The organism is Dorea chungnamensis, assembly GCF_039832125.1.
Classification (GTDB): domain Bacteria; phylum Bacillota; class Clostridia; order Lachnospirales; family Lachnospiraceae; genus JAFBIX01.
The window spans coordinates 57,672-173,014 of record NZ_JBDOHT010000002.1; the positions used below are offsets into that span (position 1 = coordinate 57,672).

The 115,343-nt window shown below is 40.8% G+C and carries 111 protein-coding genes, 3 pseudogenes, 1 riboswitch and 1 other annotated feature (2 of these 116 cut by a window edge); of the genes and pseudogenes, 104 read left to right on the plus strand and 10 right to left on the minus strand.

The window, feature by feature from the left end; all coding sequences use genetic code 11:
- From ABE613_RS02180 to ABE613_RS02305, 26 genes and pseudogenes are all read left to right on the plus strand, one after another.
- Nucleotides 1–36 (plus strand): annotated as a pseudogene (locus ABE613_RS02180) ((deoxy)nucleoside triphosphate pyrophosphohydrolase) (its annotated part extends 360 nt beyond the left edge of the window); the annotation flags it as partial.
- A 248-nt stretch (nt 37–284) separates the two neighbouring features.
- Nucleotides 285–872 (plus strand): class I SAM-dependent methyltransferase, encoded by a 588-nt coding sequence (locus tag ABE613_RS02185; RefSeq protein ID WP_347375521.1) that lies wholly within the window; start codon nt 285–287, stop codon nt 870–872.
- Nucleotides 842–3,355 (plus strand): DEAD/DEAH box helicase family protein, encoded by a 2,514-nt coding sequence (locus ABE613_RS02190; protein WP_347375522.1) that lies wholly within the window; start codon nt 842–844, stop codon nt 3,353–3,355. Before ABE613_RS02185 ends, ABE613_RS02190 begins: the two co-directional genes overlap by 31 nt.
- Nucleotides 3,356–3,410: 55 nt before the next feature.
- On the plus strand, nt 3,411–4,118 hold the full coding sequence (locus tag ABE613_RS02195) for an SDR family NAD(P)-dependent oxidoreductase (protein ID WP_347375523.1): 708 nt from the start codon (nt 3,411–3,413) through the stop codon (nt 4,116–4,118).
- A gap of 83 nt (nt 4,119–4,201) precedes the next feature.
- Nucleotides 4,202–5,185, plus strand: coding sequence for a helix-turn-helix transcriptional regulator (locus ABE613_RS02200; protein ID WP_347375524.1), 984 nt, complete (start codon nt 4,202–4,204; stop codon nt 5,183–5,185).
- Between the two features lie 21 nt (nt 5,186–5,206).
- On the plus strand, nt 5,207–5,689 hold the full coding sequence (locus ABE613_RS02205; protein WP_347375525.1) for a type I restriction enzyme HsdR N-terminal domain-containing protein: 483 nt from the start codon (nt 5,207–5,209) through the stop codon (nt 5,687–5,689).
- Nucleotides 5,690–5,698: 9 nt separating this feature from the next.
- The gene (locus tag ABE613_RS02210) at nt 5,699–6,019 is read left to right on the plus strand and encodes a hypothetical protein (RefSeq protein ID WP_347375526.1); all 321 of its coding nucleotides are present in this window, start codon (nt 5,699–5,701) and stop codon (nt 6,017–6,019) included.
- A 161-nt stretch (nt 6,020–6,180) separates the two neighbouring features.
- Complete coding sequence (locus ABE613_RS02215; RefSeq protein ID WP_347375527.1) at nt 6,181–7,893, plus strand: IS1096 element passenger TnpR family protein; 1,713 nt, start codon at nt 6,181–6,183, stop codon at nt 7,891–7,893.
- 85 nt (nt 7,894–7,978) lie between these two features.
- Nucleotides 7,979–8,437, plus strand: a complete 459-nt coding sequence (locus ABE613_RS02220; RefSeq protein WP_347375528.1) for a DUF5655 domain-containing protein — start codon at nt 7,979–7,981, stop codon at nt 8,435–8,437.
- A 342-nt stretch (nt 8,438–8,779) separates the two neighbouring features.
- Complete coding sequence (locus ABE613_RS02225) at nt 8,780–8,965, plus strand: helix-turn-helix domain-containing protein (protein ID WP_347375529.1); 186 nt, start codon at nt 8,780–8,782, stop codon at nt 8,963–8,965.
- 152 nt (nt 8,966–9,117) lie between these two features.
- Nucleotides 9,118–9,462, plus strand: a complete 345-nt coding sequence (locus tag ABE613_RS02230) for a hypothetical protein (RefSeq protein ID WP_347375530.1) — start codon at nt 9,118–9,120, stop codon at nt 9,460–9,462.
- Nucleotides 9,463–9,864: 402 nt separating this feature from the next.
- Nucleotides 9,865–11,523, plus strand: a complete 1,659-nt coding sequence (locus ABE613_RS02235) for an RNA-binding domain-containing protein (RefSeq protein ID WP_347375531.1) — start codon at nt 9,865–9,867, stop codon at nt 11,521–11,523.
- A 65-nt stretch (nt 11,524–11,588) separates the two neighbouring features.
- Nucleotides 11,589–11,720: a helix-turn-helix domain-containing protein gene (locus ABE613_RS02240; protein ID WP_235251181.1), complete on the plus strand. Its 132-nt coding sequence runs from the start codon at nt 11,589–11,591 to the stop codon at nt 11,718–11,720.
- 487 nt (nt 11,721–12,207) lie between these two features.
- Nucleotides 12,208–12,624 (plus strand): YjdF family protein, encoded by a 417-nt coding sequence (locus ABE613_RS02245; RefSeq protein WP_347375532.1) that lies wholly within the window; start codon nt 12,208–12,210, stop codon nt 12,622–12,624.
- A 48-nt stretch (nt 12,625–12,672) separates the two neighbouring features.
- The gene (locus ABE613_RS02250; RefSeq protein WP_347375533.1) at nt 12,673–13,455 is read left to right on the plus strand and encodes a PhzF family protein; all 783 of its coding nucleotides are present in this window, start codon (nt 12,673–12,675) and stop codon (nt 13,453–13,455) included.
- A 61-nt stretch (nt 13,456–13,516) separates the two neighbouring features.
- Nucleotides 13,517–14,041 (plus strand): GNAT family N-acetyltransferase, encoded by a 525-nt coding sequence (locus ABE613_RS02255; protein ID WP_314328722.1) that lies wholly within the window; start codon nt 13,517–13,519, stop codon nt 14,039–14,041.
- Nucleotides 14,042–14,295: 254 nt separating this feature from the next.
- Nucleotides 14,296–15,627, plus strand: coding sequence for an MATE family efflux transporter (locus ABE613_RS02260; RefSeq protein WP_347375534.1), 1,332 nt, complete (start codon nt 14,296–14,298; stop codon nt 15,625–15,627).
- A 3-nt stretch (nt 15,628–15,630) separates the two neighbouring features.
- Nucleotides 15,631–16,227, plus strand: a complete 597-nt coding sequence (locus ABE613_RS02265; protein ID WP_347375535.1) for a YczE/YyaS/YitT family protein — start codon at nt 15,631–15,633, stop codon at nt 16,225–16,227.
- Nucleotides 16,228–16,826: 599 nt separating this feature from the next.
- Nucleotides 16,827–17,012, plus strand: coding sequence for a helix-turn-helix domain-containing protein (locus tag ABE613_RS02270; protein ID WP_347375536.1), 186 nt, complete (start codon nt 16,827–16,829; stop codon nt 17,010–17,012).
- A gap of 130 nt (nt 17,013–17,142) precedes the next feature.
- A complete protein-coding gene (locus ABE613_RS02275; protein ID WP_347375537.1) occupies nt 17,143–18,114 on the plus strand; it encodes a helix-turn-helix domain-containing protein in 972 nt (323 codons plus the stop codon).
- Between the two features lie 3 nt (nt 18,115–18,117).
- Complete coding sequence (locus tag ABE613_RS02280) at nt 18,118–19,509, plus strand: site-specific integrase (protein WP_347375538.1); 1,392 nt, start codon at nt 18,118–18,120, stop codon at nt 19,507–19,509.
- A 691-nt stretch (nt 19,510–20,200) separates the two neighbouring features.
- Nucleotides 20,201–20,302: pseudogene (locus tag ABE613_RS02285) on the plus strand (DNA-binding response regulator); the annotation flags it as partial.
- 121 nt (nt 20,303–20,423) lie between these two features.
- Nucleotides 20,424–20,777, plus strand: coding sequence for a sensor histidine kinase (locus ABE613_RS02290; protein WP_235234242.1), 354 nt, complete (start codon nt 20,424–20,426; stop codon nt 20,775–20,777).
- Nucleotides 20,778–20,907: 130 nt separating this feature from the next.
- Nucleotides 20,908–21,612, plus strand: coding sequence for a polyphosphate polymerase domain-containing protein (locus ABE613_RS02295; protein ID WP_347375539.1), 705 nt, complete (start codon nt 20,908–20,910; stop codon nt 21,610–21,612).
- Nucleotides 21,605–22,003, plus strand: a pseudogene (locus ABE613_RS02300) (DUF4956 domain-containing protein); the annotation flags it as partial. The gene ABE613_RS02295 and the pseudogene ABE613_RS02300, both read left to right, overlap by 8 nt.
- On the plus strand, nt 21,995–23,470 hold the full coding sequence (locus ABE613_RS02305; protein WP_347375667.1) for a carbohydrate-binding domain-containing protein: 1,476 nt from the start codon (nt 21,995–21,997) through the stop codon (nt 23,468–23,470). The pseudogene ABE613_RS02300 and the gene ABE613_RS02305, both read left to right, overlap by 9 nt.
- A 3-nt stretch (nt 23,471–23,473) precedes the next feature.
- Here ABE613_RS02305 and ABE613_RS02310 read toward each other — a convergent pair whose 3' ends face one another.
- The gene (locus ABE613_RS02310) at nt 23,474–23,854 is read right to left on the minus strand and encodes a metal-dependent transcriptional regulator (protein WP_347375540.1); all 381 of its coding nucleotides are present in this window, start codon (nt 23,852–23,854) and stop codon (nt 23,474–23,476) included.
- Nucleotides 23,855–24,018: 164 nt separating this feature from the next.
- On the opposite strand from ABE613_RS02310, the gene feoB reads away from it, so the two are divergent.
- The gene (gene feoB / locus ABE613_RS02315; protein ID WP_235233957.1) at nt 24,019–26,361 is read left to right on the plus strand and encodes a ferrous iron transport protein B; all 2,343 of its coding nucleotides are present in this window, start codon (nt 24,019–24,021) and stop codon (nt 26,359–26,361) included.
- Between the two features lie 15 nt (nt 26,362–26,376).
- The gene (locus ABE613_RS02320) at nt 26,377–26,523 is read left to right on the plus strand and encodes a FeoB-associated Cys-rich membrane protein (protein ID WP_235233959.1); all 147 of its coding nucleotides are present in this window, start codon (nt 26,377–26,379) and stop codon (nt 26,521–26,523) included.
- A gap of 56 nt (nt 26,524–26,579) precedes the next feature.
- Here ABE613_RS02320 and ABE613_RS02325 read toward each other — a convergent pair whose 3' ends face one another.
- The gene (locus ABE613_RS02325; protein ID WP_347375541.1) at nt 26,580–27,149 is read right to left on the minus strand and encodes a helix-turn-helix domain-containing protein; all 570 of its coding nucleotides are present in this window, start codon (nt 27,147–27,149) and stop codon (nt 26,580–26,582) included.
- Nucleotides 27,150–27,400: 251 nt separating this feature from the next.
- On the opposite strand from ABE613_RS02325, the gene ABE613_RS02330 reads away from it, so the two are divergent.
- The 6 genes from ABE613_RS02330 to ABE613_RS02350 all read left to right on the plus strand — a co-directional run bounded on the left by ABE613_RS02330 (nt 27,401) and on the right by ABE613_RS02350 (nt 32,968).
- Nucleotides 27,401–28,309, plus strand: a complete 909-nt coding sequence (locus tag ABE613_RS02330; protein ID WP_347375542.1) for a trans-4-hydroxy-L-proline dehydratase activase — start codon at nt 27,401–27,403, stop codon at nt 28,307–28,309.
- Between the two features lie 4 nt (nt 28,310–28,313).
- Nucleotides 28,314–30,692: a trans-4-hydroxy-L-proline dehydratase gene (gene hypD / locus ABE613_RS02335; RefSeq protein ID WP_347375543.1), complete on the plus strand. Its 2,379-nt coding sequence runs from the start codon at nt 28,314–28,316 to the stop codon at nt 30,690–30,692.
- 112 nt (nt 30,693–30,804) lie between these two features.
- The gene (locus ABE613_RS02340) at nt 30,805–31,806 is read left to right on the plus strand and encodes an alanine/glycine:cation symporter family protein (RefSeq protein ID WP_427787298.1); all 1,002 of its coding nucleotides are present in this window, start codon (nt 30,805–30,807) and stop codon (nt 31,804–31,806) included.
- A complete protein-coding gene (locus ABE613_RS15135; protein WP_427787296.1) occupies nt 31,793–32,056 on the plus strand; it encodes an alanine:cation symporter family protein in 264 nt (87 codons plus the stop codon). Before ABE613_RS02340 ends, ABE613_RS15135 begins: the two co-directional genes overlap by 14 nt.
- A gap of 95 nt (nt 32,057–32,151) precedes the next feature.
- Entirely contained in the window at nt 32,152–32,709 is a 558-nt protein-coding gene (locus ABE613_RS02345; protein WP_347375544.1) for a biotin transporter BioY, read from the plus strand.
- Entirely contained in the window at nt 32,693–32,968 is a 276-nt protein-coding gene (locus ABE613_RS02350; RefSeq protein WP_347375545.1) for a DUF1284 domain-containing protein, read from the plus strand. The genes ABE613_RS02345 and ABE613_RS02350 overlap by 17 nt, the downstream gene beginning before the upstream one ends.
- A 55-nt stretch (nt 32,969–33,023) precedes the next feature.
- Here ABE613_RS02350 and ABE613_RS02355 read toward each other — a convergent pair whose 3' ends face one another.
- Nucleotides 33,024–33,878: a helix-turn-helix domain-containing protein gene (locus ABE613_RS02355; protein ID WP_347375546.1), complete on the minus strand. Its 855-nt coding sequence runs from the start codon at nt 33,876–33,878 to the stop codon at nt 33,024–33,026.
- 186 nt (nt 33,879–34,064) lie between these two features.
- On the opposite strand from ABE613_RS02355, the gene ABE613_RS02360 reads away from it, so the two are divergent.
- From ABE613_RS02360 to ABE613_RS02430, 15 genes are all read left to right on the plus strand, one after another.
- Nucleotides 34,065–37,127, plus strand: coding sequence for a glycoside hydrolase family 2 TIM barrel-domain containing protein (locus ABE613_RS02360; RefSeq protein WP_347375547.1), 3,063 nt, complete (start codon nt 34,065–34,067; stop codon nt 37,125–37,127).
- 15 nt (nt 37,128–37,142) lie between these two features.
- Complete coding sequence (locus ABE613_RS02365) at nt 37,143–38,510, plus strand: MFS transporter (RefSeq protein WP_347375548.1); 1,368 nt, start codon at nt 37,143–37,145, stop codon at nt 38,508–38,510.
- Nucleotides 38,511–38,670: 160 nt separating this feature from the next.
- Complete coding sequence (locus ABE613_RS02370) at nt 38,671–39,237, plus strand: TlpA family protein disulfide reductase (RefSeq protein ID WP_347375549.1); 567 nt, start codon at nt 38,671–38,673, stop codon at nt 39,235–39,237.
- A gap of 16 nt (nt 39,238–39,253) precedes the next feature.
- Nucleotides 39,254–39,370: a CD1871A family CXXC motif-containing protein gene (locus ABE613_RS02375; protein WP_420370579.1), complete on the plus strand. Its 117-nt coding sequence runs from the start codon at nt 39,254–39,256 to the stop codon at nt 39,368–39,370.
- A 4-nt stretch (nt 39,371–39,374) separates the two neighbouring features.
- The gene (locus ABE613_RS02380) at nt 39,375–40,247 is read left to right on the plus strand and encodes a 4Fe-4S binding protein (RefSeq protein ID WP_347375550.1); all 873 of its coding nucleotides are present in this window, start codon (nt 39,375–39,377) and stop codon (nt 40,245–40,247) included.
- Nucleotides 40,244–41,023, plus strand: a complete 780-nt coding sequence (gene udp, locus ABE613_RS02385) for a uridine phosphorylase (protein WP_347375551.1) — start codon at nt 40,244–40,246, stop codon at nt 41,021–41,023. Before ABE613_RS02380 ends, udp begins: the two co-directional genes overlap by 4 nt.
- A gap of 19 nt (nt 41,024–41,042) precedes the next feature.
- A complete protein-coding gene (gene deoC, locus ABE613_RS02390) occupies nt 41,043–41,708 on the plus strand; it encodes a deoxyribose-phosphate aldolase (RefSeq protein ID WP_347375552.1) in 666 nt (221 codons plus the stop codon).
- A gap of 31 nt (nt 41,709–41,739) precedes the next feature.
- Nucleotides 41,740–42,159 (plus strand): cytidine deaminase, encoded by a 420-nt coding sequence (locus tag ABE613_RS02395; RefSeq protein ID WP_347375553.1) that lies wholly within the window; start codon nt 41,740–41,742, stop codon nt 42,157–42,159.
- A 45-nt stretch (nt 42,160–42,204) separates the two neighbouring features.
- Nucleotides 42,205–43,176, plus strand: coding sequence for an adenosine deaminase (gene add / locus ABE613_RS02400; protein ID WP_347375554.1), 972 nt, complete (start codon nt 42,205–42,207; stop codon nt 43,174–43,176).
- Between the two features lie 6 nt (nt 43,177–43,182).
- Complete coding sequence (locus ABE613_RS02405) at nt 43,183–44,373, plus strand: phosphopentomutase (protein ID WP_347375555.1); 1,191 nt, start codon at nt 43,183–43,185, stop codon at nt 44,371–44,373.
- Between the two features lie 10 nt (nt 44,374–44,383).
- Nucleotides 44,384–45,205: a purine-nucleoside phosphorylase gene (locus tag ABE613_RS02410; RefSeq protein ID WP_347375556.1), complete on the plus strand. Its 822-nt coding sequence runs from the start codon at nt 44,384–44,386 to the stop codon at nt 45,203–45,205.
- Between the two features lie 494 nt (nt 45,206–45,699).
- A complete protein-coding gene (locus tag ABE613_RS02415; RefSeq protein ID WP_331473153.1) occupies nt 45,700–46,446 on the plus strand; it encodes an SDR family NAD(P)-dependent oxidoreductase in 747 nt (248 codons plus the stop codon).
- Nucleotides 46,447–46,556: 110 nt separating this feature from the next.
- The gene (locus ABE613_RS02420; protein WP_347375557.1) at nt 46,557–47,261 is read left to right on the plus strand and encodes an HAD family hydrolase; all 705 of its coding nucleotides are present in this window, start codon (nt 46,557–46,559) and stop codon (nt 47,259–47,261) included.
- 21 nt (nt 47,262–47,282) lie between these two features.
- Nucleotides 47,283–48,092: a DNA-3-methyladenine glycosylase family protein gene (locus tag ABE613_RS02425; protein WP_235234092.1), complete on the plus strand. Its 810-nt coding sequence runs from the start codon at nt 47,283–47,285 to the stop codon at nt 48,090–48,092.
- 194 nt (nt 48,093–48,286) lie between these two features.
- Nucleotides 48,287–48,369, plus strand: a riboswitch (ZMP/ZTP riboswitch).
- Nucleotides 48,370–48,494: 125 nt separating this feature from the next.
- Nucleotides 48,495–50,174, plus strand: a complete 1,680-nt coding sequence (locus ABE613_RS02430) for a formate--tetrahydrofolate ligase (RefSeq protein ID WP_235234093.1) — start codon at nt 48,495–48,497, stop codon at nt 50,172–50,174.
- A 92-nt stretch (nt 50,175–50,266) separates the two neighbouring features.
- Here the strand turns inward: ABE613_RS02430 and ABE613_RS02435 are convergent, their stop codons facing one another.
- The 3 genes from ABE613_RS02435 to ABE613_RS02445 are packed head-to-tail and all read right to left on the minus strand — an operon-like array spanning nt 50,267 to nt 51,933.
- Nucleotides 50,267–50,830, minus strand: coding sequence for a hypothetical protein (locus ABE613_RS02435; RefSeq protein WP_347375558.1), 564 nt, complete (start codon nt 50,828–50,830; stop codon nt 50,267–50,269).
- A 43-nt stretch (nt 50,831–50,873) separates the two neighbouring features.
- Complete coding sequence (locus ABE613_RS02440) at nt 50,874–51,392, minus strand: hypothetical protein (RefSeq protein ID WP_347375559.1); 519 nt, start codon at nt 51,390–51,392, stop codon at nt 50,874–50,876.
- Nucleotides 51,393–51,426: 34 nt separating this feature from the next.
- Nucleotides 51,427–51,933: a hypothetical protein gene (locus ABE613_RS02445; RefSeq protein WP_347375560.1), complete on the minus strand. Its 507-nt coding sequence runs from the start codon at nt 51,931–51,933 to the stop codon at nt 51,427–51,429.
- 284 nt (nt 51,934–52,217) lie between these two features.
- On the opposite strand from ABE613_RS02445, the gene ABE613_RS02450 reads away from it, so the two are divergent.
- The 23 genes from ABE613_RS02450 to ABE613_RS02560 all read left to right on the plus strand — a co-directional run bounded on the left by ABE613_RS02450 (nt 52,218) and on the right by ABE613_RS02560 (nt 76,932).
- The gene (locus ABE613_RS02450; protein WP_347375668.1) at nt 52,218–54,092 is read left to right on the plus strand and encodes a polysaccharide biosynthesis protein; all 1,875 of its coding nucleotides are present in this window, start codon (nt 52,218–52,220) and stop codon (nt 54,090–54,092) included.
- 75 nt (nt 54,093–54,167) lie between these two features.
- Nucleotides 54,168–55,853, plus strand: coding sequence for a sugar transferase (locus ABE613_RS02455; RefSeq protein ID WP_347375561.1), 1,686 nt, complete (start codon nt 54,168–54,170; stop codon nt 55,851–55,853).
- Nucleotides 55,835–56,923, plus strand: coding sequence for an EpsG family protein (locus ABE613_RS02460; RefSeq protein WP_347375562.1), 1,089 nt, complete (start codon nt 55,835–55,837; stop codon nt 56,921–56,923). The genes ABE613_RS02455 and ABE613_RS02460 overlap by 19 nt, the downstream gene beginning before the upstream one ends.
- A 133-nt stretch (nt 56,924–57,056) precedes the next feature.
- Nucleotides 57,057–57,881 carry a glycosyltransferase family 2 protein gene (locus ABE613_RS02465; protein ID WP_347375563.1) on the plus strand — a complete coding sequence of 275 codons (825 nt, stop codon included), beginning with the start codon at nt 57,057–57,059 and terminating at the stop codon, nt 57,879–57,881.
- A 1-nt stretch (nt 57,882) separates the two neighbouring features.
- On the plus strand, nt 57,883–58,992 hold the full coding sequence (locus ABE613_RS02470; protein ID WP_347375564.1) for a glycosyltransferase: 1,110 nt from the start codon (nt 57,883–57,885) through the stop codon (nt 58,990–58,992).
- A 9-nt stretch (nt 58,993–59,001) separates the two neighbouring features.
- Nucleotides 59,002–60,198 (plus strand): glycosyltransferase, encoded by a 1,197-nt coding sequence (locus tag ABE613_RS02475; RefSeq protein ID WP_347375565.1) that lies wholly within the window; start codon nt 59,002–59,004, stop codon nt 60,196–60,198.
- On the plus strand, nt 60,168–61,190 hold the full coding sequence (locus ABE613_RS02480; protein ID WP_347375566.1) for a glycosyltransferase: 1,023 nt from the start codon (nt 60,168–60,170) through the stop codon (nt 61,188–61,190). The genes ABE613_RS02475 and ABE613_RS02480 overlap by 31 nt, the downstream gene beginning before the upstream one ends.
- 88 nt (nt 61,191–61,278) lie before the next feature.
- Nucleotides 61,279–62,241: a glycosyltransferase gene (locus ABE613_RS02485; protein WP_347375567.1), complete on the plus strand. Its 963-nt coding sequence runs from the start codon at nt 61,279–61,281 to the stop codon at nt 62,239–62,241.
- Nucleotides 62,242–62,268: 27 nt separating this feature from the next.
- On the plus strand, nt 62,269–63,096 hold the full coding sequence (locus ABE613_RS02490) for a hypothetical protein (RefSeq protein WP_347375568.1): 828 nt from the start codon (nt 62,269–62,271) through the stop codon (nt 63,094–63,096).
- Between the two features lie 4 nt (nt 63,097–63,100).
- The gene (locus ABE613_RS02495) at nt 63,101–63,979 is read left to right on the plus strand and encodes a glycosyltransferase family 2 protein (protein ID WP_347375569.1); all 879 of its coding nucleotides are present in this window, start codon (nt 63,101–63,103) and stop codon (nt 63,977–63,979) included.
- A 6-nt stretch (nt 63,980–63,985) separates the two neighbouring features.
- Nucleotides 63,986–64,999: an acyltransferase family protein gene (locus tag ABE613_RS02500; RefSeq protein WP_347375570.1), complete on the plus strand. Its 1,014-nt coding sequence runs from the start codon at nt 63,986–63,988 to the stop codon at nt 64,997–64,999.
- Nucleotides 65,000–65,785, plus strand: coding sequence for a 6-hydroxymethylpterin diphosphokinase MptE-like protein (locus ABE613_RS02505; RefSeq protein ID WP_347375571.1), 786 nt, complete (start codon nt 65,000–65,002; stop codon nt 65,783–65,785).
- Between the two features lie 15 nt (nt 65,786–65,800).
- Nucleotides 65,801–66,658, plus strand: a complete 858-nt coding sequence (locus ABE613_RS02510; protein ID WP_347375572.1) for an ABC transporter permease — start codon at nt 65,801–65,803, stop codon at nt 66,656–66,658.
- Nucleotides 66,659–66,667: 9 nt separating this feature from the next.
- Nucleotides 66,668–67,945, plus strand: a complete 1,278-nt coding sequence (locus ABE613_RS02515; protein WP_347375573.1) for an ABC transporter ATP-binding protein — start codon at nt 66,668–66,670, stop codon at nt 67,943–67,945.
- Nucleotides 67,946–67,956: 11 nt separating this feature from the next.
- Entirely contained in the window at nt 67,957–69,084 is a 1,128-nt protein-coding gene (locus tag ABE613_RS02520) for a stealth family protein (protein ID WP_347375574.1), read from the plus strand.
- An 11-nt stretch (nt 69,085–69,095) separates the two neighbouring features.
- Nucleotides 69,096–70,229 (plus strand): glycosyltransferase, encoded by a 1,134-nt coding sequence (locus tag ABE613_RS02525; RefSeq protein ID WP_347375575.1) that lies wholly within the window; start codon nt 69,096–69,098, stop codon nt 70,227–70,229.
- Nucleotides 70,230–70,240: 11 nt separating this feature from the next.
- Nucleotides 70,241–71,305: a glycosyltransferase family 2 protein gene (locus ABE613_RS02530; RefSeq protein ID WP_347375576.1), complete on the plus strand. Its 1,065-nt coding sequence runs from the start codon at nt 70,241–70,243 to the stop codon at nt 71,303–71,305.
- Nucleotides 71,306–71,320: 15 nt separating this feature from the next.
- Nucleotides 71,321–71,965 (plus strand): acylneuraminate cytidylyltransferase family protein, encoded by a 645-nt coding sequence (locus ABE613_RS02535; RefSeq protein WP_347375577.1) that lies wholly within the window; start codon nt 71,321–71,323, stop codon nt 71,963–71,965.
- Between the two features lie 11 nt (nt 71,966–71,976).
- Entirely contained in the window at nt 71,977–73,566 is a 1,590-nt protein-coding gene (locus ABE613_RS02540; RefSeq protein WP_347375578.1) for an aldolase catalytic domain-containing protein, read from the plus strand.
- Between the two features lie 38 nt (nt 73,567–73,604).
- Nucleotides 73,605–74,573, plus strand: coding sequence for a glycosyltransferase (locus ABE613_RS02545; protein WP_347375579.1), 969 nt, complete (start codon nt 73,605–73,607; stop codon nt 74,571–74,573).
- A gap of 68 nt (nt 74,574–74,641) precedes the next feature.
- A complete protein-coding gene (locus tag ABE613_RS02550; RefSeq protein ID WP_347375580.1) occupies nt 74,642–75,109 on the plus strand; it encodes a KdsC family phosphatase in 468 nt (155 codons plus the stop codon).
- A 210-nt stretch (nt 75,110–75,319) separates the two neighbouring features.
- The gene (locus tag ABE613_RS02555) at nt 75,320–75,652 is read left to right on the plus strand and encodes a glycosyltransferase family 2 protein (RefSeq protein WP_347375581.1); all 333 of its coding nucleotides are present in this window, start codon (nt 75,320–75,322) and stop codon (nt 75,650–75,652) included.
- Nucleotides 75,653–76,266: 614 nt separating this feature from the next.
- A complete protein-coding gene (locus ABE613_RS02560; RefSeq protein ID WP_347375582.1) occupies nt 76,267–76,932 on the plus strand; it encodes a hypothetical protein in 666 nt (221 codons plus the stop codon).
- A 10-nt stretch (nt 76,933–76,942) separates the two neighbouring features.
- On the opposite strand, the gene ABE613_RS02565 is transcribed toward ABE613_RS02560, so the two are convergent.
- Genes ABE613_RS02565 through ABE613_RS02575 form a run of 3 tightly spaced genes read right to left on the minus strand, consistent with a single transcriptional unit; the run spans nt 76,943 to nt 79,148 of the window.
- The gene (locus ABE613_RS02565) at nt 76,943–78,136 is read right to left on the minus strand and encodes a hypothetical protein (RefSeq protein WP_347375583.1); all 1,194 of its coding nucleotides are present in this window, start codon (nt 78,134–78,136) and stop codon (nt 76,943–76,945) included.
- A gap of 2 nt (nt 78,137–78,138) precedes the next feature.
- On the minus strand, nt 78,139–78,822 hold the full coding sequence (locus ABE613_RS02570; RefSeq protein WP_347375584.1) for a serine/threonine protein kinase: 684 nt from the start codon (nt 78,820–78,822) through the stop codon (nt 78,139–78,141).
- Nucleotides 78,780–79,148 (minus strand): hypothetical protein, encoded by a 369-nt coding sequence (locus tag ABE613_RS02575; protein ID WP_347375585.1) that lies wholly within the window; start codon nt 79,146–79,148, stop codon nt 78,780–78,782. Before ABE613_RS02575 ends, ABE613_RS02570 begins: the two co-directional genes overlap by 43 nt.
- Before the next feature lie 213 nt (nt 79,149–79,361).
- On the opposite strand from ABE613_RS02575, the gene ABE613_RS02580 reads away from it, so the two are divergent.
- The 19 genes from ABE613_RS02580 to ABE613_RS02670 all read left to right on the plus strand — a co-directional run bounded on the left by ABE613_RS02580 (nt 79,362) and on the right by ABE613_RS02670 (nt 100,506).
- Nucleotides 79,362–80,246: an Rpn family recombination-promoting nuclease/putative transposase gene (locus ABE613_RS02580; RefSeq protein WP_235234200.1), complete on the plus strand. Its 885-nt coding sequence runs from the start codon at nt 79,362–79,364 to the stop codon at nt 80,244–80,246.
- Between the two features lie 290 nt (nt 80,247–80,536).
- Nucleotides 80,537–81,409 carry an Rpn family recombination-promoting nuclease/putative transposase gene (locus ABE613_RS02585; RefSeq protein WP_347375586.1) on the plus strand — a complete coding sequence of 291 codons (873 nt, stop codon included), beginning with the start codon at nt 80,537–80,539 and terminating at the stop codon, nt 81,407–81,409.
- A gap of 279 nt (nt 81,410–81,688) precedes the next feature.
- A complete protein-coding gene (locus ABE613_RS02590; RefSeq protein WP_235234202.1) occupies nt 81,689–81,961 on the plus strand; it encodes a hypothetical protein in 273 nt (90 codons plus the stop codon).
- Nucleotides 81,958–82,431, plus strand: coding sequence for a hypothetical protein (locus tag ABE613_RS02595; protein WP_235234204.1), 474 nt, complete (start codon nt 81,958–81,960; stop codon nt 82,429–82,431). The genes ABE613_RS02590 and ABE613_RS02595 overlap by 4 nt, the downstream gene beginning before the upstream one ends.
- Before the next feature lie 64 nt (nt 82,432–82,495).
- Nucleotides 82,496–83,050 carry a hypothetical protein gene (locus tag ABE613_RS02600; protein ID WP_235234206.1) on the plus strand — a complete coding sequence of 185 codons (555 nt, stop codon included), beginning with the start codon at nt 82,496–82,498 and terminating at the stop codon, nt 83,048–83,050.
- 682 nt (nt 83,051–83,732) lie between these two features.
- Nucleotides 83,733–84,629 (plus strand): Rpn family recombination-promoting nuclease/putative transposase, encoded by an 897-nt coding sequence (locus ABE613_RS02605; RefSeq protein ID WP_235234214.1) that lies wholly within the window; start codon nt 83,733–83,735, stop codon nt 84,627–84,629.
- A 461-nt stretch (nt 84,630–85,090) separates the two neighbouring features.
- Nucleotides 85,091–86,227 carry an IS110 family RNA-guided transposase gene (locus ABE613_RS02610; protein WP_235234216.1) on the plus strand — a complete coding sequence of 379 codons (1,137 nt, stop codon included), beginning with the start codon at nt 85,091–85,093 and terminating at the stop codon, nt 86,225–86,227.
- Nucleotides 86,228–86,618: 391 nt separating this feature from the next.
- Nucleotides 86,619–86,728, plus strand: a sequence feature (ribosomal protein L10 leader region).
- Between the two features lie 12 nt (nt 86,729–86,740).
- Complete coding sequence (locus ABE613_RS02615) at nt 86,741–87,220, plus strand: hypothetical protein (protein ID WP_347375587.1); 480 nt, start codon at nt 86,741–86,743, stop codon at nt 87,218–87,220.
- A complete protein-coding gene (locus ABE613_RS02620; protein ID WP_235234044.1) occupies nt 87,217–87,486 on the plus strand; it encodes a hypothetical protein in 270 nt (89 codons plus the stop codon). Before ABE613_RS02615 ends, ABE613_RS02620 begins: the two co-directional genes overlap by 4 nt.
- 20 nt (nt 87,487–87,506) lie before the next feature.
- Nucleotides 87,507–88,058 carry a hypothetical protein gene (locus tag ABE613_RS02625; RefSeq protein ID WP_235234043.1) on the plus strand — a complete coding sequence of 184 codons (552 nt, stop codon included), beginning with the start codon at nt 87,507–87,509 and terminating at the stop codon, nt 88,056–88,058.
- Between the two features lie 700 nt (nt 88,059–88,758).
- Nucleotides 88,759–89,430 carry a hypothetical protein gene (locus ABE613_RS02630; RefSeq protein ID WP_347375588.1) on the plus strand — a complete coding sequence of 224 codons (672 nt, stop codon included), beginning with the start codon at nt 88,759–88,761 and terminating at the stop codon, nt 89,428–89,430.
- Nucleotides 89,431–89,447: 17 nt separating this feature from the next.
- Entirely contained in the window at nt 89,448–90,029 is a 582-nt protein-coding gene (gene lepB / locus ABE613_RS02635; protein ID WP_235234039.1) for a signal peptidase I, read from the plus strand.
- A gap of 25 nt (nt 90,030–90,054) precedes the next feature.
- Entirely contained in the window at nt 90,055–95,331 is a 5,277-nt protein-coding gene (locus tag ABE613_RS02640) for a SpaA isopeptide-forming pilin-related protein (RefSeq protein ID WP_347375589.1), read from the plus strand.
- Between the two features lie 95 nt (nt 95,332–95,426).
- Complete coding sequence (locus ABE613_RS02645) at nt 95,427–96,914, plus strand: isopeptide-forming domain-containing fimbrial protein (RefSeq protein ID WP_347375590.1); 1,488 nt, start codon at nt 95,427–95,429, stop codon at nt 96,912–96,914.
- A gap of 110 nt (nt 96,915–97,024) precedes the next feature.
- Nucleotides 97,025–97,843 carry a class C sortase gene (locus ABE613_RS02650; protein WP_347375591.1) on the plus strand — a complete coding sequence of 273 codons (819 nt, stop codon included), beginning with the start codon at nt 97,025–97,027 and terminating at the stop codon, nt 97,841–97,843.
- Nucleotides 97,844–97,868: 25 nt separating this feature from the next.
- Nucleotides 97,869–98,822, plus strand: coding sequence for a Cna B-type domain-containing protein (locus ABE613_RS02655; RefSeq protein ID WP_347375592.1), 954 nt, complete (start codon nt 97,869–97,871; stop codon nt 98,820–98,822).
- 1 nt (nt 98,823) lies between these two features.
- Nucleotides 98,824–99,459, plus strand: coding sequence for a sortase (locus ABE613_RS02660; RefSeq protein ID WP_347375593.1), 636 nt, complete (start codon nt 98,824–98,826; stop codon nt 99,457–99,459).
- A gap of 68 nt (nt 99,460–99,527) precedes the next feature.
- Nucleotides 99,528–99,965, plus strand: a complete 438-nt coding sequence (locus ABE613_RS02665; protein WP_347375594.1) for a hypothetical protein — start codon at nt 99,528–99,530, stop codon at nt 99,963–99,965.
- A gap of 61 nt (nt 99,966–100,026) precedes the next feature.
- Complete coding sequence (locus tag ABE613_RS02670; RefSeq protein WP_347375595.1) at nt 100,027–100,506, plus strand: hypothetical protein; 480 nt, start codon at nt 100,027–100,029, stop codon at nt 100,504–100,506.
- A 90-nt stretch (nt 100,507–100,596) separates the two neighbouring features.
- Here ABE613_RS02670 and ABE613_RS02675 read toward each other — a convergent pair whose 3' ends face one another.
- Nucleotides 100,597–102,219 (minus strand): peptidoglycan DD-metalloendopeptidase family protein, encoded by a 1,623-nt coding sequence (locus ABE613_RS02675; RefSeq protein WP_347375596.1) that lies wholly within the window; start codon nt 102,217–102,219, stop codon nt 100,597–100,599.
- Between the two features lie 227 nt (nt 102,220–102,446).
- Here ABE613_RS02675 and ABE613_RS02680 point away from each other — a divergent pair, with 227 nt between their 5' ends.
- From ABE613_RS02680 to ABE613_RS02740, 13 genes are all read left to right on the plus strand, one after another.
- Nucleotides 102,447–103,571: a hypothetical protein gene (locus ABE613_RS02680; RefSeq protein WP_235234045.1), complete on the plus strand. Its 1,125-nt coding sequence runs from the start codon at nt 102,447–102,449 to the stop codon at nt 103,569–103,571.
- Between the two features lie 261 nt (nt 103,572–103,832).
- Nucleotides 103,833–104,804, plus strand: coding sequence for an Rpn family recombination-promoting nuclease/putative transposase (locus ABE613_RS02685; RefSeq protein WP_347375597.1), 972 nt, complete (start codon nt 103,833–103,835; stop codon nt 104,802–104,804).
- A gap of 1 nt (nt 104,805) precedes the next feature.
- On the plus strand, nt 104,806–105,693 hold the full coding sequence (locus tag ABE613_RS02690) for a metallophosphoesterase (RefSeq protein ID WP_235232509.1): 888 nt from the start codon (nt 104,806–104,808) through the stop codon (nt 105,691–105,693).
- A 242-nt stretch (nt 105,694–105,935) separates the two neighbouring features.
- Nucleotides 105,936–106,934 carry an Rpn family recombination-promoting nuclease/putative transposase gene (locus ABE613_RS02695; protein ID WP_347375598.1) on the plus strand — a complete coding sequence of 333 codons (999 nt, stop codon included), beginning with the start codon at nt 105,936–105,938 and terminating at the stop codon, nt 106,932–106,934.
- Nucleotides 106,935–107,187: 253 nt separating this feature from the next.
- Nucleotides 107,188–108,201 (plus strand): Rpn family recombination-promoting nuclease/putative transposase, encoded by a 1,014-nt coding sequence (locus ABE613_RS02700; RefSeq protein ID WP_347375599.1) that lies wholly within the window; start codon nt 107,188–107,190, stop codon nt 108,199–108,201.
- 195 nt (nt 108,202–108,396) lie between these two features.
- Nucleotides 108,397–108,732, plus strand: a complete 336-nt coding sequence (locus ABE613_RS02705) for a hypothetical protein (protein WP_347375600.1) — start codon at nt 108,397–108,399, stop codon at nt 108,730–108,732.
- Nucleotides 108,733–108,813: 81 nt separating this feature from the next.
- The gene (locus tag ABE613_RS02710) at nt 108,814–109,947 is read left to right on the plus strand and encodes a radical SAM protein (protein ID WP_347375601.1); all 1,134 of its coding nucleotides are present in this window, start codon (nt 108,814–108,816) and stop codon (nt 109,945–109,947) included.
- A 26-nt stretch (nt 109,948–109,973) separates the two neighbouring features.
- The gene (locus ABE613_RS02715) at nt 109,974–110,261 is read left to right on the plus strand and encodes a PqqD family protein (protein ID WP_347375602.1); all 288 of its coding nucleotides are present in this window, start codon (nt 109,974–109,976) and stop codon (nt 110,259–110,261) included.
- On the plus strand, nt 110,261–111,109 hold the full coding sequence (locus tag ABE613_RS02720; protein ID WP_347375603.1) for a hypothetical protein: 849 nt from the start codon (nt 110,261–110,263) through the stop codon (nt 111,107–111,109). The genes ABE613_RS02715 and ABE613_RS02720 overlap by 1 nt, the downstream gene beginning before the upstream one ends.
- Nucleotides 111,110–111,121: 12 nt before the next feature.
- A complete protein-coding gene (locus tag ABE613_RS02725; protein WP_347375604.1) occupies nt 111,122–112,534 on the plus strand; it encodes a polysaccharide biosynthesis tyrosine autokinase in 1,413 nt (470 codons plus the stop codon).
- A gap of 6 nt (nt 112,535–112,540) precedes the next feature.
- Nucleotides 112,541–114,013 (plus strand): polysaccharide biosynthesis tyrosine autokinase, encoded by a 1,473-nt coding sequence (locus ABE613_RS02730; protein WP_347375605.1) that lies wholly within the window; start codon nt 112,541–112,543, stop codon nt 114,011–114,013.
- Nucleotides 114,010–114,876: a hypothetical protein gene (locus ABE613_RS02735; RefSeq protein ID WP_347375606.1), complete on the plus strand. Its 867-nt coding sequence runs from the start codon at nt 114,010–114,012 to the stop codon at nt 114,874–114,876. Before ABE613_RS02730 ends, ABE613_RS02735 begins: the two co-directional genes overlap by 4 nt.
- Nucleotides 114,855–115,343, plus strand: the beginning of a protein-coding gene (locus ABE613_RS02740; RefSeq protein WP_347375607.1) for a nucleotidyltransferase domain-containing protein. The gene runs 774 nt beyond the window's last position; only the first 489 of its 1,263 coding nucleotides appear in the window; its start codon is at nt 114,855–114,857; its stop codon lies off the right edge, out of view. Before ABE613_RS02735 ends, ABE613_RS02740 begins: the two co-directional genes overlap by 22 nt.

The following is a 115,343-nucleotide window of genomic DNA, read 5'->3' on the forward strand; positions in this document are numbered from 1 at the left end:
GATGTTACGCTGATTGGGAAGATTAAAGAGTGTATGATCTATACAGTGAAAAGAATCGATGAAGACCTGGACTTCGGATGCGAAGAACGAGCTGAGGGAGTACCTGTCATGGCGGTGGTCACACTTGTGAATTCTTCAGGTGAAGAGTTAATAGTAAAGGCAGAAGATGCCATGCTGTATGAGCGTAATATCAACGAAGGTGACAAGGTCTACTTTGACGAAGAGAATAACTTAGATAAAATACAAGAGAGGGTATCTATCACTGAGTGAAAGGAAGTATGGAAATGGATCCTACAATTGATTACTACAATCTCAATGCAAAAAATTTTATAGAGAATACGCAGAATGTTGATATGCATCTGGCCCAAGATCGATTCCTGCAATTATTGAATGAAACTGCATCGATTCTGGATTTCGGCTGTGGTTCCGGTCGTGACACCAAGCTTTTTCTAGAGAAGGGATACCAGGTTACAGCAACGGACGGATCAGCAGAAATTTGTCGTTTAGCGAGTGAATTTACGGGAATCGAAGTGAAACATCTGCTTTTCCAGGAACTGGATGAGGTCAATTCCTATGATGGTATATGGGCCTGTTCATCCATCCTGCATTTACCCAAAAACGAATTATTATCGGTTATACGAAAGATGTGTGTGGCATTAAAGGAATCTGGAATTATTTATACATCCTTTAAATATGGTGATTTTGAAGGGGAACGCAACGGTCGACACTTTACAGATTTTACAGAAGATAGTTTTCAGGATTTTATTAAGGAAGTACCGGAAATAATGATTGTTGAAAAATGGATTACCGGTGACGTCAGACCGGGAAGGGGAGAGGAAAAATGGCTCAATCTGATACTGCAGAAAATCTGAGGAATACATCAGAGACGGAGAGGATAATGCAGGAAATCTGGTCCACGGATGTAATGACGGGTGGAAGTGATCGTAGGATGCAGCTGTACTATCAGCTGATTCAAAGCTTAAAAAAGGCAGACAGCGTTGATATCATTGTATCTTTTTTGATGGAATCCGGTGTGAAGATGCTTCTTGAGGAGTTGGATAATGCCTTAAAAAGAGGTGCCAAAATCAGAATCCTTACCGGTAATTATTTAGGAATTACACAACCGTCTGCCCTATATCTTCTCAAGAAAAAACTCGGTTCCAGAGTCGATATGCGTTTCTATAATGAGAAGGATAGATCTTTTCATCCGAAGTCATATATTTTTCATTATAGAGGATATAACGATATCTACATTGGTTCATCAAATATTTCCAGAAGTGCACTGACTTCCGGTATTGAGTGGAATTATCGTTTTAGCAGCGTTTCTGATCCGAAGAATTACGAGAAATTTTATCATGCCTTTGAGGACTTGTTCGAACATCATTCAATTATCATTGATAATGAGGAATTAAAACGATATTCACAAAACTGGCATCGCCCAGCGGTGGCAAAAGATTTGGAACGGTATGAGTATTCTCATCAGAACGAGGAAAATGAGTCTGAGGATACAAAGGTTCAATTGCTATACGAGCCGAGAGGTGCACAGATTGAGGCTCTTTGTGCTTTAGAGGATACCAGAGCAGAAGGTGCAAAACGGGCATTGGTGCAGGCTGCAACCGGTGTGGGCAAGACATATTTGGCGGCATTTGATTCGAAAAGTTATGAACGGGTTTTATTTGTTGCTCATAGGGAAGAAATTCTGAAACAAGCTGCCGCTTCATTTCGAAATGTCAGGAATTCAGAGGATTATGGTTTTTTTACAGGAGAAGAAAAGAGTACAGATAAGTCTGTTATTTTTGCTTCTGTAGCAACATTAGGAAGAAGTGAGTATCTTTCAGAAAAGTATTTTGCTCCGGACTATTTTCAATATTTGGTGATTGATGAGTTTCACCACGCAGTAAATGAGCAGTATCAAAGAATCGTTAAGTATTTCAAGCCGCAGTTTTTACTTGGTCTGACTGCCACACCGGAGCGTATGGATGGCAGAAATATCTATGAACTCTGTGATTATAATGTTCCTTATGAAATCTCATTGAAAGATGCCATTAATAAAGGAATGCTGGTGCCGTTTCATTATTATGGTATTTATGATGATACGGACTATTCGGGTCTGCATTTGATCAGGGGCCGATATGATGAAAAGGAACTGAACGAAACATATATAGGAAATGTACATCGTCATGACTTGATATACAAGTATTATTGCAAATATGGATCGAAAAAAGCTTTGGGATTTTGCTGCTCCAGAGCACATGCGGAGGAAATGGCAAAAGAATTCTGTGAAAGAGGGATTCCTTCCGTAGCTGTTTACAGTAATGCAAATGGGACATATTCCGAAGAAAGAGGAAAAGCGATTGAAAAACTGAAAAGTGGAGAAATCAGAGTGATTTTCTCTGTGGATATGTTTAACGAAGGAGTAGATATTACATCGGTAGACATGGTTATGTTTCTACGTCCGACGGAATCTCCAATTGTGTTTTTACAACAGCTTGGTCGTGGACTTCGACGCAGCAAAGGAAAGGAATACCTTAACGTACTGGATTTTATCGGCAACTACGAAAAGGCAGGGCGTGTGAGATTCTTATTGACAGGAAGAACACTGGGAAAAAATGAATACTATAATCCGGCGGATCGATCTGCGTTCCCAGATGATTGTTTGATTGATTTTGATATGAAACTGATCGATCTTTTTTCGGAGATGGATAAAAAACATCTAAAGGTAAGAGATCAGATTAGAAATGAGTACTATCGCGTAAAGGAATTCCTTGGGAGAATTCCATCCAGAATGGATTTGTTTACATATATGGATGATGATATTTATCGTGTGGCGATTACTCATTCGAAGGATAATCCTTTTAAGCGGTATCTGGATTTTCGGAAAGAATTGGGAGAACTTTCGGAAGGGGAGAATATTCTTTATAGTGGAATTGGAAGAGAGTTTATCAATCTAATTGAAAATACAAATATGTCAAAGGTATATAAGATGCCTGTTTTGATGGCATTTTATAATCACGGAAATATTCGTAGCCAGGTTTCTGAGGAGGAATTGTTGGATAGCTGGAAAGAATTCTTTTCTACAGGTACCAATTGGAAGGATTTGGATATGGGTATTACTTACGAAAAGTACTGTAGTATTTCAGATAAGGAGCATATCAAAAAGATACTTCAGATGCCCGTACATTTTCTACAAGAGTCAGGAAAAGGTTTCTTTGTAAAGAAAGAAGGAACGGCATTGGCACTTAAGGAGGATTTGACAGATGTTATTCTTCAGCCTGCTTTCGGGGAGCAGATGAAGGATGTGATAGAATACCGGGCAATGGATTATTATCGCAGGAGGTATGAAGAAAAACGATAATATTGTGAGGACCCGATGAGAAATTCAAAAAAATAAAGAATAAAGCAGGTGAAATATGTTGTATAAAGATAAGATAGTCGTTATTACAGGAGGAGCACATGGTATCGGAAAAGCTACAAAAGAAGCCTTTGAAGCAGAAGGGGCGATCGTAGAAGTAATCGATATTGTTGATGGAGAGCACTATGTTGGCGATATCAGTAAGAAGAAAACGCTTGAATCATTTGCCGGGTATGTTATAGATAAGCATGGCCAAGTAGATTATCTGATTAATAATGCATTACCTATTATGCGCGGAATAGAGCAGTGTTCCTATGAAGAGTTTGAATACGCTATGGCAGTGGGAGTGACAGCACCGTTCTATCTGTCAAAGCTTTTTTATGAGCATTTTGCAGATGGAGCTTGTATTATTAATATGTCATCTTCCAGGGATAGAATGAGCCAGCCACAGACAGAAAGTTACACCGCGGCGAAAGGTGGAATAGCAGCATTAACGCATGCACTTGCGGTGAGTCTTGCCGGGAAAGTCAGAGTAAATTCCATTTCTCCCGGATGGATCGAAACCGGTGACATAGTTTATGAAGGTCCGGATGCTGTCCAACAGCTTGTAGGAAGAGTAGGTAATCCAACGGACATTACAAATATGATTTTGTTCCTGTGCTCCGATAAGGCAGGATTCATTACTGGAGAGAATATTTGCATAGATGGTGGTATGACAAAACAAATGATATACCATGATGAGCATGGTTGGAAATATGAAGGATGAATTATTGTTTTATCAGAGAATCTTAAAGTTTGATAAAACATTTGCCCTTATTCATGATAAAAATGGTTTTGAGGTGATATACCATGGCTTCCTTTGACCAGAAGCTCCGTACACTGCGCTTGATGGAAATCCTTCTGGAACGTACCGATGATGCGCATATGCTGAACGCATCGGAATTATGCACGATTCTAGAGCAGGAATATGGCATCAGTACGAATCGAAGAACGATATATACAGAGATGGAGATCCTTGAGAAATTCGGACTGGATATCCAGCAGAAGAAGGGGAGAAATCCTGGCTATTATATTGGTGCCAGAGATTTTGAACTGCCGGAGTTAAAACTTCTGGTGGATGCTGTACAGTCTTCTAAATTTATCACGGAGAAGAAATCCAAAGAACTGATAACGAAATTAGAGAAGCTCTGCTGCAGGACGGATGCAGCAATGCTTTCCAAATATGTTTTTATCGTAAACCGTCCGAAGACAGAGAATGAAACTGTTTATTACAATGTGGACTACATTCATACTGCAATCTACGAGAATAAGGAAATTAAGTTCCATTATGCAGAGTGGACTATTAAGAAAGAACTGAAACTGAAGAAAGACGGTGCATTCTACGTTGTCAGCCCTTGGGCACTGACCTGGGATGATGAGAATTATTATCTGGTAGCTTATGATGCAGCGGCTGGAATTATCAAGCATTATCGTGTAGATAAGATGCAGAATACAGAGATCCTGGAAACAGATCGTAAGGGTGAGGAATCCTTCAAGAACTTTGATTTGGCTGCATTCGCTAAGAAGACCTTTGGAATGTACGGCGGTGTAGATGCGGAAGTCACGCTGGAATGCAAGAATGAACTGGCCGGTGTTATAATCGATCGCTTTGGACATGATGTATGGTTGATTCCGCAGGGAGAAGCTCATTTCAAAACCAGAGTACTGGTATCAGTAAGTCCGCAGTTTTTCGGATGGGTTACAGGCATTGGATCCGGGATGAAGATTACCGGTCCGGAGAATGTGAAGGCTGAATATAAGGCATATCTGCAGGATGTGCTTGAAAATTATTAACTATTTGGTAGGTGAAGTAGAATGAATATTGGGCGTATTACTGCTCGATACAAAAACAAAGTGCTTGAGAACAAGATTTTTGATCCGATTCGCAACAAATATGTGAAGCTCACACCTGAGGAAGCAGTTCGTCAGAAAATAATAAAATTTCTGATGAAAAGGCTGCAGGTTCCGCAGGACAAGATTCTTGTTGAAAGGGCCTTGGGAACATTAGGGCTGCTTGTAGCTGAAGACAAGAAGAAACAGCGTATTGACATCGGAATTCTTGATGAAGAAGGATTACTGATGGCTGTTGTTGAATGTAAAGCAAGTCTTCTTTCTAATACGGAAGCAGCATTTACGCAGGCGCAGAATTACCTGCTGAGTCTGAATACACGCTATTATTTCGTGACTGATGGAAGCACTTTTGATGGATATTATTTTGATACGAATCAGTTTGTGAAATTGGAAGAGATTCCGACATATAACAATTGGTATTATTATCCGATTGCAAAAGATGAGTAGGTGACTGTGATGGTTGAAATATCAAAACGTGATTGGAAATTGTTCCGTGAGAAACTTCCTGGTCGGAAGGAAAGTTATAAGGAACGTTTATGCAAGGAATATGTAGAGCTGCTGACCTGTGATAAGAAAGGTTCTGAACGATTCTGGGCACTGGAAGAGCGTATCAAAAAAGATCGCAAAGCTCCTGGCGTTATTTTATCTGTCAGCAAATCAGATATGCTGATCGATCTCGTTCGGTTGGTTCAGGATGAGGTAATTGGTCTTGAGGATCTGTCTGATTTTAGTGAGGACGTGCAGGAGAGAGTGAAATTCATGGTGCAGCGCTGGTAATGTGAATGTGGTAAAATATGCATATGCGGATCCTCATATAACATGGAAATGCATTTCTTTGATGACCAAAAGGTAAGGTTGACACGTTGACTGTTCTGACGTATACTGATATCATAAATAAAAGGTAGGCCACCTAAGATACATGAAGGAGGTCCTGATATATGGATGAGTTATATCAGCAGATTATTGATAGTTATAAAGAAACCGGTTCGGTAAAGAAGACAGCAGAGGAGCTTGGTACATATCCAATCAAAGTACGAAGAGTACTGATTACGGAGGGATTGTGGCACAGTAAAACCAGTGAACAGGTAGCAGATTTGCTTGCAAAGGGTAAAAGTGTAGCTGAAATAGCAGAGGAGCTTGTTATATCGGAGAAGACTGTTCAGTCTTATATGCCCTATTCTCGTGGGCAGTATGGCGGGGAAGACAGAAGCAACGAAGCAATTCGAAGTGAGGAATATAGAGGACGGATGCAGCAGGCAGCTAAAAATCAGGTTACCAATACAGAAGCACGTTCAAAAAAGAAAGAGGATGATATTCAGGAGCAGCGTCGTCTTCTTGAAGAATTAAGATCCGAAAAAGAACGGCTGCTGAAAGAGAAAAAAGAATTCTGGGACATGATCGAAGCAGAGATGAAGCGGATTCCTATGGCAATGCAGCTTCATCTGGAACTGGACCTGGGATATTTCGCAGAGGAGCATAAGAAAGTTCTTAGAAGATACGGAAGAATGAAGGATGGAATTACCAGAGATTTTATTGTTCCGGGCAATATGACACTGCATGGTCTTCATTATGCAATCATGAAAGCTTTTGGATGGCAAAACAGCCACCTTCATAGCTATGTTCCATATGAGGATGAATTCAAAAAAATGACAGATGAGGGATTGGTAAAAGAGTGGACCCGTCAGGTTGGTATGTATTTTCGTTTTCCAAGTGAGAATTATGAAGATATATATTGGGACGATGATTATGAGGAAGGTGAAAGCTTTAAGACCTGGCTGAAATCCAAGTATTGTGGACCATACTCCTATGAAGGCGTGGGAGAGCATTACATTCCTGCACAGATTGAAGTAGACAGATTCCGAAAGGACTGGCCTGCTATTCAGAAGAAAACAACAGATCAGAGAACGTGGAATGTCTACATGGAAGGTCAGTGTGAGGAAATGCTGGAACGCCCGATGCTTTGGACTGTACTGAAAACACCGGCTGAACAGGCAGATTGGGATTCATGGAAACAGGAGAAAGAGGCCGTTCTGAAACAAGTTGAGAAAAAACGTAAGGACATTATCAAAAAATACAGACAGCTGACAGCCCGTATGGACCAGATCGTTGAAGAGGCAGGAACGCATTTTGACGAAGAAGGAAATCCGACGATCGACATGGTTCCCTATTTCCGGGAGATGGAGGAACTGGACCGTGAATTGGAAATGCTGTGTATTGATCATAATCCTGAACCAATCCCGGCATTATCTGCATTGTGTTATCGATATGACTATGGCGATGGGTGGGAGATTAAAATCACCTGCACCAATGCCTGGTACGACAAAACTGTTTATGCCAGGGATGAAGAAGGCGATATGCTTCATGATAAAAATGGATTCGTTCCTGAGAAAGCTTTGTTTGTAGATGCCTTTGGTCAGCAAATAGACGGAGAGTTTCTGGACAAGTTGAGAGATATTCAGCGTAAGGAAAAACCAATCTGCATTGCCTGGGATGGAATGAGTCTTGTGGATGATGTTGGTGGTGTTGGAGGTTTTTGCGAATTCCTTGAGACGATTAACGGTGATGATCCGGAAGAGAAGAAAAGCTATAAAACATGGGCAAGGAGTCTGGGATGGACCGGACGCATGCCAAAACCGGAAAACATGCTGTAGCTGTCGGGATTTTTGTATATTGCTTTATGCTACATTTTAGGAGCAGACGAGGAGTCTCTAAAAATTAGCGGGATGGTGATGTGGTGTGACGGAGTTCCAGACGAATTTAAAAAAGCTACGCACCGAGGAGGGACTAACACAGGATCAGCTGGCCTTGCTGGTGGAAACCAGTACGGATATCCTGTTATTTTTTGATCAACACCAGACAATATTACCGTTGTATGAAGCATTTGCTGGTGAAATGCAAGTACAGTTTCCAGATAGTAAAATAAAGGTACAGAAAACGCAGATTACATTTTCTAATCGTCATGTTTTTGCCTGCGTTTCATTTCTGCGAGTAAAAAAGAAGGCGGAACTTCCAGATGACTATTTTGTCTTGACACTTGGTCTCCCCTATCCTCTGGAATCTGAGCGTGTCGCAGTAAAAACAGAACCTTATCCCGGACGATGGACAACGCATATTGTAATTAGTAAAATGTCTGATTTGGACGAAGAACTGTTTGCATGGGTGGCACAGGCATATGAGTTTTCAGAGAAAAAATAGCTTGAAAGAGATTTCTGCAACTTTCGGTTTATCTGTTTCTTAAAATGAGAATAGTATGGAATAAATACAACATAATGAGAACATATCACCTTCGTATGATTCAATTCATACGGAGGTTTCTTTTGCCCGTTTTTCTCATCTTGACTTTTTTTACTGAAACATGTTGTATAAGCCCCTCTGAAACTTTGGATATATAGAGGGACATTTATATCCGCGAGCAACGGGTCAAGCGGACATGCTTGCATGTCCATTTGGCGACTGCCGCGAGAGCCAAATGCCCCGTCACTTGCGGGAGTATTTGGCATGCTGCCTCCAAAATAATGAAATGTGAGGTAATGACATATGTCAGAGAAAAGATGTTATACAGTAAAAGAGTTACAAGAGATCCTTGGTGTCAGCAGACCGACAATATATAACCTTCTGAAGAAAAATGAGTTCCGGTGGATCCGGCTGGATGGCGGAAAGTACCGTATTTCCAAAAAGAGCTTTGATGACTGGCTGGATAAGCTGCCGGAATCTTTCAACTAATCTCCTATCCGGATGAAAAATCGACTCTCCGCTCCGCTTCGGTCGGTGCTAAACGAATGCCACTGGCATTCAGCACCCTAAATTTTTTTGAAAAAGTGCGGTATGGTATGGGAAGAAGGAGGAAAGCTTTCAGAAGTTTCTGGACGAACAGGATGAATATCATCTGGATCCGGCAAACGATTATGAAGAACTGGCAATGGAAGAAAATGTGGCACTGGCGAATTATCGGAGAAAGAAACTGGCACAGACCGGGGAACGAGGAAGGAATGGCAATCTGCAGTATCTCTCCTCAGATTGATATGATTGTAATTCAAATGGATGGGGACGTGGCTCGGAAAGAAAAAGAGGTTCATTGTCGGTGTGCAACTGTGGAATGTGAGCATAAGAGGAAAGTTCATCCATTAGGATGTGAAACGTTAATAGATGGCTCATGTCCAGTAGACATTCCGTGTAAAGATCATGAGAACACACTTATTTGGAAGATACTACGAAGATAAAGAAGTAAGCAGATTCCAGGCTTCCGTTCTCCTGAATAATTAAATATCGATACCTTACATAGCTTTGTGGTGGCTCAGCTGACGGAAATCGCAAAAAGCCTGTAAATCTGTACAGTATGATATATTGCAATTCTATAAGTTATAACTGATAAAATATATAATTTATCCAATATTATCAGTTATAACTGATAAAATGCAATGGAGGTTGCGTGTGGATTCTCCTCGTCTTATCGGTAATGCATACTGTGTATTGTGAATAAATTTGATAGGAGGTGGGATATATTTATATAAATGGGTAACTCGTTTTTTAACTCGTAACAACGAATTAAAAACAAGATTAACTCGACAAACGAGTTAAAACGAGTTATACTATATTTGAATTAGAGGATAGGAGGGATTGAAATGCGTACAATTCCTAAAGCGGAGAGTTTAGATATTGAATTTAAAAGTGATTTGAAATGTTATCCAGATCATGATCTTATTGAAGAGATTGTTGGAATGACAAATACATCTGGAGGATTTCTGTTTCTGGGGGTCGAAGATGACGGATCAATTACCGGCGTTCATAAAAAACATAAGGATCCCATAGGGGTAACTGCACTGATTGCAAATAGCACTGTTCCGCCCATAGCTGTAAGGGCAGAGATAATTACTGAAGAGGGTAAAGATGTTCTGAAAATTGAAGTGCCAAGAAGCCGAGGTGTGGTATCTACTGCGTCAGGAAAAATGTTGAGGAGACGTATTAAACTTGATGGAAGCCCGGAAGTAATACCAATGTATTCTTATGAGATTCCATCTCGCCTTGCAGAACTGGGAATGCTTGATTATTCTGCTCAGCCTTTGGCAGGAGCTACTTTAGATGACTTGGATCCAAATCAGCGAGTTAGACTTCGCCGAATCATTCAAAATAGACCGGGTGGTGAAAAAACTCTGCTTTCTTTACCGGATAACGAACTGGATGTTGCATTACGTCTTATTACAGATGTTGCGGGTAAATATGTTCCAACAGTAACAGGTATGCTTTTAATTGGAAAAGAGGAGCGTATCGCAGAACTGATACCAACAGCAAAATCGGCATTTCAAGTCCTGGAAGGAACGGCTGTCCGTATGAATGAGGATAGCAATAAACCGCTTCTTGAATTATTTGAGAACTATGAGACATACGTCAAAGCCTGGAATCCAGAAAGGGAGACTGAGTACGGATTATTTAGAATTCCAATTCCGGAATTTGACTGGGCTGCTTTTCGAGAAGGTTTAGTAAACGCATTCTGTCATAGGGATTATACTATGCTTGGCGCTGTAAGAGTTTTGATTGATGATGAAGGAATGATCATTAGTAATCCTGGTGGATTTATTGATGGAGTTAATCTGAAAAATCTTCTGACTGTAGAACCACATGGACGTAATCCTGCACTTGCTGATGCAATGAAACGAATCGGTTTAGCTGAGAAAACGGGAAGAGGAATTGATAGAATTTTTGAGGGTTCTATCATCTTTGGGAGGCCTTGGCCAGATTATTCTGAATCTACCAGCAGAACCGTTAAGCTATTTATTCAAAGGGCGAAAGCAGACTTGCCCTTTGCAAAGTTTGTTGCAGAAGAACAAAACAGGCAGGGAAAACCATTATCAATCTACACATTGATGATTCTATCTGTCCTTAATACAGAAAGAAGATGTACGGTTGAACGAATTGTTGAGCTGACAAATCTGAGTGAAAATAAGGTTAGATCTGCAATTGAGGTCATGATTGAGTCTGGTTTGATTGAAGCATCCGGAAAAGGAAAAGATCGAACCTATATTCTGGGTAAAAAGATCTATCGTGAAAACAAAGAAACAATACAGTATGTTCGACAGACAGATATAGACAGCATCAGGCATCCTGAGTTAGTAATGAAGTTGGCAAACACTCAGAATGGAATTATTACAAAGCAGGATGTAGTTGAATTGCTGAAAGTGACTCCTTCGCAGGCATATGCAGTTATTAAAAAGCTTCAAGCTGAAGGACGTTTAGAATTGTTATGTGGAGGAAAGTACTCCAAGTACAAAGTAACCAATTCCTAACTCGTTTTAACTCGATAAGGAACGAATTAAAAATGAGTTAGAATCGAATTAAATGCAAGTAAAAGATAGACAAGGGCATCAGCCGCGGCACGGTATATAAGCTGTTGGAGCAGCAGGAGTTTCGCTGGTTTAAAATTGGATCCGCCTGTCGAATTTCAAAGAAGAGCTTCGATGAGTGGCTGGACAACAAGCTGTAAGTTGTCAAGGATGTCGAGCCGTTCCGCGACATCCTAATAATTCGAACGGATAACCGCTACGATGGAAGTGCAAATTATCAGTCTATTGAAAACATTTTGAAGGAAAAAACTCCAAAGTAATCGGACAAATTGGATGTAAGAGATATGACACCTTCGGATCTTTAAAGTTGGTTGGCGGTATTGCGAAAGGTCATCTGAATGAAAAAGACCTGGAGGCTGCAGTCAATTTTATGACTGAATTACAGTCGTAAGAAAATGATAGAGAAACAGAGAGAGCGGAGTATAAGAAGGAGAAGATTTGAATTTGTCTAATTAAGTTAATCGTGCCATATGGCTTGATTATAAATACAAAGATAAAAACGCAATGTACACCTAAAAATGTACTAGAGCTGGTAGGTAGCCCAGCCGTCCTATTTCTAATAGGGTAAGTAACCTGCCCCTCCGGGTTGTCCATTCTTTGTTCAACTATTATTTAGGAGGGATTCTTATGGACAAAGTAAGTGGAAAGCTGACAGTGTATTTTGAAGAACCATTTTGGATAGGAATATTTGAACGTATCGAAGATGGTAAATTATCTGTGGCAAAAGTGACTTTTGGTGCAGAGCCAAAAGATTACGAAGTGCAGGAATATGTTCAAAAATACTATTTCAGTTTGAAATTCAGTCCGGCTGTTGATACTGTTGCAAAGGATATAAAAAGAAATCCGAAAAGGATGCAGCGTGAAGCGAAAAAGCAGATGCAGGAAATAGGCATTGGCACAAAATCGCAACAGGCATTGAAATTACAACAGGAACAGAACAAGCAAGAGCGCAAGGTAAGAAGCCAAGAAAAAAAAGAAGCGGAAAAACTGCGAATGTTTGAACTGAAACAGCAAAAGAAGAGAGAAAAGCATAAGGGGCATTAATGTCCCTTGGGCTTTTTGTTCAAATCGGAATTTAAGGAGAAAAACAAAATGAGACAATATATCGTAGACTCATTTACAAATATACCTTTTACAGGAAATCCGGCGGCGGTCTGTGTCATGGAAAGCTGGCCATCTGAAGAATCTATGATGAAACTGGCGATGGAAAATAATCTTTCGGAAACCGCTTTTATCGTAAAGGAAGAAAAAAGGTATCATCTGCGCTGGTTCACACCGGGTACAGAGGTGGAGTTATGCGGTCATGCCACACTGGCATCGTCCTTTGTTATCTTGAATTATTATGAGCCTGACAGCAAGGAAGTGAAATTTGATACCCTTAGCGGTGAGTTGACGATTCATCGGAATGGGAATCTGTATGAGATGAATTTTCCCACCTACGAATTGAAGGAGATTCCAGTCACGGATGCAATGGAAAGGGCTTTCGGCGCACGCCCGGTTAAAGCGGTATTGGGTCTTGATCTGATATGTATATTTGATTCGGAAGATACCGTCAGAACTATGAATCCGAATCAGACACTTCTGGCCGGTATTGAGGGAAGAATCCAAAATGCAACTTCGATGGGAAAAGAAACCGATTGCGTATCGCGCAGCTTCTGTCCGAAGTTGAGTATCCCAGAGGATCCGGTTTGCGGTTCAGCCCATTGCCAGATTGCCGACTATTGGTCAAAAGAACTGAATAAAAAGGAAATTTATGCGTACCAGGCATCGAAGCGCGGTGGATACTTGCATTGCAGAATGGAAGAAAACCATCGTATAATGATTAGTGGAGAGGCAACTCTGGTGGCCATCTCTGAAATTGCAGTTGCGCTGTAAAATTCAGGCTTCTGTTGAGCTGAAAGCACGTATGAATTTGAAGTTGGAGGGATAGATTTCTATGATTATCAGATATGCAGAAGAGAAAAATTTTATAGAATTGCGACAGTTTTATGACGGTATGTGTAAAGTTTTGAGCGGAAAAGATTTTCTGCCGGAGGGAGATAAAGGTGGTTTCCCTCCAGATGAAATGATCAAAGATGCAATCAAAGAGAGAAATCAGTTTATCGGTATTGAAGATGGTCGAATTGTTGCGGCGTATATTATGAATCATGATCGTGATGAGGCGTATCACGCAGTTAAATGGCTTATTGATGCAAATGATAACGAGACAGTAGTTCTTCATGCCTTGCGTGTCCTTCCGGAATATGGAGGTCGTGGATACTCGAAGCAGTTAGTTCAACACGCAATAGACACAGCAAGGGAAAGAAAACTTAAATCAATTCGTCTTGATTGCATAGAGGGAAATGATATTCCACAGAAAATGTATATGTCGTTTGGATTTAAGTATGTGGATAAGGTTGAAATCACATATGTTGATATTGGAGTACCGAGGAAGTTCCTCTTATATGAGTTTGTACTCTAATCAAGACATAATAACAGTTATATCTTGAACATTGTACAAACAAATTCCAGTTTGTAAAGCTGGCGTAAGAAATTGGAAGTTATCGTTGAAGCAGCTTTGTAGAGGATAAACAGATTGACAAGATAGAGATTTCCTACTAGAATATTGTTTGAAAAATAAATAAAAGTCCGTCAGACTATAATAAGACTATATGGTTTACACTGTTTCTGATATAAACAGCTAGGCCGTATAGTCTTTTTTTATGGAGGAATCGAATGAATCAGCAATTTATGAAAGAGAAAAAAATTGTTCCGCTTGTATTACAAATGTCCGTACCTATGATTTTATCTATGGCAGTGAACGCACTTTATAATATTGTAGATAGTTACTTTGTGGCAAAAATCAGTCAAAATGCAATGACAGCTTTGTCTATTGTATTTCCGGTACAAAATATGATCAATGCTATTGCAGTCGGCTTTGGAATTGGCTTGAACGCTATGATTGCATATTCGATAGGTGCAAATGAGGAGAAAAAAGCAAACCATATCGCATCAACAGGTGTATTTTTGAGTATGATACATGGAATCATACTTACTATATGCTTTTTCATTGGAATGCCGGCATTTATGCAACATTTTACTAAAGAACAGGAAATTATAAATTTAGGGTTAGAATATGCAAATTGGGTTTTGTTATTTACAGTTATTATTCAGGTTTCTGTAGCTTATGAAAAAATTTTTCAATCGGTAGGCAGGATGAAAGTATCGATGTGCAGCATGATGGTGGGATTTATTGTAAATATTGTATTAGATCCAATCATGATCTTTGGTTTTGGGAAGTTTCCTGCAATGGGCATGAAGGGTGCTGCAATTGCAACGGGAATTGGACAGGTATGCACACTAATTGCATATTTATCCTTTTATTTTATGACTCCGATTCCTGCAAAAACCAGCTGGAAATACATACGATTTGAAAACAATGAACTCAAGAGTGTTTATGGTGTCGGCATCCCGGCAACTTTAAATATGGCATTGCCTTCCGTGCTGATTTCTGCATTAAATACAATTTTAACTGCTTTTGGAGATACCTATATCTTGATTTTAGGAATCTATTATAAGCTACAGACATTTATTTATCTGTCAGCCAATGGAATCATTCAGGGAATCCGACCTTTAATCAGTTATAACTACGGTGCAGGGCAGTGGGAGAGAGTGAAAAAAATCGCGGGAACAGCAGAAGTTTTTATTATAGGAATTATGTTGTTTGGAACTGTAGCTTGTCAGCTTTTTCCGGAACAGCTGATATCTATCTACTCTGAAGATGTTGCCATTGTGAAGTATGGTGTAACTGCATTAACGATCATCAGTCTTGGATTTGCCATATCTTCATTGTCAGTTGTAACATCGGGAGTGTGTGAAGCTCTTGGAAAGGGACTTCTTTCCTTGAGCATTTCCTTAATACGATATATCGTAGTGATTATTCCGGCTTCCGTCATTTTCAGTAAGATGTGGGATGCGAATGGCGTGTATGTAGCATTTGTATTTACAGAATTTACAGCAGCTTTGATTTCAGCATTGCTAATGAAAAAAGTATTAAAGAAGGGATAGAATATGAATATCATCAAGAAAATAATCTATGTTGTAATCGGTTCTGTGATTGCTGCATTTGGAATAGATCTGGCAATCTATGCCGGATTTGGAGGAGCTACTCTGGCTGTTTTATGGCAAGGAGTTTCTTATGTGTTACATATCACATTGGGACAGGCATCCTTTGTGGTTGCAGTAGGAATGATTGTCTTTTGTCTGTTCTATGATCGCAGCCAGATTTATCTGGGTACTATTTTATATCAAATCATCTATAGTGGATGTACAGATTTGTTTCAGCCGTTGATGCACTACACAGAAACTAAAATCTTGAATTTCTTTATGATGCTGATGGGAATTGTTCTGTTTGCAGTAGGAACAGCCATCTATTCTTATGCTGATTGGGGAAGAGGCTCCTATGAAGCGGTAACATTTGCATTGGCAAAAAAGCATTCCTGGCAGATCAAATATGTGCGTATAGCACTTGATGCCATGGTGGTGCTATTCGGTATGTTCTTAGGCGGAAAGTTTGGAATGTGTACTATTTGTACAATACTTCTATCCGGTGTGATGATTCAAAAAACATTGCAATTATTGCATGCTATGATAGAGAATAAAGCATAATAACCATTATATGGAATGATTTGAGAGATTAGAAGGAGTAATTTACAATATGGAACTGAAAAAATACCATATGAATTGGCTGTATGTAAGCTAAAAAATGTAAAGGACATTGATCTGAATGAAGGCTTTTATTTTGTAGGTTGCCGAGTTGAGAAAAATGACTTGGGAAAGTTCTAAGTCCAAGGCTCAAAAATCCAGAGCCTGAGCATACTTTCAAGCCCTGGATTTAGTACTTTCCTAAGTCATTATATAACAATCATACATACATTATATAAATTTCAGTTTATCTGTTTCTTAAAATGAGAATAGTATGGAATAAATACAACATAATGAGAACATGTTACCTTCGTATGATTCGATTCATACGGAGGTTTCTTTTTGCCCATTTTTCTCATCTTGACATTTTTTTACTGAAACATGTTGTATAAGCCCCTCTGAAACTTTGGATATATAGAGGGACATTTATATCCGCGAGCAACGAGCCAAGCGGACATGCTTGCATGTCTATTTGGCGACTGCCGCGAGAGCCAAATGCCCCGTCACTTGCGGGAGTATTTGGCATGCCGCCTCCAAAATAATGAAATGTGAGGTAATGACATATGTCAGAGAAAAGATGTTATACAGGAAAAGAGTTACAGGAAATTCTTGGAGTCAGCAGACCGACAATATATAACCTTCTGAAGAAAAATGAGTTCCGGTGGATCCAGCTGGATGGTGGAAAGTACCGTATTTCCAAAAAGAGCTTTGATGACTGGCTGGATAAGCTGCCGGAATCTTCCAACTAATCTCCTATCCGGATGAAAAATCGACTCTCCGCTCCGCTTCGGTCGGTGCTAAACGAATGCCACTGGCATTCAGCACCCTAAATTTTTTTGAAAAAGTGCGGTATGGTATGGGAAGAAGGAGGAAAGCTTCATGGATGAGAAGGGAAAAATGAATACCAAGGAATACGAAGAACTGATAAAGGAAGTGAAAGCAAACAGCCCATACAAGAGGCTGTCTTCTGCGAAAAAGAAATGGATGAGTGTTTCTGAGATGGGCGAGCTCCTGGGACTTAAAAAGACGGATCGGTATTGGCTGGTACATAAAAACTTTTTTGAGACCAAAGAGATTGCCGGAAAGATGCGGGTCAATATTGAGAGTTTTGAAAAGTGGTATGCGAATCAGATTAAATATCATAAAGTCAACGGAGAAGAACCGGGAAAGGAATTGAAAGAATGGTCTTATTCTGTTCCGGAACTTGCAGAAATGCTGGAGCTTACGGATGGTGTCATTTATGACCTGATCAAGCAGAATAAGATTGAGGTTGTGATTGTGGACTACTGGAAACGTGTACCAAAAGCTGCATTTCAGAAATGGTATGACGGACAGTCCAGATACCGCACGAAGGAGGATAAAAAGAGGGACGCGGAAATGGAGGCCGCTACTCTCACTATGCCGGAAATGGCCAGACAGCTGGGAATCACCAGAAATCAGGTATATGGCATCCTGAATAGTCAAAAGTATCAGCATTTCTTTGAGTTCGTCACAATCGCTGATCGAAAAAGAATCACGAAAGAAAGCTTTCAGAAGTTTCTGGAAGGGCAGGATGAATATCATCTGGATCCGGCGAACGATTATGAAGAACTGGCAATGGAAGAAAATGTGGCACTGGCGAATTATCGGAGAAAGAAACTGGCACAGACCGGGGAACGAGGAAGGAATGGCAATCTGCAGTATCTTACTATAGATGAAGCAGCCTTTATGGCAAAGGTCAGCCGGTCCATGATAAATGTCTGGTACACAAAAGGATATTTTCCGGTTGTAAAACTAAGGAACCATGTTCGGATCAAACGAAAAGAATTTGAAGCGTGGCTGGAAAAGAGAAATACAGAAAGGGGCTGTTAGATTATGGCATCGATCAGAGAACGAAATGGAAAATTTAATGTGATCTATTCCTATACTGATGCAGACGGGAAACGGAAGCAGAAATGGGAAACTTATGCTACAAAGGCAGAGGCAAAGAAACGCAAGAAAGAAATTGAATATAAAGAAGAAATGGGTTCCATGATAATCCCGCAGTGTAAAACCATGAAGGATCTTCTGGCAGAGTACGTTGCCCTGTATGGGAAGGACAACTGGGCATTATCTACGTATGATGGAAATGTTTCTCTCATAAATAATTATATCCTTCCGATCATCGGGGATGAAAAACTGTCGGAGATCAATACCCGTTTTATTGAAAAATATTATCAGAGGTTGTTGAAAGCTCCGGCTGTGGTCAATCCTATGATTGGGAAAAGAAAGAATGAATATGTATCTACCAGTACCATCAGAGATATCCATAAACTCCTCCGAAGCTGTTTTAAACAGGCTGTCAAATGGGAACTGATGGAGAAGAATCCTTGTATCTATGCGACCGTACCAAAACATAAAACAAAGAAACGTGAGATTTGGACTGCAGAAACTCTGATGTACGCACTGGAAGTATGTGAGGATGATCGGCTAAAGCTGGCAATGAATCTTTCCTTCTCCTGCTCTCTCCGGATCAGTGAGCTTCTGGGGCTTACCTGGGATTGTGTGGACATCTCGGAGGAAGCAATTGAGGAAAACCGGGCATATCTGTTTATTAATAAGGAATCCCAGCGAGTGAGCAAATCCGCTTTAAAAGAGTTGGATGCAAAAGATGTGCTGCTGATATTTCCGGAAAAAAGCAAGACCAATAAAACAGTCCGTGTTTTGAAAACACCGAAGACAGACAGCAGTGTCCGAAAGGTTTTCCTTCCAAAGTCTGTCGCAAAGATGCTGATCGAATGGAAAGAAAAACAGGATGAGACAAAGGAGGTTCTTGGAGATGAATACATGGATTATAATCTGGTCATGGCAAGTACGTTTGGTCTTCCTTTGGGGGATGGCGCGATCCGGAAGCCATTGAATCAGTTGATTAGGGATTATGATCTCCCACCGGTTGTTTTCCACAGTCTCAGACACAGCAGTGTTACCTATAAGTTGAAACTGAATGGTGGAGATATTAAGGCTGTCCAGGGAGATTCCGGACATGCCCAGGTCAGCATGGTTACGGATGTATATTCCCACATCCTGGATGATGACCGGAAGAAAAATGCAAAGCTGTTTGAAGAAGCATTTTATGAGAAAAAAGATCTGGATCCGCAGATGCATCCGAATACAGCAGAAAATACGGTGGCGGTTCCGGAAGGTATTGATGCGGAATTGCTTGCAAAGGTTCTCTCCAATCCGGAGATGGCGGCACTGCTATCTTCACTTGCGAAGACGATGAAATAAGGGGATAGATAAAGTAAAACAATTTCAATCATATTCAACAAATCTCCTTCATATGAACAAAAAATGATGGAGATAATTATGAAATGAAGGAGATTTTGGGAAAATGATGCCGGACCGGCAACTGGATATGTTCGTATTTAAATCGGCTGTCGTGGTCGAAACACCATAGACAAATCAACAATAACGGTGTATAGTAATAATAGAAATCTGGTCAATTGAATATTGTTTATCATTCCCGCTTGTAAGGGGATGGTAGCCGGAATATGATATCTGTCAGTAACAACAGAGCTTTCCCCAGATGTTAGCAAGTGCAAAGAATCTGCTAATTTTCAGGGCTTATCTGAACTTAACAGAAAGGATATTCAGATTACCAGAATTTGATTCGAATAGAATAAAAGGATTATACATATGCGTTCAATATGTAGCTGAACCTGACAGGGATTAACAGAACCACTGAGCTCTCCTAAGCACTAGTTGTGAGTTCGATTCTCGCAGGGAACGTTCAAAAAAGCGGTAATGATTAGCAGGAATTGCTAGATCATGAACCGCTTTTTTATTTTATATAGCAAAATTTTAAGTGTAGTTAAGGATATTTTGATAGTATCATTAATAATGGGTGTTGATAAATTTTTATCTGGTAGATTGGAAAATAAGAAATAGATTATGATTATATAGAAATAGAGGTAAATGTATGCGTATATTATTTGCAGAAGATGAAAAAGCATTATCAAAGGCGCTTACGACAATTTTGGAGCGTAACAATTATTCCGTGGATGCAGTTTTTGATGGAAGAAAGCAGAACAGCAATGACCATGGTGGATTTTCCATTTTCGGATATGGTAGAAGAAACCGTGAATACATATCAATCCCTGGCAAAGACACAGAATAAAATATTGACAAGTGAGATCACACCGATGATTTCCATATGTGGTGATGAGAAGGCGCTGAGTCGTCTTGTAACAATTCTTTTAGATAATGCGGTGAAGTATTCAGGAGATGGAGGACGGATTAAGGTATGCCTGGAAAAAGAGAGGAAGAGGATTCGCCTGTCTGTTTACAATACGACAGAATCTATTTCGCGGGAACAACTGGATCATTTGTTTGATAGATTTTATCGTGCAGACAGTTCCAGAAATTCTCAGACAGGAGGATACGGATTGGGGCTTTCCATCGCTGCAGCGACAGTAGAGGCACATAAAGGGAAGATTGTTGCATCGACAGAGGATGAGAGATCGTTGATGATTACGGTGATATTTCCCATAAGTTAAAATTCCAGATTATTGAAAAACAATGCTTCGGGTGGATTTCCCATCTGGGCATTTTTTATAGAGACTTTTAAGTTAATTTAAGGAAGTTTCGTTATAGTAATATCTGTAAATAATCAAAGGAGCAAATGACATGACATATCAGATGACTTTTAAACGCTATGAATTGAAGTATATGATAAACCGGCAGCAGAAAGAAAATATGTTGCAAAGTATGGAAACTTATATGAAGCTAGATCAGTACAAAAGGACAACAATACGGAACATTTATTTTGACACAGAGACATACCGGCTGGCTCGTCATTCACTGGAAAAACCGACTTACAAAGAAAAGCTTCGGGTGAGAAGTTACTGTCCGGCAAGTGAAGATACTCCGGTATTTGTAGAACTGAAGAAAAAATACAAGCATGTGGTGTATAAGCGAAGGCTGGTTTGTCCGGAAGCAGAAGTAATGAAGTGCTTATGTAACGGAAATCCACTTCCCGACCATTCACAGATTGGCAATGAGATCCGATATTTTTGGGAATATTATAAAACTCTTCACCCGACGGTTTTTTTATCCTATGAAAGAGAGGCCTATTATGCACTTGATGGAAGTGATTTTCGGGTAACGTTTGATGAAAATATTTTATACCGGGAAGATGATCTGTCTCTTGGAAGTGATATTTATGGAACTTCGATTTTGGAACAGGGGCAGACTTTGATGGAGATTAAGACATCTGGGGGAATCCCGCTGTGGATGAGTGAGGCGTTGACCAGAAACCATTTGTATAAAATATCATTTTCAAAATATGGAACAGCCTATCAGCAGATGAAGGGAGGAATTCAATATGCTTGATACAATATTTCGGGGAGTTTTTGATACAGATATGACAAGCGTGATTGGACTGTCTGATTTCTTACTATGTGTAGGCAGTGCACTGATTATTGGCCTTATTCTGACAGGAAGCTATATGTGGAAAACACGTTATACGAAGAGCTTTGTTGCAACACTGGCAATGCTTCCGGCTATTGTATGTGTAGTGATTATGATGGTCAATGGAAATGTAGGTGCCGGTGTGGCTGTAGCAGGAGCATTCAGTCTGGTTCGTTTCCGTTCGGTTCCGGGTTCTGCAAAGGAAATCGGTGCAATTTTTCTTGCCATGGGAACCGGACTTGTAGTTGGAATGGGTTATATCGGATATGCTTTTTTGATAGCAGTGCTTTTATTAACAGGAGCAATGTTTTTAACAGGCTGTAGCGAGGGAAATTCTGACTCTGCTGGAGAAAATGCAGTGACCGCAGAAGAGGAGAAGACAGAAATAACGTCCAACGAAAGTGGGATTGATACATCGGATATGTTTACAGATCGGGATAAAGAGATTGGTTATGATGAAGATGACAGCACACGCATAACTCTTTCGGATAACAAAAGCTCCTGCGAATCAGATGCTGTTCAGATCAACGAAGATACCATTACGATTACGGATGAAGGAACTTATATCCTGTCTGGTGAGCTGGCAAACGGAATGGTTATTGTGGATGCAGAAGATACGGATAAAGTACAGCTTGTGCTGGAAGGCGTGGAGATCACAAGCAAAGAGTCGGCAGCAATCTATGTGCGTTCTGCGGATAAGGTGTTTATTACGACTGTATCCGGTTCTTCCAATGTCCTGACGAACGGGGGAATCTACACAGCGATTGACGACAATAATATTGACGCGGTGATATTTTCAAAAGACGATCTGACTTTAAATGGAGAAGGTATATTGACGATCAATGCAGCGGCGGGACACGCGGTGGTGTCAAAAGATGACTTGGTATTAACAAGCGGAACTTATAACATATCGGCTGAGAAGCATGGACTTTCTGGAAAGGACAGTGTACGGATCGCAGACGGAACTTACCATATCACAACTGGAAAGGATGGAATCCACGCGTCAAATACAGATGATACCAGCCTGGGATTCATATACATTGCAGGAGGCAACATTGACATTACAGCAAAGGATGACGGAATGCATGCAGATTCTGCACTATTGATTGCAGATGGAACGATTCAAGTATCAGAAAGCTATGAGGGGCTAGAAGGTCTGACTATTGACATTACAGGTGGAGATATCGACGTGACGTCAAGCGATGATGGATTGAATGCAGCCGGTGGCAATGACAGTAGTGGATTTAAAGGTGGCGGCGAGGATATCTTTGCTGTAGAGGAAGGCTCATATATCCACATATCAGGCGGGACAATTCATGTCAGTGCTTCTGGTGACGGAATTGATTCGAATGGTGATCTGACCATATCAGGTGGAGAGACTTATGTGTCTGGACCTACAAATAATGGAAATGGTTCGCTGGATTATAATGGGAAAGGTGTGATAACAGGCGGAATCTTCTTAGCAGCGGGTTCTTCAGGAATGACGCAGAATTTCAGTGATTCTTCCACGCAGGGAATTATGATGGTGACGGTAGATACACAAGCGGCGGGAAGCATCATTTCTCTTACGGACAGCAGTGAAAACGAACTGGTTTCTTGGACGACAGATAAGGAATATACTTCTGTGATTGTAAGCTGTCCGGAGATCACAGAAGGAGAAGCCTATACACTGACGGCAGGAAACAGCACACAGAAAATTATCATGGATAGCCTTATATATGGAAACGGAGACATGGGTGGACAGATGAAAGGTGGAGCTGCACCCAGACAGAATAGATAAACTTTATTTTAACACTGCTGAGTGTTCCTTTATAAACTTTTTCATAGCCTGGAAACTTTCATCGCTGATCTGATGTTCCATCTCACAGGCATCTTCAGAAGCTGTCTGGGGATCTACGCCAAGAGAGATCAGCCAGTCAGAGAGTACCTGATGACGTTCATATACACTGGAGGCAATCTGCATACCCTTATCTGTCAGGGTAATAAAACCAGCCTGGTTTACTTCTATACAGCCATTTTCACGCAGATGTTTCATCGCAACACTGACGCTAGGTTTTGAAAAATTCAACTCAACCGCTATGTCAATGGAACGAACAACTGGTAACTTTTTGCTTAATAACAATATAGTTTCCAGATAATCTTCAGAAGATCTATTGTGACGCATAATAATACCTTTCTATTTTCTGTTAATATATACCATTTAAGTTTGTTCTATTATATCAGTAGAAACAGAAAAATTCAAGACTGTATAGTCTTGACGAATTTTGGTTAGCGTGGTATAACTTTAATTGAAAATAATTATCATGTACATATATGGAGGTGTTACAAATGACACTTAAGAATCTGAAAATCGGAGAAAGTGCTGTTATTACGAAAGTAGGCGGAGAAGGAGCTCTAAGACAGCATTTTCTGGATATGGGTGTGATTCCGGGGGCGGAAGTTACAGTCGTAAAGTTCGCACCTATGGGAGATCCGATGGAATTACAGATTCATGGATATGAGTTGACACTTCGTCTTGCAGATGCAGATCAGATCAATGTTCAGCTAATTGAAGAACGAACGAATAAGCATAGCCGTATTGACAAAATATATCCTACGGATCATCCGGGATTGGGAGAAGATGGTAAATATCACGCCAAGGATGACGGAGATCCATTGCCGGATGGAACGGTACTTACCTATGCCCTTGTAGGAAATCAGAATTGTGGAAAGACGACATTATTCAATCAATTGACAGGATCTAACCAACATGTGGGGAATTTCCCTGGGGTTACAGTAGATCGCAAAGATGGTCCAATCAAAGGTCATTCGAATACAAGAGTTACAGATCTTCCGGGAATATATTCTATGTCTCCTTACACAAGTGAAGAGATTGTCTCCAGGAATTTTGTTCTTGGGGATAAACCAAAGGCAATCATTAATATTGTTGATGCAACGAATATTGAACGGAATCTTTATCTGACAATGCAGCTTCTGGAGATGAATATTCCTATGGTTGTTGCCCTTAATATGATGGATGAAGTCATGAATAATAATGGTGCCATAGATATCAATGGAATGGAGGCTTTACTGGGAGTTCCGGTTATTCCAATCTCTGCGGCCAAGAATGAAGGTGTCCGGGAATTAATCGAGCACGCAGTACATATCGCACAATATCAGGAACGTCCGCAGAAACAGGACTTTTGCAGTAAAGACGATCATGGCGGTGCAATTCACCGTGCAATTCATGCCGTGGAATCGATCATTGAAGACCATACAGAAAGAGCAGGACTTCCGCTTCGTTTTTCCGCAACAAAAGTGATTGAAGGGGACTCCTTGATTCTGAAGCAGCTAGAACTGGACAAGAATGAACTGGCTATGATTGAGCATATTGTAGTACAGATGGAAAAAGAAGGCGGTATGGATAGAAGTGCTGCCATTGCGGATATGCGTTTTGACTTTATTGAGTATGTCTGTGAACGTACAGTGAAGAAGCCAAAAGAAAGTAAAGAGCGGGTCCGTTCAGAGAAGCTTGACCGTATTCTTACGGGAAAATGGACTGCGATCCCTTGCTTTATTGCCATTATGGGAGCGGTCTTCTTCCTGACTTTTAACGTAATCGGTGCATTTTTACAAGGACTTTTGGAGACCGGTATTGATGTATTGACGGAGGTTGTGGATCAGTGGATGACTGCGGCTCATGTGAATCAGGCTCTCCATGGCTTGGTGATTGACGGTATCTTTGGTGGTGTCGGAAGTGTACTTAGTTTTCTCCCGATCGTAGTGACTTTGTTCTTCTTCTTATCTATTATGGAAGATAGTGGTTATGTGGCACGAGTTGCTTTCTTCATGGATAAATTATTGAGAAAGATTGGACTGTCAGGAAGAAGTATTGTTCCGATGCTGATTGGATTTGGATGTACCGTTCCTGCCGTGATGGCAACGAGAACACTGCCAAGTAAACGAGACCGTAAGATGACGATCCTTCTGACTCCATTTATGAGTTGTACAGCGAAGCTTCCAATCTATGCTTTCTTTGTCAGTGCATTTTTCCCGGGTAAGGGCGGATTCATTATGACAGGAATCTATATTCTGGGGATCATTGTTGGGATTCTGGTAGCCCTTCTGTTTAAAAATACACTATTTAAAGGCGAAGCTGTTCCGTTTGTTATGGAGTTGCCAAATTATCGTATGCCGGGTGCAAAAAATGTTGCACAGTTATTGTGGGAAAAGGCCAAGGATTTCTTAAGCAAAGCATTCAGCGTCATTTTGATCGCAACGATCGTGGTATGGTTCCTGCAGAGTTTTGACCTTCAGCTAAATATGGTAGAAGATTCTTCTAACAGTCTGATGGCTATCATATCTGGGTGGATTGCACCGATCATGGGACCTCTCGGATTAGGAGACTGGCGTATCGTAACCTCACTGATCAGTGGGTTTATGGCAAAAGAGAGTGTGGTATCTACGATGGAAATTCTGTTTGGAAACAGCATTCAGACTGCAATATCAACGCTGTCTGCTGCTACGATGCTAGTATTCTCTCTGCTGTATACACCATGTGTTGCAGCCGTTGCTTCTATTAAACGAGAACTGGGAGCAAGATGGGCAGTAGGGGTCATCTTCTGGCAGTGTGTAGTAGCGTGGATCATTGCTTTTATTGTAAGGCTCATCTGCATGGCAGTTGGATTGTAAAGTAGGAGGTAGGGTATGAATATTGCAGATATACTTGTCTTTCTGGCGGTCACTGTGGTTGTGATCATTGCGGTTGTGATCATGAGAAGAAATAAGAAAAATGGGAAAAGCAGCTGTGGATGTGACTGTGGGCACTGTAGTCAGAGTTGCCAGAGAAAATAAATAATTATAATCCGTAGTATTTCTGCAGATATTGCAGGGAATGCTACGGATCATTTTTATTTGAAAGGATTTGGCATATTCACAGTCAGAATCTTGGTAATCTGAGTCCCGCAGTTGGTCCAGTTATGCTTCTTGGTAGAATCAAGCTGGACACTGTCTCCCGGATACATAATATATTCATCTTCCTCCACATATAATTTCAGAACACCTTCAAGCACATAGATGAATTCTTCTCCTTCGTGAGCATATAATTCTATGTTCTCATCTGCTCCGATATGGGGCATGAGATGATAGATTCGTGGGAGATAGGAATAGTTCTTGGCATTCTGACTTAAAGTATATTGAATGATCTGATCGCTGACCTTATCACAGCTGGCATCATAGATTCTTGTGACTGGTGAGGCAGAAGGAGAGGATTCTTCTTCACGGAAAAAGTCGATAAATTCCATGCCAAGAACATCTGTGATCTTATGCAGTGAGTCGATGGCAATCTGAGAAAGCCCTCGCTCGAACTGAGACAGATATCCGATTGAAAAACCCGTTGCAGTACTTAATTGCTGTAATGTCATTCCCTGTTTCAGACGCTCTTGCTTAATAGTATTTCCGATTTCCTGAATACTTTTCATAGTAACACCTCGTTTTCATATTTATATAAAATGAGTAGATTTTATAGCGACATTTTCATTATATTGTAATTTGTGAAAATAATCAACTTAAACCAATGGATATTTAGAGATAATGCACAAAAAAGACACATCAGATTTATGAAAAAAAACCTGATGAAATGTGTTGAAAATTTAACAATAATACTGTATTATGAAAACAGGGAAGAAAAAATCGAACAATATTTCACGATTATGAAAATGGAGGAGACGAGATGTCGCTGATAACGAATGTTCAGAAGTTTTCTATCCATGATGGCGACGGAATTCGTACATCTGTATTTTTTAAAGGCTGCCCTTTGAAATGTGAATGGTGTCACAATCCGGAGACTCAGCGGTTTGAAAAAGAGATGCAGTGTGACAAGGAGAAGTGTGTTGGCTGCGGAACTTGTGCAAAGGTATGTCCGAATGGGGCAATATCCATGGAGAATGGAAAGCCAGAGATGAAGAAAGATGCATGTACATTCTGCGGAAAATGTGTAAACTTCTGTCCAATAGGAATCCGTGAGATTATAGGACGGGAATATTCTGTAAAAGAGCTGATAAAAGAGCTTATGAAGGATCAGATGTTTTATGAAGAATCTGGCGGTGGCGTGACGCTTTCCGGCGGAGAAGTCATGGCAATGGATATAGACTATATACTGGCAATTGCAAAAGAGCTAAAACGCCAGGATGTTACACTTACGATTGACACATGTGGATATGTTCCATATGAGAAGTTTCAGGCAATCCTTCCTTATGTGAATACATTTCTTTATGATGTAAAGGTTATGGATCCAAAACTTCACAAAAAGTATATCGGAGTGGATAATCAATTGATTCTTGATAATCTGATTCGTCTTGCAGCGGATGGAGCAAGAATATATATCAGAATCCCAACAATAAAAGAAGTAAATGGTAATGAAAAAAATATGAAAGAAACGATAGTGTTTCTGAAAGAACATGATATTCATCCGGCTCAGATTAATCTGCTTCCGTATCATGATACAGGAAGTGGAAAGTATTCCAAGCTGGATATGGAATATAAGGGAACAGATTTACATGCACCGGAGAAGGAAGAGATGGAGAGCTTCGTCAGACTCTTCGTAGAATCCGGATTCCAGAACACAAAAATAGGAGGGTAAACATATGGCAAAATTACGTGGTATGAATGAAAGAATTCAGAAACTTCGGGAAATCAGTGTGACGACACCTGTTCACATTGATCTTGAGAGAGCAAAGATCGAGACTGATTTCTACAAAGAAAATGACGGCAGATATTCAATCCCGGTTATGAGAGCAATGGTTCTGAAAGAATATTTTTCCAAGAAGACCTTGTATCTGGGAGACGGAGAGCTGATCATCGGCGAAAAAGGTAAGGATCCGCAGGCATCACCTACATTCCCGGAACTTTGCTGTCACAGTGTAGAGGATATGGTGGTCATGAGTGAACGTGAGCTGGTATCCTTCCATACAACAGAAGAAGACAGAAAGCTTCAGGCAGAGGAGATCATTCCATACTGGACAGGAAGAAGTATGAGAGAGAAGATCCTTTCAAGAATGACTCCGGAATGGCAGGAATGCTACAGTGCAGGTATGTTTACAGAATTTATGGAGCAGAGAGGTCCGGGACATACTTGTGGTGGTGAGCAGGTATTTACTACCGGATATATGGATTATAAAGAGAAGATTCATAAGACAATGGATGAACTGGATTATATCAATGATCCGGAAGCAGTGAATAAATGTGAAGAGCTGAAGGCTATGGACATCTCCTGTGATGCAGTAATCATTCTGGGAGAGCGTTATCATAAGCTTGCGCTTGAGATGGCAGAGAAAGAGGAAAATGAGACCAGAAAGGCAGAACTTCTTCAGATTGCAGCGAACCTGGAGGTTGTTCCGGCACACAAGCCTCAGACTTTCTGGCAGGCAATTCAGTTATACTGGTTCACACACCTTGCAGTTACAACTGAGCTGAATCCATGGGATGCATTTAGCCCGGGAAGACTTGATCAGCATCTGAACCCATATTATGAGAGAGATGTGGAGGCAGGTATTCTGGATGACGAGAAGGCTCTGGAACTTCTGGAATGTCTGTGGGTGAAGTTCTACAACCAGCCTGCACCGGTAAAAGTAGGTATCACATTAAAGGAAAGTGCTACTTATACAGACTTTGCGAACATCAATACCGGCGGTGTTACACCGGACGGACGCAATGGTGTTAATAATGTAAGTTACCTGATTCTGGATTGTATGGATGAGATGAAGCTGGTTCAGCCAAACTCTAACGTAACGATCAGTAAGAAGACACCGGCCAAGTTCTTAAAGAGAGCATGTGAGATCTCAAGAAAAGGATGGGGTCAGCCTGCATTCTATAACACAGAAGCTCAGATCATGGAGCTGATCAATGCAGGAAAGAGTCTGGAAGATGCAAGACGCGGTGGTTCTTCAGGTTGTGTAGAGACCGGAGCATGGGGAAGCGAAGCTTATATCCTTACCGGTTATCTGAATATCCCGAAGGTATTCCAGTTGACATTGTTCAATGGATATGATGAATATTCTGGAAAGCAGATTGGATTGCCACTTGGATATGCTAAGGACTTTAAGACCTATGATGAACTCTGGGCTGCATTTAAGAAGCAGTTAGAGCACATTGTAAATATCAAGATCCGTGGTAATAACGTTATCGAGCAGTTATATGCACAGGAGATGCCGGCACCATGCCTGTCTGTTGTAACCAACGACTGTATCTCTAATGCAAAAGACTACAATGCAGGCGGCGCAAGATACAATACAAACTATATTCAGGGCGTAGGTATCGGTACGGTTACAGACTGTCTTGCTGCTGTAAAATATAATGTATATGACAATCACAACTTCACGATGGAAGAGTTGATTGAAGCTATGGAGCATGACTTTGAAGGATATGATGCAATCTATCGTATGGTTCATGACAGAACTCCAAAATATGGAAATGATGATGACTATGCAGATGACATTATGCAGGAAGTATTTGAATTATACAGAAGCACCATCACAGGACGTCCGAACATGAAGGGTGGAAAATATGGTGTAGATATGCTTCCTACTACCTGTCATGTATACTTTGGTGATGTAATTCTGGCAACTCCAAATGGAAGAAAAGCACATAAACCAGTATCTGAAGGTATTTCTCCAGAGAAATCCGCAGACACCAATGGACCGACAGCAGTTATCAAGTCCTGTGCAAAGATGGATCATCTGGCAACAGCAGGTACTCTTCTGAATCAGAAGTTTACACCAAATGTTGTGGCTGGAGAAGAAGGCCTGAATAATATGGCCAGTCTGATCCGCTCATACTTCTCCATGGATGGACATCATATTCAGTTCAACGTTATTGATAAACAGACACTGATCGATGCTCAGAATCATCCAGAAGATTATAAAGATCTGATCGTTCGTGTCGCAGGATACAGTGATTTCTTCCGTAACCTGGATAAACCACTGCAGGACGAGATCATCAATCGTACAGAACAGTCATTTGATTAATTAGAACTTGACAATTTCACTAATTTGTGTAGAATTATGAAACATAAGGACAAGGTGGTCAACGCCTTGTCCTTTTTTTATTCCATAGTTTGAGAAAGGAAGGTGTAGAGTTATGGAGAGAGTAAATGAAATTGTTGGGGCGATAGATTCCTTTGTATGGGGACCTGTGATGTTGGTGCTGCTTGTCGGTACGGGTATTTTTCTTACAGTGCGGTTGAGATTTCTTCCATGGAGGAATCTTGGATATGCGTTGCACAGCGTGTTAAGTAAAGAGGCAAGAACTAAAAAAAGAGGAACAGGTGATGTATCCCCTTTTTCTGCGTTAATGACGGCGCTTGCTGCTACGATTGGAACTGGTAATATTATTGGTGTGGCAACTGCCATGTTCTCAGGTGGTCCTGGAGCTTTGGTGTGGATGTGGATCTCCGCATGCTTCGGACTGACTTCTAAGTTCAGCGAATGTATGTTGGCAATCAAATATCGTGAAGTCAATGAGAAAGGCGAGATGTCTGGCGGACCAATGTACACAATGAAAAATGCATTCAAGAATAAAACCTTTGGCAAAACAATGGGATTTTTATTTGCATTGTTCTCCGTGCTGGCATCTTTTGGAATTGGAAATATGACTCAGGCCAATTCTATCGCTGGTTCTGTGACAGAGGCGTTCAGTATACCTGCATGGATCACTGGAATTATACTTACGGTACTTGCACTTGCAATCATTCTGGGTGGTATTACTTCTATTTCTAAAGTATCTTCCGTGGTTGTACCTGGAATGGCTATCTTCTATGTGATTGCCGGACTGATTGTTATTGTCGGGAACTGGCAGAATATTCCTAATGGTCTGTATATGATCTTTGGAATGGCATTTAATCCACAGGCAATTGGCGGTGGTGTACTTGGAACAATTACAGTATCTGTAATGAATTCTATCCGTTACGGCGTTGCACGTGGTGTGTTCTCCAATGAAGCAGGCCTTGGTTCTGCAGCCATTACTGCTGCCGCAGCTACAACAGACGATCCGGTAAGACAGGGTTATATTAATATGACAGGTACATTTTTTGATACCATTGTAGTATGTTCTATTACAGGAATTGCAATTGCAGCATTTTGAATACTTATTCCAGAGTCACAAATACAATATTATATACCGTGTGGTATTCTCTTTGGTTGTATATGTCGGTGCAACACAGACTTTAGATCTTGTATGGAACATTTCTGATATTATGAATGCATTAATGGCAATTCCAAACTTGATCTGTATGCTCCTCTTACATAATATAATTGCTAAAGAAGTAGATAGATTCCAGCCAATCCTGGAAAAAGAGAGAAAAGCATATAAGGCCGCTAAAAAAAGCAATTAATTGTAAACTAAAAATAAAATAAAGTTGACAATAAAAAGATAGTATGTTAAATTGTTGCCGTACAAATAGTATTTACATCATTAGGAGGAGCTATTATGAGTTCTATGGAAGCAACAAGAAGTAAAACATACGATATGGCATATATTGCTATCTTTGCAGTCCTTATGGCAATCTGTTCCTGGATATCTATTCCTATGGCAGTGCCATTTACCTTACAGACGTTCGGTGTGTTCATGGCGGTCGGTGTGTTGGGCGGAAAGAGAGGATCACTTGCTGTACTGATCTATATTCTTCTGGGAGCAATCGGTGTCCCTGTATTTGCCGGATTTAGCGGCGGAATTGGCGTTATCCTGAATACAACCGGTGGTTATATTGTCGGATTCTTATTTTCTGCGTTGGTTATGTGGGGCATGGAAACTCTGCTGGGAAGAAAACCGGTCATTCAGATTATCTCCATGGTTGTGGGGCTGATCGTGTGCTACGCACTTGGAACAGCATGGTTTATGGTAGTGTATGCAAGAAATACCGGTGCAGTAGGTCTTGGAACAGTCTTAGGCTGGTGCGTGATTCCATTTATCATCCCGGATCTTGTGAAGATTGCACTTGCATTCGTCTTATCCAGAAAGATTCGTAAGTATGTGTCTTTCCAGTAATCAGGAAGTTCAGGCCATTCCGATACGGCCGCATCACGGAATGTGCCTGGCATATTTTATAGGAAGAGGTTACAGCGAGGGCTTTTCGGCACATATGGAGAAGATGCTGGGAATCTTTCAACAGAATGTTCCAGTGAAACTGGTAGTTCATACGGACGAGATCTGTTCCAGATGCCCGAACAATGAGGAGCATCTGTGGAGATTGCCAGTGGAACAATATCTGCAGTCGCACGCAAAGCCGGTGGGAGTAATAGTTTAAAATCCATCAAAGACGGAATACAATCCGTGTTTGATGGATTTTTTTCGTAACGATACTATTCTGTTAACTGCCTCCGGAATTCAGATGGAGATATGCCGCACTGTTTTTTGAATAGCCGGCTGAAGTATAGGGGATTATCATAACCAACAATATTCGCGATCTCAGTAATATTATAAGAGGTAGATTCGAGCAGGCTTTGTGCATTGGAGATCCGCAGAGAGAGGATATACTGTGTTGGTGTAGAACCTGTATATTCTTTAAAATTGCGAATGAACCAGCTGACACTCATTCCATGTAGATGCGCATATTCTTCTATGTTAATAGAATTATGATAGTTATGGTGAAAATAAGTGACCGTGTGATCCATCTCGTCAATCAGATAAGAACTCTTGATTCTGGGACGATCCCCCTGGAGGCGACTGATCATGATAAATAATGCTTCCATATAATGGGCAAGAACTTCCTCATAATGGGGTTTGCATAACTTTAATTCCTGAATCATGCGCAGATAGATCTTCTTGTAATCCAGAGAGGTTCCGGTATGGATCACGTGTGCATGGTCAGGAATGCCATATTTTTTTAACAGGTTCTTCACATTATTTCCCGTGAAATGTACCCAGTATACTTCTGTGTGATCAACTCCATAGTAATAATATCGCTGCTCTTCCTTGGGACGATAGAGTACCATATTACCGGCAGGTACGATCTCTTCTTTCCCATGAAAATAAAAATGTGCTTTTCCTGATGCGATATAGAGCAATTGATAATCCAGACGTCCCCTGGGCCGGTAAGTAGGGAGCTTCTGCTTGGAATATAAATGATATGTTCCGGCACTTCCGACAAACAGAGGATGTTTTTTATCTTTAAAATCAAGACGGCTATTCTGCCAGTAAGCACTGTCTGTGTACATTCAGATACCACCTTTCAGAGTGAAGATTCATTATATAAAGTGTATCATTTTGTGCATGTTTTGTCTATTTCGGTTTATGTAAAAATATAAGAAACAGGCTTATTATATAAGCAAACACAAGGGTACTCAAAGTGTTATATGTACAATGATAAAAGTTAAAAAAAGTGTATAAAGGAGGAAAAGATTATGATTGTACCTCATTATTATGAGGACCTTCACATGCTGCATGAAAATGTAATGCCCGATCGTTCTTATTATGTGCCGTCATCAACACGAATGGATGATCTGATTGAACATCGAGAATCTTCAGATCGTATACAGATGTTGAATGGAAGTTGGAAATTTCGGTATTATGACAGTATTTACGATCTGAAAGAGTCATTTTATGAACGGGATTTTCAGACAAAAGACTTTGATACTGTTCCGGTTCCCGGGATGTGGCAGAATTATGGATATGACAGTCATCAGTATACTAATTTCAGGTATCCGTTTCCGGTGGATCCACCCTATGTGCCACAGGATAATCCATGTGGAGCATATGTCTGTAAGTTTTCTTACCAGAGAGATGCCGGGGCACCGAAAGCATTTCTGGAATTCGAAGGTGTAGATTCTTGCTTCTATGTGTGGCTGAATGGTACATATGTAGGTTATAGCCAGGTATCTCATGCGCTTAGTGAATTTGATGTAACGCCTTATATTGAAGAAGGAGAGAATACGCTGGCAGTTCTGGTGTTAAAGTGGTGTGACGGAAGTTATCTCGAAGATCAGGATAAGTTTCGAATGAGCGGGATTTTCAGAGATGTGTATGTGATGAAACGGCCCGTACAGTGCATCTATGACTACTTCATCAATACCCGGATCGAAGAAGAGAAAGCATTTGTAAGTATTCGCACAAAGTATCTTGATCAGACCGTTCCAGTGAAGGCATCTCTATATGATGCTGAAGATAAGAAGATGGCAGAGTTCGTATATCAGGGAGATACAGAATTTGTAATTGATCAGCCGCATCTGTGGAACAGTGAACAGCCATATCTGTATACGCTGTTTCTTGAGACAGAGCATGAAGTGATCACAGAATATGTGGGGATTCGAGAAATAGCTGTAAAAGACAGTGTAGTCTATATTAATGGCGCTCCAGTCAAATTCCGCGGAGTCAACAGACATGATTCGGATCCGAAAACAGGCTTCGTAATCAGTGTCGATCAGATGAAACAGGATATGGAGCTGATGAAAAAACATAATTTTAATGCCATTCGTACCAGCCATTACCCGAATCAGCCGATGTTCTATCAGATGTGCGATAAATATGGATTCTTTGTAATTGATGAGGCTGACAATGAAAGCCATGGACCATGGATGCTCTGCTATTCCAATGACACAGACGAAGAGAGGGCAAGCAGATGGAATGAATTGATCTCTGACAATCCGGAATTTGATGAGGCAACACTGGATCGGACGAAGAAGCTGGTAGAAAGAGATAAGAATCGGCCTTGTGTCGTCATCTGGTCTATGGGAAATGAATGTGGCTATGGATGTACTTTTGAGAAAGCGCTTGCATGGACCAAACAGTATGATCCGGGAAGACTGACGCACTATGAAAGTGCTTACTATAAAGGACGCAGAAGAAAGTATGATTACTCTAATATTGACCTCTATAGCCGTATGTACCCTGGATTTGAAGAAGTCCTTGATTATGTAGAATCAAAACCGGATAAACCATATATTATGTGTGAATATTGCCATTCCATGGGAAATGGTGCCGGGGACTACGAAGATTATTTTGAACTCATTGAAACATATGATTGCATCTGTGGAGGATTTGTCTGGGAATGGTGTGATCACGCTGTCTATAAGGGAGAATCAGAAGACGGAAAAGAAATCTATTATTATGGCGGTGATCACGGGGAAGAATTACACGATGGGAATTTCTGTATGGATGGTCTTGTCTATCCGGACAGGACGCCACATATGGGACTTCTGGAATATAAGAATGTCCACAGGCCGGCACGGGTCGTCTCTTATGATTTGAATACAGGGATATTGGTATTGAAAAATGAGATGAACTATGTTGATCTGAGAGATTATCTATACATTACTTATGAATTAAATGTAGATGGAGATGTAATTTTTTCTGGAAGAATTCTTGCAGAAGACCTTCCTTCTATTCCCGCTCGCAAGGAAGAAGAGATCTGTATGCCTGTGAAAGCTCCTGAAAAGGGCAGAGTCTATCTAAAGGTTTACTATCATCTGAAAGAAGCGGATGCTTTTCGGGAACAGGGATATCTGTTGGGGCAAGATGAGATAAAGCTGGACAATGAAGATACACGAAATCAAAAAAGTCTGTCATGGCAGGAAGAAACGGAAAAGAAGAGCAGGGAACTTCCCGGAATTCAGGTTTCAGAAACGTCGAAGCAACTTATCGTGGAAGGAAGTACATTTGTATATGTATACAATAAGCTATACGGAACATTTGACCAGTTAAGCGTGAATGGGAAGGATTACCTGGACAGACCGATGGAATTGAATGTATGGAGAGCACCGACAGATAATGATATGTACATCAAGACCGAATGGTATAAGGCGATGTATGACAAGGCGGTGTCGAGAGCCTATGTGACGAATTACACGCTGACAGAAAAGGCCCTGGAGATCCACAGTACGATGTCACTGTCGGCAGTCTCTGTTCAGAAGATGATGAATATGGAGACCGTCTGGACAATTACGAATTCTGGACAGATCTCCGTCAATATGGATGTGATAAGAGATATGGATTTCCCAGAATTACCGAGATTCGGGCTTCGAATATTTCTGCCGGAACAGATGAATCAGGTGTCCTATTATGGAATGGGGCCGGAAGAAAGTTATATTGATAAATGTAGAGCATCAAGCCATGGCAGATATTCAGCAACGGTTGAAGCTCTTCATGAAGATTATCTGAAGCCACAGGAAAATGGAAGCCATTATGACTGTGATTATGTTGTGGTCAGTGGAGAAGAGAGAGAACTTCGTGCATATAGTGACGGTACATTTTCGTTCAATGCATCCATGTATACGCAGGAAGAACTGACAATGAAGAGTCACAATTATGAATTGGAGCCTTGCGGAAGTACGGTGCTGAATCTGGATTACAGGCAGAATGGGATTGGTTCTAACAGCTGTGGACCAAGGCCGCAGAAGAAGTACAGGCTGGATGAAGAAACATTTACGTTTACATTAAAATTAATGTTGTTAGATAAACAAGAAAATTAAATGGGGAAATGAGAGATGGAAGAGAAAACATATTTAAAATGGTATAATAAGATAGGTTATGGTTCCGGAGATATTGCCGGTAACGTAGTATATGCTTTGTTATCAGCATTTGTAATGATCTTTTTGACGGATACGGTCGGCATGAACGCCGGTATTGTAGGTACTTTAATTGCAGTTTCCAAATTATTTGATGGCGTCAGTGATATATTCTTTGGTTCCATGATTGATAAGACGCATAGTAAGATGGGAAAAGCCAGACCCTGGATGTTCTATGGTTATTTTGGATGTGCAATCTGTCTGGTGGCGATCTTTGTAATCCCGGCAGATATCAGTGCATTTGCACAGTATGCATGGTTCTTTATCGCATATACATTATTGAATGCAGGCTTCTACACTGCCAATAATATTGCATATTCTGCCCTGACAGCATTGATTACGAAGAATAATCATGAACGTGTCCAGATGGGATCGATTCGCTTTATGTTCGCGTTTGGAACGAGCATGCTGATTCAGACCATTACCGTTGGCTGTGTTGCATTCTTTGGAGGCGGTGCAAGCGCATGGAGAACAGTTGCCATCATCTATGCAATCGTAGGTGTTGTTTCGAATACGATATCTGTAATGTCTGTAAAAGAGCTGACTCCGGAAGAACTTGCAGAAGGAGAAACTAAGAATGAGGATGTACAGGAGGAAAAATATAGCCTCATTGATGCTTTTAAATTACTGGTGCATAACAAGTATTACTTGATGATCTGTGGCTCTTACATATTAATGCAGGTGTATTCTGCAACATTGAATATGGGCATTTATTATATGACTTATGTCCTGAAAAATGCCAATCTTCTGGGTGTATTTTCCTGGGCGATCAATATACCGATGATTCTTGGACTGTTATTTACCCCTGCATTAGTCGCGAAGTTTCAGGGGATGTATCGACTGAACTTTTATGGATATACACTGGGAACGGTAGGACGACTCGGGGTGTTGATCGCAGGTTATATGGGAAGTGTTCCGCTGATGCTTGCATGTACTGCAATAGCGGCAATCGGTATGAGTCCGCTTCAGGGTGATATGAATGCGTTGATTGCAACATGTTCGGAGTATACATATCTGACAACCGGAAAAAGAGTGGATGGAACCATGTATTCCTGCACTTCTCTTGGAACAAAGATTGGTGGAGGTATTGGAACAGCACTGGCAGGATGGCTGCTTGCGACCAGCGGTTATGTAGGAGGTGCTGCAGAACAATCCGCTTCCTGCATGAATATGCTGCATATTATGTATCTGTGGATTCCAATGATAATCAATCTTTTGATTACATTGATTCTGACAAGATTAAATGTCGAGAAAGCGAATGAAGAACTTCGCCAGAGAATAGAATAAAGATTGAGAAATACAAAGGCAGCTGTCAGTAGTGATGAACTGACGGCTGCCATATTATCATTCTCATAAAATGTTGGAAAAACGGACAAAAATTGAAAAAATCAATTGTATAAACGGACAAGGAGTGGCATGCTATAGGTAAGAAGTGGAGGAATGTATAATGAAAAGATATATGTCAGTACTTATGATCCTGGCACTGTGCTTTAGCATGTGTGCCTGCAGCTCGAGTTCAGAAGAGAAGGAGACAGACTCAGAAGAGAAAGTAGCTTCATCTTCCAAAGAGGAATCACTGAATGTGATGCCCGAGTTTTCTACGGTGGATCTTGAGGGAAATGAGGTCACCAGTGATATCTTCGCTCAGGCGGATCTGACGGTGGTAAACTTCTGGGCAACATACTGTAGCCCATGTATCAATGAATTGCCGGATCTGGAGGAATGGTCAGAATCGATGCCGGAGAACGTACAGATCATAGGAATTGTTGTGGACGTGGAATCCGAGGATTCAGAGGAATATTCTTCTGCGCAGCAGATTGTAGACGCGACAGGAGTGACCTATCAGAATCTGGTGGCAGCAGGAGAGTTTGATGAGATGATCAGCGAGATGATCGGAGTTCCTACAACGTATTTTGTAGACCGGGAAGGGAATCTTGTGGGTAATTCCATCATAGGGGCGAATGTAAGTGGATATAAGAAGTATGTAGAGGAATATATGAATGAGTCAGAATAAGAGATGGAAGCTCCAGATGATTCTTATGGTTATCGCAATTGGAATCATGGTGTATGGCATCTGCCGAGGCGAGGTTTCTGTTGTATGGAATAAGGCAGTCAATATCTGTCTGGAATGTATTGGATTGGGGTAGTTATATGAAGATTCAGCAGGAAATAAAGAGGAAGATCATCCAGATTGCAGCGTTTGGATATTCCAATCCGTATCTTGGTAATATCGTCGGCGGGCAGATATATAAGGGGAAATGGAAGCAATTCTGCAATCCGGGAATGAATTGTTATTCTTGTCCGGCGGCAGCGTTGTCCTGTCCGATCGGAGCTATGCAGGCAGTGAGTGGTTCTGTGAATTTTAATGTCAGCTTTTATGTAGTTGGATTCATCCTGGCGCTGGGAATTATATGTGGAAGAGCGATCTGTGGATTCTTATGTCCCTTTGGATTGATTCAGGAATTGCTCTATAAGATTCCCTCACCAAAGAAGAAGCTGTGGAAGGGTTTTACATATGTAAAATATATTCTTTTGGCAGTATTTGTGCTGCTTCTTCCGGTTGTCAGCACCAATATGCTGGGGATGGGGGCACCTGCTTTTTGTGAATACATATGTCCGGTTGGGACATTAGAAGGAGGAATTCCCCTTCTTAGTATGCATCCAGAACTTCGGGAGACGATTGGCGCGTTATTCTCAGTTAAGGCAGGAATCCTGGTCATAACACTGGTGGGATGCGTGATTGTATGTAGGTTTTTTTGTAAGGTAATGTGCCCTTTGGGCGCTGTCTATGGTATATTGAATAAGATCAGTATTTATCATATGGAGATCGATCAGACACGTTGTGTTTCCTGTGGACAATGTCATGCAGTGTGCCCCATGGATGTTCATCCTGTAGAGAATCCTGATTCTGCAGAATGTATCCGATGTGGGAGATGCGTCGCATGTTGTCCGGAACAGGCGTTGATTCTGCGCTGTCGAAGTAAAATGAAGTGTGATCATAAGAAAGAGGGCGAGACAATATGAAGAATTATTCAGAAGATGTAAGCAGGCAATACCATATTCAGGTGGCAGTAGGAGAAGTAGGCCGCTACGTGATTATGCCAGGAGATCCTAAGAGATGTGAAAAAATTGCGCAATATCTGGATCATCCGGTGTTTGTTGCAGATAATAGAGAATATGTAACTTACACCGGAACTCTGGATGGAGTGAAGGTCAGTGTGACGTCGACAGGCATTGGAGGACCATCGGCATCTATTGCAATGGAAGAACTGTATCGATGCGGAGCAGATACATTTGTCCGGATCGGAACCTGCGGCGGCATGCAGCCGGAAGTCAAAAGTGGAGATATTGTGATTGCGACAGGAGCAATTCGCATGGAGGGGACGAGCAAGGAATATGCTCCGATTGAGTTCCCGGCAGTGCCGGATCTTGCAGTGACCAATGCACTGGCATTGGCAGCGCGGGAAAAAGGATATCCGTTCCATACAGGGGTTGTTCAGTGTAAAGATGCATTTTATGGACAGCATGAGCCGGAGATCAAACCGGTAAGCTACGAGCTGATGAATAAGTGGGAGGCCTGGAAGAGACTGGGATGTCTGGCGTCTGAGATGGAGTCAGCAGCCTTATTCGTTGTGGCAAGCTATCTGCATGTGAGGGTAGGTTCCTGCTTCCTCGTTATGGCCAATCAGGAACGAGAGAAACTGGGACTGGAGAATCCGGTCGTACATGATACAGATATGGCGATTCAGGTGGCGGTTGAAGCAATCCGCAGGCTGATTCGCGAAGATGAGAAAAAGTAACAAGAGGTAGATAAGAAAGATGAGTGAAGAAGAGATATTGGAACACGTAGACCACACGCTTCTATTACAGACAGCAACTTGGGAGGAAATCAGACAGATCTGTGACGATGCCATGCAATATCAGACGGCATCCGTATGTATTCCGCCAAGTTATGTAAAGCAGGCAAGTGAATATGTTCAGGGAAGCGTGTCGGTCTGCACGGTAATCGGTTTTCCGAATGGATATATGACTACAAAGGTAAAGGAATTCGAGACGAGAGATGCCATTGCAAATGGCGCTTCTGAGATTGACATGGTCATCAACGTGGGATGGCTGAAGGACAAAAAGTATGATCTGATTACGGAAGAGATTCGGATTCTGAAAGCGGTATGCGGCGATAAGATATTGAAAGTAATTATAGAGACCTGCCTTTTAGAGGAAGAAGAAAAGATAAAAATGTGTGAGATCGTGACAGAAGCAGGGGCTGACTATATCAAGACGTCCACCGGATTCTCCAGCGGCGGTGCGACCTTTGAGGATGTCGAACTATTTGCAAGACATGTAGGACCTCAGGTGAAGATAAAGGCAGCCGGTGGAATCACTTCTATGGAGGATGCCAGAAGATTCCTGGAACTTGGGGCGGATCGACTTGGAACCAGCCGGATCATTAAGCTTCTGAAGAAGGAAGAGGCGTCTGGTTACTAAGGTATCGATAAGAATACGGAGGTGTTCGCAGATGGATAAGAAACTGATAGAAGAGATGATCGAACGGGCAATGGCACAGCTGGATTATTCTTATGCTCCCTATTCTGAATTTCGGGTTGGGGCAGCGCTTTTAGCAGAAGACGGAACATTCTATGGTGGATGCAATATTGAAAATGCAGCATATACTCCGACCAACTGTGCAGAGAGAACCGCATTTTTCAAGGCGGTCAGTGAAGGGAAGAGAAGATTTACCGCTATCTGTATTGTGGGCGGAAAGGATGGTGTGCTGACTGAATATACAGCACCCTGCGGGGTATGCCGTCAGGTCATGATGGAATTCTGTGACCCGGAGACTTTCCAGATTATTCTGGCAGTCAGCAAGGAGGATTATAAGATATTCACCTTAAAAGAGATGATACCGATGGGATTTGGACCAGATAATCTGGCATGATCCATGGGATATGTCGACAGTCAAGGAATATAGGAGGGCTGTGATATGACAAGGGAAGAATTAAAAAAGTTGCCAAAGATAGAATTACATTGCCACCTGGATGGGTCGCTTAGCAGAAGATTTCTGGAGGCCCGGCTTGGACGGACGGTGTTGGATGAGGAGTTCAGTGTAACACAGGAGTGCAGAAGTCTCGCAGAATATCTGGAAAAGTTCGATCTTCCGGTAGTCTGCTTAAAGGATGAAGTGGGACTGGAAGGAGCAGGATATGACGTGCTTCATACCATGAGTCAGGAACATGTCTGCTATGCGGAGATTCGCTTTGCCCCACTTCTGTCCGTGACAGAGTCCATGAATACAGAGCGTGTCATAGCGGCACTTCTTCGGGGACTGGAAAGAGGAAAGAAAGAATTCAATATAGAATATAATGTAATAACCTGTGCTATGCGTCATCACAGTGCCGAGCAGAATTATCAGATGCTTAAGACCGCTCGTCAGTTTTTAGGAACGGGCGTGTGTGCGGCAGACCTGGCAGGGGCGGAGGCCCAGTATCCTATGGCAGAATTCATGGAATTATTCCAGAAGACAAAGGAACTTGGAATGCCCTTTACCATACATGCCGGGGAATGTGGAGATCCACAGAATATTGTGGACGCAGTAAGCGTCGGTGCCGGAAGAATCGGACACGGAATTGCGATGCGGGGTAAGCCGGATGTACAGAAGCTGGTAAGAGAAGCCGGCGTTGGGGTTGAGATGTGCCCGATCAGTAACCTTCAGACGAAAGCCGTGAATGGACCGTCGGAGTATCCGCTCCGGGAATTCCTGGATTCTGGTATCTGCGTTACGATCAATACGGACAATCGGACCGTAAGCAATACATCTATGACAAAAGAACTGGAATTTATTCAGAAAACATATGGGATCTGTGATGATGAGATCCTTCTGCTTATGAGAAATGCGGCAGAATGCGCTTTTGTTAAGGAAGATGTGAAGAATCGATTGAAAATGTTAATGAGGTGAGAGAAGATGAAGGAATATCAGAGAATCTTTGTGGTTGTTCTGGATTCGCTTGGAATCGGGGCAATGCCGGATTCACCAGAATTCGGCGATGAAGGCGTGGATACCTTTGGCCATATATTGGAAAAAATGGGTACGCTTCATATCCCCAGTCTAGAGCGTCTGGGTATGTTGAATCTTCACCCGGCAGGGCAGATGAAAGGGATAGACAGACCTGTCGGAAGGTATATGCGTCTGACGGAAGCAAGTAAGGGAAAAGATACCATGACCGGCCACTGGGAGATGATGGGAATCCGGACCGAGAAGCCATTTCAGACATTTACAGAGACCGGATTTCCACCGGAACTGATTGCGGAGTTGGAAAAGCAGTGCAAAAAGCGAGTCATAGGAAATAAAAGTGCCAGTGGTACGCAGATCATCGAAGAGCTGGGAGAAGAGGAGATCAATACGGGTGCAATGATCGTCTATACTTCTGCGGATTCGGTGATGCAGATCTGTGGAAATGAAGAGACCTTCGATCTGGCCAACTTATATCGTTGCTGTGAGATTGCAAGAAAGCTTACCATGAAGGATGAGTGGAAGGTTGGACGGGTCATTGCAAGGCCTTATGTCGGCAAGAAAAAAGGTGAATTCCGACGGACCAGTAACCGCCATGATTATGCTCTGAAACCGACCGGACCAACGGCATTGAATGCACTGAAGGATGCAGGATATGATGTCATCGGAGTCGGAAAGATCAACGACATCTTCTGTGGAGAGGGAATTACGAAGACATATCATTCCAATAGTTCGGTCCATGGGATGGAACAGACTATCGAGATCTGTAAGAAAGATTTTCATGGATTATGTTTTGTCAATCTCGTGGATTTTGACGCGTTATGGGGTCATCGAAGAGATGTGGAAGGATATGGAAGAGAGATCGAGAAGTTCGATCAGAATCTTGGTGTACTTTTAGAAGGCTTACGGGAAGACGATCTTCTGATTCTGACGGCAGATCATGGAAATGATCCGACCTATACGGGCACAGATCATACAAGAGAATATGTACCGTTTCTGGCTTATTCGAAGAAGATGAAAAGTGGAGGAAGATTGGAGAATCAGGATACATTTGCAGTGATCGGTGCATCTGTTGCGGAGAATTTTGGAGTCGAGATGCCGCAGGGAACCATCGGAAGTTCTATCCTGGAGCAATTGAGATAAGGGGGAGAATATGAACAAAGTATATGAAAAATTACAGTCTTGTGTGGCAAGTGTAAGAGAAAAGACGGATTTTCAACCGGAAGTAGCATTGATACTGGGCTCAGGACTGGGAGACTATGCCGATGAGATTCAGGCAGTACAGACCATTAATTATGCGGATATCAGTCATTTCCCGACTTCTACCGTGGCGGGGCATAAGGGAAGGTTTGTATTCGGCTATGTGAAGGATGTCCCGGTAGTGATCATGCAGGGAAGGGTTCATTATTATGAAGGATATCCAATGTCGGATGTGGTACTTCCGACACGTCTGATGGGAATGCTGGGGGCAAAGAAGCTGATTCTTACGAACGCAGCAGGCGGAATTAATTATGACTATGAGCCGGGAGACTTTATGCTGATTACGGATCATATCACAACGGCTGTACCAAGCCCATTGATAGGAGCGAATCTGGAAGAACTGGGAACAAGATTCCCGGATATGAGTGAAGTGTACAGCAGGCGTATGCGGGATGTAATTAAAAAGACAGCTCAGGAGATGGGGATTTTGCTTAGGGAAGGAGTCTATGTACAGCTTACTGGCCCGAATTATGAGACGCCGGCAGAGATTCGCATGTGCAGAAGCTGGGGCGGAGATGCCGTGGGAATGAGTACGGCATGTGAAGCCATGGCAGCACGCCACATGGGAGTAGAAGTGTGCGGAATCTCCTGCATCACCAATCTGGCAGCAGGAATGTCAGAAAAGAAGCTGAACCACACCGAAGTTCAGGAGACCGCAGACCGGGTAGCGAAGCAGTTCAAAAAACTAATCACAGAGGTCGTGAGTTCAATATAGGGGACGGGGGTTTTTTCAATTTCCTCCGTCCCAAATTAAAATATCCCTGTCCCCAATTAGAATATCCCTGTCCCCAATTAAAATATGGGGGATCCGTAAGATTATCTGATATTGCTCCAAAATTAAATGTCAGTATGGTAACGGTTTCGAAAGCGATTTCTGGGCAAAAGGGTGTCAGCGAGGAAATATTTAAATATGTTAAGAATTAGACAGAAAGTATTTGACATTTCTATAATATTTTTTGAAGGAAAACTTGCAAAAGTAATCAAAATAAAACATAAGAAATACAAAAACGAAATATAAAATTTACAAAAGAAACAATAATATTTCTGAGAATATTAAGAAGAATAAAAAACAGATTTTGAAATGTTGACAAAAACAGGAGTTATCAAAAAAAGATTGAAAATTATTTAACAAACTTATGGAAATATTATCAATGGGATAGTATAGTGTACATAGGCGAAACTATTAACAATAACCAGAAAGGAGAGCTTATGATGTTAAAAGGTAAAGTGGCAGTCATCACCGGAGGAACGCGTGGTATCGGGTACGCAACTGTAAAGAAATTCCTGGAAAATGGAGCGAAAGTTGTATTGTTTGGTTCACGCCAGGAGACTGTAGACAAGGCACTTGCTTCTTTAAAGGAAGAGAATTCTGAATGGGAAGTGTCCGGAGCATGGCCGAATCTGAGTGATGCCGATGAAGTTGCAAAAGAGATTGAATTGGTAAAAGAAAAGTACGGAAGAATCGACATTCTGGTCAATAACGCAGGTATCTCTGACAGCACAAAGATTGACGATTACACATCTGAGAAATTTGCGAAGATCATGCAGCTGAATGTCAATGCAATCATGAACGGAGTAATGCCGACTGTAAAGATCATGAAAGAGCAAGGCGGCGGAGTTATCTTAAATACCAGTTCCATGGTCAGCATCTCCGGTCAGCCAAGCGGAATTGCATATCCGACCAGCAAATCAGCAGTAAATGGACTTACCTGGTCGCTGGCAAGAGAACTAGGACCAAGCCATATCCGAGTAAATGCGGTAGCACCTGGAATTACAAAGACCGATATGGTCGCAGCACTTCCCGAACAGATGATCCAACCACTGATCAATGCAATTCCACTTCGCCGCGTAGGAGAAGCAGAAGATATTGCAAATGCATTCTTGTTCCTGGCAAGCGATATGGCAAGTTATGTGACTGGCGAGATCTTGTCTGTTGATGGTGCTATGAGAACCTAAGTCTAATTGGGGACAGGGCAAATCGAATCTGGGACACGGATATTTTAATTTGGGACGGAGGAAAATGAAAAAACCCCCGTCCCAAATTAACTAGGGAAGGAAAGATAATCATGTTTGTTGTATTTGATGTAGATGATACGATGTATGACTTGATGTGGCCATTTCAGATGGCTTTTGAAAAAATATTAGTGGGAAAGACGGATGTTTCTTGTGAAGAATTGTTCTGTCAGTCGAGGATTTGTTCGGATATTGTATTGGAGAAGGAGAAGCGAGGTTTGATCTTGCCGGAGGATGCTTTCTTCCGGAGGATGCAGATGACTTGTGAGGAAAAGGGGTTCGGGATTACCAGGGAAGAGAGTGAAGCGTTTGAAAGGGAGTATCGTTATCACCAGACGAAAATCGTGCTTTTTGATTTTATGCAAGAGATTCTGGATTACTGTAGAGAGCAGGGGATTCCGAGGGCTGTGCTGACCAACGGAAGCCGCAAGTCGCAGGGAAGGAAGCTGGAAGTGTTGCAGGTGACGCAGTGGTTTGATGAGGACAAATTGTTTATTTCTGGGGAGATTGGATATCACAAACCGGATGTCCGCGCATTTCAATATATACAGGACAGATTAGGCGCCAGGGGTGAGGATGTCTGGTATATAGGCGATACCTATGAGAATGATATCGTGGGTGCCAATCGTGCCGGATGGAACAGTATCTGGCTGAATCACAGGAAACGTCCGTGTCCGGATGCGGTGAGTCTGGCAGATGTAGAACTGGAAAATGGATGGGAGTTGCTGTCAGTGATCCAACGTTTATCTATTCGATAGTTGATGAGAGAGGAAAAAACTATGGTAAAGCAAAGAATTGAGAATTTTTCTATCGCACAGATCTGTGATTCGGGTGAATGCTTCCGTATGACTCCGATTGGTGAAACCACTTACAGCGTGATTGCTTCCGGGCGTTATCTGGAGGTGGAGCAACATGGGATGGATTGTGTATTTTCTTGTGATGAGGAGGAGCTTGAAGAATTCTGGAAAGGATACTTTGATCTGGATATAGATTACATGTCCTATATAGAGAAGATTAATCCGAATGATACATATCTGGTCAACGCGGCGGAATATGGTTCGGGCATACGGATCCTCAGGCAGGATCTGTGGGAGATGATCGTGTCTTTTTTGATCTCCCAGCAAAATAATATCGTGCGGATACGCAGATGTATTCAGAATATCTGTGAACAATATGGTGAACAGCGGGTAAACTTTCGTGGGGAGGCATATTATACATTTCCCACACCAGAGGTGTTGGCAGGGCTTACGGAAGATGCACTAAAGGAGTGCAATCTGGGTTATCGAAGCAAATATGTCGTAAGAACGGCAAGAAGTGTCGTGGCAGGAGAAGTAGACTTGGCGGCTATTGAGAAAATGCCTTACAAGGAAGCAAAAGAAGAATTGCTGAAATTATTTGGAATAGGAGAAAAGGTGGCAGATTGTATCTGCCTGTTCGGACTGCACCATCTTCAGGCATTTCCGATAGATACACATATCAGACAGGCGTTGGATGCGCATTACAAAAGAGGATTTCCAAGAAGGAGATATAAAGGGTATGAGGGAGTATTGCAGCAGTATATTTTCTATTGGGAATTGTGTGGAAGATAAGAGATAGCATATACTTTTATTGCATTTGACATCTTGGGCAAAGTCCTTCAGAATCAATTATAAGTAACAAGTTAGAAGCATGAGAAGTATATGCCATGTGTCAGAATGTTGAGAAGCCTGATACAGCGCAGTAAGGAAAAATCGCGATTTTGGATTGACATTTTCTGTATCATATTCTATGATATGAAATAACTGAGGATTCTGATAACTGACGGATAGATGTGGAGTACCACAGGGGAATCAGAATTTATTATGGCCGACCGTCTGGGCAACATTTATCCAAGTGATAAGTGTTGTCCTTTTTTATTCCCCGGAAAACCTGGATTTCCTGGAATAAGAAAGGACGTATCGCAAGAAGGGTATTTCAAGACAATAATATTCTGTAAGGAGGAAACAAAAAAGATGAAAACAGACATTGAGATCGCACAGGAATGTAAGATGGAGCCAATCACAGCCATCGCCGAAAAAGCGGGAATTGACGATGAATATTTGGAGCAGTACGGGAAGTACAAGGCAAAGATTGATTATAATTTATTGAAGAAATCAGATAAGAAGGACGGAAAACTGGTCCTTGTAACAGCGATTAATCCGACTCCGGCAGGAGAAGGAAAGACGACCACAACGGTTGGTCTTGCTGACGCAATGCAGAAGCTGGATAAGAAGGTTATGGTAGCACTCCGTGAGCCATCTCTGGGACCGGTATTCGGAATCAAGGGTGGTGCTGCCGGCGGTGGATACGCACAGGTAGTACCAATGGAAGACATTAACCTGCACTTTACCGGTGATTTCCATGCAATCGGTGCTGCGAACAACTTGCTTGCAGCCATGTTGGACAACCACATTTACCAGGGAAATGAATTGAACATTGATCCAAGAAAGATCGTATGGAAACGATGTGTGGATATGAACGACCGTCAGCTTCGTTTTGTAACGGATGGATTAGGCGGAAGAGTGAATGGTGTGCCAAGAGAAGATGGATATGACATCACCGTTGCTTCTGAGATCATGGCAGTGCTGTGTCTGTCTAAGGATATCACAGACCTGAAGGAAAGACTGGGACGTATTATCGTTGGCTATACCTATGGAAAAGTCTCTGAACAGAAGCCTGTTACAGCACATGATCTTCACGCAGAAGGTGCGATGTGTGCACTTCTGAAGGATGCACTGAAACCGAACCTGGTACAGACACTGGAACACGTGCCTGCAATCGTTCACGGCGGACCATTTGCCAATATTGCACATGGATGTAACTCTGTAACTGCTACAAGAATGGCGATGAAGCTGTCTGATTACGCGATCACAGAGGCAGGATTCGGTGCTGACCTTGGTGCTGAGAAGTTCCTGGATATCAAGTGCCGTATGGCAGGCATCCACCCAGACGCAGTTGTTATCGTAGCAACCGTTCGTGCATTGAAGTATAACGGCGGAGTTCCGAAGGCAGACCTGAATCAGGAGAACCTGGAAGCACTGGAAAAGGGACTTCCAAATCTGATGAAGCATGTAAGTAATATCAAGAACGTATACGGACTTCCATGTGTGGTAGCCATCAACGCATTCCCGACCGACACCAAGGCAGAGCTTGACCTGGTAGAGGCAAAATGTAAAGAAGTCGGTGTAAATGTCGCACTTTCAGAAGTATGGGCAAAAGGTGGAGAAGGCGGAATCAAACTTGCAGAAGAAGTGATCCGTCTGTGCGAAGAGCCAAATAACTTCCACTACAGCTACGAATTAGAAGGAACCATCGAAGAAAAATTAGACCAGATCGTGCAGAAGGTATACGGCGGAAGAAAAGCCGTCCTGACACCGGCAGCACAGAAGCAGGCAAAACAGCTGACAGACCTGGGATTCGCAGATGCACCAATCTGTGTGGCCAAGACACAATACAGCCTGACAGATGATCCGACCAAGCTTGGAGCACCAAAAGACTTCGATATTACAGTACGTAATCTTAAGATGTCCGCAGGAGCCGGATTCATCGTGGCATTGACCGGAGATATCATGACAATGCCAGGACTTCCAAAAGTTCCGGCAGCAGAAAGAATAGACGTAGATCCAGATGGAAAGATCACAGGACTGTTTTAAAGAGATAAAAAGGGACAGGGTAAAACGAATCTGGGACGGGGGTTTTTTCAAAAACCCCCGTCCCAGATTCGTTTTACCCTGTCCCTTTTGAATTATTCAGCATCTACCAGGGCGATACCGTAATCAGCCCATGCGGTGTAGTGAACACCTTTCTGGATTGCCAGATTGGAATCTTTGCCTTCGTATTGTGGATAATCCTGAGAACATGGATACATCTCGTAATTCACAGTTCCGTCTTCTGTAAAGGAAGCCAGTTCCATGCCCTTGATCTGTTTCTCGAGTGCACCGCTCTTGAATTCTCCGTCAGTACCTTTGATTTCAAGAGTCATGAGATATTTCTTGCCGGTCTCTTCGTTGGTACCCTGCATATACAGTCTTCCGAAGTTTCCACTTCCTTTTGCCAAGGTTACGGAGACTTTCTTGCCTTCAGGGATGTATTTTACATCGCTTGCGGTGATTGGAACCTGTGTGTGTTCCTTGGCATCCAGAGAGATTGTCTCAGGAACGGTGATGGTGTAGACTGGATCATTTGGAACAAACAAAGTGATGTCAGAATGTGCTGACGTTGTGTTTGCCGCATTTACCGGCATTGCACCTACCATTGCTACCATAGCTGCCAGTGCAGCTGCTTTTGCTACTTTTGTTGCTTTCTTCATGTTCGTTACCTCCTCATATATCAATCATGATATCGACCGTGCCTTAGATCACATGCAGAAGAGCCTTCACACTAGCCCCATTCAGGCGTGTGTTCTCGCCATCCATAGAATAAGTGGCAATGTTAAAGTAGATGTCATAGTCGCCGGCATCCAGGGGCTTGGAGACTTCGAATTCTGTGATTGCTTTCCCAGGCTCGATCAGATCAGATTCATAGATCGGAGTAGTCTCATCGCCAATGGTAATCTCGTATTTGAAATAGCAATCGTTATCCTTGGGATTGGCCAAAGTAATCTGCCAGACCTTCTCGCCGCTGGCTACGGTGATATCGCTGTAGCCTGGTATCTGGATTCCGTCCTGTTCGCCGGATAGATTGTTCAGATCCTTGTCCCAGGTAGTAGCATCCTCGGAGACAACAATACCCTTGGCGTTCTCATTATTCTGTGCCTTTCCGGCATGATAAGCAAACAACACGATTCCGGCGATTCCGAGAATGACTGCCAGGGTGATGATTGCCCGTAAGATTTTCCTTTTTCTTGTATGCTCTTGCATATGATCTTGCACACTTCTTTCTTCGTTAGTTTCTTAGGATATGCTCCTATAAAAGTTGAATACCGAATGTAATGCTTCCTGTATAAGGAACATTGTATTCATAGCGGCCTGCGATAACAGGTCTGATTTCGTACTGCTTGGTTCCAGCCTCGGTAAATGATACGACTTCTTTTCCAACTCCTACAGCACCCGTGGATGCATTGGTCTCGATCAATTCCCCTGTCTCAGATATGATCTGATAGCGAATGGATGTCCTGGGTGAAGTCTGAGCCTCCAGTACCATCTGATTCTTGTAGCCACTGGTTCCCGCGATTGACACAGAGATCTTCTTGCCTTCCGGCAGATTCTTCACATTCTCGGCTGTCACATTCACCATAGTTCCGGCATTTCCCATGGTCACAGATGACGGAATCGTAACCGTGTACTCCGGTTCGGCTGTGAGCGTTACACTGATCTCCTGCTGGGAAGTCGTATCTTCTGCAGCCATTGCCGTTACAGGCATTGCCAGACAGCATACAGCAGCTAAAACTGCGAGAAAACGTCTTCTTTTCATGGATTCTCCTCCTCTCATATGTAGACATTATAGGTTTCATTCTGGTCTCTCAGATACCTTAGAGACACCAAAATGTGTCTCTATTATTTGATAAGAATGTTAGGGAAAAATGCACAATAGAGTTAAAACTTCGTTAATTCGTGCTATAAGTTGTAGACTTTGAATGAGAAAAATGCAATAATATATGTAAGAATCGTCACTTTCTAAGAGTAGAAAAATGTGGTATAATATGAAATTACAATGTAAGAGTGAAATAGATTGGATAGAGTGAAACACAGGTGAATATGAAAGAAATGAATTATAAGTTATTGATACGGCGAGCGTGTCTGATATTATTGGATGCTGTATGTATATTACTGTCATCTTTTTTCGCGTTGGCTACAAGATTTGAGTTTATTATCTATCAGATTCCCCCAGAACATCTGGAAGCACTGTGGAAGTATGAACCATGGTTCGTACTGACAACACTAATTATATTTGCATTATTTAAGATCTACAGTAGCCTGTGGGAATATGCTGGACCTCAGGAGATCTTCAGTATTATCTGGGCATGTATTGTATCTGGTATATTAGAGATAGGGATTGTTCTGTTAAGCGGAGGTTTTCTCCCGCGGAGTTATTATCTGCTAAGGACCATGTATCTGATTGCATTCGTGGTTGGAACCCGGTTCTCTTATCGAATGATCCGGCTTAAGAAGCAGAATCGCCATCTTCCGTGGAGACAGCAGAGAAGAGTTATGATTGTCGGGGCTGGAGAGGCCGGAAGATCGGTCATCGGTGAGATCCAGAACAGTAAGTATCTGAATCAGAAGATATGCTGTATCATCGATGACGACCCTGGAAAAGTAGGCAAATACATACGCGGCATTAAGATTGCGGGAGACCGCCATAGCATAAAAAAATGTGTACGAAAATATAATATACAGCAGATTATCATCACGATACCATCGGCATCGGTTGTTCAACTGCGCCCAATTCTGGATATCTGTAAGGAGACAGACTGTGAACTGAAGATCATGCCGGGAGTATACCAGCTCGTGAATGGTGAGGTCAGTGTCAGCAAGCTGCGTCCGGTTAGTATCGAAGATCTGTTGGGAAGAGAAGAGATTCGGGTCGATCTGGATGAGATCATGGGATATGTGTCACAAAAAGTGGTCATGGTCACCGGTGGAGGAGGATCCATCGGAAGTGAATTGTGCCGCCAGATTGCTGCTCATAATCCGAAGCAATTAATTATCTTCGATATCTATGAAAATAATGCCTATAGCATTCAACAGGAATTAAAGAAAAATTATCCGGAACTGAATCTGGTGGTCTTAATTGGATCGATTCGAGACGAAAAGCGCCTGAACGCTGTCATCGGGACCTACAGACCACAGATTATCTACCATGCAGCGGCACATAAGCATGTCCCGCTTATGGAAGACAGCCCGAATGAATCCATCAAGAATAATGTGATGGGAACCTATAAGCTGGCAAACGTGGCGAATCAATATGAGGTAGAGCGCTTTATCCAGATCTCTACGGATAAAGCGGTGAACCCGACCAATATAATGGGAGCATCAAAGAGAATCTGTGAGATGATCATCCAGATGTTCGACAGATATTCCAAGACCGAATTCGTGGCAGTACGATTTGGAAATGTTCTTGGCAGCAATGGAAGTGTGATTCCGTTGTTCAAGAAGCAGATTGCTGAAGGTGGTCCTGTGACAGTAACGCATCCAGACATTATCCGCTACTTTATGACAATCCCGGAAGCAGTGTCCCTGGTGCTTCAGGCAGGAGCCTATGCAAAAGGCGGGGAGATCTTTGTACTGGATATGGGAGAGCCGGTGAGAATCCTGGATCTTGCCAAGAATATGATCCGTCTGTCCGGGCTTACATTAGGCCGGGATATTGAGATTGTGTATACGGGACTTCGTCCGGGAGAAAAGCTGTATGAAGAACTCTTGATGGACGAAGAAGGCATGCAAGAGACCAGGAATAAGATGATATATATAGGAAGACCTATTGAATTCGACGAAGAGAAGTTGTGCAGTACTTTGAGAGAGATGGCAGAAGAGACAGATGAACAGAAGATGCGAGAACTTGTCAAAGAGATTGTTCCGACATACATGCTTCCGGAAGAATGGGAAAAAGACGTGGAGGCCTTAGCTTAGAGCGAAAGGTCTTTTGTCGTATGTAGATATGGTTGTGCAGATAGAATCAAAAAGACAGAAAGGTTATCGAAGAGAATGAATTATATATCTTTCAAATCCAAGATAGATACTGTGATTGCAGGAGCCAGTATGTTCGTGCTGTCACCGCTGTTTCTCGGAATTATTGCAGCGATTAAGATAGAGGATGGTATCACAGCCCCGGTATTCTTCAGTCAGAAACGTATCGGGATACATAAGAAGCATTTTCAATTGTATAAGTTCCGCAGTATGAAGCTGGATACGCCTCATGATATGCCGACACATCTTCTGCGCAATCCAGATCAGTATATCACGAAGGTGGGAAGATTCCTTCGCAAGACTTCTCTGGATGAATTGCCGCAGCTGTGGAATATCTTTCGCGGCGATATGGCTCTGATCGGTCCCAGACCTGCGCTGTGGAATCAGGATGATCTCATTGCGGAGAGAGACAGATACGGAGCAAATGATGTGAAGCCAGGCCTTACCGGATGGGCGCAGATTCACGGTCGAGATGAACTGGAGATTCCAGAAAAGGCAAAACTGGATGGTCATTATGTGTCACATATGGGACCAATGATCGATATCAAGTGCTTCCTGGGAACATTTCTGGCAGTTTCACGCAGCGAAGGGGTGGTAGAAGGTGGAACGGGCTCCCTTAAAAAAAAGAAGAAGATCCTGATCGTGACCAACCATTCATATATGCTATGGCAGTTCCGAAGAGAATTGATCCAGCGACTTATGGAAGATGCAGAGGTTGTCATCAGTACTCCATTCGTAGGACATGAGCAAGACTTCGCGGCGATGGGATGCCGAATGTTGGAAACAGACGTAGACCGTCGAGGGATTAATCCGGTAACTGACTTCCGTTTATACCATACATATGTTAAAATATTAAAAACAGAGCGGCCGGATATGGTCATCACTTATTCCATTAAGCCGAATATCTATGCAGGATTTGCCTGCAGGATGCAGAAGATTCCTTACTGTGTGAATGTCCAGGGATTAGGAACCGCATTTCAGAAAAAGGGGCTGGCGAAGATTGTGACAGTCATGTACCGGACGGCTTTAAAAAAAGCGAAGACGGTGTACTTTGAAAATGCAGAGAACGCGAAGCTCTTCCGAGAGAAGAAGATCACACCGGCATGGCAGCAGACCATCCTTCCCGGAGCCGGGGTCAATCTGGAATCCAATAGTTATCAGGAATATCCGAATAACGACAAGGTTCACTTCTTATACCTGGGCCGCATTATGAAAGAAAAAGGCATGGATGAACTCTTCTGGGCAGTACAAGAACTTCAGAAAAAATATGTCGGTCAGTTTGTACTGGATCTGGTTGGATTTTTCGAAGACGAATATAAGGAACAAGTAGAAAAACTGACCCGGGATGGAGTCGCAGTATTCCATGGATTCCAGGAGAATCCAAGACCATATTATGGAAAGGCAGACTGCGTGGTGCTCCCAAGCTATCACGAAGGAATGTCCAATGTCCTTCTGGAAGCAGCAGCTACCGGAAGACCTCTGATTACCAGCGATATCCCGGGGTGCAGAGAAGCGGTAAAACAAGGCGTCAGCGGTCTCTTATGTCCGGTCAAAGACAGGAACGCACTTCTGCATGCGATGGAAGACTTCCTGAAACTTTCCAAAGAAGAAAGAAAAGCCATGGGAAGGGCCGGAAGAAAATATATGGAAGAGCAATATGATAAAGAAAAGGTAGTAAAAAAGACATGTCGAACTATTATCTGATATTAGTATGGGTAGCGGTAGCCTGGATGATCGGGCTGTGCACCAAAGTACAGAGAACAGAATATGTGTGTGGAGAAAAGGTACAGAGGTATTACCCATTGTGGGCATTCCTGATCTATCTGCCGTTGGTGATCTGGAGTGGATTCCGCGGTTACGTGGGAGATACAGGAGCTTATATGGAGATGTTTCGTGAAATTCCAAGTGGCTTAAGAAATATCCCTTCTTATATGGATACCATAGAAAAGGATAAAGGATTTTATCTCTTCTCTGCAGTCATTAAGGATCTGATCGGTGATAATGTAAATGTATATTTTATAATTCTGGCCCTGATTCAGGTGGCATTACTGATAAAAGTATATCGGAAATACTCATCTAATTATATCGTCACCTTTTTTCTGTTCGTTGCATCGACAGACTACATCTCATGGATGTTCAACGGAATCCGGCAGTTTACGGCGGTGACCATAACATTCTTTGCATTTGAGTATATTTTGAAAAAGAAATATGTACCAGCGGTGCTGACCGTACTATTTGCAGCATTGTTTCATGGAAGTGCGCTCCTGGTGCTGCCATTTATATTCATTGCTCAGGGACAAGCGTGGAATAAGAAGACAATATTATTTATCATAGCGGTTATTGTAGCAGTAATGTTCATTGGAAAGTTTACGGATATTCTGGATACCCTTCTGGCGGAGACACAGTATAAGAATGTCGTGTCTGACTGGCAGGACTTCCAGGACGATGGAACGAATATTATAAGGGTTCTGGTATATGCGATACCATCTATCCTGTCTCTGGTTGGATTACGCTTTATTAAATATGCAGATGATCCGGTTATTAATCTGTGCACAAATATGTCAATTGCTTCGGTAGGATTCTATGTCGTGTCTATGTTTACCAGTGGAATCTTTATTGGAAGACTGCCGATTTATTTTTCTTTGTATAGTTATATCTTACTTCCGTGGGAGATTGAGCATATGTTTAGTGAGAAATCGATAAAATTAGTGTATCTGGCTATGATTGCAGGATATCTGGGATTCTACATGTACAGTATTATGGGACTTGTTTAGGAATCATGCGTAAATGAGATAATATTTTTGTAATGATTGGATTGAAAAAGATACCTGCGAGATTTGTGTAAGAGAATACGATTAGAAAAGTATTGAGGTTTATTATTATCTGTGTTACAGAGTTATGGTATAAATGAAGGGAAAAGAAACCATGGTAAAAGTATCTATTATAATGGGGATATATAATTGCGCTAAGACATTGCCGGAAGCAATTGACTCTATTTTAAATCAGACATTTTCAGATTGGGAACTGATTCTTTGTGATGATGGATCAGAGGATGATACTTTTCTGGTTGCAGAGCAATATAAAAAACAATATGCAGTAAAAATCAAGTTATTAAGAAATCAAAAAAATTGTGGATTGAATTATACATTAAATAAATGTTTAAAGGCTGCACAAGGTGAATATATAGCCAGAATGGATGGAGATGATATATCATTGCCGACTCGGTTGGAAAAAGAGGTTAAATTTTTGGATTCACATTCAGAATATGCAATTGTCAGTACGGATATGCAGTATTTCGATGAAAAAGAAATTTGGGGAAGAATTAGTCATCCTGAATATCCCGTCAAAGCAGATCTTGTACACGAATCTCCCTTTTGCCATGCACCTTGTCTTGTGAGAAGAGAGGCTTATGAGGCAGTTAATGGTTATACTGTTAATGAACATTTTCTGAGAGTAGAAGATTATCATCTATGGGTAAAAATGTATGCAGCTGGATTTAAAGGAAAGAATATTCATGAACCTTTGTATCAGATGCGTGATGATAAAAATGCATATAACAGAAGAAAATTTAAATTCAGATTAAATGAAGCCTATGTAAAATTGTTGGCAGTAAAAGAACTTAAATTGCCTGTTTGGATGGCAGTATATAGTTTAAGACCGATTATCACTGGGTTAATGCCTCGATTTTTATATAATTTGCTCCATAAAAAAAGACTTGCGGGAATGAATTGATATGAAAAAAGTATTATTTCTTATTCATGATTTGGGCCAAGGGGGAGCTGAAAAAGTTCTTATCAATTTGGTCAATCACTTGGATTTGGCTCGATTTGATGTTACGGTTATGTCGTTGTTTGGTGGAGGCATAAATGAGCAGTTTTTGAAACCAGAAATAAAATATTTAACAGTTTTTAAGAAAATGGTTCCAGGAAATACCAAACTGATGAAAATGCTTTCTCCCAACCAGCTACACAAATGCTTTATTAGGGAAAAATATGATATAGAAATCTCATATCTTGAAGGTCCAGCGGCAAGGATCATTAGCGGATGTAAAGATGATACTACAAAATTGGTGTCGTGGATTCATGTGGAACAACATACGATGAAACAATTAAGTGCATCTTTCCGAAGTGCAAAAGAAGCTTCAGAATGTTATGGACGTTTTGACATGACAGTGTGTGTTTCTAAGTGTGTTCGGGATGATTTTTGTGAAATCTTGGATTATAAAAAACCGTGCAGAGTTCTTTATAATACTGTAGAATCAGAAATGATTGTAAGAAAATCTATAGAGAAAGTAAATATTTTTTCTGATTATAAAGTGTTTCGAATAGTTGCTGTTGGGACATTGAAAGCAATTAAAGGCTATGAACGATTATTCGAAGTTGTTAAAAAACTTACTTTAGAGTCATATTCAATTCATTTGTATGTATTGGGTATTGGCCCGGAAAAGAAAAAACTAGAAAACTATATTAAAGAAAATGAGCTTGAAAAGGTAATTTCGTTATTGGGATATGACACAAATCCATATAAATTTGTTAAGAACTGTGATTTGTTTGTTTGTTCTAGTTATGCTGAAGGTTTCTCAACTTCTGCAACAGAAGCACTTATCGTTGGCACACCAGTTTGCACAGTGGAGGTTTCTGGCATGAAGGAAATGCTAGGAGAAAATAATGAATATGGTATTGTAACAGAGAACAACGAGGAAGCACTGTATCAGGGTATCAAAAGGTTGCTGGATAATCCTGATTTACTTGCACATTACAAAAAACAGGCTGAAATTCGCGGTAGGATGTTTAACACGGAGAATACCGTGAAAGCAGTGGAAGAGATGTTGTTGTCACTTTAAGGGGTTATTATGATATATGGTTTTTATTTCCGATTCTATCGGATGACTCATTGCAAATGGCTTAGCGCATTGTTGGCACATTTGGTTTATGCGCTTTTTTTCTGTAAATATCTGTTAGAGCGACTAAGGTGTCGCAAAAGAATTGTCACGGGTGAACATGACAAAGCGTTGCAGATTATTTCGGGAGTACATCCTGATCCTCATGGCAGACCTGTTGCAGAAAATATACGGGTGAATGAAACGCTAGATTTGTCTATCATTGTACCTGTCTATAATCATGTGGAGCTAATTGAGAACAACATTAAATCAATTCTTGCTCAGAAGACAGACTATACTTTTCAATTAATTTTAGTGGATGATGGTTCGACGGATGGCGCACAGGATGTTTTACACCGTTATGAAAACTATCCAAATATACAAGTGATTTTTCAGAAAAATCAAGGCATTGCCGGAGCGCGAAACACTGGACTGAATAATGCCAGAGGAAAATACATCATGTTCATTGATTGTGATGACACAGTGGAAGATAATCTAGTGGAAACATTGATGAAAAAAGCTTATCAGGATGATGGTGACATTGTAATGTGCGCTCATAATCTGGTAAAGGAGCGTAACGGTGAGGTTTATGAGATCGTGCCGAATGTATATCCCGATTACAATATGTTAGGCTATGCTGATAATGCTAAAATTCTGAATTATGCTGGGTTGCCTTGGTGTAAGGTTTATAAACGTGAGTTGTGGAATAGAGTTCGTTATTTAACGGGGTACTGGTATGAGGATAACATCATTCACAGCTTGTTATTTACTCAATGCAAAAAGTTTGTTTATGTACCGACGATATGCTATCAATATCGGTGGTATGAGAAAAACTTTTCTCATACGCAAGATAATAGCGCAAATCCCAAGAGTATAGATATGTATTGGATGCTACTCCCGATTCTGGAACAGCATAAGGCAATGGGATTGCCGAGAGATGAACGTTTCGAGACAATGTTGCTGAAGCATTTGAGTGCCTACTACTATTCAAAAATTGCGGATTTGGATGAAAAAGTTGTGGATGCCTTGTTTATTTTGGCGTGTGATCTATATTGGCAATATGGAGTAAAAGAAGAATGTAAGCTGCCTTATATGCTTCGTGTGACAAAACGAGCATTGCAGCAGAGGGATATTAATCTATGGAAATTAGCAACAAAGTATCAAAAGTAAATACAGAACCATTGATTTCGGTTGTTGTACCGGTCTATAATATTGAGGTGTATTTGCCACACTGTTTGGATAGTATTATGAATCAGACATATCAGAATATTGAAATTGTTCTGGTGGACGATGGTTCCAAGGATATGTCTGGACAAATTGCAGATAACTACAACGTACAGTATCCAGGAAAATTTCAGGTAATTCATCTGGAAAACGGAGGAGTTACACGGGCGAGACTAACCGGTGTTGCAGCTGCAAATGGGGAATGGATTGGATTTGTTGATGGTGATGATGTCATAGAACCTGACATGTATAGGAGGCTGCTGAGAAATGCTCTGCAGTATGGTGCGGACATTTCTCATTGCGGTTATCAAACGATAGTCAATGAAGGAGAACGTGTTCATTACTTTTACAATACGGGCCGTCTTGTGCAGCAAGACAGGATATCAGGTCTGAAGGATCTATTATCAGGATCGTTTGTAGAGCCTGGTCTCTGGAACAAGCTCTTCCGCAAGACCTTGTTCCAGAGTTTGTTACAGACTGGGACGTTCGATACCAGCGTGAAAATAAATGAAGATTTGCTGATGAACTATTACCTATTCAAAGCAGCGAATTCAGCAGTGTATGAGGATTTTTGTCCATATCATTATCTTGTTCGTTCAACCTCTGTCACGAGGTCAGAATTCAAGGCATATAAGGTTCTTGATCCTGTTAAGGTTTGCAAATGGATTCTAGAGGATGCAGAACAGGAAATAAAAGATGTTGCATGGAGAAAATTTATTTTGGCTTGTGCCGGAGCGTATTTAGCATTGTTCTCTCAGAAAGAGTATAAAGAAAAGTGCGAAGAGATAAGACATTCTCTGATTGAAAGTCGTAATAAATGGCAGTTATTGAGCAGAAAAGAGCGATTGAAGCTCAAAGGGATTCTGTATATGCCTGTGATTTATAAGTGTATATATAGTTTTTATGAGAAAACGCTTCAAAGGAAAATATATGAATGATAATTGTTATATTGAATGGTGAAGAATTTTCAGTATGGTAGCTAGAAATACGTTTGAAAGGTGATAAAGTATGAGGAGTAAAATGACAATGGACTTAATCAGTGTAATAGTTCCAGTTTATAAAGTTGAAGATTATCTTGACAGATGTGTTGAGTCCATTGTCAATCAGACTTATTGGAATTTGGAAATCATTCTTGTGGATGATGGATCGCCGGACAAGTGTCCCGCTATGTGTGATGATTGGGCTGCAAAAGATAGTCGTATCAGAGTTATTCACAAGGAGAACGGTGGGGTGTCGGATGCCAGGAATGCCGGAATGACAGTAGCAACTGGCGAATTGATGGGCTTTGTGGACAGCGATGACTGGATTAGTTCAGATATGTATCAGCAGCTTTATGATGATATGATAAAAAACGACAGTGACATTTCAGCCTGTGGTGTTGAAATGGTCTGGGAAGATGGTATAAAACAGCCCAAAAGATTAACTAAGCGAGGCTCTTTTGCACTGAATGGTCATGAAGCCATGCAGGCTTTTATTGAAGGAAGCTGGATTCAAGCAGGAGTATGGAACAGATTGTATAAGGCGAATCTAGTCAAAGGTATACATTTTCCAGTAGGTAAATACCATGAAGATAACGATTGGACTACATATGCGATTGGAAATGCTCAAAAGGTATCTGGTTTTGATACACCGTTATATTTCTACGTTCAGCATCCTGATAGTATTATGGGCAAAGATTTGATTATAAACCGTTTAGATACGCTGGACGCTAAGGTAAATTGCCTTCTGTTTGTTCAGGATCGTTATCCGGATTTGGCAGTTGATTTAAAAACAGATGTTTGCTTTTATTGCCTTTGGTCAGAGCAAAGAGTATTGAGGTGTTTGAAGGGTACCGAACAGAAACGAGGGCGGGAGAAAATTAGCAGAGTTTGGCGCTATCTTTATGATGCTGAACCTAGAAATTTGAAAGAGCGTGTTTGGCTGATGCTTGTTCGAATTTCGCTGCCCGGTACAGCCCGGCTACGAAATTTTCTTTATATTGGTTTATAAATTCGCAGGTAGAATAAGGGGGAGAAAATGATTATTTTTGCGATTCCGTTACGTGCAAAAGAAACAGCGAAAGATTGGAATGGATGTGTAAAACGGTTCAATCAAACTTTAAACTCAATTTTTAATCAAACAAGCAGTTCGTTTCGATGCATTGTGGCATGTAACGAGATTCCACCATTATCCAGGGAATATGATGATCGTTTAGAATTCATCACACTAGATATGCCAATACCAAAAGAATGGGTTGAAATGGCTCGAGATAAGTTCTGGAAATTGACGGTGATTGCTGCTCGTATCCGAGAGATTCTGGAAAAATCGCCAAATCCTGAAAAAGGGATTTATGTAATGCCAGTAGATGGGGATGATCTTTTGAATTGTCATATAGCAGAGTACTGTGAGAAGCATCCAAGTGAAAATGGTCTGGTATCCAAATCTGGTTATGTCTGGCACAATAGCGATAAATTTTTTAGAAAATATGCTCAAATGCATACTTACTGCGGTAGCTGTAACATTATTAAAATGTACAGGGAGGATTTACCGGAAGAATATCCGGCTTCGAATGCACTATGTCATGATAGAGACACAGCGGGAATTCTAAACGCCCGTTATCCTATTCGATTTGATCATAATACTGTTGTTGAACGTTATAAAAAAGCAGGACGTCCATTTTCATGGCTACCATTTCGTTCAACTGTGTATGTGCTTGGGGGTGACAACATTTCTGCAATTTATCATGCAATGCACAATACATATGGAAAAGATCGGTTTCACCCCATTGCGTTTTTGCGTAGCCTAAATGTTTTTAAAATGCAGCCGATTACTAAGAAGATCAGAAAGGAATTTGGGATGGATTGATAAGATGAAAATTACTGTATTTACTCCGACTTATAATCGCGCATATATTCTTAATCAATTATATACTTCACTTCAAAGACAGACTTATTCAGATTTTGAATGGTTAGTTGTAGATGATGGTTCTGTAGATAATACAGAAGAACTTATCCAAAGGTGGATAGCCGAGAATAATGTATTTCAGATCCGATATTATAGAAAAGAAAATGCTGGTAAATGTAGCGCTATCAATATGGGGCTGGGATTAGCACAGGGAGAGTTGTTTTTTACGGTTGATTCAGATGATTATCTGACAGATGATGCTTTGGAAAAAATTGTTTCCTGGGAGGCTGCGCTGCCAAAAGATCAAAAATTTTGCGGTGTCGCAGGAAATCTTGGAACATCAAAGTGTGTAACACCAAATAAAATTTTTGACGAACCATTTTTTGATGGCTCCGCGTTGGATCGTTACAAAAAGGTAGATGGTGAACGTGCAATGGTGTTCTATACAGAGATACATAAGCAGTATCCGTATCCCATATTTGAAGGTGAAAATTTCTTAACTGAAGCTGTAGCATGGAATCGAATGGCGGCAGATGGGTATAGAATACGGTTCTACAATGACATTATTTGGATATATGAATACAGAGAAGATGGGTTAACCGAAGCGGGAAATACAGTTTTTCTGGATAATCCTAAAGGCTATGGACTATGGTTAAGAGAACGTGCGGAATATCTTGGGTTTTCGGTGGTACAGAAAGTAAGGATGTATTATACATTTATGTGCGACTTATCCGCTCTATATAGTGCAAAAGAAATTGCAAAGGACATTGGAACATCAGAACTGTTGATTATGATGTTGTCTGTGGGAAGAAATCTTCGGAATTTTTTTCGAAAGAAGAGGTGATGATTTGTGCTTTTTATTGTTTTGTATGTTGTAATTCCGGTGTTATGTTTGGTTGGAATTCAAAAAAGGCATGAGCTAAAGAATATATTTGATAAGAATACGACACTTGCTATGCGTGGAGTAGGAATGCTATTTATCGTTTTTACTCATATGTCAAAAAGTAATCTTTGTACAGAAACATATTTCTTCTATGTCTCTGGAGTTATTGGTGTAGCAATTTGTTTTTTGGTATCAGGTTATGGATTACATATTAGTTACAAAAGAAACTTTTGTTATTTGGAAAGGTTTTGGATACCGAAGATATTGCGATTGCTCTTGCCATTTTGGACTGCCTATATATATTATTGGTTATCATTACTTATTCGGGGTGAATCATTTGAGATGGTGGAAGTAGTGAAGAACTTGATTGCATTCACTTTTCCGGGAGTAACGCTCTGGTATTTGAAAATACAGCTTCTCATGTACGCAATATTTTATTTTTCATACCGTTTCTTCAAAAAATCATGGATGAAAATAGCAGGTGTAGTAATTGCTACTGTTGTGTATATAATAGTAGCGGTTGCTATGGGACTAGCATCTTTTTGGTACAATACGTGTTTATTTTTTGGACTTGGAGTGTTGCTTGCAGAATATCAGGACAAAATACTCCCATTTATACGTAAAAATTGGGTATGTGTGGTTAATTCCTGTGTATTTGTATTGATATATGCAATCTTGTATTTTTTTGGTCGGATGAATATGGATTGGATTATTGATACTGTGTATATGCTTTGTTTTTGTTCAGTACTGATATGGTTCTTTCAAAGATTTATGCGATTTCGAATATTAGAAACTTTAGGAAAATATTCAATTGAGATTTACTTGTTTCATATCGTAATTAGTGGAGAGATGTTTTCTGCTTTGCGGCCAGCTGCTTACATTTTGACCCCATTGGTATGTGTATTGATCGGGATTCCTGTTCATTGGGGGACTGATCAAGTCATAAAATTTTTTAAGAATAAAAAAATACAGGAGAAGTAAATGCGTTTTATTCAATCTATCATAGCTCGCGTTGTGCGCCCGTGGCAACAAGAGCATTTTGAAAGCACGAAATACGGGAATAGGATTTTAGATTATAAAGACAGATATAGCGGTCAGAGGTGTTTTGTTGTGGCTAACGGACCAAGTTTGCAAGTGGAAGATTTGAACCTTCTTCAACAGAAAGGTGAAATTACATTTGGTATGAACCGAATATATAAACTCTTTAACCGAACAAACTGGAGACCCACATTTTATGTATGTGAGGATGAATTGATTGCTCAGAGTCAACAGCGAGAGATTAATGCGATTGAAGCGAAAGCCAAGTTTATCCCTATCGAACTGAAATGGTGGCATCGCGTGAATATTGATAATGCTTGCTATTTTCACTTGAATTACGATGAACAAAAGCGTTACCCGTTTTCTTTTTCTACGGATATTGCTCATCAATTAGATTGCCGTGGGACTGTAACTTTTAGTTGTATGCAATTGGCGGCTTATATGGGGTTTTCGGAAATATATTTGCTAGGAGTTGATCATAACTATCGTGTGACTATTGATATAAACGGGAACACTGTCACGGATCCGGATCAAAAGGACTACTTTTGTGAAGGGTATGATGATGATATCAAAGAGAAGGTCGTCCATGATATGGGAAACAATACTCGTGCGTATATGGATGCAAAAATGTATTGTGATTCGACTTATGGGGAAACGACAATTATTAATGCAACCAGAGGTGGTAAATTGGAAGTATTCCAACGCGTTAATTTTGATTCTTTATTTTGAGGAGAGGTATTATTAATGGCTGACATGACAAAACCAACTTATCATATTCATATTTCATCAAAACATCGCATGTTGGATTTGAATCTTTGGGAGGTTTGGCAATATCGTGATTTAATTGCATTGTTTACGAAAAGAACATTCACATTGACATATAAACAGACAATTCTTGGTCCGGCGTGGCTGTTTTTGAATCCGCTTATAAGTTCTATTATCTACGCATTTGTTTTTGGCGGTATTGCAGGGATTGGTACGGATGGTATTCCGAGCTTGTTGTTTTATATGAGTGGTAATGCGATTTGGATTTATTTTTCCGGTTGTGTAACGAAAAATGCCAGTACATTTACAACTAATGCGAATGTATTTGGAAAGGTTTATTTTCCTCGTTTGACGATTCCTATCTCTAATGTGTTATCGTCCATTATTCAGTTGGGCATCCAGATGTTGCTGGTTTTAGTATTGTTGATTTATTATGTTGTGGTTGGTGCGGTTCATCCTAATTGGATTGCATGGTTGATGATTCCATTGGCACTCATTCACCTGGGGTTGTTAGGGCTGGGATGTGGTATTATTATTTCGAGCCTGACTACCAAGTACCGTGATCTAGCAATTTTAGTGACTTTTGGTGTTCAGCTTTGGATGTACATCACACCTGTCGTTTATCCATTGTCGCAAGTGGGCGGTGGTTGGATGAAAATACTTTTGATGATTAATCCGGTTACAGCTCCAGTGGAGGTGTTCCGCTATGCTTTGTTAGGACAGGGAATTATAATGCCGGAGTTTTTGGCGCTTAGTTGGGTGTTTACAATAGTGGCTGTTGTTATAGGTGTAATGATCTTTAATAAGGTTGAAAAAACTTTTATGGATACAGTATAGGGAGGTTGGATGATGGATAATAGAGAAGTTGCAATTCAACTATCCGGTGTGAAAAAACGATATAAGTTGGGACAAATTGGAGGTGGAACGCTGCAGGGCGATTTGCAGAGCTGGTGGGCCAGAGTCCGGGGAAAAGAGGATCCCAATACAAAAATTGGCACTGACCAACGTCTAATGGGGCAGACTTTTATGGCTTTGAACGGTATAGATTTGACAGTGTACAAGGGGGAAGCTTTGGGAATTATTGGTGGAAACGGTGCAGGGAAAAGTACCATGTTGAAACTTTTAAGTCGAGTTACAGCTCCGACGGAAGGAGAAATTGATATTTATGGCAGGATTGCGTCTATGTTAGAAGTCGGTACAGGTTTTAACGGAGAAATGACTGGTCGGGAAAATGTGTACATGAACGGTGCGATTTTAGGTATGACTAAGGCGGAGATTGATGCTAAGATGGAGGATATTATTGAATTCTCCGAGGTTAGGGAGTTTATTGATACCCCAGTGAAGCGGTATTCTTCCGGTATGTATGTCAAGTTGGCATTCTCCGTGGCAGCACATCTGGACAGTGAAATTATGATTATGGACGAGGTCCTGGCAGTGGGAGATATGGCTTTCCAGAAGAAATGTCTCAATAAGATGCGGGATGCTGCTCAAAAAGAGGGGAGGACAGTCCTCTATGTTTCACATAACATGAATACGATTCGTCAGCTTTGCGATCGGTGCATTGTCCTAGATAAAGGGAAGATAGTTTTTAGTGGAGATGTCGAGTCTGCCATTGATATATATATGCAAAATAAAATGATAGACGCGCAAGTGGAGTACGATTTGCGAGAAACTACGGTAAGACCATCTTATGTAAAAGATGTAGCAAGGATTGAGTACTTGAAATTATTGGATAAAAGAATGCCTGTTTACGAGGTTAATGAACCAATTCGTATTTATCTGAGGATTAGCACGAAGAAAGCTTTTGCTGATTTAAAATTAAGGCTACAGTTAGGATATGGCGATGATTCTCCTGTGGGTACCGTACCGATGTTATCGCTTGGACGAATGGCTCCAGAGGATGAAACGGACTTTACAATAACATTTAAACCTTCGGGTTTAACAGTAGGAAAGTACCGTATGAGCATTGTACTGTTTGAAGCTGATGAATTCAATAACAGTCATGATCTTGATTTATTGTTGCCAGCATTTAGGTTTGAGATTCAAGGTACAGATGAATTAATTTGGAATCATCGGGCATGGGGACATATTAAACTTTTGGATGCTAGTGTATATCGAGGATAAAAGGAAAAGACATGATGAAATGGTGTTCTAATATTAAATATAATGTCTATAAAAAAAAGTTGGTTTGGGATGGTAGAAAAAAATCTCGTATAACACGAATAGAGCCGATGAAAGAACCGATTGATTTTGTTGTAACATGGGTAGATGGAAAGGATCCAGAGTGGTTATCAATTAAAGGGCAATACGAAAAAAAATATGGTATGAAGATAGAAAATGCCGGTAATGGAGAAGAGAGATACCGTGATTGGGATATATTTCAGTATTGGTTTAGAGCCGTGGAAAAATATGCTCCGTGGGTACGGTATGTTTATCTTGTAACCTGTGGACAAACACCAACTTGGATAAATACGAATGCCCCAAAACTGAAAATTATTAATCATACGGATTTTATACCACATCAATATTTGCCAACTTTTAGTTCGAATCCAATCGAATTAAATTTGCATCGGATCAAAGGGTTGAGTGAGTACTTTGTCTATTTTAATGATGATGTGTTTTTAAATCGACCTGTTTGTCCAGAAGATTTTTTTCGTGGAGGAAAACCAAATTACACGGCTGTAGTGCGTCCCTTAAAAAATATAACAAATGGAGCATTTGAACATATGCAATTCTCTACAATGTCAGTAATTAATAGTTATTTTGGAGAAGAAATAAGTCAGAGAATACAGGATTTCCCTGAAAAATGGTTTTCCGAAAAGTATGGACGTTACTATATAGATTGGAATCTTCATGCATTTGATAAAAATTATCTTCCAGGGATTGTGTTTCCACATTTGGCTGTGGCTTATAAAAAAAGCATAATGGAAAAAGCATGGAACATAGCACCAGAAATGCTTCATGAAACATCATTGCATCGGCTTCGTACACCAAAGGACATTATTCATCAGGTGTTTTCTATATGGGCAATGCTGGAAGGGGATTTTAATGCAGTTAGTAAGGAACACCATGGAAAAGTCTTTTCTGCACAGGTTAAGGACAAAGAAGAAATTGTTGATGCAATTATCAATGAAAAATATCGTATGATTTGTATCAATGATTCGGAACAGCTATCTCAGTCAGAATACTTGGTTTTGAAAGACATAGTAAAGGGGGCTTTTGAAAAAAAGTTTCTGGAAAAATCGCAATATGAAAAAGCTTGAAGGAGAAGTGTATGATAAAAATATTATTTATTCATAGTCAACTTGTTTGCGGTGGTGCAGAGCAGGCATTGTTTGATTTAGTCACTCAGATGGACAAGACAAAATATAAAATCACGGTTTTAGTACAGTTTGAGGGTGGTGTTTGGGAACAAAGATTTCGGGATGCTGGAATAGATATTCATTCGCCTTGGTCTTTTCAGAAGCAATCTCAAAATCCTTTTGTAAAGTTGCATAACCTGTATAAAAGAATAAGAGTTAAAAAAGCAATGGATCATAATGGTGAAGACTTGTTAACAATATGTTTGAATGAAAACTTTGATATCATTGTATCTTATGGTCTGTGGTTTATGCAACAGATGTGTTTTGCAGGAGAAGCAAAGACTGTTAAATTCATTCATGGGGATATGGAAACGGATCCAAAGTTTTGTAAAAATATCATGGAAACATTGCCATTGATCCAAAGATTTGATCGCATTATCTGTGTATCGGAGAGGGCTCGGAAATCATTTTGTGAAATTACTGGTATTACCAACAATGTTAGTGTACATTTTAATCCGTTGAATAGTAATAACATTCGTATTCGTTCATACGATAAAGTATTATTACCGAATGATTTACCATTGATTTGCGCTGTAGGGAGGCTTGTTGAGGAAAAAGGTTTTGCACGATTGATTTGCATTCATAAAAGACTTGTTGAGGATGGGGTGTCTCATCGACTTATAATTGTAGGAGACGGTCGAGAAAAGGAACGGTTGACAAGTCTGATTCAAGAAATTCATGCGGAAGATAGTGTTATTATGGTGGGATACCAGAGAAATCCATATCCTTATATTGCGCATAGCAAATTTTTGATCTGTTCTTCTTATACAGAAGGAATGGGAATTGTCGCAATGGAGGCGTTGCTTTTGGGGATTCCTGTGGTATCTTCGGCACCGTCTGTAGGAGAACTATTTGGTGAGGAGTTTTGTGGTATTATAACGGGCAGGGATGATCAAAGTTTGGAAGAAGGTATTCGTTGCATGTTGGAAAATCCTGCTATCTATGAAAAAGCCAAATTAGGTGCAGAGAGACGAGGTTCATTTTTTGATGGACAGAGAATGACAAGGGAAATAGAAGAAGAGTTTTTTAAACTTATGGCTGAATGAAGAGAAGTAAGATGAAAAAAAATATGAAGTATGGCCGTGTCGTAATTAGTATAATAGTCCCAGTATATAATGTAGAGCTATATTTATGTCGTTGTGTGGACAGTATTTTGGGACAAACTTATTCGGATTTTGAACTGATCCTAGTGGACGATGGTAGTCCGGATCACTGCCCTGAGATATGCGACGATTATGCGAGGACAGACAGTCGTGTCCGGGTGATACATCAAGACAATGCAGGACTTTCTGTCGCGCGAAATGCTGGCATTGGTCAGGCAAATGGTGAATACCTTTGTTTTATTGACAGTGATGATATTTTATTACCAAATTATTGTGAGATACTGTTGAAGGCTGTTCAGTCTACTAATTGCAAAATAGCTGCTTGTAAGGTTGTTAGATTTGTGGATGGAGACAACCCTCAGGTTAAAAATAATATTATCTTTGATAATGCTGATGTATCAGTGATGACTAAAGATGATTTTTTGAGACATCAGATGGCAGGACCCATTGAAATGGGTGTCTGTAACAGGCTGTTTCACCGATCTGTTTTTGACAAGATCCGATTTATGCCGGGACGGCTACATGAAGATATTATTTTTGCAGGTGATTTACTAAGGGAGGGGGGCGGTACGGTGGCATATTTAGATACGCCGCTGTATTACTATCGCCAGAGAAAGAATAGTATTGTTAATCAACAGGTGAATTCTATAAAGTGCAGTCCGGATCGTGTTTTTGCGGGGGATTATCTTTTGAAATGTGCTGCACGGTCGGAGTATAAGTATTTGGATGAGTGTTTGACCTATGCGATTCAGTATCCGTGGAGTTTTGTAGATCCAATTTATGTTCATTTTTCTTTTAGAAAAAATAGGGATTTTCTAAATTCTCTTCAGAAAATGATCAGGGATAACCGAGAAGCATATTCAAATTTATCTTCTTTAGATGTAATCCAGCGTAACCGCATGTTACTGTTTTCGCATAGTAAAATATTATATGGACTGAATGCTTATGCAAGACTTTTTAGAGTATATGTTTATCACATTTTGAAACTTGATGCCTACTCGGATGGGCATGGAATTTAATACGAGGTACTAATTATGAAAACAGTTGCAATTATGCCAATTAAATTAAACAATGAACGGCTTCCGGGTAAAAATACCATGAACCTTGGCGGGAAACCGCTGCTGCAGCATCAACTTCTTGCGATACAGCAGACTGGCCTTGCAGATGAAATTTATGTGTATTGTAGTGATGAAGCTGTATGTCCATATCTACCTGCGGACATTCATTTTTTGAAACGGCCTGTAGAGTTGGATCTGCCTACGTCTAATTTTACACAGATTTTCTCTGCTTTTTCTAACACGGTGCCTGCGGATATTTATGTTTATGTCCATGCTACTGCTCCGTTTGTTACACAGAAGACGATGAAAGAGTGTATTCAGGCTGTGAAAAGCGGTAAATATGACTCTGCATTTTGTGCGGTAAAGATCCAGGACTTTTTGTGGAAGAATGGAGAACCCCTGAATTTTGATGCGGCAAATGTACCGCGCAGCCAGGATCTGGATCCTATTTATCGGGAAACTTCCGGAGTATATGTTTTTACCAGAGAGGTTTTTGAAAACTGTCATCGAAGAATTGGGAAAAGACCGTTTATTAAGGAAGTTTCTTTTAAAGAGGCTGTAGATATTAATAATCCGGAGGACTTTCGTTTGGCGGAGGCTATGGTAAATGCTGATTTGTAAGGGAGAAAATGATGAATTCAATTAAAGTATTGGATGTAACGCTTCGAGATGGCGGATGTGTTATTGATTTTAATTTTGGACAGGCTTATATGGAACAGATTTTGAACGGTCTGGAAAAGTCTGGTGTAGATGTCATTGAGCTGGGATATCTTGATGCTAAAAAAGGTTCTGATCAGGGGAGAACTCAGTATTGTAATGAGAAGGTTATTACGGAGCATTTTTTGAAACATAAAAAGCCTGGAATTACCTATGTTGCCATGTTTGATTTTGGAAAATTCGATCCTGAAACATTAGCACCGTATGACGGTACCGGTATTGATGGTCTGCGGATTGCGTTTCATAAAAAAGACAGGCTGAACATGGTTCCGCTTGCAAAAAAAGTATTGCAGAAGGGGTACAAGCTTTTTATTCAACCCATGACGATTATGCGTTATTCCGATAAGGAATTGTTGGAATTGCTGGATGTTGTGAACACGGAACTGGCAGATGCAACTGCATTTTATGTAGTTGATAGTTTTGGAGAAATGCGCATGAATGATTTGAATCGGATCGTTCATTTAGTGGATCACAATCTTCGCCCTGAAATGACGATGGGATTTCACTCTCACAACAATCTGCAGCTTTCCTATTCCAACGCTGTTACACTGCTTCGGTTCTTCAGTGATAGAGATGTGATAATTGACGGCGCTGTTCTGGGAATGGGGAAGGGCGCTGGCAATTTGAATACAGAGTTGTTTTTGGAACATTTGAATCTCTATTACAATAAACAATACCAAATTGCGCCTCTGCTGGAAGTCATTGATAAAGTTTTAAATACCATCCGCGCAGAGCATTATTGGGGATATTCCATTGAGTATTATCTGTCTTCTGTGAACCATTGTACTCCGAGTTATGCTGGGCATTTTTATAGGAAACATATGCTGCCTGTGGAACAAGTTGCAGAGTTACTGAGTTTGATTGCAGAAGAAAAGAAGATTTCCTTCGACAAGGAATATGCTGAGCAGTTATATCTTTCTTATAATGCTCGTCGTCATCAAGATGATGATCCGGCGATTCAAAAATTGACGCAGAGGCTTCGTGGAAAGAGGGTTCTTTTGATTGCACCGGGCAAACGACTGTTGGAGGGGAAGACGGTTATACAGGAACTTCTGTCAGATCCCGATGTGGTGAGCGTTAGTCTGAATAGTTTTGAATGTTTCGATACTGACTTCGTGCTGACAACAAGACTGGATGCATTCCATAAAGCGCAGGCGGATGGGAAAAATATTATTGTTACTAATGGTATTTGTGATGCGGAGACGAAGGACAATACTCTGGTCATTGACTATCAGAAGTGGATTACCGTGGAAAATGGCGTTCAAGATTCATCGGGAATTGTCGCATTAAAGTTAATGACTGCCTGTGGTGCGTCTGAACTGTTGCTTGCAGGTTTTGACGGATTTTCAGTGGATATCAATCAGAATTACTATGATATGACCATGAGACATCCGGTCACAGAAGAACAGGCTAAACAGCGTAATGAGTATTTTGGTTCTTACGTAAAACGGCTGCGTACTACAATTCCGGTTACGTTTTTAACAAAGTCATTATATGAGGAATAATTTGAATCAGTCAATGGATGTAACAAAGGGGGAGTATAATGGAACCTTTAATCAGCATCATAGTACCTGTTTATAAAGTTGAGCCGTTTTTATCTCGCTGTGTTGACTCTATTATTGGTCAAACCTTTTCAAATTTTGAACTGATTCTTGTTGATGACGGTTCGCCGGATCTCTGTGGTGAAATTTGTGATCGGTATGGAGCAATGGATTCGCGTATCCAGGTAATTCACAAAGAAAATGGCGGGCTGTCTGTTGCACGGAATGCTGGTCTTGGGGCGGCCCGGGGCGATTATATTTGTTTTGTAGATAGTGATGATTGGGTGTCACCTCAATATCTGGAAAAACTTTTGGAAAGTCTTCAGGAGGCAGATGCGGATATATGTGAATGTGAAGTTTATTACACGTTTGGAGAACCATGTACTCAGACAGGTCATTCTCAATTGACAGTTTTTAATACAGAGCAAGCTTTAAGGCAGCTAATTCAAGATGGTCAGCTTCATCAATATGTTTGGAACAAAATCTATCGGCGGGAAATGATTGGAAATATTACTTTTCCTAAAGGTAAGATAAATGAGGATGAGTTTTGGACGTATCAGATATTTGGACGAGCCAAAAAAGTAGTGAAAATATCAGATATTCTTTATAATTATTTCCAGCGGAGCGGTAGCATAATGGGAGCGGGATTCAATCTAAAACGATTAGATGCGTTGGAGGCGAAAATCAGAAGGCAGGAATATTTGGAATGCTATTTTCCAAAACTAAAAGAGGAAGCAAAGATTAATTTATATTTTTCCTGTGTCTATGCCGGACAGATGACATTGAGGTTTCTTGTGAATCAAGAGAAGAAAATAGCAAAAGAGCAAATAGACCGGTATGTCAATCTTTGTAAGCTACAGCATGATGAAGTGACAGCGTTGACTGGAGGTTCGAAGTTTTGGTATCAAATTCTACGGAAAAATTTTTGGTTGGGCTGTAAGCTGCGAAATCTCACTGGACGAGGATTTTAGCTGGTTTTATAAATTCTGGATGTATGAAATTCTATATATAAAAGATAAATAAAGAGCGAAGAAAGACTATGAAAATAAAAATGTTAGTAATGGATGTAGATGGGACACTTACAGATGGAAAAATTTATATCGGTGACAGGGGGGAAGTAATGAAAGCCTTCGACGTAAAGGACGGTTATGCGATTGCGCATCTTCTTCCAGAAAATAATATTATTCCTGTTATTATTACGGGAAGAAATTCTGACATTGTAAAGGAACGCGCAAAGGAGCTGAAAATCACAGAGTTGTATCAAGGTGTTAGTGATAAACTGGTACAGTTGAAAATTATTGCAGAAAAAATGCAATGTAAGCCAGAGGAAATTGCCTATATTGGTGATGACGTAAATGATTTGACATGTATTAATTATTGTTATATTACAGGTTGTCCGAATGACGCAGTAGATAATGTAAAACATACTGTGAAATATGTTTGTCAAAAAAAGGGGGGCAGAGGCGCAGTTCGGGAATTTGTTGAGTGGATTTTAACGATAGAATAATCTCTATGTAAAAGAATGAGGGATATAAGTTCTTCCTTCTGGTTTTGACGGCAGTTGACTGGTGAATGTCAGGGAATTGCCGATGGAGCAGAATATCATTTGTATGATGGAACAAAACTAAATCTCAGTGAAAAAGATGAAAACTGGCTGGGGTTAAAGGAAACATTTTCGTTTAATCATGTTTGTAACTATAGGAGTTGAATGGTTGATATGGATGTTAATGGAAATAATTCTCCAACAATTTCTATCATAATGGGGATTTATAATTGCGCTGAGACACTTCCTGAATCAATAGAAAGTATTTTGAATCAAACATTTACCGACTGGGAATTGATTATGTGTGATGATGGTTCAAATGATAATACATATCATGTTGCGGAGTGGTATGCTTCCGTATATCAGAACAAAATAGTATTACTTAAAAATGAGAAAAACAGGGGACTAAACTATACACTTAATAAATGTTTAGAAGCAGTAAAAGGAAAGTATATTGCAAGGATGTTCGTTATAAAGAGTAATATTGACAACATCAGGATGTTTTGATATTTCTCTAAAACTACAGTATTTACTGTGGCCTTAGAGAAATACCAAACACATCTGCAATAATAGGGAAAATCCTCATGCAACTTTTGGGATTGCCCTCTGCAATAGTTGGTATTTTAAGTAGACAATAAACACTATTGCCATATATTATAGGAATGTTGTGTTACCGACTCAAGGTTATTACTATTTTGCGCAGTTTAGCGGAAAAATTTACAGTCACACAAAGGAGAGTAGGGGTTGTTATAATTCTCGTAGGCTGTATCGCTGTCCATGCAATAGAAGAATCGTTAATTCTAGCACCAATATTTGCGATGGTTACGGTAGGTTGTGCAGCGGTTGGATTAGATACATTGAATGGAAAGATATCCCGGTTTTTTGTGTTTATGGGAGAGCATTCTTTGAATATCTGGCTAATACATATGTTCTTTTATGCGTATATTTTTAACAATTTAGTATATCGTATGGTATATCCACCGCTTATTTACATTTTCATGTTTGCTATATGTGTAGGGATGTCATATATTATAAAGAGTATTACTGGACTATTAGGATTAATAGAGAGAAGAATGATTTATAGTAGAGGTAACTAAGGACACATAGAAGGAGGTGTTCCCATGAATAAGATATTCCGCTATGAAAAGGACCTTGTGGATACATTTCGGAAAATACACGCATCTAGAAGGAGCACCTTACTGATTGATGAGATGAAGATCCGCTGGGGTAATATTGATTTAGTTGAGATAAGTAACACCGCATTGCCATTTTCGAAGGAACAGTGTCAAGTTCTTAGTAAACCGTCTTGTGCTAAGATATTTATGCGTCTTAAGAATAAGAGATTGCTGTCAAAGGAGAAGTTATTTGTCGGTCTGGGTGTGAGTGAATCTACTTTTCATAAAGCAATGTCGGAGATGATAAGGGAGAAGCTGGTCATTCGGGAGGGTAATAATTATCGTAGGAATGTTGATTTTGTATTTCCGAAGGTTATTATTACAGGATACGAAGCAAAACTGACAGACTATAGCAAAGCGCTGTACCAGGCGAGAATGAATAAAGAGTATGTAGATTATAGTTATATGGTTTTTCCGATGGATGTTGCTGAGAACATTGCAAAGAAGCATGGTGAGACGTTAGTTTCCTTTAATCTGGGATTGATTGGAGTCTCACAGGAGAAGGTAAAGGTGTATATCAGACCACGAAAGAATGAGTCTATGAAGCCATATATTCGTCTGATGAATCTTGTGATATCAAGTGAAGCTTATAATGAAGAAGCCGCATTGTAGCGGCTTCTTCTTAGATTAAGGAGATTCGTTTTTTGAAGGTCTCAATGGCCATGATCCAGGAGTCTAGATGTTTGGATCCTGCTTTGATCCGATTATAAGTCTCTCGGTCATCAGATAGTGAATCGAGAATCTCATTGTACAATTCTTTGGCATAAGCGATCTCGGATAATACAAATGATATTTTTTGTGGTAAGCTATGGCAGAGATTTACCTTGTCGATGAAGATGGAAAGAGCTTGCCAGTATTGCTGTTCGAGATCTACGAAAGATATAGTATCTTGGTCTTCAACCATGTATTCGTCAATGTCACAATCTGAAAGTAATTCTTTGATATCAATCGTTTCGCTAATTATATTAAGGTTATCGAAAGTAATATAAGTGAGAAGTGGAAGACTGGTGTATCGTTTCTTCCTTCGTCCTGTGCTTTCGATTTCCTCAAAACGGTCTCTGCTGAATTTTCGGATATTATTGAACCAGCCGCTTGCCACATACTCACAGTCAAGCATGGCGAATAATATGGAATTTAAAAAGGTATATCCAACCATAATATCAAAACCGGCATTTCTAAGCGAATAGATAAAATATAGAATATTTGCCAGGTTCTGGGCATCCATATATTCATAGTCTTTTTCTTCTGTCTTTTCATGACAAATTGAGAAATATATTCCCTCTTTATGGTCGATATTATCGATAAGATCTTCAATCATCTCATCAACATCTGATTTACTATGAAAGAAATTATTGGAAATTAGTAAGTTTAAATAATATTTTTCAAAGGCGTAAGTTTCATAGCAATATTCATATATGTCAATAGAATAATCAAAGTGCCAATCCAGATTTTGAATAAAGAATCCCGGAGTGATTAGAGAATCTGAAAGAAGTGCAGAGTTTTCTGCATGCATATCCAGGTAATTCATTAGCTCAGGGGTCTGCTTTCTCCAGTCACGCCGTGTGATATTCTTTGGGTAGCAGATGCCTTCTTCTAGATGCTTAAATATCTTACCCTCAAAAGTGGAATAATATAGTTGAGGATCAAGAAATGTAGTTTCAGGTGATAGGAAAGAGCTGTTGTTATAATATTTTTTAATGGATTCAAGATTTTCTTCTCTTGGAGAGAATATTACACCGGATAAGTATTGATTGGTGATGGCGTTATCCATCTTCTTCCCTTTTGCGGTGCCGTGTTGAGCCAATAATTTTGTCATGGTTATATTCCCTCCTTTAATACGTTCATTGCCTCTTGAAAACTGGAGACATCACTAAAACGATAAGCTTTATCTGGCTGTAATAATTTCCGAATGATAATAAATAATTGTTGATTGGTCTCTGATTCATCAATGTGCTTGAAAAAGATGTCCTCTAATTCTCGGTCGAATTTGTGTATGATATCTTCATGCGGGTGAGCTGGATTCTTGGCAATATAATATGCCAGTGGATTTATTCCAGACACGATCTCAAAAGCGATTAATCCAAGTGAGTACAGATCACTGGTAAAGTCTGCATATACAGCATGTCCCCAATACTGTTCAGGAGAGGCGTATGCACGCTTTCCCATGACATATCCAAGTTCTGTGGTGTTTCTGCTGATAATTTTCACCACTCCTGGATCGATCACAACAAATTGATGATTGCTTATCATAATGTTGTCGGGAGAAAGGTCGCGGTGTACAATCCCATTTTTTACAAACTTCTCTATGATGTTGGACATTTTGAATAAGAAATCTATCGCAAAAGTGGTTCTATTGTTACTTGAAATGGATGATTTCAAATAGTCTTCAAGCGTGATTCCGTTTATCGCCTCTTCTATTAATAGACCATAAAAGTGTGAGTGAATTAAAAGATTCTCCTTTACCGCGAATATTCTGGGGAATCCAATATCCTCTTCAAACAAACTTGTACATATCGTGTAAAAGAACGTTTCTGATAATAAAACATGTCTGAGACACTGCCGATATCGTCCATAAAGTCATCTGCATCAGCGAGTTGATCAATGACATCTTCTGGTTGTTGATAAGAATGAACATCGATACTGGGAGGAATAGAGATGTTCTTGAAAAAATCAAAAAATTTGGCAATATATATGGGAGTGCCGGTTTCGTCATAGATGAAATAACTAGTTGATTGCCCGCGTTGATTAGGATTGGGCCTAATGCTAAAATGAGTTTCCCATAGATTCTGGGATTGTAATAGATGTTGAATTTCTTTGATTTGTGTCATACGTCACATCCTTTGCAAAATAAACGCAATGATATAATTTCAACACAGAGAATTAAGAAACCGTAAGAATTGTTATAATTATGATAACATGTTGGTTTATAAGAATGCAATATGTAAAAGTAAGAAGAAAGTTGGTGTTGGAAGATATAGTATTTCTTAAAGTAATATGCTACAATCTATTCATAGGATTCCTCTGCAGTGTGGAGGATATATATGAAGCGAAAGAAGCAACTAAAAGAGCTTACGCTCAAGGACAATTTCATGTTTGGCGCAGTGATGATGGAGGAAGAAAACTGTAAAAGATTTCTGGAACTTGCGTTAGGTTTTCCCATCGAGCGGGTGGAAGTGAGTAAAGAAAAGAGTATCGTCTATCACCCGGAATATAAAGGTGTTCGATTGGATGTCTATGCGAAAAATGAACATAACACTCGTTATAACGTGGAGATGCAAGTCGCAAAGAAAGCAGAACTAGGGAAAAGAGTACGATATTACCACGGACAGATTGACATGGAGCTGTTGCTAAGCGGCAGCGATTATACGGAACTGCCGGAAGTGTATGTGATTTTTATCTGTGACTTCGATCCGTTTGGGAAGAAAAAATACCGGTATACATTTACAAAACAATGTGAGGAAGAACCGGGAGCACAGCTGCAGGAAGGGTGTAAAAGTATCTTCCTGAGTACCAGAGGAGAGAATGACAGGGAAGTACCAGGAGAACTTGTAAGTTTCCTGAACTTTGTGAAAGCTGACCTGAGCGAAAGTGAAACAGATTTTGAGGATGATTTTGTAGAAAAGCTTCAGAATACGATACGCAGAATCAAATCCAATCGTGAAATGGAGGAGCGTTTTATGATCTTTGAAGAGATGTTGAGGGATGAACGCGCAGAGGGAAAGGCAGAAGGAATAGCAGAAGGAAAAGCAGAAGGAAAAACGGAAGCTGTTTTAGAAATGTTATTAGAACTAATGAAGGATCTGGGCGAGATCCCGGATGAACTTCGGAACAGGATTACGAGTGAAAAAGATCTGGAAACGTTGAAGAAGTGGCACAGATTAGCCGCAAGATCCGAATCCTTAGATGAGTTTTTGGAAAAGATGTAATATGTAATTTCTTATAATTAATATCAATCATATCTATGACTGGATGCTGTAGGGCGCAGTGCTTTGCAGCATCTGGTGACTGTAACACAAATCAGGCCGAATCAGGCAAAATATCAGTTTAAGAGGTGCGGAGGAATCCTATATTAAGTTGCTGTATTAAATGCTTAAATTATATAGTGTGGAAAGAGCTTGCCAGTATTGCTGTTCGAGGTCTGCGAAAGCTATAGTATTTCTTAAAGTAATATGCTACAATCTATTCATAGGATTCCTCTGCAGTGTGGAGGATATATATGAAGCGAAAGAAGCAACTAAAAGAGCTTACGCTCAAGGACAATTTCATGTTTGGCGCAGTGATGATGGAGGAAGAAAACTGTAAAAGATTTCTGGAACTTGCGTTAGGTTTTCCCATCGAGCGGGTGGAAGTGAGTAAAGAAAAGAGTATTGTCTATCACCCGGAATATAAAGGTGTTCGATTGGATGTCTACGCCAAGAACGAACATAACACTCGTTATAACGTGGAGATGCAGGTCGCAAAGAAAGCAGAACTAGGGAAAAGGGTACGATATTACCACGGGCAGATTGACATGGAGCTGCTGCTAAGCGGCAGCGATTATACGGAACTGCCGGAAGTGTATGTGATTTTTATCTGTGACTTCGATCCGTTTGGAAAGAAAAAGTACCGGTATACATTTACAAAACAATGTGAGGAAGAACCGGGAGCACAGCTGCAGGAAGGGTGTAAAAGTATCTTCCTGAGTACCAGAGGAGAGAATGACAGAGAAGTGCCAGGAGAACTTGTAAGTTTCCTGAATTTTGTGAAAGCTGACCTGAGCGAAAGTGAAACAGATTTTGAGGATGATTTTGTAGAAAAGCTTCAGAATACAATACGCAGAATCAAATCCAATCGTGAAATGGAGGAGCGTTTTATGATCTTTGAAGAGATGTTGAGGGATGAACGCGCAGAGGGAAAGGCAGAAGGAAAAGCAGAAGGAAAAGCAGAAGCTGTTTTAGAAATGTTATTAGAACTAATGAGCAATCTGGGCGAGATCCCGGATGAACTTCGGAACAGGATTACGAGTGAAAAAGATCTGGAAACGTTGAAGAAGTGGCACAGATTAGCCGCAAGATCCGAATCCTTGGATGAGTTTTTGGAAAAGATGTAAAAAGTAATTTCTTATAATTAATATCAATCATATCTATGACCGGATGTTGCAGGGTGTCAGTGCTTTGCGGCATCTGGTGACTGTAACACGAATCAGGCCGATTCAGGCGAAATATCAGCATTAGAAGCGCAGAGGAATTCTATAAATATAAATCGAAGGTAAATATACTATTTGTCGGGGGCTTAGCGATAATTTAACAGTTTCAGGATAGTGGATTTTACAAATGAGTGATTAAATAAATACCATATTGAAACGCAGCAGTGGAAAGGAAGAAAAATTGTGAATAAAAAAATCCTTAGATATATATGCATCTCATTATTGATGGTTTGCTGTGTAAATTTTCAGATACTGCAGGTACAGGCGGGGACGACAAAAGTGATTTTACATAAGGCGGAACAACAGGATAATTCGGTCAAAGAGAAGGGGCAGAGGATTGGCTCCATCAAGACTAGAGATGAGAATCACACGGCAGTATATCTGGTTCCCCTGTTGACAGCGGCTGTTGTATGCGGAAGAAAGGTGAAAAAAATAAAATCGGAGGAAGAAGTTTGAAGAAGAACAAGATTTGGCTTATCGGAACAATCATTGCAATTGTAATTTTGATTGCTGCCGGAGGTTTTTTCCTGGCAAGGAAAAATACATTGTCCGGTGGTCTGAAAATGGAAAAAAATACTGTGAAATGGAATCAGAATCTGGAAAGTGTGGATGAAAGTGCTGATATACAGATTCCTTATTACAGTGATATTTATATGGATGACGGGGCTGATTCGATAGACATGGTTCTGGTTAACCCAAAAGAGAATGAATGTTACTTTACATATACTTTTATATTGAATGAGACGGGTGAGGAAATCTATCAATCTGACCTGATAGAACCGGGACGTGCGTTGGAAGAAGTAAAACTGAACCAAAAGATGATAAGTGGAACGTATAAGCTGGATATCCGCATTGATACTTATTCGATTGAGGAACAGAATCCGCTGAATAATGCCATTGTTTCTACGAATTTAATTGTATCTTAATATTCCCCAAAAAGGGTTTATATATAGAAAATAAAAATGAAATGAACTGAAGGAGGATTCAAAAATGAGGAATTTAAAGAAATTTGCAGCAATTGGACTTATCTGTGCCACGATTATGGGAAATGCACTGAATGTTGCAGCAGCAGATGTATCTGTAGAAGAAGGAAATAACGCAAATGGGCAGACAACGGTTTCCCTTGTAAAGGAAAATCCTGCACCAACTTTTACGGTTGGTATTCCATCAACAGTAAATATTACTTCTGCTGATCCTGCACAGCTTACATTTACTATGAATGAGGATAGCTTGAATGCCATTCCGGATGGGAAAAAAGTCAGTGTGAGCATTGCAGATGCAGGATATGGAACTACAACAGGAAAATTCGCTCTGAGCAGCGGAACAGATGAAGCTACATATGGTGTTTATGGAAGTAAATACAGCACCAGACCGTCCGATGCTTATAAGATTGGCGATCTGTTAGTAAGTTTCTATGGAAATGAAAAAGTGACAGATGGAACTGCTTCAATTGGCAGAGTAATTAAAGCAGATAACTATGACGGAATTGCTGCCGGAACTTATGAAGGATTTATTACATTCAATATTGACGTGCGCAATCAGTAATTTTGTACTGTTGGCTTAACAACTGGCCGGTCGCAGGAGATACCCTGTGACCGGTCAGTTTTTTTCAATATCTCAAAGTATTTCTTGAGGATGGCAATGGATTCATCGTAAACGCTCAATATCATTTACTGACATTTTGAATAAGAAATCTATCGCAAAAGTGGTTCTATCGTCATTGGAAATGGAAGATTTCAAATAGTCTTCAAGCGTGATTCCGTTTATCGCCTCCTCTATTAATAGACCATAAAAGTGTGAGTGAATTAAAAGATTCTCCTTTACTGCGAATATTCTGGGGAATCCAATATCCTCTTCCAAACAAACTTGTACATATCGTGTAAAAGAACGTTTCTGATAATAAAACATGTCTGAGACACTGCCGATATCGCCCATAAAGTCATCTGCATCAGCGAGTAATGACATCTTTGGGGTGTTGACAAGAATGAACATCGATACTGGGAGGAATAGAGATGTTCTTGAAAAAATCAAAAAATTTGGCAATATATATGGGAGTGCCGGTTTCGTCATAGATGAAATAACTAGTGGACTGTCCGCGTTGATTAGGATTGGGCCTAATGCTAAAATGAGTTTTCCATAGATCCTGGGATTGTAATAGATATAGTATTTCTTAAAGCAATATGCTACAATCTATTCATAGGATTCCTCTGCAATGTGGAGGATATATATGAAGCGAAAGAAGCAACTAAAAGAGCTTACGCTCAAGGACAATTTCATGTTTGGCGCAGTGATGATGGAGGAAGAAAACTGTAAAAGATTTCTGGAACTTGCGTTAGGTTTTCCCATCGAGCGGGTGGAAGTGAGTAAAGAAAAGAGTATCGTCTATCACCCGGAATATAAAGGTGTTCGATTGGATGTCTATGCGAAAAATGAACATAACACTCGTTATAACGTGGAGATGCAGGTCGCAAAGAAAGCAGAACTAGGGAAAAGGGTACGATATTATCACGGGCAGATTGACATGGAGCTGCTGCTAAGTGGCAGCGATTATACGGAACTGCCGGAAGTGTATGTGATTTTTATCTGTGACTTCGATCCGTTTGGAAAGAAAAAGTACCGGTATACATTTACAAAACAATGTGAGGAAGAACCGGGAGCACAGCTGCAGGACGGGTGTAAAAGTATCTTCCTGAGTACCAGAGGAGAGAATGACAGGGAAGTACCAGGAGAACTTGTAAGTTTCCTGAACTTTGTGAAAGCTGACCTGAGCGAAAGCGAAACAGATTTTGAGGATGATTTTGTAGAAAAGCTTCAGAATACGATACGCAGAATCAAATCCAATCGTGAAATGGAGGAGCGTTTTATGATCTTTGAAGAGATGTTGAGGGATGAACGCGCAGAGGGAAAGGCAGAAGGAATAGCAGAAGGAAAAGCAGAAGGAATAGCAGAAGGAAAAACGGAAGCTGTTTTAGAAATGTTATTAGAACTAATGAATGATCTGGGCGAGATTCCGGATGAACTTCGAAACAGAATCACAAGTGAAAAAGATCTGGAAACGTTGAAGAAATGGCACAGATTAGCCGCAAGATCCGAATCCTTGGATGAGTTTTTGAAAAAGATGTAAAATGTAATTTCTTATAATTAATATCAATCATATCTATGACCGGATGTTGCAGGGCGCAGTGCTTTGCAGCATCTGGTGACTGTAGCACAAATCAGGCCGAATCAGGCAAAATATCAGATTAAGAAGAGCAGAGGAATCCTATAAAAATAAATCAAATTATTGTAGTAGAATAGAAGATAAATATACTATTTATTGGGATCTTAGCAGTCGATGAAGATGGAAAGAGCTTGCCAGTATTGCTGTTCGAGATCTGCGAAAGCTATAGTATTTCTTGTAAATGGTAAATAGCCGGTACCATGCCACTTGCTAGTTTTTGTGAGATAATTACTCTAAAAAATCTAAGGTTTTTTAGATAATATGAAGTGACCTCACATTTGTAGCAACGTGGGTTTACCTGTATACTAGAGTTTGATAAGAACAAAGGTAACAGGAATTACCGCATACAAAAGGAGATCACTCATATGAAAAGAATACTAAAAATTGGAATGGATGTCCATACCACAAATTACACATTATGCGCAATGGAGCCGGTGATTGGCGAGGAAGACCGCATATTTGCTACGATTAAGGTGACATCGGATTATAAAAATATTTTGATGTTTATCGAAAATCTAAAGCAAAAGCTTGGATTGAACCATGATTATGATATCCAGTGTGGATATGAGGCAGGGTGCCTTGGATATTCACTTTACAATCAGCTCACAGCCGCTGGAATAAAATGTGTAATACTTGCGCCAACAACAATGCTTACTCAACAGGGCGTAAGAATAAAAACAGATATGCGAGATGCACATATGATAGCACAGTGTTTATTGTATGGTGGATATCATGCTGTTTACATTCCGACAGAAGAAGATGATTCTGTGAAGGAATATCTTCGGATGAGAAATGATCATAAACTGGCACTGAAGAAAATCAAACAACAGATCAATGCTTTCTGTATAAGACACGGATTCTGCTATGATGGGAGAAAGTGGACACAGGCACATTTAAAATGGATAAAAGAACTGGAAATCACCAACAGACTGTATCGGGAAACACTGGATGAATATATGGCTTCATACGAGGAGCAGGAGGCGAAGATTGAGCGATTTGATAAACGAATCGAAGAAATCGCAGCTCAAATAAAATATCGTGAAAAAGTAAAGCGGTTAGAATGTTTCCTTGGAATCAAAACACATACAGCATTATCTTTGATTGTTGAAACCGGTGATTTTGAGAGATTTGCAAAAGGGAACCAATATGCAGCATATCTGGGACTTGCACCGGGAGAAAACTCAAGCTCTGACAGTATACACCGCCTGGGAATAACGAAAGCAGGGAACAGTCATCTGAGACAACTGCTGATAGAAGCATCCGGTGGAATATGCAAGGGAGCAGTTGGACATAAATCAAAAGATTTGAGGGCAAGACAAAATGGTAATACGGCAGATGTGATAGCGTATGCCGACAAGGCGAATACGAGATTGCGGAGTCGATACTATAAATTTATAAGACATGGCAAGAAAAGGAATGTGGCAGTAGCCGCAATAGCAAGAGAACTAGCATGCTTTGTATGGGGAATGATGACAGATAATATTGAAACAAAAGTAGTGTAGATGTATATCATAGTCAAACAGAAAAAGCAGCATACTGCAGCTGTTTCTGCCAAAGGTAACAAGTAAACAATCTGACAGTATTAGAAAAGAGCTGTGGTCACTGTAAGGTCTGAGTTATCTGCGGCCTCCCTATGTGCGCACATGAAACACTGTGATCCACGCTTTTAGATCGTAGAACTCAACGGCGGACCATTAGCCTGTAGGCAACCAATCCACGAATAACAGAGTGGCCAACTGCCGGGGACTGTTAAACTAGAGCTCTTTTCCAATGCTGTCAGAAAAACAAATGTGACTGGAGTGAAGAAAAATTTTTGAAATAAACAACAAGGAGAATTTTTGAAACAACAAGGAGAATTTTTGAAAAGGCTTGCAAATAGAGAAAAAATGTAATATAATATATGCGTTGTTACCGAAGACAGTAGGGGGGCAGTGCCATAAGTCCTACCGAGGAATTGCGAGAGATTATGCCCGACCTTTTGGTCGGGCTAGTTTGTTAATTTAGGAAGATGTACAATGAGTACGGTACATAAAGTAGTAAAAAATAGAATAAAAATTAATTGGAAACAATTTCTGTCGACTACTGGTTTGTGGTTTGTGGGAATAATGATTAATGCATTACCAGTAGTATATAATTGCCTTAGAACATTTTTAACAGTAAAACAACATATTGATATAGTACAATTATTTTGGACTGATCAGAGTATTCTATTTATAAATTTTAGCACAGGTTTTCTGCTTTTTTTGGAAATATATTTTATGGAACAACGTTATGAAACTTTTTCAAAAGGTATGGGCGCAATATTGATCGCGTATACGTTTGTATTGATAATTGTATATACAGTATCTTTTTTTAGCCCAAATTGGAATGAAAGAGTCGGTGTTGCAGTAAATATGAGGATTAACATAGCAACATTACTTGTGTTAATTGTTTTGGGATTAATAGTATTTGTTATTTCATCTATAGAAATTAAAAGGGAGGTGGGGACTATATGATTCAGCTTATAATAATAATGTTACCGTTATTTATTTTGGGAGGCGGTATTGTTTTTTCATTATATCATCTTAAGAAAATTGTTTTAAAAGAGCCGCAACCAATAGAAGATGTTTCCTTGCCACCTTTTACTAATGACATAGATAAAATTCGTTCAGTTTCAAAGAAATATAGTAGTAAGATACGTGGTTCTGTTCGATTGGGGCAGGGACGAATAAAGTCCGTAGATGAATTATATGAATTAGAAAAAACGATATATTTTCCATAAGATTATTTGCAGGTGTATTCATGGATGATTATATAAAAAATTTTTGGAACGATTATAGTTTTATTCATAATACGACAAAAGAATTGTATATTTTATCAGAAGAATTAGAAAGCGATTTTAGTTCTTTTATTCAACCAATTAAGGAGCAAAGAGATTCTCTTGAACATATTGTTCGAGCATATTCTCGTATGTGTAGCGTTTCTTTAGAAGATCTGAATAAAGAAGATCAGGAATACGTAAAAAGCAATTTAAGTAAAGCACTTGGGCATATCTTTCGTGCGTTTTTTGATTGTGCTGATATTTTAGGAATTATATTGAGAGAACACTTAAGTACACAATTGAGAAACTTCTCTTATAGTCAAATAGTTCAAGTATGGCCTAAATATGAAACTTATCGGAAACAATTAATACGGATGCCTAAAGAGTTTGCAAAGCTAAGAAGTTCCAAAGATGTTGCAAAGAAATCTGATGAAATTATTGCAATGGTAAAACAATATAAGAAATGCATTGATGAATTGTTTGCGATTTATGATGAATTTATGGAAGATATTTATCCGAAACTTAATGCCTAATGCTAACGAATTTAAATTACTTGATATATGCATGACAATATTTTCAATTAATACTCTGGGCATGTGAAGTGAATTCACAGCCCAGGGTTCTAATAATCTGTAACAAATCAATGCCAAATCAGGCAAAATTCAATTAATTAGTAGGCAGAGAAATCCTATGAAAATCAAACAAATCATGGAAGCAATTACAATCGAGCCGGGAGCGACCATTTTAGAAAGGTAAATGGTTTCGCTGTCATCTTCTAATATTAGTTGAAACTGGAAGTTGCATGTATTGTCGGAAGGGTTTGCCAGAGTAATATTTGCCTGATCACTTCCCGCTTCCAGTGATATTTCGTCAAAGCTGGGGATTATAATGTAGTTTGTTTCACCGGTGGCCTCTTCGGATGAATTTTCCCAGTTTACCGAACGAGAATCATAGGCGAGGGGTGTGGCTTTATTAAGAAGGTACTGATTATTTGTTTAGTGTATTTTCTTTCATATAGAAAACTCCTTTTTTATCGTAATAAGATTACGATATGAAAGACGTTAAATTCTGTTCAGGAAAATGTTAAATCTATGAAAAGAAAAATAAGAATTATTACTAAAAATATTGATATTATGCGGAACATAGATTAAAATTATATGTACTTAGGAATAGATGATTGAAATAAATTAAAGATATTTAAGAAAGGCAAATGGACTCGCGGAGGATATGCATATGGACAATCGTAACGACGATATTTTATCGTATGCTGCTGAATATCTATTATGGCAGCAAAAGCGTGCTCGTCGGGATAAGATAATAAAGGTTTTGATTGTGCTTGCCGTACTTGGCGTTTTATGTGTATGTGCTTATTTATATTCGAATGATTGGTATGTAATGTCAAGAAAGAATTCTGATGTGGAAAAAGAGTTCAGAGAGGAATGGAAAAATGAGGCAGAGCACGTGGATCTGACAGGTGACTGGTCAGAGGATGTGCTGGCGATTGCTGAGAGTCAGGTGGGATATACTGAGAGCAATGATGAAGACTGGAGTGCTGTATTTGTATCATTTTGTTTAAGTTATGCAAAGGTAAAAAGTTTTCCTCTTGAGACAGAGTGCGATCAGTGGGTCCAAAAGCTCCGGAAGAGAAAAGATGGGATTTATCGTGATGCCAGTAAATACACACCAACATCTGGTGATCTGATTTTTTTGGATATGAATGATCCAGCAAGCCGAGAAATTGCTGATCATGTCGGAATAGTTGCTGAAGTGATACCTGCTACGGATGTTTCTTGTGCGAAGATAAAGACCGTTGAAGGGGATACGGATGATAGTGTGAACTATGTAATTTATGATCTGACGGATATAAGGATTATAGGGTACGGGAAGATTCCAGATGCTCGATGAGATTGAATGGGGATAAAATGAAACATAAACGAGAATTGCAGATACCGGAAATTGAACAATTGGAAGCGGAATTAAAGCGTGAAAGGTATAGGCATCGCTATGCTGGTGTGCTTCGTAGTACGATTTATACACTGGTAGTTGTTGCGGCGATTGCTGTTTTGGTTGCAACACTGTGGACTCCTGTGCTGCAAATATATGGAACATCTATGACGCCGACTCTGGAAGAGGGAGATATAGTTGTATCAGTTAAGTCATCTGATATGAAAACGGGTGATATTATTGCCTTTTATTTTAATAATAAAATTCTTGTAAAAAGGGTAATTGCCGGTCCGGGTGATTGGGTAGATATTGATGAAGAAGGAAATGTATTCGTTAATAATGAGATGCTAGACGAGCCTTATTTGAACGAAAAGGCATTAGGGGACTGTAATATTGAATTACCATACCAAGTTCCGGATGAGCGTTATTTTGTAATGGGTGACCATAGAAATGTATCTGTTGATTCAAGAAATAATATGGTCGGATGTGTTTCCGAAGAACAGATTGTTGGTACAATTGTTTTTAGAGTCTGGCCATTAATGAGATTTACGAAAATTTGAGAATAAATGGGAAGGAGGAAGTGTTTTGTTTGAAAGAGTGCGAAAGCAGGCTGAAAAATACATAAAGAAAAATAAAAGAAAAAAATTATGGTATAAAGTTGTTACTTGTATGGCAGCAGTTGTGATTTTTATTACTACTTATATGTTGATCTTGCCGGCAATTACGATGGAAAAGACTACGAATTGCGGTCTGGAGATACATCAACATTCAAAAGAATGCTATGATAACGAACAAAATCTTATCTGTGGTTATGCAGATTTTGTAGTGCATACACATGACGAGAACTGTTATGATCAGTCTGGAAAATTGCTCTGTGATCTTCCGGAGGTGGAAGAACATGAACATCAAGCTTCCTGCTACCAGGAGGAGAAAAAACTTGTCTGCGGACAGGAGGAGTCAGAAGGTCATGTTCATGAGGATGACTGCTATATCAGCAAGAAAGCAGATTTGATCTGCACACAGGAAGAGCACACTCACAGTGAAGACTGCTATGCTGAAGAGGGTAATTTAATATGTGAAAGAGTGGAGCACGAACACACAGATGATTGTTACCAATGGGATAAGGTGTTGAGTTGTGAGAAAGAAGAAAGTGTCGGACACACCCATACGGCGGAGTGTTATAAAACAGAAAAAACTTTGATTTGTGGAAAAGAGGAAGTAATCCTTCATACCCATACAGATAAATGTATGGAGGGGGGGAAGGTAGCCTGTGGAAAAACAGAGGTTTTGGAGCATCAGCATACAGAGGAGTGTTATGCGGAAAGATCAGATACAGAGAAAGATACTGATAAAGCGAAAGATGATGTAGAGAAGGATACAGCACAGGATGCTTCTGAGGAAGAAGAGTCAGAAGAGAATGAGCTAGTGACGGCAGAAGCGTATGGAGTGGATGCGCTCTCGGAAGATGAAGCAGACGGATTGGATAATGCGGAAGAAGTAACAGGGGCAATAGATGTGTCGCCTTATATCACAGACGCCGAGTTAAAGTATAGAAAGAGAGGTACATCCGACTGGCTCACAATAAAAGACGCTACTATCCCAGGTGATGCAGATCTTAGGCTGGATGTAACTTATAAGGATGTTCCACTTGATACTCTTCTGAGTAATGGTGGCAAGCTGACTTATACGCTTCCTTCAATTTTAAGAGATCCTGTAGCAAATGGTGAAGTGACAAGTGGTGGTAAAACAGTCGGAACGATTACGGTTGAGAATAATATTTTGACTATAACGTTTGATGAAACCTGGCTTCGTGAGTTGCAAAATGATGGAAATACGACTCTGGATGGAACATTTTATGTGGAAAGCCAGATTAATCTTTCGGAGGTTGGCGAAGAAGGAAAAACAGAAATTATAGTTGGCGATGTAACAATTGAAGCTAATTTTGAATCAGAGATTATTTCTAAATATGGAAATGTAGATGTGGTCAAGTCTGTAGAGCCGGAAATCATCAAAACTGAGGACGGAGACTATCTGGAGTATACGCTAACTGTAACTGCTGGTATTGATGGTTGCCCGGATGTAAAAGTGGTGGATACTTTTTCGGCAAATGGAAACTATGTTTCTTATGTTGGTTTGAGTACTACGGAAACTGCACTTGACAGTACCGGAAGTCCCAGTGAAACCATTGCTGATGGTATGGCTCATGGTTCAATTTATAAAGACACTACTTCTGTAGAAGAACCGGGTTCGTTGGTATGGGTAATTGGAAATATGGCGGCTAACGAAGTGCGGACGTTGACTTACCGAGTGAAATTAGAGGAAGGCTATACTTATATTCAAAACAGTACGAATAAAGTTATTTCTAATGAAGCGGACGTTTATTCAAAAGATAATCCAAGGGATACGGATACAGCTAATTTTGAACCGAAAGCGACTCTTAATATGAAGAAAAATGCTTCTGAAGCTATTCGGAATGAGGAAGATGGAAGTTATACTATTACTTATACAGTTTGGATAGAGGCTGCATCTACGAATAAATTTGTTTTGGAAAATGTTCGGATTGAAGACAGCCTGAATAATACTGCCCATGCCACATTTGCAGATAGTCTTCAGTATATCAGCTATGTAGATGACTCTTTTAAACTTTTCAGTAATAAAACAGCTACAGGAGAAGAACTTCAGTTTGAGAAGAGTGAAGAAATCCCCAATAATCCGGCATTGAATTCTGATAAAAAAGGTTTTGTCGCCTATGTTGGGGATATGGAACCAGGTTCTGTACGTTGTATCCAGTATCAGGTTCGAGTTGGATTGGAAGCAATCGGAAAGTCCGGCGGGGAGAAGTTAAGCGTAAAAAACCGTGCATTAGTATATTCGGATAATGCTAAAAATGGAAAAAATGAATGGCTGCAGGCTTATAATAATACAAAGACAATTCAGTATGACCATTGGGCAAAAAAGCTGGTGGGTGATCCTTTAGAAACGGATGAAAATATAGCGATTAGTGGTAATGTTTATGACGCTACCGGAGATACTCCTGTGAAAGAAAGTTCTCCACCAGATAGCTTTGCTGCACCAGCCGGAAGTTATTGTTACACGGTTACGGTTAATGAACTGGGGGACTGGGATGTGACATCAGCTTCTATGAAAGATACATTGGGTAATCAATATATGCAGTTTGTTGGCTATGTCAAAGTGGAAGCTTACGATCCGGATGATAATGATGCAGTGAAAGAAACGATTTGGGTTAAGGTAGATGGAACTCAGACATTTAATTTTACGCTACAACAGTTAGGAATATCGAATAATACATATGCCTACCGTCTGACTTATTATGCGAAACCTGTACAGATAGAAGGAGTCAGTCAGGTCGTTGTAGCGAATACCTTTCAACTGAGTGGTGATATTATTATAGGGGATAATGTTATATTCATTCTTACAGGCATTGAAGCATCGGCTGAAGTTACAGTAGAAGGTGGCAACAGTTTTGAGGCACATAAGTCTGCCTGGTATTATGAAGGGGCAAAAACTTCGGAGGGAAGTTGGTCAAACGGTGCTTTATATTGGGCTATTAAAGTGGACGGAACAGATTTTAAGGCCGGAACCTATCTACAGGATTATACGACCAATCAAAGTGCTATGCTTTTTCGAAGCGATTCATTAGTTGGCATTTTTACTGGTTCATTCCCGGATGGTACAGATCTTACTGATTGCAGTGATGTGGCGGAAGCATTGAAAATAGGAACTCTGACAGCGCTTGATAATTCTTATTATACAGCGACATTGTCTAATTCAAGAAATCTGAACGGGGAAGATGCTTTCAGTGAATTGACAATTCAGATGAACCAGACAGTTACATTGGGAGAAACGACTTCTATGTATATTATAGTTAAACTTGCGCCGGCATTTATTCCAAATAATCGTGGTAGTTGGACTTATAATAATTATTTAAAGAGTAGTGACAATGGTACTGATTGGCAGGATCGGGGGAATGCAAGTAAGATTCTTTATGGTGGTTCAAATATTCTGAAGGAGCTGGGTACAACTTTCACTTATGATGGAAAAAATATTGTTACGAAGACCAGCGACCATGGGGGAACAGTTTTCAAAGAATGTCTGCCTGAGCCGGGGTATTATGTTTCATGGGCCGTCAAAGTCAATTTTGGCGGAGATCTCTCTGGACGTTATCGCATTGTGGATCAGATACCGGATGGCATGGAGATTGCCTATGCTCGTATTAAATGGCGTGGCTCTGAAGCGCGAGGAACTCCTGGAGCACAGATGATACAGATTACAGATCTTGGGCCTGAATGGACTGAGCATACTATGCATAAAGCACTTGATGGTGAAAATGCATTAGATAGTTATTATTATACTAATGGTAATCAGGTGTGTTGGGAGGTCGCCTATCTGATCGCCGGTGGGGAAGAGGATATTTATTCTGTTGATTTTCAAGTGGTCTGTAGGGTAACTGATCCGGAGGTGTTACTTGGCGGCGAGAGCAAAGATTTTAATAACAAGGCAATTTTGTATACGGAAGGCGGAAATGAACTGGATTCAGATGTGAACGGTGTGGCGATATCTACTTCAACTATGGAAAAAGAGGCAACAGAGGGTGAAAGTATTATTCCATTTACCATTAAAGTGAATCCTTTAGGTGAAGATTTGTTGGAAGGAACAGATACACTTACAGTTGTAGATACTTTATCTGATACTCTGAAATTGGATCCGACTTCTATTGCAGTAGTTAATACGAAGACGCAGGAAACAGTAGAGTTTACTGCATCGCAAGAAGGACAAATATTGAAAATCACTGTGCCGGATAATCAGCCATTGACCATCAGTTATAAGGCAAAAGTGCAAGCGGCACCAAATACAACAGTAGCAATTAAAAATGATGCTTACTGGGAAGGTTATGCGACAACTGGCGGAAGTAGCGTGGAAATTAAGGACTACTCTTATTCTGTAGGCGGTACCGCAGGAGGTACTGGGACACCATTTGTTGAGATTGTAAAATATGATCAGAATGACCTAACCAGTGTTTTGGCTGGGGCGACATTTACGATGCAAGAAGGAACGATGGAAAATGGTATATTTACCCCATCGACAGATGACTCCCGTATCTGGACAGGCACTACAGATGATTCTGGTAAACTTAAATTCGGAAAAGAGCCATTGATGCAATACAACACCGTTTATCAAATTACTGAAATTACGGCGCCGGATGGTTATGTCCTGGATAGTACACCGAGATACTTCATAGTGGCCAAAGCGGATGAAGATGGCACATATCCGGATTATCCTGATGGTGTGGATATCCATTACGACAGTAGTACTTATACTTGCGAAATCGCGAATCATAAAGGTGAAGCCTATGTAGAAAAGAAGTTTGAAGATGCGAATGATGGATCAGTGAATAAAATAAATGGTACTTATCGTTTTGGAATATACGATAATGAAGCGGCTAATGGAGATCCACTTCAGGTAGGGACAATCACGTATGAGAACAATAGTGTGACGCCTGAAGATGGCAAGGCAAAATTTACAAATCTGGAGTTGGGAAAGACTTATTACATATATGAGTTGGATGATACGGATCAGCCGATAAAAAATAATATGTTAGCTACGGTAGATAAAAAGACTTTTGATGTTATTTATACAAATGGTCCTGAAATAACGATTTCGAATGATGGAGAATCCCCTGTTACTGTAACCGTAACTAACAAAGTGCATTACACATCACTCCCCGATACAGGTGGAGATGGTACTCTTCCGTTTACAATGGGAGGTTTGCTTATTATTGCAGCCGGCCTTTTGTATGGATTCAGTATGAGGTGCAAAAAAGGAAGGAGGTCAGAAGGTTAAGCCTCCTTTTGCGGCAAATGATTGTGCCCGCATTGAATTCGGATAGAAATAATATTGCTTAAAAGCAAAATATAAAATGAAAGGAAAAGAGAGACATGAAAAAAGCAAAAAAATTACTTGGATTATTGCTTACAATGGTGATGATGATGTCCGTAGCAATTACTGCAATGGCAGAAGATGAAACATATTCCATTACAATTAATAATTCTGCAGAAGGACATACCTACGAGGCATATCAGATCTTTACTGGTGATCTGAGCACCAATGAAGATGGTGGTAAAGTTCTTAGTAATATTGTATGGGGCTCTGGTGTGTCAGAAGCAGGTCAGACAGCTTTAGGAGACGCTGCTGCTAAAGCCGAAACATTAAAAACAGAAGCCGATGCGAAGGCATTCGCAAAGGAAGTTGCACCTTATTTAACAACTGCAGCAGGCTCTGCAAGTACAGTAACAGATGGTAAATATGTAATCTCTGTCCTGACACCAGGTTACTATCTGGTAAAGGATCAGGAGGGATCTTTAACAGGTGATAATGACGCTTACACAGAGTATATCGTTCGGGTTGTAGGAAATGTTGAGGCAAATCCAAAGTCTGATGTTCCGGAAGTTGAGAAAAAAGTAAAGGATATCAATGATTCTACTGATGATGATATGACTGACTGGCAGGATTCCGCTGACTATGACATCGGCGATTCCATTCCATTCCAGTTAAAAGCTACCTTAGCTGACAATGTTTCTTCTTACACAACATATAAGGTTGTATTCCATGATACACTGTCCAAGGGTCTGACTTATAACAATGATGCAAAGGTTTATATCGATGGCGCAGAAACAGAGGGTTTTACTGTTACTTCTACAGTCAATGCTGACGGAACAACTACATTGACTGTTTCCAGTGATGATGTAAAATCACTTGACGCCGGAAACAACTCTGTGATCACAGTAGAATATACAGCTACTTTGAATGAGAATGCAGTACTTGGTTCTGCCGGTAACCCGAATGAGGTTTATCTGGAGTACTCCAACAACCCAAATAAGTCTGAAGCAGGTAACAATGAGACTGGTAATACTCCGGCTGACAAAGTTATTGTATTTACATATAAGACAATTATTAATAAGGTTGACGGTGAAGATAAGCCTCTGACAGGTGCAGAATTTACTCTGGAGAAGTATAATAAAGAGACAGATGAATGGAAAGCTATCGCAGTAGTTAAGAATGACGAAGGAACGACTTTCACATTCTCAGGTCTTGATGATGGAAACTATCGTCTGACTGAGACAAAAACACCTGCTGGATATAACACCATTGAACCAATCGAGTTTACAATTACTGCAGAGCATGATGTTCTGTCTGATAATCCTGCTCTTACATCCCTGAGGGGAAATGAAACGACTGGTGAGATTACATTTACATCTAGCACTACAGAAGGTTCTCTGTCCGCTGATGTTGTAAACAAAGCTGGTTCTACATTACCGGAGACTGGCGGAATGGGAACGACAATCTTTTACATTCTTGGTGGATTACTTGTACTGTTTGCAGTAGTTTTATTGGTTTCGAAAAAACGCATGAGCTGTGAGAAATAAAAGATATAAATGACATGTTGTAACAGAGATTCTTGTCATAATAAAGAATTGGTGGCGGGGCACATTTGTGTGCCTGCGCCGCAGTCTGATACAACAGTAAGGAGAGTTCTATGGGATGGATAAAAAAGAATAAGTCAACGATTATATTAGTTTTTATTCTGTTTGTAGGCATCTCCTTACTGCTGTATCCTACGCTTAGCGATTACTGGAATTCTTTTCATCAGTCAAGAGCAATTGCAAGCTATGTGGAAGCAGTTTCAGATTTGACGAAAGAGGATTATGCCAGAATCCGTCAGGAAGCGGAGGAATATAATAATAGGCTTTTGGAGAAAACAGACCGTTGGACATTATCAGAGGAAGACAAAGAGGAATATGAAACTCTCTTAAATGTAGGTGGAACCGGAATCATGGGGTATATTGAGATCCCTAAGATTAAGACACAGCTGCCAATTTACCACGGAATTGATGAAGCCGTGCTTCAGATTGCTATTGGGCATCTGGAAGGGTCGTCTCTTCCGGTAGGAGGGGAGAGTACACATTGTGTAGTATCCGGACATCGGGGACTGCCGTCAGCGAGGTTATTTACTGATTTAGACCAATTGGTAGAAGGAGATATCTTTTTTTTGCAAGTGTTGGATGAGACGCTTGCTTATGAAGTGGATAAAATTTTAATTGTAGAGCCAGATGAGATGTCGGCATTGGAGATTGAGGAAGGAAAGGATTATTGTACTCTGGTAACCTGTACTCCTTATGGGGTAAACAGCCACCGACTTCTGGTAAGAGGACACAGGACAACTTATACTGGTGATTCGGTGAAAGTTACTGCTGATGCGATGCAGATTGAACCTTTATTAGTTGCACCTGTAGTAGCAGTCCCGATTTTACTGCTGCTGTTAGTATGGCTATTGATATACTATCGAAAACGTTGAAAGAGAAAGAAGGAGGAGATAAAGAGTGGGAAGTAAAAAAAGACTATTTCAAAAATTCCAGATAATTATCACTCTGCTTATATGCATCATGATTTTTCCGCTGCAGGTTCATGCAGATTCTAATGGATATAAAACGGAGACAGGAAGCCTGACACTCCATTCAAAATCAGAGGGAAAGATATTTTCGTTATATAAGGTGGCAGATTTTTCTGAGACGGGTAAATTCGATAATATAGCGGATTGGGTGCCAGAAGACGTTACAGATTTTGAAAGCCTGGATAGTGAGGGATGGAGAGTATTAGCAAAAGAACTGGCTGAATGTGTAAATAGTGACAAAGATATTCTGCCCGTATATCAGGATATGACAGATAAGAACGGTCAGATTCTTTGGTCAGGATTACAAAAAGGTTTATATCTGGTGATAGGTGAGAGAATAGAAGATGAAGAATATATTTACACTTCAAGCCCGTCGCTTGTAACGATTCCGAATCGTACTGAAGAAGGGGTGTGGTATAATACTCCGGAGATCACAGTGAAAGAATCATCTGTAGATAAATATGAAAAAAATGATATTACGATAGTTAAAATCTGGAAAGACGCAGGAGTGGAAGATTCACGGCCAAAAGAGATTACTGTGCAGCTTTTGAAAGATGGTAAACCGTATGGCGAATCGGTAAAGCTGAATAAAGATAATAACTGGCAGTATGAATGGAAGGAGCTTTCTGCCAGATATGAATGGACGGTCAAAGAGAAGGATGTTCCAAAGGGCTATACAGCGGCAGTTCATCAGGATGGACAAAAGTGGATCATTACGAATACGGCTGATAAGTCAACAGTAAAGAGTACAAATACATCTGGCTCAAAGCTTCCGCAGACTGGGCAGCTCTGGTGGCCGGTACCGTTTCTTGCCCTGGTCGGAATAGTACTATATTTGGTGGGATGGATTTTCAGCAAAAAAGATAAAAAAGAGGATAAGTAAAATGAAGCGTAAGGCAGGAAAATTACTAATGACGATAGGGCTGTTGCTGATTGCAGCGGCCTTTTTACTCATGGTTTATAATATATGGGAGTCAAAAAAGGCAGAAAATATGTCGGAAGAGATTCTTAATCAGATAAAAGACGGGCAGGATGAAAACGTAAGTTCTGACGATGCAGATGAAAAACCACTCTATGAAATATATCCGGATATGGAGATGCCTGTCTTGAGAATTGACGGAGTAGATTATATTGGAATATTGACAGTTCCTTCTCTTGGACTGGAGCTTCCTGTGGCCGGAAATTGGAGCTATCCGAATCTGAGACGTTCCCCATGCAGATATAAAGGTTCAGCCTATAGTAATGATATGATCATAGCAGGTCATAACTATAGCAGACATTTTGGCGGACTTAAAAATCTGGCAATCGGCGAAGAGATATCTTTTAGAGATGTAGATGGGCATATATTTCAATATCAGGTTGATGATATTGAAACAATTCCGGGAACGGCAGTGGAAGATATGGATGCAGGAGAATGGGATATGACATTATTTACATGTACTTACGGAGGAAAAAGCCGTGTTACAATCAGATGTAGGAAACTGGAAAATGATCACAGTGTTATATTCAAGGGATTGTAAAAACATTGTAATTGCTTTGACGCTAATATATAATAAATTTATTGATAATGAAAGGCAGGAACAGGTCTATGACAGATAAAGAACTTCGTAGATTAAAGAGAGAAGAATTGCTGGAAATGCTGATTTCACAGAGCAAAGAGGTTGAAGAACTTCGTGCTGAGGTAAGTGAGCTTAAGAAGAAATTGGACGATAGAAAAATATGTCTGGATAAGGCAGGATCTATTGCAGAGGCATCGGTTCTGCTTAATGGAGTATTTGAGGCGGCGCAGGCAGCGGCGCAGCAGTATCTGGAAAATATCCAATCATTAAGCGGACAGCAAGAACAGATTTGTGAAGAGATGGAGCGAAAGACGAAAGAACGTTGCGAAGCGATGGAACAGGAAGCCCGGGAAAATGTTGAAAAGCGATGGGTTGAGATATCTGAACGTCTGGAAAATTTCTACAATGAGCATAAAGGATTGCGTGAGCTTCTGGGAGTTGCTGGCGAGAGTGAAGAAGCAAAATAAGAAATTAGAGATTTGATTATTTTACGGATAGAGAATAACTTGAGAAAGCAGGTGTATTTACATGGATAGATTGCAGGAAATTAATGAGTATATTAATGACATGAAGATTAAGAAAGCTTTTTTTGGCGGGTATGACAAAGAAGATGTCTACAAGAAGATTGGTGTTATTGTGGATCTGTTTCGAAAATTTACAGAGGAACAGCAGGAAAAACAAAAAGAATTGATAGAAGGGTATGAGAAACGTCTTCAAGCATCAGATATGCTGAATATGGAATTAAATAAAAAACTCGGAAGCCTCGCTGCAGAGCAGAAAAATGTTATTGAGGAAAAAGAGAAGATGAAAGAAGTCTATAAAGAATATTGCGCAAATATTCTTCAGCAATATTCTAATTCCTTGCGTGCATTATCGGCAGAATTTACACAGATTCTGGATAATGTGACAAATTTGCAGAAAGATATTGTAGATGAAGACTTGTTTGAAAAACTTGGTGCGGAGATAGAAGCTGAACAGATTCCAGAACTGTCAGAGGATGAGATATAGATGTATAAATAGGCTGAGAATTTGGTGTAATATCAGATTCCCAGCCTATTTTTTGATATTAATCATTTGATGTATAGATGACAGTGTAAATTACTCTTCCGTAGAAAGATAAGTTGTCGGATCTACGGCAACTCCATTTTCTTCTATCTGAAAATGTAAATGTATTCCTGTGGATCTTCCGGTAGTACCGGTAAGACCAATCTGCTGCCCCTTGGTAACTTCCTGCCCTTCCTCGACAAATGTATGACTGAAATGCATGTATTTTGTGGTAAGTCCATTTTCGTGGTCAATCAGAACCCAGTTGCCGGCAAGATTATCATATTCTGCCTTGACAACCGTACCGGATTCCGCAGCATACACGGGGAGAATCTCGCCGTTAGTGCCAAGGTCAATGCCTTTATGGAACTTGTGGTCAAAATCACGATAGCCAAAAGAACTTGTCAGGTAAGAACCTGGACACGGATCAGAAAATTGTCCGATCATTTCACTGAAATCCAGAAGTGTCATGCGATCCAGACGATACAAATCATAGCGCTCCATATGCTGGATCAGATGTTGAGAATATTGAAGACTTGTTGCCCAGCGTGAACCAATCCGAGCGGCAAAAGTATTGGCATCTGTTACTCCGGAAATTAAGTCACTGTAAGCTCGTTTGATCAGTTTCGTGCGGTCTTCGATACATTCTGTGTAGGTGTTATAAACACGGAAATCGGCTGTAGTAGTGTAATATTTTCCGGAAGAAGTCTGCTCCCCGGTTCGCATGCTCACACTTCCGGCAGTTCCGGTACCTTTAACCCCAAACAGGTTGCAATACTGGTAAGCCAGATAAGAAAGCCCCTGATGGTCTTCTCCCCCTGGTCCGTATTTACCAAAGCCAGATTCCTGAATGATCTGAGCAATCGTTACGGAAGCTGGATATCCGGTCTCGTCCTGACATTTTAATGCAGCGATAATCATCTCCTGAGTGATAAAAGACGGAATATTGTCAAGAGGAAGTGCGGCATTATATTTAATCCGCTTATTCAGCTCGACAAAAGTCTCGGATGGATTATAGCTTCGTTTTATGTAAAGAGCATCGGAACTTTCGTCCCGGATTGTGGCTTTCGGAGAAGTTGTTTTCTCAGATTGTGTGGACAGATTCGGTTTTGCATCTGATGTTTGATGGGAATCCGAACCGTTATTTTTATCCTCGGCCTTAGAAGATTCACTGGAATCCGTACCATCATTAGAATCAGAAACATCCTCAGAACCCGAGACCTCGTTGGAATCAGAAACATCCTCAGAATTCGAGACCTCGTTGGAATCCTTACTATCCTCGGCCTCAGAAGACTCGCTGGTATCCGTACCATCCTCAGGGTCAGAAGTCTCGTCAGAGTCCGTACTATCCCCAGGGTCAGAAGTCTCGTCGGAATCTGTAATATCCTCAGGAACATTTGCATCGTCAGAGTCCGTACCCTCCTCAGGATCAGAGACTTCGCCGGAATCAATAATATTCCCAGAATCCGAAGCATTCTCAGAATCTGAAGGCTTTACTTCAGCTGCCCCAGAGTTCTCTGCATTTTGCGCTTCAGAATTTTCTGATGTCACAGATTCGACTTCGGTCTCCTCGGTTAATGCAGATGCTTTTTGAATCGTTGTGCATACCAAACCAATGGTAATAATAGTAATAACTCCGACTTTTGCCAGAGAAAGTAAGAATCGATGATGCTTCAACGAATGATGCCTCCAATCTGTAAAATAATGCTGATATCATTATACCACGTAAAAAGAGTGTTTAAAAGGAAGAAAAAATGTAAAGGTTCATATGAAAAGTGTTGACGATAGAAAAAATAAATATCTATGGAAAATGAAATGAAATTCTTTTACAATAAGTTTAGCAGTGAAATTCGTGTGAAGAAAGTGGAGTTATGACTATGATGTTAAGACGTCGTTTAATGATGATGAACAATTCAACGCAAGATAATTCATATAATACTTACGTAAAATACCAGATTATGCATGGGGAGCGCAAAGTCGCTTCGATAGATACTCAGGGGCGTTGTACTGTTTTTGATCAGGATTTTATGCCATATAATCTGTATCTGGAAGATGGTGGTGAAGAGCTGGATACGTTTATTAATAATCTTGCCAATTTTTATTTTTGGTGTGCTTCTCGTGTACTGACACTTGACCGTGAATATGCGAAGGAATTGCTAAACAGTATCGGTGCCACCCAGGCTTCTACAGATAAGGAGCGTGCACAGGTTGCGTTATCTTATCATTGCCTTAGTCTTACGGATATCTATTGGGTAAAACGAGAAGAAGAAAAGATTACATTTCGTGAAATAAATTTGTTTGAAAATCATTTATCTAATGCTTTCGTGGATGTGGCATTGCGCGGCAGACAGATGACGATAGAAAACAGCCATTTGATTGCTGACGATCTTTCAACAAATGGTTCGTTTCCAAAAGCATGGCTGAGAAAAAACAATACTTTCTGGCTTCTGAAGGATGGCGGAAGTCTTGCTGTTGAGAACGAGATTCTTGCCAGTAAGATCTGTCAATGTTTTCAATGTAATCAGGTGGTTTACTCAGAAGAGTTATTTGATGGGACTTTGGTTTCATGCAGTAAAATCATGACTTCTCTTAAATATAGTCTTGTCTCCAGAGAAGCTTTTGAGGTGTTTGCTCTAAATCTGAATATGAATGCTCTGGACTATATACTGGAGCTTGACAGTTATTCTTATTATATGATGAATATTTTAGATTACCTGGTAGGGAATACGGATCGTCATTGGGGAAACTGGGGACTTCTTGTTCGCAATAGTGATAATCAGCCGGAGAGACTTTATGATCTGATGGATTTTAACAAAGCTTTTTCGGCGTATGACAGGATGGAAGGGGCAAACTGTCTGACGACAGATTCGAAAAGATGTACGCAAAAGGAAGCGGCATTAGCAGCAGTAGAAAAAGTGGGACTAAATCAGGTGGCTGAAGTGAAGAAAGAATGGTTTGCAGGCAGAGAAGAGATATATGAAAGATTTATTGAAAGACTGAAACTGCTCGAAAATCATTTGCCTAAATGATAAAATGAATGTTCAGGGACGTCTGAAGGCAGGGACCTTACAGGCGTCCGTTTTAATGTAGTCCGTTTTAATGTACGATAAAATCCTGTTGCAAAGGGAAAGCAGCTTATGATATACTTGCAGCACATCAAAATCACAGACGAGTCCGTTCGGACTAATTCAGCGTCTGTATCGCCGTTTCAAAGACGGTCTCGAAGGTCAGAGGCAATTCGCCGAAGCATTCAGTTTTGATGAGAAAAATGGATATCAGGAGGTACATGCATGGGAAAAGGAAATGCAGCAGTCAGAGAATGGATGAGTAATCCGGTACGATTTTCAGATCTCTATAACGGAATCGTATTTCAGGGAAAGCAGGTGGTATTGCCGGAGGAATTGGAGCCGGCAGAAGGAGAAACGGATATCCTGCTGGAAGATAATGAACAAAAAGTACAGGAAATACACAGATATCGGGATATTGTAATGCGATGGAAAAAGGGAGCGCTACTGGTATTACTGGCATGTGAGAATCAGGAAAAAGTACATTACGCCATGACCGTGCGCAACATGCTCTACGACAGCTTGTCCTATGCCGGGCAGATCCAGCAACTGTGGAAAGAACGGGAAAAGGAAGAAAAACAGAAGATGACAGCCCCAGAATTCTTGTCCAAGTGGAAGAAGGATGACCGCCTGGTGCCGGTTATTACACTTGTCTTCTATTACGACACAGAACAATGGGATGGAAGCACAGACCTACACGGCATGCTCCAATGGGGAGAAGGAAATCAAGAGCTGCTGAGAGAATACGTGCCTAATTATCGAATAAACCTTGTAGACGCTGGAAATCTAGAACATCTGGAACGCTTCCAGAGCGATTTACAAGAAATATTGGGTATGCTAAAATGTAGAGGGAATAAAAAAGAACTGCTAGACTATATGAATAAAAGAGAATCATACTTTCGGAATGTAGACGAAGAAACCTACCAGGTGATGCGAGAATTCCTGCATTCCGAAAAGATGTTAAAAGAAAACGTAGAAAGGATAGAGGGAAAGGAAACGGTGGATATGTGTAAGGCATTGGATGAATTGTATAATGATGGAATAGAGCAGGGAATAGAGCGTGGAATGATTCGAGGAACAATAGAGACAATGAAGGAATTCAATATTTCTATGGAAGAGGCTATAGAAAGAATCTCGAAGAAATTCGAGATTACAAAGGAACAGGCAAAAGAAGAGGTGGAGAAGTACTGGAGCTGATATGAAAGTGGAACGTAAATCGGTGAAAAGATATAGGCAAATCTCTATCAGTATCGTTCTTCTTCTTGTTATCCTCATTCTGGGAGAGGTCTGGTGCTCTACTCATTGGCTGATTGTGCGGAACTATGAATATCAAAGCGAGAAACTGGAGCCAGGACAAGAGATTAATGTAGCAGTATTATCAGATCTTCATGATCATGAGTTCGGAGAAGAGAATGCGAGGCTGGTAAAAAAGGTAAAAGAACAAGAGCCGGATCTTATTCTTCTGGGTGGAGATTTTCTGAATGAAGACTCTGAAGATGCAGATGTGCCGTGTGCTCTTATCCGGCAGTTAAAAGACGTTGCGCCAGTCTATTTTTCTCTTGGAAATCATGAAGTTTCTTATATGGAGAACGGGCATACGGACCTGGTTGGGCAGCTGGAGGCGGCAGGCGCAGTTGTGTTGGACAAATCATATGAAGATATTGAGGTAAATGGAGTGCAGTTCCGGCTGGGCGGGCTGTATGATTATGCATTTGCTCTGGATGGAAATGACGATGCAAAGAACACACCGGAGCCAGTCAAAAGCTTCCTGGAAGATTATCAAAATACCGACCATCTAAAACTCATGATGGCGCATCGCCCGGAGAGCTTCTGCTTCGGAAATGCATCTTCGGTCTGGGATGTGGATCTGGTCATCAGCGGACATATCCATGGAGGGCAGGTGGTACTTCCGATTCTGGGTGGTCTGTACGGAGGAGATCAGGGATGGTTCCCGGAATATGTTCACGGGATGTACCGGAAAGACGATATGAATATATTCGTAACCAGCGGACTTGGAAGCCACCATCAGCTGCTTCCAAGATTCTGGAACCGGCCAGAGATAGCAACGATAAAGATTCATGGATAACGATAAAGGGCATCTGAAAATATGTGTTTTCAGATGCCTTTTCCATATGAGGCGGCAAAAAAGAATTCTGTTGCAAAAGAAATGTAAGCCATGCTATACTTGCATCACATCAAAATCACAGACGAGCCCGCTCGGGCAATTCTTGCGTCTGAATCACCGTTTCAAAGACGGTCTCGAAGGTCAAAGGCAATTCGCCGAAGCATTCAATTTTGATGAGAAAATGAATATCAGGAGGTACATGCATGGGAAAAGGAAATGCAGCAGTCAGAGAATGGATGAGCAACCCGGTAAGATTTTCAGATCTGTACAATGGGATCGTATTCCGGGGAAAGCAGGTGGTATTGCCGGAGGAATTGGAGTCGGCAGAAGGAGAAACGGATATCCTGCTGGAAGACAAAGAACAAAAAGTTCAGGAGATCCACAGATACCGGGATATCGTAATGCGGTGGAAAAAGGGAGCACTACTGGTATTACTGGCATGTGAGAATCAGGAAAAAGTACATTACGCCATGACCGTGCGCAACATGCTTTACGACAGCTTGTCCTATGCCGGTCAGATCCAGCAACTGTGGAAAGAACGGGAAAAGGAAGAAAAACAGAAGATGACAGCCCCAGAATTCTTGTCCAAGTGGAAGAAGGATGACCGCCTGGTGCCGGTTATTACACTTGTCTTCTATTACGACACAGAACAATGGGATGGAAGCACAGACCTACACGGCATGCTCCAATGGGGAGACGGAGAAGAAAATCAAGAGCTGCTGAGAGAATACGTGCCCAATTATCGCATTAACCTTGTAGACGCGGGAAATCTAGAACACCTGGAACGTTTCCAGAGCGATTTACAAGAAATATTGGGTATGCTAAAATGTAGAGGGAATAAAAAAGAACTGCTAGACTATATGAATAAAAGAGAAGAATACTTTCGGAATGTAGATGAAGAAACCTACCAGGTGATGCGAGAATTCCTGCATTCCGAAAAGATGTTAAAAGAAAACGTGGAAAGGATAGAGGGAAAGGAGACGGTGGATATGTGTAAGGCATTGGATGAATTGTATAATGATGGAATAGAGCTAGGAAGAGAACAGGGAATAAAACAGGGAAGAGAACAGGGGATAGAGCTGGGAGTAGAAACATTGAAGGAATTCGGTGTATCCATGGAAGAAGCTATAGAAAGAATCTCGAAGAAGTTCGAGATTACAAAGGAACAGGCAAAAGAAGAGGTGGAGAAGTACTGGAACTGATATGAGAAAAGATCAATAGATAACGCTAGAAGGGTGTCTGAAAACATGTATTTTCAGATGCCTTATATAGACAGAATTCTGTTGCAAAAGAAATGTAAGCCATGCTATACTTGCATCACATCAAAATCACAGACGAGCCCGCTCGGGCAATTCTTGCGTCTGAATCACCGTTTCAAAGACGGTCTCGAAGGTCCAAGGCAATTCGCCGAAGCATTCAATTTTGATGAGAAAATGAATATCAGGAGGTACATGCATGGGAAAAGGAAATGCAGCAGTCAGAGAATGGATGAGCAATCCGATACGATTTTCAGATCTCTATAACGGAATCGTATTTCAGGGAAAGCAGGTGGTATTGCCGGAGGAATTAGAACCGGCAGAAGGAGAAACGGATATCCTATTGGAGGACAAGAAACAAAAAGTACAGGAAATTCACAGATACCGCGACATCGTAATGCGATGGGAAAAGGGAGCATTACTGGTATTATTGGCATGTGAGAATCAGGAAAAAGTACACTATGCCATGGCCGTGCGCAACATGCTCTACGACAGCCTGTCCTACGTCGGTCAGATCAAGCAATTGTGGAAAGAACGGGAAAAGGAAGAAAAACAGAAGATGACAGCTCCAGAATATCTGTCCAAGTGGAAGAAGGATGACCGCCTGGTGCCGGTCATCACACTTGTCTTCTATTACGACACAGAACAATGGGATGGAAGCACAGACCTGTACGGTATGCTCCAATGGGGAGCAGGAGAAGCAGAGCAAGAATTAATAAAAAAATACGTGCCCAATTATCAAATCAACCTAGTAGACGCAGGGAATCTAGAACATCTGGAACGCTTCCAGAGCGATTTACAAGAAATATTGGGTATGCTAAAATGTAGAGGTAATAAAAAAGAACTATTAGACTATATGAATAAAAGAGAAGCATACTTTCGGAATGTAGATGAAGAAACCTACCAGGTAATGCGGGAATTCCTGCATTCTGAGAAGATGCTAAAAGAAAATGTGGAAAGGATAGAAGGAAAGGAGACGGTGGACATGTGCAAAGCATTGGAAGAATTGTATAATGATGGAGTAGAGCAGGGAATAGAGCTAGGAAGAAAGCAAGGAATAGAGCAAGGAATAGAGTGTGGAATGTTTCGAGGAACAATAGAGATAATGAAAGAATTCGGTGTTTCCATGGAAGAGGCGATAGAAAGAATCATGAAGAAGTTCGAGATTACAAAGGAACAGGCGGCAAAAGAGGTGGAGAAGTACTGGAACTAATTTGAAAAAGGCAAAGATCTGACAGCGCGCTCTTTCGAAAAACTAATACGATTGTATTTATTTTGGTACAATCTACAATTGCTTTTGCTATGATTGACAATAGGGGGATGTTTTGGTAGTATGTAGAAAGGAGTATTGGCGAGAATGCCAAAAAATAATAAGGGCGAGAGAAACAAAAGAGGGAGTGGAACGCGTATGAAGAGAGAATATGTTAAACCAGTGATAGAGAGCGAAGAATTTGTGGCAAATGAATATGTGGCAGCGTGTTGGATAGTTTCATGTTATTATCACCATACTTCGTGGCAAACTTGTGCATACGAAGATTGGACAATCAGTGGGTATGATAATTTAGATAACTATATTACTGTTAATGGAAATACTGCAGAGATACACAAGGGAAGTCAAAGTCATTGGGGAGAAGATTCAAATAAATATTATCATAATACAAACGTAAGTAGATACCATCATGAATTAACTGTGGTTCCAACAGATAAGACTAACAATAAAGAGCATCCAAATGTATCAGGCTAATTTTTTGATAAGCAAATAGAGAGTTATCCGAACTTTCGGGTTCAGATAACTTTTTCTATATATACATATAAAGGAGTTTTTATGGATTCTTTTTCAACTACAACAAAATTAGAAGAGCGTCTTGTTATCTCAGCCACCCGGAAGCGTATTCCACTGGGTGGTTCTTTTGAATTGTTGCCTTTATGCAACATGAACTGTCGGATGTGCTTTCTGCGGCTGTCTCCGGAGGAGATGCGCGTCCAGGGGCGGCTGCGCACGGCGGATGAGTGGCTGGCTCTGGCGAGGGAAGCTAAGGAGGCAGGAATGTTGTTCCTGCTGCTGACCGGTGGGGAGCCATTCCTGTATCCGAAATTTGACCGGCTGTATCGTGGACTGTCGGAGATGGGACTATTCCTGACGCTGAATACGAATGGAACGTTAATAACAGAAGAATATGCAGACCTTCTGGCAGAACATCTGCCAAGGAGAGTGAATATTACGCTCTATGGCTCTTCCGATGAGATATATGGGCAGCTTTGTCGCAATCCCCATGGTTTTACCCAGGTAATGCGGGCAATTCATCTTTTGCAGGAGAGGCATGTGCCGGTGAAGCTAAATGGCAGTCTGACACCGGACAACTGGGAGGATCTGGAGAAGATTCAGCAGATCGCCCATGACCTGGATATCCCTTTGGAGGTGGATTCTTATATGTTTCCGTCTTCCAGAAAGGGTGTATGCAAGTTTGATGAGAAGGCGAGACTTACGCCGGAGAAAGCGGCAGAAGGATATGTGAAGATCAGGCGGGATGAATTGTCAGAGGAAGCCTTCCGGGAACTTGCGAAAGCCATGGCTGAATGTTATGATAAGGGAGTAGATTTTCTGGGAGAATGTGACCCGGAACCGTTGCCTTGCAGGGCGGGATTGAGTTCTTTCTGGATCAACTGGAAGGGTATGATGACACCGTGTGTGTTCATGGATCAGCCGGGAATTCCGGTATTTGAATGCGGATTTGAGAAGGCGTGGGAATATGTGAAGCAGGAGAGAGACAAACTGTTTCTTCCTTCCGAATGTACGAAGTGCGGCAAGCGTGCATTTTGTACAGTGTGTGGAGCATGTGCATATACGGAGACCGGAGATTTTCAGAAACGGCCGGATTATATGTGTGCCATGACGATGGAGAAGCTTCGCCTGATGGCGGCATATGCGGATGAAGAGTTGAGTCAACTGGTAACATAAGAGAGTCAGGAGAGGAGATTAGAAAGATGAGAATTGCAAAGGAATTTATTTTAAGAGAGATTGCGGGAGAGTGTGTACTGGTTCCGACTGGTGCAACAACACAGGAATTTAACGGGCTGATCACCATGAGCGATACGGCAAGATTTATCTGGGAGAATATGGAGAAGGCAGACAGTCTGGATGAGATGATAGAGATGATTCTTGAAGAATATGAGATAGATGAAGAAACTGCAAGAAAAGATGCCGTTGGATTTATCTCGCAGTTATTACAGGCTGGTTTCGTAGAATGTACGAAGGAGGATAAGACCTGGTAATGGCAAAGAAGAGTACACGTAGGCGTCTTCAGATTCTGTTGCTTGCGGCAGCAGTTATCATGGTGATTCTGTATATTGTGAACCGGTGGGTGCTCTACAGTCGGTTTGACCGGTCAACACCGGAGATTACATTTGACTCGGAGGTGCTGGAGGTATCTGTCGCTGTTACGGAGGAAGAATTGCTGAATGGAGTAACGGCTGCAGATAAGAAAGACGGAGATGTGACGGATACGATTATTATTGAAAGTATATCCAAGATGTTGGGAGATCATGAACGGATCGTGACCTATGCAGCATTTGATAAGGATAACCACGTAGGCAAGGCACAGAGGAAGATCCGGTATACGGATTATACATCTCCGAGATTCTCTCTGGATGGTCCTCTGGAAGCAGGCACTATGAATGCAGAGATGTCTGATATACTGGCGCCTTTGCATGCCACAGACTGCATTGACGGAGATCTGACCAGTCAGATAGTAGTAATAGATACGGAGATTACTTCCATGTCTGCGGATGCCATGACGGCACAGTATGAGGTGCAGGTGACGAACAGCTGCGGCGATGTGACAACACTGAAGCTTCCGGTAAGAATGCAGATGAATACGAGTGGAAGCTTTGCTGAGATTAAACTGTCAGAGTATCTGGCTTACCGTAAAGTCGGAGAAGCTGTGGATCCTGCAGCTTTTGTAGTGAGTGCATCAGCTGGGGGACAGGAGTATGGAGTGGGAGGTCTACAGATCAATTCGAATCTGGACACATCCATGCCGGGAGTATATACAGTGACCTATACATTGAGCGTAGAGGGGAACAGTACATCTACGGATTTGATAATTGTAGTAGAAGAGTAGGACATTAAGAAGATGACAGAACAGATTGATATTGTAAATATAATCCGGCGTGTGCTCAGACAATGGCAGATGATCCTGCTGGCGGGCATCATCGCGGCCATGGGGTGCGGTATCGTGTCAAGCCGGCTGTATCGACCGCAGTTTGAGACCAAAGCAATCATTGTGGTATATGAGAAAAGTGGATCCGGTGGTACCAGCGGAGCACAGGAGACTGCATCGGTATTTCAGGAGGTCATTACCAGCAGCCTGCTGCAGAAGAAAGTGGCAGAGGCGCTTGAGGTGTCATCATTGCCGGGAACCATATCCTGTGAGAGTATCCCGAATACGAATATGATTACGTTGAAGGTACAGGCAGCTGCACCGAGAGATGCCATGCTTGTTATGAACGGGATACTGGATCATTACGGAGAGGTGACTGAGAAGCTGCTTGGCAACATGGTGCTTCAGGTGCTGGAAGAGCCGAAAGTACCGATGCAGGCAATCGATGCATATGATGAAAAGCGTCTCCTTGCAAAAGCATTTCTTGTGACGGTGGCAGGACTCAGCCTGCTGCTTGCGCTGTATTATTATTTCAGGGATGATATTAAGAATGAGAATGATGTAGAGAGAAAGCTAGATACACGTCTGTTTGCATCAATATATCATGAGAATCTGAATAAAGGGTTCCACCTGAGGCGGAAGAAGGAGAAGACCGGACTTCTGGTTACCCATCCGGTTACCAGTTTCGGATATATCGAGACGTTCCAGAAGCTGTGTATGAAGCTGGACTATAAAGCGGGGCGAAGGGGAAAGAAAGTGATCCTTGTGACCAGTGTTCAGGAAAATGAAGGAAAGTCTACGGTGTCGGCTAATCTGGCATTGTCTCTTGCTAAACGTGGGAAAAAGGTGCTTCTGGTAGATGCTGACCTTCGTAAGCCGGCGCAGTTTAAGCTCTTCGGACAGACCTACACAAAGGGAGAGCCTCAGATTGGCAGTGTGCTTGCAGGGAAAGCGGATCCGGAGGCTGCAATACGCGAAATTGAGCATACGGGAGTACAGCTTCTTGCGGGCAGTCGAAGCTATAAGAATGCAACCAGACTTCTTGGCAGCCGGAGTGCGTCAAAGGTATTTGCGAAGTTTCAGACAGAAGCCGACTATATTATCATAGATACACCACCTATGTATCTTGCGGCAGATGCGGAAGAGATTATGCAGTATGCGGAGATGGGACTGCTGGTGGTGAGACAGAACTGTTCGAAAGCAAAGGACATCAACGATGCAATTGATATTTTCAAGAAGACGGGATGCCATCTGTTAGGGTGTGTGCTGAATGATGTGGAGACCGGGATCTTTGGAAATCTGGCACCGGGTTCAGACGGATACCAGCACAAATACGGATATGGCTATGGATATTATAAAAAGAAAGAACCAAAGGAGAATACCTGATAAGATATGAGTAATAAAGAAGAACCCAATTTAATCGATATTACTTCTTTTCTGGAAGATTTTCTGAAAACAGTCAGAAAGTTCTGGATTTCTTTGATCATATGTATCCTGATAACGGCAGCAGGATTTTATATCTACGCAAGAGTTCATTATCAGCCGGAATACCAGAGTCAGGCAACATTTTCAGTGAATACAGAGGGAAGCTCGGTAATCAGTGGAGGAACCAGTGGCAGCGAACAGGTGAAGGAGAGTCTGCCGTACATTCTTCAGTCGGATGTGATGAAGAATATGGTTATGGAGGATCTGGAACTGGACACCTTTCCTGCGCAGATTGAATTAGAGAGTAAGGAATCGGCAAATTTCTATATACTGAAGGTCACCTCTGATGATGCAGGAATGGCATATGGTATTCTGCAGTCGATTTTGGAGAATTGTCCCAAGGCTAGTGTGTATGTGCTGGGCAAGATACAGATAGAAGTGCTGGATGACTCGGGAATTGCAGCAAGACCATGGAATTATATGGATAAGAGGATGAGCCTTGCCAAAGGCGCTACTGTCGGAAGTTTACTCTGGATGATTTTTGCTTTTTTCTATACATTGACGAATCATACGATTCAGAGGGAAGAGGATTTTAAGAAATATTTGAGTGTAACCTGTATAGCAGCTATACCGAAGATTACATTTAAGAAACGCCGTAAACAGTTTGACAGGCATATCCATATTTATAATGATAAAGTTGGTTACGGATTTCTGGAAGCGATGCGTACCGTCCGGACAAGGGTAATTCGGGAAACAAAACGCTTCGATGGACGAGTGATCTTGGTGACAAGCTCTTTGCCGGGCGAAGGTAAATCTACGTTGGCCGCGAATCTGGCTCTGTCGCTGGCTGAAAAAGGAAGGAAAACTGCGCTGGTTGATATGGATCTCAGAAATCCCTCTGTTGGCAAAGTTCTTGGATCAGAAGCTGATGTAAAATACGGTATATCAGATGTGCTGAGAAATAAAATAAATATAGAAGATGCAATCCAGACACTGGACGATTGGGGAGTCGATGTGCTTTTTGGAAAAGAAGCGGTGTCGGATCCGGTTAAACTTCTTAGTACCGGACGGGTGGAAGAGATGATGGATGAGCTGGAAGACAGGTATGATTATGTGGTTCTGGATACCCCTCCGGCGGCAATGCTGGCGGATGCATCAGCAGTTGCCAGATGTGCAGACTGTGCGCTCTATGTCGTAAAGCAGGACTATGCAAGAATAGAGAGGATTGCAGAGGGCATGGATATGCTGACACTTTCCAGACTGCCGATTATAGGCGCAGTTCTCAACGGTGCTGAACGGGCCCTGGGAGGCTACGGCGGATATGGCGGTTATCGATATGGACGCTACGGCAATTACGGCGTTTATGGAGAACAGGTAAAAGCGGGAGAAGAAAATGCGGAATATGTGGATATAGGAGAGCAGCAGGAGAAAAAGGTGTGAAAAAGCAATATCGATTTGGTCACGTAAAAATAGAACTGAATATGCCGGAAAGGATGCCGGTTCCAGAGAATATGCAGAAATTTGCGTGCGAGGATACCGGGAACAATGACAGACTGTACGAGATTAGATATACATCATCTCTTGCAGAAGTCGAAGAAGGTATTAGGCAAAATAATCCTGATATGAGAGAGATTTGCAGAGAGACGCTTCGACTTTTGATGGCTCCGGGAATGGAATGCCGGATACTGAATTTTCATGGAACCAGAGAGCCGTATGGGATCCTGTTTGAAGAACAAGGAATGCCATATCAGGTATGGGTTGATGAAAAGGTTACTCCAATGCTGGTATACGATACAATCTTTGTATCGCTGCTGGCGTTAGAAAAACTGATGCTGGAGCATGATTCCCTGATTTTACACTCGGCGTATATGTACCGGGAGGGGGAAGCGGTGCTATTTTCTGCACCGTCAGAGACAGGGAAGTCAACGCAGGCTGATCTGTGGGAGAAGTATCGCGGAACCCGAACTGTGAATGGAGACCGGTCTCTTCTGGTTCGGGAAAAGGATGGCTGGTATGCCTGCGGCTGGCCGGTCTGCGGAAGCTCGGATATATGTAATAACGAATCTTATCCGATCCGTGCGATTGTGATGCTTCACCAGGCCAGGACGAACAGTATAGAGAGGCTCGAAGGATTCGAAGCGGTACAAAAGCTGATGGCTCAGATTACCATCAATATGTGGAATGCAGAGTATCAGATGAAAGCGATGGATAAAATAGAGGAGATTATTGCAGAGGTTCCGATGTATGAACTTGGATGTGATATCTCAGAGGAGGCGGTAAAATGTCTGGAAAGGGTTCTGTGATGGTAGGACTTACACGTGTGCAGGAAGAATTCCTGAAAATTCTTGAAAGCTTTATGCATGGAAAAGAATATCATTTTCCGGAAGCGTTTGAAGAAATAGAAGAATTATATCAGATGGCGGGTATCCATAAGATGACTGCTGCTGTTTATGAACAGATCCGTAACGATGTGCTTCTTGGAAGATCGGAATATGCCGGCCTTGCGGGAGCATTTAAAAATTATACGATGCGGGATGTTATGATGCAGATGCAGCGGACAGATGGCTTTCTGCGCATTTATCAGAAAATCTGTGAGACGGGCGTGCGCCCGCTGGTTGTGAAGGGCATAATATGTCGTAATCTGTATGAGAAATCAGATTATCGCGTGTCCGGCGATGAAGATATCCTTGTTCGGAAAGAAGACTTTGCCCTATGTGACGAGATTCTGGTGGCCGAAGGATTTCAGAGAGAAGAGCCCGATACAGAACAT

Bases quoted from the DNA above. Each gene is read 5' to 3' on its own strand.
- ABE613_RS02185 (WP_347375521.1), top strand. From the start codon at position 285: ATGGATCCTACAATTGATTACTACAATCTCAATGCAAAAAATTTTATA.
- ABE613_RS02190 (WP_347375522.1), top strand. From the start codon at position 842: ATGGCTCAATCTGATACTGCAGAAAATCTGAGGAATACATCAGAGACG.
- ABE613_RS02195 (WP_347375523.1), top strand. From the start codon at position 3,411: ATGTTGTATAAAGATAAGATAGTCGTTATTACAGGAGGAGCACATGGT.
- ABE613_RS02200 (WP_347375524.1), top strand. From the start codon at position 4,202: ATGGCTTCCTTTGACCAGAAGCTCCGTACACTGCGCTTGATGGAAATC.
- ABE613_RS02205 (WP_347375525.1), top strand. From the start codon at position 5,207: ATGAATATTGGGCGTATTACTGCTCGATACAAAAACAAAGTGCTTGAG.
- ABE613_RS02210 (WP_347375526.1), top strand. From the start codon at position 5,699: ATGGTTGAAATATCAAAACGTGATTGGAAATTGTTCCGTGAGAAACTT.
- ABE613_RS02215 (WP_347375527.1), top strand. From the start codon at position 6,181: ATGGATGAGTTATATCAGCAGATTATTGATAGTTATAAAGAAACCGGT.
- ABE613_RS02225 (WP_347375529.1), top strand. From the start codon at position 8,780: ATGTCAGAGAAAAGATGTTATACAGTAAAAGAGTTACAAGAGATCCTT.
- ABE613_RS02230 (WP_347375530.1), top strand. From the start codon at position 9,118: ATGAATATCATCTGGATCCGGCAAACGATTATGAAGAACTGGCAATGG.
- ABE613_RS02235 (WP_347375531.1), top strand. From the start codon at position 9,865: ATGCGTACAATTCCTAAAGCGGAGAGTTTAGATATTGAATTTAAAAGT.
- ABE613_RS02245 (WP_347375532.1), top strand. From the start codon at position 12,208: ATGGACAAAGTAAGTGGAAAGCTGACAGTGTATTTTGAAGAACCATTT.
- ABE613_RS02250 (WP_347375533.1), top strand. From the start codon at position 12,673: ATGAGACAATATATCGTAGACTCATTTACAAATATACCTTTTACAGGA.
- ABE613_RS02255 (WP_314328722.1), top strand. From the start codon at position 13,517: ATGATTATCAGATATGCAGAAGAGAAAAATTTTATAGAATTGCGACAG.
- ABE613_RS02260 (WP_347375534.1), top strand. From the start codon at position 14,296: ATGAATCAGCAATTTATGAAAGAGAAAAAAATTGTTCCGCTTGTATTA.
- ABE613_RS02265 (WP_347375535.1), top strand. From the start codon at position 15,631: ATGAATATCATCAAGAAAATAATCTATGTTGTAATCGGTTCTGTGATT.
- ABE613_RS02270 (WP_347375536.1), top strand. From the start codon at position 16,827: ATGTCAGAGAAAAGATGTTATACAGGAAAAGAGTTACAGGAAATTCTT.
- ABE613_RS02275 (WP_347375537.1), top strand. From the start codon at position 17,143: ATGGATGAGAAGGGAAAAATGAATACCAAGGAATACGAAGAACTGATA.
- ABE613_RS02280 (WP_347375538.1), top strand. From the start codon at position 18,118: ATGGCATCGATCAGAGAACGAAATGGAAAATTTAATGTGATCTATTCC.
- ABE613_RS02290 (WP_235234242.1), top strand. From the start codon at position 20,424: ATGATTTCCATATGTGGTGATGAGAAGGCGCTGAGTCGTCTTGTAACA.
- ABE613_RS02295 (WP_347375539.1), top strand. From the start codon at position 20,908: ATGACATATCAGATGACTTTTAAACGCTATGAATTGAAGTATATGATA.
- ABE613_RS02305 (WP_347375667.1), top strand. From the start codon at position 21,995: ATGTTTTTAACAGGCTGTAGCGAGGGAAATTCTGACTCTGCTGGAGAA.
- ABE613_RS02310 (WP_347375540.1), bottom strand. From the start codon at position 23,854: ATGCGTCACAATAGATCTTCTGAAGATTATCTGGAAACTATATTGTTA.
- feoB (WP_235233957.1), top strand. From the start codon at position 24,019: ATGACACTTAAGAATCTGAAAATCGGAGAAAGTGCTGTTATTACGAAA.
- ABE613_RS02320 (WP_235233959.1), top strand. From the start codon at position 26,377: ATGAATATTGCAGATATACTTGTCTTTCTGGCGGTCACTGTGGTTGTG.
- ABE613_RS02325 (WP_347375541.1), bottom strand. From the start codon at position 27,149: ATGAAAAGTATTCAGGAAATCGGAAATACTATTAAGCAAGAGCGTCTG.
- ABE613_RS02330 (WP_347375542.1), top strand. From the start codon at position 27,401: ATGTCGCTGATAACGAATGTTCAGAAGTTTTCTATCCATGATGGCGAC.
- hypD (WP_347375543.1), top strand. From the start codon at position 28,314: ATGGCAAAATTACGTGGTATGAATGAAAGAATTCAGAAACTTCGGGAA.
- ABE613_RS02340 (WP_427787298.1), top strand. From the start codon at position 30,805: ATGGAGAGAGTAAATGAAATTGTTGGGGCGATAGATTCCTTTGTATGG.
- ABE613_RS02345 (WP_347375544.1), top strand. From the start codon at position 32,152: ATGAGTTCTATGGAAGCAACAAGAAGTAAAACATACGATATGGCATAT.
- ABE613_RS02350 (WP_347375545.1), top strand. From the start codon at position 32,693: ATGTGTCTTTCCAGTAATCAGGAAGTTCAGGCCATTCCGATACGGCCG.
- ABE613_RS02355 (WP_347375546.1), bottom strand. From the start codon at position 33,878: ATGTACACAGACAGTGCTTACTGGCAGAATAGCCGTCTTGATTTTAAA.
- ABE613_RS02360 (WP_347375547.1), top strand. From the start codon at position 34,065: ATGATTGTACCTCATTATTATGAGGACCTTCACATGCTGCATGAAAAT.
- ABE613_RS02365 (WP_347375548.1), top strand. From the start codon at position 37,143: ATGGAAGAGAAAACATATTTAAAATGGTATAATAAGATAGGTTATGGT.
- ABE613_RS02370 (WP_347375549.1), top strand. From the start codon at position 38,671: ATGAAAAGATATATGTCAGTACTTATGATCCTGGCACTGTGCTTTAGC.
- ABE613_RS02375 (WP_420370579.1), top strand. From the start codon at position 39,254: ATGATTCTTATGGTTATCGCAATTGGAATCATGGTGTATGGCATCTGC.
- ABE613_RS02380 (WP_347375550.1), top strand. From the start codon at position 39,375: ATGAAGATTCAGCAGGAAATAAAGAGGAAGATCATCCAGATTGCAGCG.
- udp (WP_347375551.1), top strand. From the start codon at position 40,244: ATGAAGAATTATTCAGAAGATGTAAGCAGGCAATACCATATTCAGGTG.
- deoC (WP_347375552.1), top strand. From the start codon at position 41,043: ATGAGTGAAGAAGAGATATTGGAACACGTAGACCACACGCTTCTATTA.
- ABE613_RS02395 (WP_347375553.1), top strand. From the start codon at position 41,740: ATGGATAAGAAACTGATAGAAGAGATGATCGAACGGGCAATGGCACAG.
- add (WP_347375554.1), top strand. From the start codon at position 42,205: ATGACAAGGGAAGAATTAAAAAAGTTGCCAAAGATAGAATTACATTGC.
- ABE613_RS02405 (WP_347375555.1), top strand. From the start codon at position 43,183: ATGAAGGAATATCAGAGAATCTTTGTGGTTGTTCTGGATTCGCTTGGA.
- ABE613_RS02410 (WP_347375556.1), top strand. From the start codon at position 44,384: ATGAACAAAGTATATGAAAAATTACAGTCTTGTGTGGCAAGTGTAAGA.
- ABE613_RS02415 (WP_331473153.1), top strand. From the start codon at position 45,700: ATGATGTTAAAAGGTAAAGTGGCAGTCATCACCGGAGGAACGCGTGGT.
- ABE613_RS02420 (WP_347375557.1), top strand. From the start codon at position 46,557: ATGTTTGTTGTATTTGATGTAGATGATACGATGTATGACTTGATGTGG.
- ABE613_RS02425 (WP_235234092.1), top strand. From the start codon at position 47,283: ATGGTAAAGCAAAGAATTGAGAATTTTTCTATCGCACAGATCTGTGAT.
- ABE613_RS02430 (WP_235234093.1), top strand. From the start codon at position 48,495: ATGAAAACAGACATTGAGATCGCACAGGAATGTAAGATGGAGCCAATC.
- ABE613_RS02435 (WP_347375558.1), bottom strand. From the start codon at position 50,830: ATGAAGAAAGCAACAAAAGTAGCAAAAGCAGCTGCACTGGCAGCTATG.
- ABE613_RS02445 (WP_347375560.1), bottom strand. From the start codon at position 51,933: ATGAAAAGAAGACGTTTTCTCGCAGTTTTAGCTGCTGTATGCTGTCTG.
- ABE613_RS02450 (WP_347375668.1), top strand. From the start codon at position 52,218: ATGAAAGAAATGAATTATAAGTTATTGATACGGCGAGCGTGTCTGATA.
- ABE613_RS02455 (WP_347375561.1), top strand. From the start codon at position 54,168: ATGAATTATATATCTTTCAAATCCAAGATAGATACTGTGATTGCAGGA.
- ABE613_RS02460 (WP_347375562.1), top strand. From the start codon at position 55,835: ATGTCGAACTATTATCTGATATTAGTATGGGTAGCGGTAGCCTGGATG.
- ABE613_RS02465 (WP_347375563.1), top strand. From the start codon at position 57,057: ATGAAGGGAAAAGAAACCATGGTAAAAGTATCTATTATAATGGGGATA.
- ABE613_RS02470 (WP_347375564.1), top strand. From the start codon at position 57,883: ATGAAAAAAGTATTATTTCTTATTCATGATTTGGGCCAAGGGGGAGCT.
- ABE613_RS02475 (WP_347375565.1), top strand. From the start codon at position 59,002: ATGATATATGGTTTTTATTTCCGATTCTATCGGATGACTCATTGCAAA.
- ABE613_RS02480 (WP_347375566.1), top strand. From the start codon at position 60,168: ATGGAAATTAGCAACAAAGTATCAAAAGTAAATACAGAACCATTGATT.
- ABE613_RS02485 (WP_347375567.1), top strand. From the start codon at position 61,279: ATGGACTTAATCAGTGTAATAGTTCCAGTTTATAAAGTTGAAGATTAT.
- ABE613_RS02490 (WP_347375568.1), top strand. From the start codon at position 62,269: ATGATTATTTTTGCGATTCCGTTACGTGCAAAAGAAACAGCGAAAGAT.
- ABE613_RS02495 (WP_347375569.1), top strand. From the start codon at position 63,101: ATGAAAATTACTGTATTTACTCCGACTTATAATCGCGCATATATTCTT.
- ABE613_RS02505 (WP_347375571.1), top strand. From the start codon at position 65,000: ATGCGTTTTATTCAATCTATCATAGCTCGCGTTGTGCGCCCGTGGCAA.
- ABE613_RS02510 (WP_347375572.1), top strand. From the start codon at position 65,801: ATGGCTGACATGACAAAACCAACTTATCATATTCATATTTCATCAAAA.
- ABE613_RS02515 (WP_347375573.1), top strand. From the start codon at position 66,668: ATGATGGATAATAGAGAAGTTGCAATTCAACTATCCGGTGTGAAAAAA.
- ABE613_RS02520 (WP_347375574.1), top strand. From the start codon at position 67,957: ATGATGAAATGGTGTTCTAATATTAAATATAATGTCTATAAAAAAAAG.
- ABE613_RS02525 (WP_347375575.1), top strand. From the start codon at position 69,096: ATGATAAAAATATTATTTATTCATAGTCAACTTGTTTGCGGTGGTGCA.
- ABE613_RS02530 (WP_347375576.1), top strand. From the start codon at position 70,241: ATGAAAAAAAATATGAAGTATGGCCGTGTCGTAATTAGTATAATAGTC.
- ABE613_RS02535 (WP_347375577.1), top strand. From the start codon at position 71,321: ATGAAAACAGTTGCAATTATGCCAATTAAATTAAACAATGAACGGCTT.
- ABE613_RS02540 (WP_347375578.1), top strand. From the start codon at position 71,977: ATGAATTCAATTAAAGTATTGGATGTAACGCTTCGAGATGGCGGATGT.
- ABE613_RS02545 (WP_347375579.1), top strand. From the start codon at position 73,605: ATGGAACCTTTAATCAGCATCATAGTACCTGTTTATAAAGTTGAGCCG.
- ABE613_RS02550 (WP_347375580.1), top strand. From the start codon at position 74,642: ATGAAAATAAAAATGTTAGTAATGGATGTAGATGGGACACTTACAGAT.
- ABE613_RS02555 (WP_347375581.1), top strand. From the start codon at position 75,320: ATGGATGTTAATGGAAATAATTCTCCAACAATTTCTATCATAATGGGG.
- ABE613_RS02560 (WP_347375582.1), top strand. From the start codon at position 76,267: ATGAATAAGATATTCCGCTATGAAAAGGACCTTGTGGATACATTTCGG.
- ABE613_RS02565 (WP_347375583.1), bottom strand. From the start codon at position 78,136: ATGACAAAATTATTGGCTCAACACGGCACCGCAAAAGGGAAGAAGATG.
- ABE613_RS02575 (WP_347375585.1), bottom strand. From the start codon at position 79,148: ATGACACAAATCAAAGAAATTCAACATCTATTACAATCCCAGAATCTA.
- ABE613_RS02580 (WP_235234200.1), top strand. From the start codon at position 79,362: ATGAAGCGAAAGAAGCAACTAAAAGAGCTTACGCTCAAGGACAATTTC.
- ABE613_RS02585 (WP_347375586.1), top strand. From the start codon at position 80,537: ATGAAGCGAAAGAAGCAACTAAAAGAGCTTACGCTCAAGGACAATTTC.
- ABE613_RS02600 (WP_235234206.1), top strand. From the start codon at position 82,496: ATGAGGAATTTAAAGAAATTTGCAGCAATTGGACTTATCTGTGCCACG.
- ABE613_RS02605 (WP_235234214.1), top strand. From the start codon at position 83,733: ATGAAGCGAAAGAAGCAACTAAAAGAGCTTACGCTCAAGGACAATTTC.
- ABE613_RS02610 (WP_235234216.1), top strand. From the start codon at position 85,091: ATGAAAAGAATACTAAAAATTGGAATGGATGTCCATACCACAAATTAC.
- ABE613_RS02615 (WP_347375587.1), top strand. From the start codon at position 86,741: ATGAGTACGGTACATAAAGTAGTAAAAAATAGAATAAAAATTAATTGG.
- ABE613_RS02620 (WP_235234044.1), top strand. From the start codon at position 87,217: ATGATTCAGCTTATAATAATAATGTTACCGTTATTTATTTTGGGAGGC.
- ABE613_RS02625 (WP_235234043.1), top strand. From the start codon at position 87,507: ATGGATGATTATATAAAAAATTTTTGGAACGATTATAGTTTTATTCAT.
- ABE613_RS02630 (WP_347375588.1), top strand. From the start codon at position 88,759: ATGGACAATCGTAACGACGATATTTTATCGTATGCTGCTGAATATCTA.
- lepB (WP_235234039.1), top strand. From the start codon at position 89,448: ATGAAACATAAACGAGAATTGCAGATACCGGAAATTGAACAATTGGAA.
- ABE613_RS02645 (WP_347375590.1), top strand. From the start codon at position 95,427: ATGAAAAAAGCAAAAAAATTACTTGGATTATTGCTTACAATGGTGATG.
- ABE613_RS02650 (WP_347375591.1), top strand. From the start codon at position 97,025: ATGGGATGGATAAAAAAGAATAAGTCAACGATTATATTAGTTTTTATT.
- ABE613_RS02660 (WP_347375593.1), top strand. From the start codon at position 98,824: ATGAAGCGTAAGGCAGGAAAATTACTAATGACGATAGGGCTGTTGCTG.
- ABE613_RS02665 (WP_347375594.1), top strand. From the start codon at position 99,528: ATGACAGATAAAGAACTTCGTAGATTAAAGAGAGAAGAATTGCTGGAA.
- ABE613_RS02670 (WP_347375595.1), top strand. From the start codon at position 100,027: ATGGATAGATTGCAGGAAATTAATGAGTATATTAATGACATGAAGATT.
- ABE613_RS02680 (WP_235234045.1), top strand. From the start codon at position 102,447: ATGAACAATTCAACGCAAGATAATTCATATAATACTTACGTAAAATAC.
- ABE613_RS02685 (WP_347375597.1), top strand. From the start codon at position 103,833: ATGGGAAAAGGAAATGCAGCAGTCAGAGAATGGATGAGTAATCCGGTA.
- ABE613_RS02690 (WP_235232509.1), top strand. From the start codon at position 104,806: ATGAAAGTGGAACGTAAATCGGTGAAAAGATATAGGCAAATCTCTATC.
- ABE613_RS02695 (WP_347375598.1), top strand. From the start codon at position 105,936: ATGGGAAAAGGAAATGCAGCAGTCAGAGAATGGATGAGCAACCCGGTA.
- ABE613_RS02700 (WP_347375599.1), top strand. From the start codon at position 107,188: ATGGGAAAAGGAAATGCAGCAGTCAGAGAATGGATGAGCAATCCGATA.
- ABE613_RS02705 (WP_347375600.1), top strand. From the start codon at position 108,397: ATGAAGAGAGAATATGTTAAACCAGTGATAGAGAGCGAAGAATTTGTG.
- ABE613_RS02710 (WP_347375601.1), top strand. From the start codon at position 108,814: ATGGATTCTTTTTCAACTACAACAAAATTAGAAGAGCGTCTTGTTATC.
- ABE613_RS02715 (WP_347375602.1), top strand. From the start codon at position 109,974: ATGAGAATTGCAAAGGAATTTATTTTAAGAGAGATTGCGGGAGAGTGT.
- ABE613_RS02720 (WP_347375603.1), top strand. From the start codon at position 110,261: ATGGCAAAGAAGAGTACACGTAGGCGTCTTCAGATTCTGTTGCTTGCG.
- ABE613_RS02725 (WP_347375604.1), top strand. From the start codon at position 111,122: ATGACAGAACAGATTGATATTGTAAATATAATCCGGCGTGTGCTCAGA.
- ABE613_RS02730 (WP_347375605.1), top strand. From the start codon at position 112,541: ATGAGTAATAAAGAAGAACCCAATTTAATCGATATTACTTCTTTTCTG.